Here is a 113,828-nt window from a genome sequence, read left to right as displayed (position 1 = left end):
TCGAGCGGCGAGTGGTACACGCCGTCGAAGGGCACGCCACCGAGGCGGTCGGCGATGAGCATCGACTGCCGTTTGCCGCGCTCGGACAGCTTGCCGTCGCGCAGCCCGTGCTCGGCGTCCTGGTGCTCGCCATGTCGGACGAGGTAGAGGTAGTGCGACATCTCCGTCATCGACCGCCGGTGCCCAGAGCGGACTCGAGCGCGGACTGCTCGACGTCGCCGACGACCGCGGTGACGGTCGGACGGGTGAGGAGGTCACGGGCCAGGTCGAGGACGTCGCCGGTCGTGACGCGGTCGACGCGCTCCAGGGCGGTGTCGAGGTCGGTGAACTCCCCGGTGCCGAGCTCGGCGCGTCCGAGGCGGGTCATCCGGGCGTCGGAGTCCTCGAGCGACAGGGTCAGGGCGCCCTCGATCTGGCCCGTCGCGCGACGGAGCTCGTCCTCGGTGATGCCGTCGTCGACCATGCGGCGGAACTCGGCGTCGATGATGTCGATCACCCCGGCGACGTTGTCGGGTGCGCACCCGGCGTAGACCCCGAAGGCACCGTTGTCGAGGTACGCGGGAGCGAAGGACGACACCGCGTAGGCGAGGCCACGGCGCTCCCGGACCTCCTGGAACAGCCGCGAGCTCATCCCACCGCCGAGGACGGCGTTGAGGACGCTGAGCACGGGGCGCCGCTCGTCGCGGAGGTCGAGGCCCTGCGACCCGCGGAGCATGCTGACCTGCTCGGTCGGTCGGTGCACGACCGAGAGCTTCTCGGCGACCGGGTCGGCCACGGGCTGCGCCGTCCGACGGTCGACGGGTCGCGCACGGCCTGCCGAGGAGAAGACCTCGTCGACCAGGGCGCAGAACCGCTCGTGGTCGACGGCGCCCGCCGCGGTGATGACGAGCCCGTTCGGGGCGTAGTGCTCGGCGTAGTGCGCCATCACCTCGTCGCGCTGGACGGCACGGATGCTCTCCGGGGTGCCACCGATCGGGCGACCGAGCGCGTGCCCCTCGAAGGCCGACGCGAAGAAGGCCTCGCCGGCGAGGTCGGCCGGGTCGTCGGCGGCCATCGCCAGTTCCTCGAGGATGACCCCGCGCTCGATGTCGAAGGCCGCGGGCTCGAGCACGGAGTTCGTCACCATGTCGCCGATGACCCGAACGGCCATCGGGACGTCGGCGTCACGGACCCGGGCGTAGTAGCAGGTGTACTCCTTGGCCGTGGCGGCGTTGTGCTCGCCCCCGACCGAGTCGAACGCGACGGCGATGTCGAGCGCGCTCCTGGTGGTCGTGCCCTTGAAGAGCAGGTGCTCGAGGAAGTGCGTCGAGCCGAACTGCCCGGCACGTTCGTCGCGGGAGCCGACGCCGACCCAGTACCCGATGCTCGCGGAGTGGGACGCCGGGACCGCCTCAGTCAGCACGCGCACGCCCGACGGGAGCACGGTTCGGCGGACGAAGGATCCCCCGGACGTCAGGAAGGACGTGTCCGGGGCCTCGAGGGGCAGCGGGACTGGGCGGTTCATCGCAGTCGAGCCTACTGATGTTGCGGCACCGTCCTGCCAGCTTGGCGCGCGGGTCGGGAGCACCCTGGAACGGGGTACAAGAAGTGAGGGCAGACCGACTCGTCTGTATGTCCTCCTTTGTGCTACAGTCGGTCATGCCGGATCGGAAGCCCCCCGCTAGATGCCGATCCGGTGGCTCGGGACATCAGTCCTCGGCGGCACCGAGTTCCCCCACTCAGCCGCGGAGCCGATGACCACCGAGGAGCCACGCTGTGACGGTCGATTCCCCCCAACCGACCGTCCAGCGACTCCTCGGGAAGAGCACCAGTGGCCTCGCGTCGCCGGACGGGTCGAGCGTCCCCCCGGCTCCCCGCTCCGGCGGCGCGAAGGTCCGCATCCTCGAGACCGCGAACCGGCTGTTCTATGAAGAGGGCATCCACAGCGTCGGCGTCGACCGCCTCATCTCCGAGGCGAGCGTCACGAAGGCGACGTTCTACAAGCACTACGGGTCCAAGGACAACCTGATCCTGGCCTACGTGCACACGCAGCACGAGCGTGTGCAGCAGGCCTTCGACGCCCTGGTCGCCGACGCGGGCAGCGCCTCCGACGCCGTCCGCACCTGGGTCACCGCCGTCGCGGACGAGGTCAACGCGCCGTCCTTCCGCGGCTGCGCGTTCCTCAACGCCGCCGCCGAGTACCACGACTCGCGCGACCAGGTCCGGGTCGTCGTGGCCTCGCACCGCGACTGGTACACCGAGCGACTCGCCGACCTGCTGCAGGACGCGGGCCACCCGCTGCCGGGCGACGGCGCGGACGAGCTGATGCTGGCCCGCGACGGCGCGATGTCCGGCGCGTACGCCGGTGACGCCATCGCCGCCACCGCCGCGCTCGGCCGGGTCGCCGAGCGCGTACTCGCCGTCTGACCTCCGACCGCTTTCCGCACCCCTCTGGTGGACACCCCCGTCCGGGGGTAGCTTCACCCCACGGTCGACCAACCCGCCGATCGTGCCCAGCCGACCCGTTTCCCTGCAGCGTCGGCCGGGTCCGTGCTGCCAGCACGTCAGGACACCGATGTTCGACAACCGATTCATCCGTCACGCCATCGACCGGAGCGCGGAGAACGCTCTCGATCGACGTCGCTTCTTTGCAGCCGCCGGCGTCGCCGGCGCCTCAGCCGGCATCGCCGCGCTGGGCTCCTCGGTGCTCACCACCGACCGAGCCTCCGCCTCCCCCGCCGAGGACGGTGCCGTCTCCGACGCCGCCATCCTCAACTTCGCCCTCAACCTGGAGTACCTCGAGGCGGAGTTCTACCTCCGCGCCGTGTTCGGCACCGGCCTGACCGCCAGCATGACCACCGGCATCGACCCCCAGGGGCCGGTCGTCGGCGGCCGCAAGGTGCCGTTCAAGACCCCCGCCATCCGCGGCATCGCGACCGAGATCGCCAACGACGAGCGGGCGCACGTCGCGTTCCTCCGGTCGGCACTCGGTGGCGCGGTCGTGTCCCGTCCGGCGATCGACTTCACGCACGCCTTCACCGCGGCGGCCCGCGCCGCCGGTCTCGTCGGTCCGACGGGGACGTTCGATCCCTTCGCCAGCGAGGAGGCCTTCCTGCTCGGGGCCTACGTCTTCGAGGACGTGGGGGTCACCGCCTACAAGGGCGCGGCTCCCCTCATCACCAACAAGACGTACCTCAGCGCCGCGGCGGGCATCCTGGCCGTCGAGGCCTACCACGCCGGCATCATCCGTTCGAAGCTCTTCGACAAGGGGCTGCAGGTGCCGGCGAACAAGATCTCCGACGCCCGCGACTCCCTCGACGGGCCGACCGACGACGACCAGGGCATCACGACGTCGACCGGCGCGGTGAACTTCGTCCCGACCGACACCAACTCCCTGGCGTACGGCCGCACCGCGGAGCGCGTGCTCAACATCGTGTTCCTCAACCCGAACCAGATCGACAAGGGCGGCTTCTTCCCCGAGGGCGTCAACGGCGCGATCGTGGCGAGCGGCAACCCCGGGAGCGCGACCGGCCCGGCCTGAGCGCACCGGTCGCGGTGAGCGCGACCACCTGATGGACGGGAGGCACGGTGCCAGCTGGCACCGTGCCTCCCGTTTCGTCTCCCGGTCACCACCAGGGCACGGGTGGTTGCCTGGGCGCATGGCCAACGACCCGCTCTGGCGCCTCCCCGAGGTGCCCACCTTCACCCTGACCAGCCCCGACTTCACCGACGGCGGTGCGCTGCCCACCTCGGCGCGCGGTTCCGACGTCGGCGGCGAGGACCGCTCACCCGCCCTCGCGTGGTCCGGTGCTCCCGAGGGCACGCAGAGCTACGTGCTCACCGTGTACGACCCCGACGCCCCCACCGGCTCGGGCTTCTGGCACTGGAGCCTCACCGACGTCCCGGCGTCCGCGACCGAGCTCCCCGCCGGTGCCGGCACGGACGACGCCCTGCTGCCGGCCGAGGCCCTCCGCCGCCGCAACGAGTACGGCACCGACACCTTCCTCGGCGCCGCGCCCCCGGCCGGGCACGGCGAGCACCGGTACTTCTTCACGCTGAGCGCCCTCGACGTCCCCGTGCTCGAGGTCCCCGCGGACGCCACCCCCGCGGTCGTCGGCTTCATGCTGCGCGAGCACCTCGTCGGTCGCGCGCAGCTCATGGGAACGCAGGAGACCCCCGCCTCCTGACCCACCCCGCACATGCGGAACGGCCGCCACTCCAGCTGGAGTGGCGGCCGTTCGTGCAGTCAGGCGAGGGGTGTTCAGCCCTCGGCCGGCGCCTCGGCGTGCGACGCGTGGTCGTCACGGCCGTCGGTGTCGACCTCGTCCGCCACGACCGGGGCGAGCGAGAGCTTGCCGCGGTCGTCGACCTTGGTGACCTCGACCAGGATCTTCTGGCCGACGCCCAGGACGTCCTCGACGTTCTCCACGCGCTTGCCACCGGCGAGCTTGCGCACCTCGGAGACGTGGAGCAGACCGTCGCGGCCCGGGAGCAGCGACACGAAGGCGCCGAACGTGGCGATCTTCACGACGGTGCCGAGGAACTGGTCCCCGATCTCCGGGTTGGTCGGGTTCGCGATCGCGTTGACCTGCGCACGCGCGGCCTCGGCGGACGGACCGTCGACGGCACCGATGTAGACCGTGCCGTCGTCCTCGATCGAGATGTCGGCACCGGTGGTGTCCTGGATCCCGTTGATCGTCTTGCCCTTCGGGCCGATCAGCTCGCCGATCTTGTCGACGGGGATCTGCACCGAGATGACGCGAGGAGCGGTGTCGGCCATCTCGTCGGGGCCGTCGATCGCCTCGTTCAGCACACCGAGGATGGCCGAGCGGGCCTCCTTGGCCTGCTTCAGCGCGGCGTCGAGCACCGACGACGGGATGCCGTCGAGCTTGGTGTCGAGCTGGATGGCGGTGACGAACTCGGACGTGCCGGCGACCTTGAAGTCCATGTCACCGAGGGCGTCCTCGGCTCCGAGGATGTCGGTCAGCGCCGCGTAGCGGGTCTGCCCGTCGACGGTGTCGGAGACCAGGCCCATGGCGATGCCGGCGACGGGGGCCTTGAGGGGCACACCGGCGTTGAGCAGCGACAGGGTCGAGGCGCAGACGGAGCCCATCGAGGTCGAGCCGTTCGAGCTGAGCGCCTCGGACACCTGACGGATGGCGTACGGGAACTCGTCACGCGACGGCAGCACCGGCACGAGGGCGCGCTCGGCGAGGAAGCCGTGCCCGATCTCGCGCCGCTTCGGCGAACCCACGCGGCCGGTCTCACCGGTCGAGTAGGGCGGGAAGTTGTAGTGGTGCAGGTAGCGCTTCTTCTTGACGGGCGACAGCGAGTCGATCTGCTGCTCCATCTTGAGCATGTTCAGCGTGGTGACGCCGAGGATCTGCGTCTCGCCGCGCTGGAACACCGCGGAACCGTGGACGCGCGGGATCACGGCGACCTCGGCGTCGAGCGGACGGATGTCGGCGAGGCCGCGGCCGTCCATGCGGATCTGCTCGGTCAGGATGCGACCGCGGACGACCTTCTTGGTGACCGACTTGTACGCGCCGCTGACCTGGCCGTTGGCGCTCTCGGGGAGCTCGCCGGCCGTGACCTTGGCTGCGATGGCCTCCTTGACACGGGCCTTGAGGGCGTCGTCCGCGTCCTGGCGCTCGGTCTTGGCGGCGATCTTGTAGACGTCGCCGAGCTCGGACAGGGCGATGGACTCGACCGCGTCGTAGACCTCGGGCGCGTACGGCGGGAAGACCGGGTAGTCCTGGATCTCCTTGGCCGACTGCGCAGCCATCTTGGCCTGGGCCTCGACGAGGACCTTGAGGAACGGCTTCGCGGCCTCGAGGCCCTGCGCGACGACGGCCTCGTCGGGCTTCGTGGCGCCGCCCTGGATGAGGTCCCAGCTGTGCTCGGTGGCCTCGGCCTCGACCATCATGATCGCGACGTCCTCGTTGCCCGCGTCGTCCTTGACGACACGGCCGGCGACGGTGAGGTCGAAGACGGCCTCGGCGAGCTGCGACGCCTTCGGGAACGCGACCCACTGGTCACCGATCAGCGCGAGGCGCACACCGGCGATCGGGCCGGAGAACGGCAGACCGGAGATCTGCGTCGACGCGGACGCGGCGTTGATGGCCAGCGCGTCGTAGAACTCGTCCGGAGCGATGCTCAGGACGGTGATGACGATCTGGACCTCGTTGCGCAGACCGTCGACGAACGACGGGCGCAGCGGCCGGTCGATCAGACGGCAGACCAGGATGGCCTCCGTCGAGGGACGGCCTTCGCGGCGGAAGAACGAGCCGGGGATCTTGCCGGCGGCGTACGAACGCTCCTCGACGTCGACCGTCAGCGGGAAGAAGTCGAAGCCCTCCCGCGGGTGCTTGCCGGCGCTGGTGGCCGACAGCAGCATGGTCTCTTCGTCCAGGTACGCGGCGACGGCACCCTGTGCCTGCTGCGCGAGACGGCCGGTCTCGAACCGGACCGTCCTGGTGCCGTAGCGACCGTTGTCGATGATCGCTTCAGCGAACTTGATCTCGGGACCCTCCAAGAGGATGCCTCCTTGCGTCTGTGGTGCAGCAGACCCGGCCTCGGGCACACGTGGGTGCACGTGCGCTCCACGACGCGGAACGCATGCCTGGCCAGCAGTAGAAGCAGTCGGGAACCCTCGGCCCGCATGCCACCACCGATGACCAGCTTCGTGCCGGTCTGCGTGCGATGTTGTGTGGCGTCTCGGGAAACGGTCCCCGGACGCCCTGACTTTAGCATCGGGCGCTGCATCGGCGGCGAGGCTGGCGGCGAACGGGCGTGTCCTCGGTACCCTTCCCCCATGCGTCGTAGTCCTGGAAGACGCGTACTCGTCGCGGCCGTCGTGGCCGTCGGTGCGCTCGTCGGCTCTCTCGTGACCGCGGTGCCGGCCGGCGCCACCGAGTACCCGAGCTGGCAGGACGTGCAACAGGCCAAGGGCAACGAGACCGCCAAGCGGGCCGAGGTCCAGCGGGTCAAGGCCGCACTCCGGTCAGCCCAGGCGGAGGCGGCCACGAAGTCGCAGGTCGCCCTCGACGCCTCCGCGGTCGCGAGCCGGGCCGAGGCGGACCTGCAGTCGGCCACCCAGACCGCCACGAGCCTCCAGGCCCAGGCCGATGCTGCCAGGGCGACCGCCGAGCGCGCGCGGACGCGTGCCGGACAGCTCGCGGCGAGCCTCTACCGCGACGGCTCGGGCGACCAGATGACCACCAGGATCGCGACGACGAAGGACCCGAGCCAGCTGCTCTACCAGCTCGGTGCGATCGACCAGCTCACGACCACGTGGTCCGGCGTGATGGACGACGCCTCCGTGGCAGCCGGGACGGCGTCCTCGCTCGGCGACCAGGCGCGGCGGGCCGAGTCCGAGCGGGCGTCCCTCGCCGCGGCGGCCGAGACGAAGGCGGCCGCGGCGAAGACCGCCGAGGACCGGGCCGACCGGGCCGTGGCGTCGACCCAGTCGCACAGCAAGCAGCTGTACGCGCAGCTCGCGTCGCTGCAGGACTCCACCGCCGAGACGGAACGACGCTACGAGGTCGGGCGCGCCGTCGCCGCGCAGGCGGCAGCGCAGGCAGCGGCCGCCCAGGCTGCTGCACAGGCGGCCGCGGCAGCGCAGGCGTCCGCCGGCACCCCGGCTGCCGCGGCCCCGGGCAACGCCTACCCGGACACCGGTGGCGTGACGGTCGACCCGGCCGCCGCGCAGGCCTACGCGCGCGGCGCCCTGCCGAGCTACGGCTGGGGTGACGACCAGTTCGGCTGCCTCGTCTCCCTGTGGACGCAGGAGTCCGGCTGGCGCGCGAACGCCCTCAACGCCTCGAGCGGTGCGTACGGCATCCCCCAGGCGCTGCCGGCGTCCAAGCTCGCCGCCGCCGGCGCGGACTGGCGCACGAACCAGGACACCCAGGTGAACTGGGGCCTGGCGTACATCAAGAGCAGCTACGGCACCCCGTGCGGGGCGTGGAACCACGAGATGAGCGTCAACCCGCACTGGTACTGACGCGTCGGCACCGCGGGTGGGTCAGTGGCCCAGGCCGCCGAGCAGGCTCGCGAAGTCGGTGACCTCCGGCAGGGCGGCCGCGTCCTGCGGGACCCGACGGGAGGCCCCGATCGCCCAGGCGAGGTCGGCACCGGCCCGGCGGATGCGACCGGCCAGGGCCGCCTGGTCGCCCTCGGTGCCCCAGTCGTCGGTCGCGGCGAAGACGCCGGTGGGCACGACGGCCGCGCGGAGGTAGGCGAACACGGGGCGCATGCCGTGCTCGATCGCAAGCGAGTGCCGGGACGTTCCTGCCGTCGCCGCGAGGAGGACCGGCATGTCGGTGAGGGCGTCCTTGTCCATGACGTCGAGGAACGACTTCGCCAGGCCGCTCATGCCGGCGGTGAAGACCGGCGAGACGAACACGAGCGCATCGGCCTCGACCACCGCGGCCGTGGCGGCAGCGAGTGCGGGCGCCTGGAAGCCGGTGAGCATCGCGTCGACGACCTCGTGCGCCAGCGGACGCAGCTCGACGTGCACGACGCGGGGCGTGCCTCCGTCCTGGGCCTCGACCGCGGCGACGGCGGACTCGACCAGGCGGTCGGCGAGCAGGCGGGTCGAGGACGGCTCGGAGAGCCCGGCGGAGACGACGGTGATGGTGGTCATGGGAACTCCCGATCTTTCAATGCGTTTGCATGAACACTCTACCGAACCGACGTGCCCACGCGCACATTCCCGCGGACTCGTCCGGAGGAACGAAGAACGCCCCGGTCCTCACGACGAGGGCCGGGGCGTTCGGTCAAGCGGTGCGGCGACGACTAGCGGCGCAGACCGAGACGCTCGATGAGCGCACGGTAGCGGGCGATGTCGACGTTCGAGAGGTAGCCGAGGAGGCGGCGACGCTGGCCGACCATGAGCAGCAGACCACGACGCGAGTGGTGGTCGTGCTTGTGCTCCTTGAGGTGCTCGTTCAGGTCGTTGATACGACGCGTCAGAACGGCGACCTGGACCTCGGGGGATCCGGTGTCGCCCGGGTGGGTCGCGTACTCTTCGATGATCTCCTGCTTGACCTGTGCATCAAGTGCCATGGTGATCCCCTTCTGTCCGTTGCGCGGTGCCCACACCTGATGTGTGAGCGCTCTTTGTCCGCGGCCGTTCGACGGCAACCTGGAGAGCCTACCAGAGCACTGGACCGCCGAGGGCGTCGGCAGGGTCAGACGGTGCGGGCGCGCAGGCGTCGGCGCCGGGGTGCCGGCAGCAGGCTGCGGACGAAGCCGACCAGCGTGGCGCCGAGGAGTCCGCCGAGGCCGTTCGACAGCACGTCGCGCGGGTCGGACACGCGGTACGGCAGCAGGGCCCCCTGGGCGAGCTCGATGCCCGCGGACAGCCCGACGGCCACGACGGCCGCCAGGAACCACCAGCGCCGCGGCAACCACATCGCCGCGATCATCCCGACGGGGACGAACATCGCGATGTTCGCCAGGAACTCGGTGCGGTCGTACGTCAACCACGACCCGTGCGGCAGGTGCTGCGCCCAGGCGATGGCGTGCAGCACCAGGGAGTTCTCGGCCGACGTGAACACGTGCGGCGTCAGCGTCATCCGCCAGATCACCCAGGCGTAGGCCGCCGTGAGGGCGAGGAGGAGGAGTTTCCGGAGCATCCGGACAGTGTGGGGCACCGTCCTGCGCGGGACCTGGAGCGCTCCTGGGCAGCAGCAGCGCCGATGCTGGGCGATCGCCGGTGCGGGGTGGCCGTGGACACCGACGGGTGGAAGCATGGGCATCGTCGCGACGCGCGGTGGTGACCAGGGAGGACCGCTCGATGCCGGACCAGCAGCTGCCAGCACACGACCGCGCGCCCGGTCCCCGTCGACGGACCAGCGCCGGGCGCCAGTGGGCGTGGATCGGCGGGGCCGCCGCGGTCGTGGTCGCGGTGGTCGTCGGGGTGGCCCTCTGGCTGCCGACCGTGCCGAACGGCCCGGACGGGCGTCGGATCGTCGACCGACAGACCGCCGCCCAGGCCTTCCCCGGTGGACTCGCCCGGCAACCCGCCAGTGCGAACCAGGCCGGCCGACGGGAGACCCAGGCACGGGCCGACGGCGACACCACCACGGCGCAGCGGATCGCCGTCATCGCCGACGAACCGATCGCGACCTGGCTCACGGACCCGTCCGTCACGACGACCCGCGAGACCGTCCGGCAGGTCATGGCGAACGCCCGCCGGCAGGACAAGACGCCGGTCTTCGTCCTGTACACGATCCCCGACCGGGACTGCGGCCACTACTCGAAGGGCGGGACCACCGCGGCGGAGTACCTGCCATGGGTCCGCTCCGTCGTGCGGGCGACGGCGGGGGCGCACGCGGTCGTGCTCGTCGAGCCCGACGCCATCGCGCAGATCAACGTCTGCAAGCGCCTGTCGGACTCCCGGCTGCCGCTGCTCCGCAAGGCCGTCGACGAACTCAGCGGACACGGGCTGACGGTGTACCTCGACGGTGGGAACGAGAACCGCGTGCCGACCGCCACGATGGCCGGCTGGCTGCGGCAGGCCGGGGTGGACCGGACGCAGGGCTTCTTCACGAACGTGTCGAACTTCTACCGCGTCGACCAGGAGCGCGCCTACGCCGACCGGCTCGCCGACGCGATCGGCGGCGACCCGCACTTCGTCATCGACGTGTCCCGCAACGGCCGCGGGTGGCTCGGTACCTGGTGCAACCCGGAGGGTGCCGGACTCGGGCAGTCGCCGCACGTGGCGGCCGGTTCCTCGCGGCTGGACGCCCTGCTCTGGGTGAAGACACCGGGGCTGAGCGACGGTACCTGCAACGGCGGACCGGCGGCCGGGCAGTGGTGGGAGTCGTACGCACTCGACCTGGTCGAGAACCGCAAGGACCCCGACGACTGACGCGAGTGTCGGTGCCCAGGGGTTGCATGGCTGGCATGACCGCCGCCCCGCTCCGCTCCGTCGTCCCGCCGTACCTGCTGCGCGCCATCGCCGACGCGCCGACCGACGCGTTCCCCCGTGCCACCCCGGCGGCACGGACGGCACTGGCGTCACTCGACGCCGTGCAGGCGCCGAAGACCCGGTCGCTCCGTGCCCCGCGCACGGCCACCGCGCCGGACGCGTCACCGCAGCGCACCATCGCCGACGCGCAGGGCACCACCACGCTGCCCGGCTCCGTCGTCCGGACCGAGGGCGCACCCGACACCGGTGACGCCGCCGTGGACGAGGCCTACGCGGGGCTCGGCGCCACCCACGCGTTCTGGCTCGACGTCTTCGGGCGGGTGTCGATCGACGGCGCCGGGCTCCCCCTCGACGCCACCGTGCACTACGGGAAGGACTACGACAACGCGTACTGGGACGGCTCCCGGATGGTCTTCGGCGACGGGGACGGCGAGGTCTTCACGCGCTTCACCGTGGCGCTCGACGTCATCGGGCACGAGCTCGCCCACGGGGTCACCCAGTACACGGCCGACCTGACGTACCAGGGGCAGTCCGGTGCGCTGAACGAGTCCGTCAGCGACGTCTTCGGATCGCTCGTGGCGCAGTACGCCGCCGGGCAGACCGCCGCCGAGGCCAGCTGGCTCATCGGCGAGGGGCTGTTCACGCCCGCCGTGCACGGGGTCGCGCTCCGATCGATGCGGGCGCCGGGCACCGCGTACGACGACCCGGTGCTCGGGAAGGACCCGCAGCCGGCGACGATGGCCGACTACGTCGAGACCGACGACGACGCCGGCGGCGTGCACACGAACTCGGGCATCCCGAACCACGCGTTCTTCCTCGCCGCCACGGCGATCGGTGGGAACGCCTGGCAGGGTGCCGGCGCGGTGTGGTGGGACGCCCTGACCTCGGCCGAGGTCACCGCGTCGATCGACTTCGCCGGCTTCGCACGGGTCACGGTGTCGGCGGCCGACGCGCGGTTCGGCGCGGGCTCCGCGCAGTCCGTCGCCGTGGCCGATGCGTGGCGCACGGTCGGCGTGCTCGACTGACCACCCGGGCAGGCCACGGCCCGGCGTAGGGTCGGCCCCATGCAGATCCTCGTGCGTCGGAGCGGTGGGTTCGCCGGGCTCAGCCGGGGCTGGCGGATCGACACGGACGCCGACCCGGACGGCTGGTCCGACCTGGTCGACGCCGTGCCTCGTGCGGCGCGCCAGCCGGTGGCGCCGGTGCCCGACGACTACGTCTGGACGATCACCGTCGCGAGCACCACGGTCCGGGTGCCGGGCCGCGTGCTCGACGGCCCGCTGGCCGCGCTCGTGGAGCGGGTGCGGACCGAGGGCGAGCCGGACTGACGGGGCCGACCCGGGCCTCCTGGCTGGGTCAGACCACGTCGATGACGGTGAGCCGCCGCGTGGGACGGGTCATCGCGACGTAGACCGCGGCGGCGGCACGGGCGGCGTCCGCCCCGACCCCGTCCGGGTCCACGAGCACCACGCCGTCGAACTCCAGGCCCTTGGCGTCCGCCCCGGTGAGCACCGTGACCGAGCCCGGTCGTGGCGACCCGAGACTCCGGACGTCGAGGTCACCCTGGGCGAGCCGCTGGCGGACCACGTCCACCTGCGCCTCCGGCACGATCACGCCGATCGTCCCCGAGCCGATGTGCGACCGCTCCCCCGTCACGCGGGCGGCGACGGTGTCGAGGACCTCGGCCCGCGACACCGACACGCGCTCCACCGGGTCGCCGTCCCGGACCGCCTGGTTCGCGGTGACGGTGAGTCCAGCCGCGGTGGCGAACGCGCCGGCGGCCTCGACGATGGAGCGCGGGGTGCGGTAGTTCACGGTGAGCTCGGCGACGCGGTGGTCGAGCGGCACCTGCGGCGCGCGGCCCCGGCGGCGACGGGCGAGCGCGCCGATGACGTCCTCCCACGTGCGGGCGGCGCCGGGCGAGGACCCCTGCGCCATGTCCCCGACGATCGTGAACGACCGGAGCGGGTTGCGCCGGGCGAGCACCCGCCACTGCATCGGCGAGAGCTCCTGGGCCTCGTCGACGACGATGTGCCCGTAGGTCCACTCGCGGTCCTCGGCGGCTCGCTCGGCCGTGGAGCGGGGGTCGCCGCCCTCGGCGAACGCACCCGCCACCTCTTCCGCGGAGACGATGCCCTCGACGCCCATGTTCTCGATGGCCTGGCGGGCGTTCTCGATGTCGCGGTTCCGGCTGGCCTTCGCCTGGCGTTTCGCCGCACCGCCGGTCGGGTCGAACGTGCCGAGGAGCTCGGCGGCCTCGTCGAGCAGGGGGACGTCCTCCACCGTGAAGCCGGCGCCGCGCTCCCGGGCGAGCATGGCCCGGCGCTCCGGCGACCAGTTCGGCGTGAGGGACGCCAACCAGTTCGGCCGCGCGTAGAGGTCCTCGAGCAGCTTCTCCGCGGGCAGCGGCAGCCACGCGGTGTTGAGCAGGACGCGGGCGTCGTACGAGGACCGGATGTCCTCGCGCAGCACCTTGATGTCGGCGTCGTCCACCGTCGTGCCGCGCTGTCGGAGCTGCTCGGCGAGGAGCTTCGTCATCGCGTCGAGCGCGCCCTTGTTGAACGACACCCGGGCGACGTTGTGCGGCTTGCCGCGGTCCTGGGCGCGGTGCATGGCGTCCGCGACGAGCTGCGGCGGCACGACGAGCCGCTCGCCCTCGACGTCGAGCTCGACGGACTCCGTCGGCACGACCTGGCGCGACCGGACCGCGCGGCGGAGCAGGTCCGCCATCTCGCCGGAGCCCTTGACCGCAGCGACCTCGCGGCGGTCGTGTCGGGTGGCGTGCAGCCCCGGGTAGAGCGAGCCGAGGGACGCCATCACGACACCGGTCTCGCCGAGGGACGGCAGCACCTGCTCGATGTAGGTCAGGAACGCCGGGGACGGCCCGACGACGAGCACGCCGGACCCGCGCAGGCGCTCGCGGTAGGAGTACAGCAGGTACGCAGCGCGGTGCAGCGCCACGGCGGTCTTGCCGGTGCCGGGGCCGCCCTGCACGATCAGGACGCCCTCCAGCGGGGAGCGGATGATGCGGTCCTGTTCGCCCTGGATCGTCGCGACGATGTCGGTCATCCGGCCGGTGCGCTCGGCGGTGACGGCGGCGAGCAGCGCGCCCTCGCCCTGCAGGTGGGTGCGCTCGTCGTCGTACAGGGTCGCGTCGAAGACCTCGTCCTCGACGCCGACGACGCTGCGGCCCTCGAGCGACAGGTGACGACGGGCCCGCATGCCCATCGGGTACGCGGCGGTGGCCTGGTAGAACGCGCTGGCCCCCGGCACGCGCCAGTCGAGCAGCAGCGGGCGGTGCTCGGCGTCGCGGAGCCCCACGCGGCCGATGTACCGGAAGGCGGACTCGTCGGCGGGCGGGTCCGCGACCTCGAGCCGGCCGAACACCAGCCGGTCCCCGACGCGCTCGAGCGTGTGGATGGTGTCCTCGTAGAGCCGGGCGAAGGCGTCGCGTTCGCTGCGGCTCTGGTGGTTGCCGCCGACGGCCTGACGGCGGGTCTCGGCGAGGCGTTGTTCGGCCTCGGCGGTCAGCTCGTCGAGGCGGACGAAGAGTCCGTCGACGTACGTTCGCTCGCGGTCGATCTCGGTCGGTTCGGACACACGCAACCCTTCGGGACAGGGGTATCCAGTGTAGTCCCCCTGCCCCTCGCGCTGACGCCGCGGTCCGTGGTGCCGGACCATGGACGGACGGGAGGCGCGGTGCCAGCTGGCACCCCTCCCTCGCAGGCTCGGTCGGCGCGCCCCGCGCGACGCTTCGCGTCGCCGCCGAGCGGGGCGCGCCCGTCCGCCCGTCGGCGCTACATCTCCTCGTGCGTGTCCGGGTCGCCGTCCCAGAGGCGCCCGCGCTCGAGGCCGGAGATCGCCGCGACCTCGTCGCTCGTGAGCTCGAACCCGAACACGTCGAGGTTCTCGCGCTGGCGGTCGGTGTCGCCGGACTTCGGCACCGGGACGGCGCCGAGCTGGACGTGCCAGCGGAGCACGACCTGGCCGGGTGTGACGCCGTGCGCCTGGGCCGCGGCGAGGACTGGGGCCTCGGTCATGAGCTCCGACTGCTTCGCGAGCGGGCTCCAGCTCTCGGTGACGATCCCGCGCTCGGTGTGCACGGCACGTAGGGCGGCCTGCGGGAAGTACGGGTGCAGCTCGACCTGGTTGACGGCCGGCGCGACACCGGTGGCGTCGATGATCCGGTCGAGGTGTGCCGGCGTGAAGTTCGAGACGCCGATCGAGCGGACCTTGCCGCTGTCACGGAGGTCCACGAACGCCTTCCACGTCTCGACGAACTTGTCCACCGACGGGTTCGGCCAGTGGATCAGGTACAGGTCGACGTGGTCGAGCCCCAGGTTGCCCAGGGTCTCGTCGATCGACCGGTGCGCCTCGTCGTAGCCGTGGTGGCGACCCGGCAGCTTCGACGTGACGAAGAGCTCGTCCCGCGGCACGTCGGCGTCGCGGACCGCACGGCCCACGGCGTCCTCGTTGCCGTAGTTCAGCGCGGTGTCGAGCAGGCGGTAGCCGCTGGCGATGGCCGTGCCGATCACCGCGGCGCCCTCGTCGCCGTCGAGCGAGTAGGTGCCGAGGCCGAGCACTGGCATGCGGTGCCCGTCGTTCAGCTCGACGGTCGGGGCGACGGGCGCACCGGACGGCATCAGCGGACGCCGAGCAGGTCGATGACGAAGATCAGGGTCTTGCCGGAGAGGAAGTGTCCGCCGCCGGCCGGGCCGTAGGCGAGCTCCGGCGGCACGACGAGCTTGCGGCGCCCGCCGACCTTCATGCCGGGGATGCCCTCCTGCCAACCGCGGACGAGCGCCGCGAGCGGGAAGTCGATCGGCTCGCCACGGCCCCAGGAGCTGTCGAACTCCTCGCCGGACTCGTACTCGACGCCGGCGTAGTGGACCTTGACGGTCGAGCCCGCGGTGGCCTCGTCGCCGTCGCCCTCGACGATGTCGGTGATGACGAGGTCGGTGGGGGCGGGGCCCTCGGGCGCGTCGAACTCGGGCTTGCTGTTCAGGTCAGTCATGTCGGCAAGTCAACCAGACCGCGCACCGAGCAGACGCAGGGGTCCTCCAGGCCGCAGAATGGTTCCACCGTGACACCACCGACTCCCCCGCAGGACACGCCAGCACCGCCGCCGACTCCCCCGCAGGACCCGCCCGCACCGCCGCGCCGTCTCTTCGCCGACCTCACGCCGCTCCGTCGGTCCCCCGCGTTCGCCCGGCTCTGGGCCGGCACGGCGATCGCCGGGATCGGCACGCAGATGACCACCGTCGCCGTCGGCCTCGAGGTCTACGACATCACGAGCTCGACGTTCGCGGTGTCGCTCGTGGGCGTGATCGCGCTGCTGCCGATGATCGTCGCCGGCCTGTACGGCGGCATGCTCGCGGACGCCTTCGACCGCCGCACCGTGGCCCTGGTGTCCTCCGTCGTCGCCTGGGTCGCCGTGGCGCTGATCGCCACGCACTCCTGGCTCGGGCTGCACAGCGTCGCCCTGCTCTACCTGCTCGCGACCGTGAACGCCGTGGCGGCGACGGTGAGCGGGGCGTCACGCTCCGCGATCGTCCCGCGCCTCGTCGGCACCGACCTGCTCCCCGCGGCGAGCGCCCTCGGTGGCATCGCGTCCGGCTTCCAGGTCACCGTCGGCCCCGCGGTCGCCGGGGTCCTCATCGCGACCGTCGGGTTCGCCCCGACGTACACGATCGACGTCGTGCTCTTCACGTGCGCGTTCCTCGGGGTGTTCACCCTGCCGCGGATGGCCGCCGACCAGGGTGCCCTGCGCCCGGGGCTCAGCTCCCTGGTCGAGGGAGCGCGCTTCCTGAAGAAGTCGCGGAACATCACCATGACCTTCGTGCTCGACATCATCGCGATGACGTTCGGTCAGCCGCGGGTGCTCTTCCCCGCGATCGGGGCGCTCGTCATCGGCGGTGGGGCCATCACCGTCGGCACCCTGACCGCCGCGTACGCCATCGGTGCCCTGCTGTCGAGCGTGTTCTCCGGGCCGCTCGGCCACGTCCGCCGCCAGGGCGAGGCCGTCGGCTGGGCGATCACCGTCTACGGCGGCGCGATCTCGGCGTTCGGCGTCGTGGTGGCACTGGCACACGTGCTCGGCGGCCGCGAGGGCGAGTCCTTCAGCACCGGCATCCTGCCCGCGCTCGGAGCCGCCGCGGTGTTCCTCGCCGTCGCGGGCGGCGCGGACAACGTCAGCTCGGTGTTCCGCAACACGATCCTGCAGGCCGCGTCACCCGACGGCATGCGCGGCCGGCTGCAGGGCATCTTCACCGTGGTCGTCACCGGCGGGCCGCGCATCGGCGACCTCTACGCCGGGCTCGTCGTCGCCGCCGGCATCGCGGTGCCGCCGGTCCTGGGCGGGGTCGCGATCATCGGACTGGTCGCGCTGCTCCTGCGGCTCGTGCCGTCCTTCCGCCGCTACGACGCGCTGCACCCCAACGCGAACTGAGTCCGCTCGCTCGACGGGGTGGTCGGGACCACCACCGGACGGGAGGCCCGTGGCGGCGCCGCCACGGGCCTCCCGTCCGGTGGTGGGTCGCGGACGACGTGGGCTGTTCACACAACCGATATCTTCGTACCCATGCCGGACCGCATGTCGCGTGACCTCCAGCGGACCGGGGTCCGTGCGGTCGTGCGTCGTACCTACCACTCGGTGATCCGGCACCGGGTCGTCGACGCCGCGGCGTCCCTGACGTTCTTCGCACTGCTGACGGTGTTCCCGACCACGCTCGCCGTCGTGTCGGCGCTGTCGATCGTCGACCGGCAGGGCGACAGCCTGAGCGACATCATCGAGATCCTCGGGTTCATCGTCCGGCCCGAGACGGCCGTGCACCTCGAGGAGCCCCTCCGGCAGCTCCTCAGCCTGGACAACCCGTGGCTCGGCTTCTGGATCGGCATCGTGCTGACGCTCTGGTCGATGTCCGGCTACGCGACCGCGTTCGGTCGGGCGATGAACACCGCGTACGAGGTCGAGGAGGGGCGCCGGATCTGGAAGTTCCGCAGCATGATGCTCCTCGTCACGCTGCTGATCATGGTCGGCGGTGCCATCGCGATCGTGATCCTGCTCGGCACGCCGACGATCTCGGCGGCGATCGTCGCGAGCCTCGGCTGGGCGCCGTGGGTCGACGACGTCTGGGACGTGGCGAAGTGGCCCGTCCTGGCGGTCGACCTCGTGGTGATGGTCGCGGTGCTGTACTACGCGACGCCGAACGTGAAGACGCCGCAGCTGCGGTGGGTGTCGGCCGGCGCCGGGTTCGCGATCGTCACGTGGGCGGTCGCGACGTTCGGCTTCGCGCTCTACGTCGAGACGATCGGCGGCAGCAACATCGCGTACGGATGGCTCGGCGGTGCCCTGCTGCTGCTCGTGTACCTCTACATCTCCAACTTCGTGCTCGTCGTCGGCGGGGAGCTCGACTCCGAGGTCATCCGGCTGCGGCAGCTCCTGGCGGGCATGGACGCCGACGAGTCCATCCGCCTGCCGCTGCGGGACGTCACGCGGAACTTCACGCTCGCCCGGTGGCGGGACGCCGACGTCGCGGCTGCTCGGCAGGTGCGGGTGTCGGCGGCCGAACGGCCCGAGGACGAGGACCCGACGCCGACCGCGCAGCAGCAGCACCTGCGGGAGGTCGCCGACCAGGTCCGGGTGGGCGAGCGGCCGATGCCCTGACGGGTGTCGGTTCTGCCGGGGTCGTGCGCGGCTGCAGCGGGGTCGTGGGCGGCTGCGGCCGGGGTCGTGCGCGGTCCTTCCCACAACGCCCGCAATGGGATGCGAGAACGCGCGTCGGGGGTCAGAAGGATCGACCGCCTACGCGCGAATCGACTCGCTACGCGCGATCTGAGCCGCGACGCGCGATCCGACCCGCCGCGTTGCGACCCGCCGCGAGCGGCTCGGCAGGGTCAGCGGCGCCGTGCCTCGGCGTCCAGCATCTCCTCGGTGACCACGGGGATGGCACCCGTCGCGAGCTCGATCCCCGACAGCCGGGCCGGGCTCAGCACGCGGTGCACCTGGTCCGGCTCCATCAGGCCGGCAGCCGTGACGAGCGTGCTGATCGGCGTCGAGGTCGTCAGCGCCGTGTGGGCGATCGACGCCGCGGCCGCGTAGCCGATGTACGGCGTCAGGGCGGTGACGACGCCGACGTTGGTGTCGACCTGCGCCGCGAGCTTGGCCTCGTTGGCCTCGATCCCCGTGACGCAGTGCTCGCGCAGCGTCGCGCAGCCCCGGGTCATCCACTGCAGGGACTGCAGGATCGAGTGCGCGATGATCGGCTCGAACGCGTTGAGCTGGAGCTGCCCGGCCTCTGCCGCCATCGTCACGGTCGCGTCGGCCCCGGCGACCGCGAACGCGATCTGGTTCACGACCTCGGGGATCACCGGGTTGACCTTGCCGGGCATGATCGACGACCCGGCCTGCCGCGCCGGCAGCGTGATCTCGCCGAAGCCCGCCTGCGGCCCCGAGGCGAGCAGTCGCAGGTCGTTGCAGATCTTCGAGAGCTTGATCGCGCTGCGCTTCACCGTGCCGGACAGCGTCATGAACGAGCCGGCGTCGCTCGTGGCCTCGATGAGGTCGGGCGCGGTGACGACGTCGATGCCGCTCGCCACCTGCAGCTGCCGCCGGACCTCGTCGCGGTAGAGCGGGTCCGCCGTGATGCCGGTGCCGATCGCCGTCGCGCCGAGGTTCATCTCCGCCAGCAGCGGGGTGACCCGGCGGAGCAGCAGGGCGTCCTCCTGGATCGTGTGCGAGAAGCCCATGAACTCTTGCCCGAGGGTCATCGGCACGGCGTCCTGCAGCTGGGTGCGCCCGACCTTGAGCACGTCCGCGAACGCCCGACCCCGCTCCGCGAAGGCGTCCGAGAGCTGCTCGATCTGCTCGATGAGCCGCCCGACGCCGAAGATCATCGCGATCTTGATGCTCGTCGGGTAGGTGTCGTTCGTCGACTGGCTGCGGTTCACGTGGTCGATCGGGTGCAGGTACGCGTAGTCGCCGCGCTCACGCCCGAGGATCTCCAGCGCACGGTTCGCGAGCACCTCGTTCGTGTTCATGTTCGTGCTCGTGCCCGCGCCGCCCTGCACCACGTCGACGACGAACTGCTCGCGGAGGGCGCCGTCGCGGACTTCCTGCGCCGCCTGGTCGATGGCGTCCGCGCGTTCGGCATCGAGCACGCCGATCGCCTTGTTCGCCCGGGCAGCGGCCTGCTTCACGGTCGCGAGGGCCTCGATCAGGTCCGGGTACACCGAGATCGGCACGCTCGTGATCGGGAAGTTCTCCAGCGCCCGCAGGGTGTTGATCCCCCAGTAGACGTCCGAGGGCACCTCCCGCGTCCCCAGGGAATCGGTCTCGGTGCGGGTCCCAACACTCACGTGTGCCTCCTCGTCGTGGTCCACCACCCGAGGCTAACCCAGTCCGTCCGGCCGGTCCGGTCGCGGGGGCGGGGCCGGCGGCGGCGCGCACGGTGCGGGTTCGCCCAGCCGGTGCGAGGTTGCCCTCCCCGTGCGCGCCGACGAGCGCGCACCACGTGCACGACGGCGCACCGGCGGGTGCCGAGCCGGGGCGTACAGGACGGGAGGCTCGGTGCCAGGCCGCCACGAGCCTCCCGGCCGGCACGGTGCCGGTTCGCACGGCCGGTGCGGCGTTGCGCGCACCGTGCGCGCTCACGACGGCGCACCACGTGCACGAGGGCGCACCAGCGGTGCGCCGCGCGTCAGTGGAACTGGGGGACGATGAGGTAGATGCCGTAGAGCACGGTCGCGGCGCAGACCACGAAGCACGCGACCGCCAGGGTGCGGAGGCCACGGACGGCCCCGGTCGACCCTGCCGGGTTCGGGAACCCGGCCGTGGCCGGACCGATCGTGCCGTCGTCCTTCACGGTGAACTTGCCCGCGCGGGTGTCGGCGGCGCTCCAGAAGCGGAGTCCGACCGAGTACACGGAGACGACGAAGCAGGAGGCGACCACCGCGACGAGCGCCACGGTCAGGAAGGCGAACCAGTCGATGCCCATCAGCGGCGTCCTCCCTCGGGGAAGGCGAGACGGTGACCGTCAGTGGCGATGCCCATCAGCGGCGTCCTCCCTTGCGAGCACCCATGCGTCGGAGGGTGCGCTCGCGGCTCAGCTCGGCGCGGCGCGCGGCCACGTTCTCGGCACGCTTCTTGCGCTGCAGGTCGCGCAGCTCCTTGCGGGTGTAGACCGCGTTCGCAGCGACGTCGACCTCGATCGCGGAGGCCTGCCCGTGCGGCTTGCGGAGTGACCAGAGGTACAGGCCGAGGATCACGACGGCGCCGACGACCGCGTCGATGACGAGCCCGATGATGCCGAAGCGCGCGATGCCGGAGGCGACGGCGCCCACGGCGGCGGCAGCGGGGAGCGTGATGAACCAGGCGATGACGATCTTGCCCGCGGTCGACCACTGGATCTTCGAGCCGCGGCGACCGAGGCCGGCGCCGATGATCGACCCCGAGGACACCTGCGTGGTCGAGAGCGCGAAGCCGAGGTGGCTCGACGCGAGGATCGTGGCGGCGGTGGAGGCCTCGGCGGCGAAGCCCTGCGTGGCGCGGATCTCGGTGAGCCCGGACCCGAGGGTGCGGATGATCCGCCAGCCACCGGTGTAGGTGCCGAGGGCGATCGCGAGGGCACAGGCGACGACGACCCAGAACTGCACGCCCTGGCTCGACGACTGGGCACCGGACGCGATCAGCGTCAGCGTGATGACGCCCATCGTCTTCTGGGCGTCGTTCGTGCCGTGCGCGAGCGACACCATCGACGAGGTGAAGATCTGGCCGACGCGGAACCCGCCACGCTCGTTCGGGAACACGGGGCGTCGGGTGATCCGGTACGCGATGCGCGTCGACAGGAACGACACGAGCGCCGCGATCACCGGGGAGAGGAACGCCGGGATGATGACGACGGTCAGCAGCGCGACGTAGTTCACCGACTGGAACCCGGCGCCCACGATCGCCGCACCGATGAGCCCACCGAAGAGCGCGTGCGAGGACGACGACGGCAGGCCGCGCAGCCACGTGATCATGTTCCAGACCACCGCGCCGATCAGTCCGGCGAAGATCATCTCCGGCGAGATCGCGACCCCACCGGGGCCTTCGTTGATCAACCCGTGCGAGATCGACGTCGCGACGGCGGTGCTCAGGAACGCACCGACGAGGTTGAGCACCGCGGCGACCGTGACCGCGACCTTGGGCTTCATGGCCCCGGTTGCGATCGGTGTCGCCATCGCGTTGGCGGTGTCGTGAAATCCGTTTGTGAAGTCGAAGAAGAGGGCCAACGCGATGACCAGGACGACTATGAGTGTGATGTCCACCGCGGGCCAGTGAACCAGTCCTCGGCGTCCGGGGCAAACCCGGATGGTCACCTGATGTTCACCTCGGCTTCCAACTCGTTCAGCTTCGGAAGCATGCCGATGGGAGAATGAGGGCATGGACACCGCCGAGCTCCTCATCCTGCTGGTCGGATCGTTGCTCGTCACCGGGTTCGCACGGTCGAAGGGACTGCCCGCACCGCTCCTCGTGACAGCGGTCGCGCTGGCCGCCTCGTTCCTGCCGGGTCTGCCGCCGATCGAGATCGACTCGGAGCTGATCCTGACGGTGATCCTGCCGCCGCTGCTCTACTCGGCGGCACTCGACGTGTCGTGGCAGAGCTTCCGGACGTCCATCAAGCAGATCCGCCGCCTCGGCATCTTCCTCGTCATCGTGACGGCGCTCGCGGTCGGCCTGGCGGCGTACATCATCATCCCGGACATGGACTGGCCGGCGGCGATCCTGCTCGGCGCCATCGTGGCCCCGCCGGACGCGGTCTCCGCCGCCGCGATCGGCCGCAAGCTCGGGCTCCCCCGCCGCGTGATGACGGTGCTGTCCGGCGAGAGCCTGATCAACGACGCCGCATCGCTGACGTTGGTGCGCGTCTTCACGCTGATCGCCGCGGGCACCTCGCTGACGATCTGGCAGGACCTCGGCATCTTCGGCCTGGCCATCGGCGTCGGCCTGGCGGTCGGCATCGTGCTCGGCGTGCTCGTGCACTGGATCCGGATGCGGATCAACGACCCGGTCGTCGAGACGATCATGAGCATCCTGCTGCCGTTCGTGGCCTACATCCTGGCCGAGGACCTCTCCGGCTCCGGCGTGATCGCGGTCGTCACGGCGGGGCTCTACATCGGCTACAACTCGCCGAAGGAGGGCTACGCCACCCGCTTGCAGGAACGCCCCCTCTGGACGAGCATCGACGTCATCCTCGAGGGCTTCGTCTTCGCGCTCATCGGCCTGCAGCTGAACACCGTCGTGCAGGACCTCATCAAGAGCGAGCGGAGTCTCGGGCAGACGCTGACCGCGGCGGCCGTCGTGCTGGCGGTCGTGATCCTCGTGCGGCCGCTCTTCGTCTTCGAGTCCTACGTGCGCAACCGCTTCAACGGGCGGTGGCTCCGACCCCTGCGGATCAAGCTGTCCCGCGGGCACCCGTCCCTCCGCTGGATCCGCGGGACCGCCGAGCCGAAGCTGAACTGGCGGGAGCTGACGGTCATCTCGTGGACCGGCATGCGCGGCGTGGTGACCCTGGCCGCGGCGGTGTCGGTCGTGGCGAACCCCGTCGACATCAAGGCCCAGGACACCATCTTCGTGATCGCCTTCATCGTCACCGTCGGCACGCTCCTGCTGCAGGGCCTGACGCTGCCCTTCGTGATCCGGTCGCTCAAGGTGCAGGACCCGGCCGAGGGCGAGGAGGACGTCCGCAGCGAGATGCGCCTGAACCAGCGCACCACCGAGGCGGCGATCGAGCTGCTCGACAAGCGCCGGCCGGAGTGGGCGAAGCAGTACGGGGACCAGGCAGTGGACTCCGTCGTCAGCCGACTCAAGAGCCGACTCCAGCGACAGGCGGAGGTCTTCCGTCAGGACGCCATGGAAGAGGAGTCGGAGGACCGCGACGCCCCGTCGCGGCTCCGCGGCTCGCAGATCCAGGACATCCGCCGCGAGCTGCTCGACCGGCGCCGCGAGATCGTGCTCGAGGAGCGCGAGCGCGGCAACCTCGACGAGGAGGTCATGCGCCGCGTGCTCGTGACCCTCGACGCCGAGGAGCTGGCGATGGACTCGGCGCAGGCGTCCCGCAGCCGGTCGTAGGAGCGCGAGAGGGGTCCGTCACCCAGGACGGCGGTCAGAGGCCGGGCGTATCCTCGGATGACCGACACGAGACCAGGAGCACAGCGCGCCAGTGAGCACCCCGCGGAACGACGTCCCGAAGCACTCCGACACCCCGGACCGTCCCGGCGCGTCCACACCGCGACCCGCTCCGAAGCAGCGCACGACGCGCCCCTCCACCCGCGGCACCGCTCCCCGCCGCGGAGCGAAGGTCGCGGGGGCCTCGCGGTCGACGCTCCGCCGCCAGGCCCCGGTCCCCCAGCCGCAGCGGATCAGCGCCTACCGCCGCTGGTTCTCGACCCTGCACCCGTCGCTGCAGCTGATCGGCCTGCAGCTGTGGATGCCGCTGTTCTTCATCGTCGGCTTCTGCCTCTGCTACGTCTTCGCGTTCCACGCCCCGCACCCGCACGACGTCCCCGTCGCGCTCATCGGCAGCGACCCCGGCTTCGTCGCCGCGGTGCAGAAGGCCCTGCCGGGCGAGTTCGTCTTCCACACGTACGACTCGCTGGTGGCGGCGAAGCGGGACGTGCTCGCGGGGTCGATGGCCGTCGCGTACGACCCGTCGACGAACGAGTTCTTCAAGGCCAGCGCGCACCAGTTCCAGGTCGCCAGCCTCGTCCCCGCGACGCTGACGGCGGTGCTCACCGCGATCGGCGTCGCTGCTCCGAAGGTCACCGAGCTCGCAGCGCTGCCCGCGTACGACGAGTACGGCACCGTCCCGATGTACGTGATGCTCGCCTGGTGCATCGGTGGGTACATGGTCGCGATGTTCATCGGCATCATGGGCGGACCGCTGCGCCACCGCACCCGGATGGCGGTCATCGTCGTCGGCGGTCTCGTCATCTCGCTCATCACGAACACGCTCGCCGGGCCCGTCGTCGGTGCCATCCACGGGCACTGGATCGAGCTCGTGCTCATCGCGTGGGGCTGGATCGTCGCGATCGGCCTGGCGGTGAACGGCCTGAGCTACTTCGTCGGCCGGTTCATCGCCGCACCCGCGATGATCTGCTTCGTCTTCCTGTCGATGCCGTCCTCCGGTGGCGCGTACCCGAAGTGGTTCATGCCGGAGCCGTTCGCCTGGCTCAACAACGTCGTCGTCGGTTCGAGCATGGTCGACATGATCAAGCACCAGGTCTACGGCGTCGGCCCCGGCCCCGCCCGAGGCCTCATCACGATGGCCTGCTACGCCGGCGCCGGGCTCGTGCTGATGTACTTCGGCAAGATGTGGTGGGAGCGCCGTCGCATCCGCGCGATCGTCACGGGCCGCACCACGATGTTCCAGGACGCCCAGAACGCCAACCGCGAGTTCCTCGGCAAGCAGCGCGACGTCGAGCTCGAGCGGCACGGGCTGTCCTCCACCGAGACCGGCACGCTGCAGGTCCTCCGCGACGAGGACTGGCAGGACGACCGCGTCGGTGGCGACGTCTTCACGGGCGGCCGCGACGGCCTCGAGAACGAACCGCTGACCACGGGGCGCATCCCCGTGGTCCGGCAGACGGACCGGCAGCCGGCGGGCAGCCGGACGGGAGGCCCTGGTGCGGGCCCACGCACCCGCCCCGTCCCACGGACCGACGGCTCCGGCACCCCGGCCGAGCCCGCCAGCACGTCCCACAGCCGGCACGCGGCACGCTGATCACCGTCGCGCCGGGCGGTATCCTGGGCCGATCATGACCCGTACCGCCTGGCACCGCCTCCTCGTCACGCTCGTCGTCGCCCTGCTCGCGCTCACCGCGGCACTCTGGGTCACGAGCGTCGTCCTGGCGCCGGCGGACGGTCGCAACACCGCCGGGCTGTTCGTCGGATGGGCGATGTTCGCGCTCGTCGGCGCGATCGTGGTGGGCATCGTCGACTTCTTCGTCCGCCCGCTCGGCGGCCGGAGCGGGGACGCCGACGTCATGGCCGAGGCCGAGGAAGCCCGCACGGGCAGCACGCGCACGCAGCAGCGCCGCTGAGCCCGACGGCAGTGCCCGAGCTGTCTAGCGGTTCGGTGCGTCGACGCCAGTGCCCGTGAAACCGGCGACGGTCGCGTTGTCCTCCGCGAACGTGAAGCGTGCGTCGACGGTCCCGCCGCGGAGCACGCTCGGCAGCCAGTAGCGGGCGTCGTCCCACATCGCGTCGTACGGCACCGCGTCGACCGGGACCCACCGCGCTTCCAGCTCGTCGCTCGCGGTGGGCGTGCCGGACCAGCGCCGACCGACGAAGACGTCGGAGACCTGGGACCAGGACGGCCGGAACGGGAACCGGTAGTCCAACGTGCCACGAGCCTCCAGGTCGGCGGGGTCGAGCCGCAGGCCGACCTCCTCGGCGACCTCGCGCACGGCGGTCTCGACCGCCGACTCCCCCGGCTCGCGCTTGCCACCCGGGCCGACGACGCGCCCCGTCCCGAGCCCGCGGCGCTTCTCCCCGAGGAGCACCTCCGGCCCGTCCGCACCGTCGCGCAGCAGGTACACGACGACGACTCGGGGGTGCTGGTTCTTCGTCTCGTCACGGGTCGGCACGTGTCCAGTCTGGCCGATGAACTGGCGTACGCTCGTTCCATGGCAGGTGGTCTGCGGGGGCACGGTGGCTGAGCACCGGCGGTTCGGGCGCAGTCTCGAGGTGCTTCGAGCCGAGGCAGCGGAAGAGATCTCGATGATCGTCGAGCACCGCAGTCGGCAGGGCGACGACCCGTGGGAGTTCATGCCGATGCTGCCGACGGTCGACGAGCAGGTCGTCCTCATCCTCCGCGCGGAGGCCCTCGAGCTGGACGACGCGATCGGACGCCGGAGCGCGCAGTGGTCGATGCACCCCGCCTCCGGGCAGGGCACGCAGCTCGGCGAGGAGTACCACCGGCTGCGTCGCATCGCGCTGCAGCACCCGGAGCTGACCGAGGCCGTCTGGAAGCTCATGGGAGCCCTGCCGAAGCAGAGCTGACCTGCGGTTGGATGGTCGCATGACCGAAACCGTGCTCGCCGTCCTGAACCAGCCCTCGCGCGAGGCCGCCGCGCACGACCCCGCAGCCGATGCCTTCACGTACGAGGCCCCGCTCGCTGCGACCATCCAGGTGCAGGACCTCGGCATCATCCGCGGCGACGGCGTCTTCGAGACGATCACCGTCGTCGACGGTCGTCCCCAGGCCCTCGAGGCCCACCTCGACCGCTTCGTGCGCTCCGCCCGCATGCTCGACCTGCCGCTGCCCGACCTCGACGCCTGGCGCCGCGCGGTCGAGGCCGTCTGCGCGGAGCTCGACCCCGTGCACGAGGCCTTCGCGAAGACGGTCATGACCCGCGGCGTCGAGGGCTCCGACCGCCCCACCGGGTGGGTGTACGCGGCGGCGTCCGGCGACTCGACGCCCGCCAGGACGCAGGGCATCTCGGTCGTGACGCTCGACCGCGGGTACCGCCACGACGTCGAGCGGACCTCGCCGTGGCTGCTGCAGGGCGCGAAGTCGCTGTCGTACGCCGTGAACATGGCCGCACTGCGTGAGGCCGTCCGACGCGGCGCCGACGACGCCCTGTTCGTCTCGAGCGACGGCTACGTGCTCGAGGGCACCCGCGCCAACCTGGTGATGTCGGTCGGCGGGCGACTCGTGACGCCGCGCACCGACATCGGCATCCTCGCCGGCACCACGCAGGCGGACGTCTTCCGGTTCGCCGAGGCCGAGGGCATCGAGACGGCCTACGAGCTCGTCACGATGGCGGACCTGCGGGCCGCCGACGCGCTGTGGCTCGTGTCGAGCGTGCGGCAGGCCGCGCCGATCCGGCTGGTGAACGGGGACGAGCAGGCGATGGACCTCGACCTGACGGAGCAGATGAACGAGTTCCTGTTGGCCCGGGAGTCCTGAGGCGGGTCGCTGCTGCTGGGTGCGTCGCGCAGCGCTACCAGCGGGGCGTGGTGACGCCGACGCCGTCGGTCCACGCGAAGACCTGCTTGCCGTCGATCCACACCCGGGTCGCGCGGCTGGTGGCGTCCAGCGGGTCACCCGACCACAGGACCAGGTCGGCGTCCCAGCCGGCTTCGAGGCGGCCGACGCGGTCCCCGAACCCGAGGAACGTCGCCGGGTTCACGGTGAGGGCCTCGAGCGCCGTCTGGCGGGGCAGGCCGTCGCGGACCGCCATCGTCGCCTGCGTGACGAGCATGGCGATCGGGACGACGGGTGCGTCGGTGGTGATCGCCACGCGGACACCGGCGGCGGCGAGCGCCGCGAGGTTCGGGATGCCGCGGTCGCGGAGCTCGACCTTCGACCGGCTGGTGAAGAGCGGGCCGTAGATCACCGGGACGTCCTTCGCTGCCAGGACGTCGGCGATCTTGTGGCCCTCGGTGCCGTGGTTCACGACGAGCCGGTAGCCGAACTCCTCGGACAGGCGGATCGCGGTGGCGATGTCGTCGTGCCGGTGGGTGTGCTGGTCCCAGACGAGCTCGCCGTCGAGCACACGGACCAGGGTCTCCTTCGTCAGGTCACGGGCGAACGGTTCGCCCTTCGCGGTGGCGGCGTCGCGCGCAGCTCGGTAGTGCTGCGCGTCGACGAAGGCCTCGCGGATGACCTTCGCGACGCCGAGCCGGGTGGAGGGCGTCTGGCCCTTGTCTCCGTAGACGCGCTTCGGGTTCTCGCCGAGGGCGCTCTTCACGCTGACGGCGTCGGAGATCAGCTGCTCGTCGATCGTCCGGCCGCCCCAGGTCTTGATCGCCACGGACTGCCCGCCGATGGGGTTGCCGGAACCGGGCTTGACGACGATCGCGGTGACACCGCCCGAGAGTGCGTCGCGGAAGCCCTCGTCGTCGATGTCCACGGCGTCGATCGCACGGACAGCGGCCTGGTTCGGTCCGGTGAGCTCGTTCGTGTCGTTGCCGGCCGGGCCGTTCGCCTCCTCGTGGATCCCGACGTGCCCGTGGGCCTCGACGAACCCGGGGAGGAGCCACGCTCCCGCGGCGTCCACCACGGGGATGCCGGGCGGCGGTGTGACGTCCGGGCCGATCGCGGTGATGCGGCCGTCCTGCACGACGACGGCTCCCCCGTCGAACTCCTGGGACGTGACGGGGACGACGTGGGCACCGGTGATCGCGAACGTGTTGGTCATGCCCTCCACGGTAGCCGCGGCCGGTGACGCGGGAGGCGGGATACAACATGTCGACGATGCGCGGTGGGGGCGACGACGTGCCTACGCTCCGAGGGACGACAGGAGGACACATGGACGACGACGGCCCCGGTCCCGCTCTCGCTTCCACTTCCGCTTCCGCCCCGGAGTGGGCGGTCCACGGCACGGCGGAGCGGCCGTGGCGCAGTACGCGCCGTGGCCCTCGTGCCGACCGTCTCTGCACGTCGGTCACGACCTCGGTCCCGCCGCCCATCGCCGACCGTCGGTACGACCCCGTGCCCGAGGACCTCGCGCTGCTCGACCGCGCAGCGGCGGCACTCCGGAGCCTCGACCAGCACCACGGGGACCGGCTCGGCGCACTGGGCGGACTGCTGGCACGGACCGAGGCCGTCGCGTCCTCGCGGATCGAGGACGAGCACGCCGACCTCGACGACTACGCCCGCGCCGTGGTCGGTGTGCGGGCGAACGGCAGTGCGACGCTCATGGTCGCCGCGACGACCGCACTCCGACGCCTGACCGCCGACGCCGGCAGCGGCCCCGTCACGGAGCGCTCGATCCGCACCGCGCACCACGACCTGATGCGTGACGACCCGCTCGACGGCCGCGACGCCGGCCGGTACCGCACCGTGCAGAACTGGATCGGCGGGGGCGGCAGCCCACGGCTCGCGACGTACGTCCCGCCACCACCGGAGCTCGTCCCCGACGCCATGGCGGACCTCGTCGCCTTCCTCGAGCGCGACGACCTGCACCCCGTCGCGCAGGCGGCGATCGCGCACGCCCAGTTCGAGTCCGTCCACCCGTTCACCGACGGCAACGGACGCGTCGGGCGTGCGCTCATCGGGGCGGTCCTCCGCCGCCGCAGGCTCACCACGACGGTCACGGTGCCGGTCGCCGCGGCGCTCGTGGCCGACCGGTCGCGGTACTTCGACCACCTGGTCCGGTACCGCTCCGGGTTCGTGCACGGCTTCGTCGCCGACCTCGCGGTGGCGATCGGGACGGTCTGCGACGAGGCTGCGCTGATGGCACTGCTGCTCGACGAGCACGCCGAGGACACCCGCCGTCGGTTCCCCTGGCCGCTCCCCGAGCTCCGCCACGACGCCGTCCTCACCGAGGACGACGCCGAGGACCTCCTCGTCGCCCTCCGTCGGCGGTCGCCGGGGTCCGCGCCGGGTTCGGTCGACGCACTGGTCCAGACGCTCGAGCGGACCGGGACCATCCGTCCGGTCACGCAGCGCCGTCGAGGCCGAGCGTGGCTGGTCACCGGGGTCGCCGCCGAGCTCGATGCGTTCGCCGAGCGCGTCGGCGCCGGGGTACGCGACCGCGCGGACCGCGAGCTCGTGCACCAGGTCGCGGCCTAGGCTGGGACGGTGAGCAGCGAGCACGAAGCGACCACCCCGCCCACCGCCGACAAGCGGCCCGTCACACGGACCCACCACGGCATCGACTTCGTCGACGACTACGAGTGGCTCCGTGACAAGGAGTCGCCAGACACCATCGCGTACCTCGAAGCCGAGAACGCCCACACCGCCGCGTCGACCGACCACCTCGCCGCCCTGCGCGAGCGGGTCTTCGGCGAGGTCAAGGGCCGCGTGCAGGAGACCGACCTCTCGGTGCCGGTGCGGATGGGGCAGTGGTGGTACTTCACCCGCACGGCCGAGGGCAGCCAGTACGGCATCCAGTGCCGTGCCCCGATCAGCGGTCCGGACGACTGGACCCCGCCGTCGCTCGAGGAGAGCGCGGCCACGCTCCCCGGCGAGCAGGTCGTCCTCGACGGCAACACCCTGGCCGACGGGCACGAGTTCTTCTCGCTCGGCTCCTACGACATCTCCGACGACGGCACCCGGCTGCTGTACGGCGTCGACGTCGCCGGCGACGAGCGCTACACGCTGCACGTCCGCGACCTGACGACCGGTGAGGACCTGCCCGACGTCGTCGAGAACACCGGTTCCGGCGCCACGTTCGACCCCTCCGGCCGCTGGGTGTTCTACCCGACGGTCGACGACTCCTGGCGCCCCGACCGCATCTGGCGTCACGCCGTCGGGACCGCCTCGACGGACGACGTCGTCGTCTTCGAGGAGCCCGACGACCGCTACTGGGTCGGCATCGGCGTGACCCGGTCGTCGCAGTACATCGTCATCGAGCTCGGCTCGAAGATCACGTCCGAAGCGTGGATCCTCGACGCCGCCGACCCGACGGGCGAGTTCCACGTCGTCTGGCCCCGGCGCGAGGGCGTCGAGTACGAGATCGAGCACGCCATCGTCGGCGGCAGCGACCGGCTGCTCGTGCTGCACAACGACGGCGCCGAGAACTTCGAGCTCGTCGACGTCCCCGCCGACGACCCGACCTCCGAGACCGACCGCCGCGTGGTCGTCCCGCACCACACCGAGCGTCGCATCGAGTCCGCCGACGCCTTCGCCGGCCACCTGGCCGTCGAGTACCGTGCCGAGGCCCTGCCCCGCGTCGCGATCATCCCGATCGAGGGCGACGGCTACGGTGAGCCGCGTGAGGTCCCCTTCGCCGAGGCACTGTTCTCCGCCGGACTCGGCGGCAACCCGGAATGGGAGCAGCCGACCCTGCGCATCGGCTTCACCTCGTTCGTCACCCCGTCCGAGGTGAGCGACCTCGACCTGGCAACCGGCGAGGTCACGGTGCTGAAGCGCCAGCCCGTGCTCGGCGGCTACGACCCCGACGACTACGTGCAGGAGCGCGACTGGGCCACCGCCGAGGACGGCACCCGCGTGCCGATCTCCCTCGTGTGGCGCCGCGACGCCGTCGACACCGACACCCCGGCCCCGCTGCACCTGTACGGCTACGGCTCGTACGAGTACTCGATCGACCCCGGCTTCAGCGTGATGCGCCTGTCGCTGCTCGACCGCGGCGTCGTCTTCGCCGTCGCCCACGTGCGCGGTGGCGGCGAACTCGGCCGGCACTGGTACGAGAACGGCAAGACCCTGACGAAGAAGAACACGTTCACCGACTTCGTCGCGGTCGCCGACCACCTCATCGCCAGCGGCCGCACCAGCCCCGACCGGCTCGTCGCCGAGGGTGGCAGTGCCGGCGGACTCCTGATGGGTGCCGTCGCCAACATCGCGCCGGACCGCTTCACCGGCATCCTGGCAGCGGTGCCGTTCGTCGACGCGCTCACGAGCATCCTCGACCCGGACCTGCCGCTGACGGTCATCGAGTGGGACGAGTGGGGCGACCCGCTCCACGACCCCGAGGTCTACCGCTACATGAGCGAGTACAGCCCGTACGAGAACGTCCGCTCCGACGTCGCGTACCCGGCGATCCTCGCGGTGACCTCGATCAACGACACCCGCGTGCTCTACGTCGAACCGGCGAAGTGGACCGCCAAGCTCCGCGAGGTCGGCGCCCCGGTGCTGTTGAAGACCGAGATGGCCGCCGGGCACGGTGGCGTCAGCGGTCGCTACGCCTCGTGGCAGGAGCGGGCCTTCGAGCTCGCGTGGATCCTGGACACGCTCGGGCTCGCCGACGTCTCCCCCGCGGCGGCCTCGGCAGCGCCGATAGCGGCGGGCTAGAGCCCGAACCACATCGAGGGAGCAGACGACGTCGTCTGCTCCCTCGACGAAGGAACCGTGCGTCACACGCGGTTGAGCGCGTGCACCGCCTCGTCGTAGGACTCCTCGGCCAGGCGCACCCGGTCACCGGCCAGCACGCCGTACCCGAACGTCGACTCACCACCGCGCTCCGCGATGGCGGCGTTGGCCCGCAGCGCGTCGAGCGCGTACAACGACCGCACCCGCTCCGTGAGCACGTCCGCCGCAGCCCCGATGCGCTTCCACAGCGCGTGTGGGAAGGCGTCGTCCCCGAGCAGGTCCATCGCCATCCGGGCGCGCATGGTCGCCTGCCACGCCAGCTCGGTGGTGGCACGGTCGGCCGCCTCGCGCTCGGCCGCGGTGTCGGAGGTGTCGTCGGCCACCGCGTCACGCACGAGCTCGCGCACGTGGGGCTTCACGATGGCGGAGACGTCCTGCGCGGCGTGCTTCGGGGAACGCAACGCCCACGCGGTCGGCGCAGGACGCTCCACCGCGTCGTCGAGGGCGTCGAGGAGCTCCAGGAACGCCTCGGTGTGCAGGAACGCCACGACGTCACGCGAGGCCTGGTCGCGGCGCTCCCTGGTCGACGCCAGGATGCGCTCGCGGGTCATCGCGTCGACGAGCTCGTCCTGCGCGGGTGAGGAGGCCCGCGGCAGTCGCTCGATCAGGTACTCGGCCAGCGCGGCCTTGGCGGTGACGGCGGCCAGCGCGTCCGCCGCCTCGGCGGCGCGGTCCAGCTCCTCGGTCGCGGCGAACGCCGGACGGTACGTCTGCAGGACGGCCGCGACCCCGAGCGCGGTCTCGGCCGTCTCGCGGAGGCCGGCGGTGTCGCCGGACCGCAGCCGGGCCTCCTGGGAGAGCAGCGCGGAGCGCAGCTTCTTGAGACGCTTCGTGATCGCGCGGGCGACGGTGCCCTTGTCCGGCTTGTCAGCGGACTGGAGGCGCGGTGCGGGTGCTCCTGCCAGCCCACGCGCCAGCTTGGACGCGACGGCGGCGGGGCCGGCCCCGACCGCGGCGAAGCGGCCGTCGAGGGACCGGAGGAACTCGTGGGCGACCTGCTGGTCGACGCCCTCGACGGTCTCGACCTCGGCCTCGCGCCAGGTCCTGGGGTCGGCGGGGGCGTCGGCGTCGAGGCGCTCGGCGCTCACGCGGTCGTCGGCGAGCTCGGCGATCTGGTCGCCGTCCTCGTCGAGGAGCCGCGTCACCGTGCGGGTGGTCGTGATCCGGACCACCGGCCGCAGGCCACGTCCACGGCGTTCGGTGAACAGCGCGGCCAGGACCTCCACCGGCACGGTGTCGGCGTCGTCCGTGAGCGGGAAGTGCTCCTCGTGCCGGACGGTGTCGGACTCGGCGCGCTTGATGTGCCAGCCGGCGTCCGGGCCGCCCGTGCGCCGACGGACGGTGACGTGCGCCGCGACGAGGTCGTACCGCTCGGTGTCCCAGTAGGTCGCGTCGAGCTCGAAGGGCTCCTGGTGGTCGACCTGCATGATGCCGCCGACACCGATCAGGTCGGGCAGGCTGGCGTCGTCTGGAAGGTCGTAGGTGCGCTCGATCTCGAGGTGCGTGTCCGTCACGTACCCCTGTCTACCAGGGTGCCCGGGGTGCTCACGACACCGCGGGGTTAGCCTGTGGACATGAGCGAGACGATCACCCGCGACGCGTTCGTGCCCCAGGCCGGCGGCGTCACCATGTTCACCACCACCTGGTGCGGCTACTGCGCCCGTCTGAAGAACCAGATGTCCAAGGCCGGCGTGCCCTTCACCGAGGTCGACATCGAACAGACGCCGGGGACGGCCGAACTCGTCGCCGAGGTCAACGGCGGCAACCAGACCGTGCCGACGCTGGTGTTCCCCGACGGCAGCACCGCGACGAACCCGTCCCTGGCCGAGGTCCAGTCGCGCATCTGACGCGCTGCCCGGGCGGCGTCCGCATCGGCGGCGCCGACCGCCCCGCACAACCGAAACCCGCTCGAACCGCGGAAGTCCGTGGTTCGAGCGGGTTTTCGTTGTTCGGCACCGAACGGCACCGAACGGCAGGTCAGCCGCCGAGCGCCTCCGTCAGCAGCGCCGCCATGGCGTCGAGCTGGATGTCGCCCGAGTCGACCACTTCCTCGTCGGATCCGTCGAGCGCTCGCGCTGCCAGGCCCGCCTTGGAGTCGATGAGCTCGGCGATCTTGGTGTCGATCGTCTGGGCCGCGATGATGCGCCACGCGGTGACGGGTTCTTCCTGACCGATGCGGTGCACGCGGTCGATCGCCTGGGTCTGCTCGGCACTGGTCCAGGACAGCTCCGCGAGGACGACGTTGGACGCCACCTGCAGGTTGATCCCCACGCCGGCCGCCGTCAGCGAACAGACGATCACGGCGACGTCGGGGTCGTTCACGAACGAGTCGATCTCGGCCGTGCGCTGCGCCGCGGTCTGGTCGCCGCGGATCGTCGCGGTGCGCAGGTGCCGACGAGCGAAGACCTCTTCGGCCTGGTCCATCACGTCGAGGTGCTTGGCGAAGAACACGACCTTCCCGACGTTCGTGGCCAGCTGCGCCGCGTAGTCCGCCGCCAGCTGGGCCTTCGCACGACCGATGCGCCGGACCATCGAGAACACGTTCTCCCCGGTCGAGGAGGCGTCCTGGTCCTCGAGCTCCCACCGCGCGACCTGGCGGACGAGCTTGTGGTCGATGCCCTCGACCGGCGCCTGGCCGGTGCGGGCGTCGAGCGCCTGGTGGTAGCGCTTGACGAGCTTCGCGGTGAGCTCCCGCTCGGCGTCGCGGATCGAGCGGCCCTCGTCGCCGTCGAGCTCCACGGGGATGTCGGCGATGCGACGGGCGGGGATGTCCGCCGCGACGTCGACCTTGCGGCGTCGGACGATGCCCATGTCGATCACGGCGCGCCGGGCCTCGGCGAAGAAGCCCTGGTCGGCCGGGGTGAGCCCGATGTCCTCGAGCTCGTTCATGAGCTGCGCGCGCGGCTTCTTGTCGTCGATCCAGCCGAGGTACTCCCAGATCGTGCGGAAGTCCTCCACCGAGTTGATCAGCGGGGTACCCGTCAGCGCCATGAGCAGCGGCGACGAGGTGCGCGCGCGGATCTTCTCGGCGAGCTGCAGCACGAACCTCGAGCGCTGCGAGTCCTTGTTCTTGATGAAGTGGGCCTCGTCGACGACCATGCCCTTGAACCCGAAGGCCCCGAGCCAACCGAAGTGCCGGTCGAGGATCTCGTAGTTGACGATCACGATGTCGGCGAACCCGTCGAGGTCGTCACCGTCACCGTGGATGACCGTGGCGCGGCGGTTCGGCACCCAGCGAGCGGCCTCGCGCGCCCAGTTGGTCTTGACGACGTTCGGCACGACGACGAGCAGCGGGTACGCCCCGGCGGCCTCGGCAGCGAGCAGCGACTGGGCGGTCTTGCCGAGTCCGGGCTCGTCGGCGAGCAGGAACGTGCGGTGGCCCTGCGCGGCGGAGGCGACGAGCTCCGCCTGATGCTGCATCAGCGCGGTGCCGGAGACGGTCTGCACGGAGGTCGGGTCGGGCAGCCGCATCGAGGCCGCTCCCCCGCCGGCGCCGTACTCGAACGACTTGAAGAGCGGTCCGAACAGCTCCCAGTTCGCAAGACGACGCGGGTGCGCGACGGGCTGGTCGGCGAGCGCGAAGTCCGGCGGCAGGAACGGGTTCGCGAGCTGGCGCTGCACCACGGCCTGCGGCACCACGGCTCGCTCCTGCGCGGTGACCACCGGCGCGGGCTCGGCGGCGATGACGAGGTCCTCCGGCTGCATCTCCACGCCGCCGGCGATCATCATGTCGCGCTTGACGGTGCGGGTCGCCTCGGTCACCGGCGACTCCTCCGCCAGGAGCTGGATGACGCTGGTGTCCCGCGCCGCCGTCTTGGCGAGGATCGTCGCGACGCCGTCGAGCCGCTTCATCTGCTCGGCCCGCTGTGCGTCGGTGAGCGTCGTGTCCGCCTTCACGCGGGCACGTTCCTCGCGCATGAGCAGGGCGACCGCCTGGAACTTCGTGCGGTTCGACGCCTTCAGCGGTCCGCGCTGGGCGGCCGCCTCGACCTCGCGCACCGCGCGGGCGAGCACGGGGATGACGCCGTCGTTGTCGAGCGGCCGGGTCCGGCGCGACGCGGTCCGCGTCCCACCGGCTGCACGCCGCGTGCCTGATCGAGCCAAGGCTCCTCCTTGTTCCGTCCCGAGACCGGGGCGAGCCGCCGTCCTGGCGGAAGTCGTCGGTGCGTCCGTCGCACCACTGCCATGGCGGGCCGATGCGGCCCACCGGTGCGCCGATCCCCACGACGTTCTGGCTGTCGACCGTGCCCGTCGCGGTCACCCGGGTGGTGTCCGATGGGTTCGATCTGCGCGGAGGATCCGGCGCTGTCGCACGCACGCGACTCACTGGGAGCGGCCGCGGACCCGGTGCCCGCTCGACCAACCGGTCGGGTGCCGTGTCCGGAATCGACGCGGCGTGCGAGCACGCGGTGCGTGCGCGGTCAGTGTACTCCCGGACCACCGACGGAGGCGACTCGGCGCACCCCGCGCGCGTCGGGCCTCCAGGCCGTGGTGTGGGCGGGAACGCGCGTTGCGGGTGCAACCGCGCCTACCAGGTCGGATCTTCCGACGCACCACGCGCGTTCCGACCTGCCGCCCAAGGCGCGGTCGGCGGGAACGCGCGTTGCGAGTGGAATCGCGCGTGGCCGGTGCAATCGCGCGTTGCAAGGGGGAACGGGCGTGGTGAGCGGAATCGCGCGTACCGGGTCAGATCTTCCGACCCAGTACGCGCGTTCCGACCTGCCGGCCCACGCGCGGCAGGTGGGAACGCGCGTCTCAGCGGCGGGGCGCGGACCGGGGGCGGGCCGACCCGTCGGCCGGGAGGCTCGGCGCCGGCTCCGCGAGCGCGGCCCGTGTCGCCCGCAGCAGTTGTTCCGCGGTGGCGATGCCGTTCGCGGAGCCCGTGGTCGCCTGGCCTCCGGCGTGCGCCAGCAGCTGGGCGCCGATGGCCGGTCCGAGGCGCTCCGCGGCGGCGGGGTTCCGTGCGGCCCAGTCGCGGGCGATGGCGTCAGCGAGGCGTTCCGCGGCTGCGCCTCGGTCGGCGTCACCCCGGGAGCGGTGCCACAGCCCGGTGACGACGAGGTGTGCGACCACCGCGCCGATGTCGCGGACCGGGTAGCCCCAGCCGGCGGTGTCGATGTCGAGCAGGCCGGAGATGCGCCAGGGCTCGTCCTCGTCGACGAAGACCTGCTCGAGGTGCAGGTCACCGTGCACGACCTGTCTGTCGGTCGTGGTCCAGCCGATCGAGCGTCGGCCGATCGCGTCGTAGAGCTCGTCGATCTCGAGCGCGTCCTGCGGGAGCGCCGTGACGAGCGTCTTCCGGTGCCAGTCCGCGTGGTCCATCGCGTCGGCGCGGGCCTGCTGGGTCATCGGCACCGTGGCGATCCGGCCGGTCAGCGCCGCCAGGGACGCCACGAAGCGCGGGTCGTCGGCGATGTCGAGGATGCGGCTGCCCGCGGGCACGCCACGGATCCGTTCGAGCACGAGCAGACCGTCACCACGACTGGAGAGCACGCGCGGCACCGGGAGCCCGGCCGCGACGAACTGCTCGTGCGTGCGGACGATCGGTGCGACGCGGTGCGGGCGGACGACCTTGAGGAAGAGCGTGCCCTCCGGGGCGTCGACCCGGACCACGGCGCGCTTGCCCGGGCGGTAGGCGGCGACGGTCAGCACGGGGTTCGTCACCGGCATCCCGAGGGTGGTCAGGAGCTCGGCCACGGCGTCGCGGTAGGTCACCTGCGGCAGGACCGGCAGGCCGGGGTCGTTCGGGTACGCCCAGACCGAGACGGGCTCGTTCGTCGCCGGGTCCGTGACCAGGGCGCTGTTCTGGTCGTGGGTGCCGCCGGTGTCGACGTAGGTCAGGACGGTGGCGCGCAAGTTGTTGCGGTCGAGGGTGTCGACCTCATACCCGTACAGGTACCCGTTGCCCGAGGGCTCGACCGAGTGCGCGCGCGCAGCCACGACAGTGGTCCCGGAGCCGACGAAGGCCTCCGGGATGACGCGCTCATGATTCGGCCACACAGGATCAGTCAACCGTGTCCGTGCGGTTTCGTCGCGTTCGTGCACGGCTCGGCGTGCGGATGCGTGGCTAGCGTGGTCTCCGTGAACCCGGTCTCGCGCCTCCGCAGCTCGAGCCGCTCCCCCTTCCTGCAGGTCGTGAAGACCGCGGTCGCGGTGGTCGCGGCGGTGCTGCTCTGTGAAGTCGTCATCCGCGGACCCTTCCCGACCTTCGCGGCGATCGCGGCGCTGCTGGTCGTGCAGCCGAGCATCAACCAGTCCTTCGTGAAGGGTCTGGAGCGCAGTGCCGGCGTCGTGCTCGGCGTCGTGCTGGCGACCGGGCTGCACTTCCTGCTCGGCGACTCGGTGTGGGTGGTCCTCGTCGCGATCGTCGTGTCGATCCTCATCGCCTGGGCGCTCCGGCTCACGCCGACCTCGGCGACACAGGTCGGCATCAGCGGGATGCTCGTGCTGACCGCCGGGGTGGTCACCCCGAACTACTCGGCGGACCGCGTCCTCGAGACCGTGCTGGGCGCTGCGGTGGCCCTCGTGGTCAACGCCGTCATCGTGCCGCCCGTGCTGCTCCGCCCGGGCCACCTCGCGGTCGCCCGGCTGGCCCGTGACACCGCGGTGGCGTTCGAGCGGGTCGCGATCGGTCTCACCGAGGGCTGGGACCACGACCGGTGGCACGACGCCCTGCTCCGGGCGCGCTCGCTCCGGCAGCAGCATGCCAAGGCCGACGCCGCACTGACCGCGGCGCGGGAGTCGCTCACGATGAACCCGCGCGGCGGTCGGCACCGGATGATCCTCGACCGGGACGTCGCCGTCACCGAGCACCTGCGGGTCCTGGTCACGCGGGTCACCGGCATGACACGGGCCATCCGTGACAACGCCACGCCCGACCTCCGCGCCGACCCGATGGTGGGACGGATCGCGACCGAGGTGGCCAGGATCGGCGCCGACGTCCGGGCACTCGGACGGCAGGTGGAGTCCACCGAACTCGCGATGACGGAGCCGGAGGCCTTCGCGGAAGAGTCCGAGCCGGCCCTCACCGCACCGCTCGAGGTCGTCCGGCCGAACTCCCGGCACTGGATCCTGATCGGTGCCCTGCTCGAGGACATCCGGCGCGTGCGCGAGGAGCTCCTCGGCGAGGACGACTGAGCGCGCGGCCCTACGTCAGCGTCGTCGTTGCGGTGGCCGCCACGGTGGCGGTGCCGACGATGTCGCCCCAGATCACGCGGCTGGGCACCGTGGGGTCGGAGGCGACCACCTCGGCAGCCGCGAACCGACGGAGCTCGGCGACCACGGCCTCCTGGCCGGCTTCGCGAGCGGCACGGCTGGCGACGTCCGGGACGGCGGCGCGGAGCTCGGCGACCACGCGGTCGCGGCTGACGCCCTCGAGCTGCGCGAGCGCGCCGACGCCCTTCCACGCGGCGTCGAGCTCGGCACGCAGTCGGATGACTGCCGGGTGGTCGGAGTGGTCGTTCATGGGTCCCCCAGAGACAGGACGGTCTGTCGGGTACATCCCGTCCTGCCGGGGAGCCTAGCAACGACACAAGCAGTCCTCATGTCCCTCGATCACGGGGCACGCTGTGACGAGATTCAGTCAGGATCGAGGTCGCAGCCCCACCGGACGACGGTTCGATGCCACGATGGGTCCCAGGAGGTCACTATGCGGCTGTTGGTGGTCGAGGACGACGACGAGATGCGCGCCCTCATGGAACGCGGTCTCGCCGCCGAGGGGTACCGCGTGACCGCGGTCGAGAACGGTGTCGAGGCGCTCATCGCGCTCGGGGACAACGCCTTCGACCTGGCGGTCGTCGACGTGATGATGCCCGGCATGTCCGGGTTCGAGCTGGCGCGACGCATCCGCGAACGGGAGGACCCCGTGCGGATCCTGCTCGTCACCGCCCGCGACGGCGTCGACGACCGGGTGTTCGGCCTGGACGCCGGTGCCGACGACTACCTGACGAAGCCGTTCGCCTTCGCCGAGCTCACCGCCCGGCTCCGCGCACTCGGCCGCCGCGAGGCCGCCGGGGCCCCGCGCGTCATCGAGGTCGGCGACGTCGCCATCGACTCCGAGGCCCGCCGCGTCTCCATCCAGGGGCAGCGCGTCGCCGTCAGCCCGACCGAGTTCGCGCTGCTGCGGCTGCTCGCGCGCTCCGTCGGCACGGTCGTCGACCGGCCCAAGATCCTCGAAGAGGTCTGGGACGGATCGCAGCACGTCGACCCGAACGTCGTGGAGCAGTACATCTCGTACCTCCGCAAGAAGCTGACGTCGCACGAGGCGACCGTCGCGATCTCCACCGTGCGCGGCCGCGGCTACCGACTCGACCTGCTCGGGTCCTGACGCGCCGCGACGTGCTGCGCTTCATCCGGCCGCTCCGGCTGCTCTCGCTCCGGTCGCGGATCACGATCGGGTCGACGGCGATCGCCGCGGTGGTCATCGTGCTGCTCGTCCTGGTGATGCGCTTCCAGGTCGTCAGCGTCGTCGCGTCGGCCACCAGGACCCTGCTCGACGCCGACGCCGATCCGTACGTCGCGACGCTCGAGGTCGACAGCGATCCCGACCTGTCCCCGCCCGGCAACGCGCAGCTCGTCGCCGTCGTGTCTCCCAAGGGCGAGATCCGGCTCTCCACGATGCCGACCCGGGTCGAGAACGCCCTCGGCAGCCTGACCACGACCGCCGCCGGCACGAACGTCATCACCGTGTCCGGCTCGCAGTACCGCGTCGTCGTCGAACACCCTGTCAACCAGGCGGGGCGCTGGACCGTCGTCGCCGCCCGCAACGCGCAGGCCGAGGCGATCGTCGTGGACGACCTCACCACGACCCTCTCGATCACCGGCCTGGCGATCCTCGTCGCCTTCGGCATCGCCTCGTGGGTCCTCGCCACCGCCGCGCTCCGTCCGGTGAACCGGATGCGGCGCGAGGCCGAGCGGCTCTCCGTCGCCCCCGAGCGCGCCGAGCTGCCGGTCGGGCCGGCGCAGGACGAGCTGGCGTCCCTCGCCATGACGCTGAACGCGTTCCTGGCGCGGACCCGGCAGGCGACCGAGCGCGAGCGCCAGATGGTCTCCGACGCCAGCCACGAACTGCGCACCCCGCTCGCGATCCTCACCACGCAGCTCGACCTGGCCTCGCTCGACACCGGTGACGCCGCCGCGCTGGCCGAGCACATCGAGCGGGCCAAGAACAACGTCGCGCGGTTGTCCCGGCTGGCGAACGACCTGCTGACGCTCTCCCGCATCGAGGAGTCCGAGCGCGCCGGTGACACCGACCAGCAGGCGCTCTCGACGTGGTCGGACCTGGGCGACGAGGTCATGGCCGCCGTCGACCGGGTCCGGTTGATCGCGAGCACGAAGGACGTCACCGTCGACTTCGACCTGGAGCCGCCGGCTGGGGGTGCGGGGGCGGGGTCGGCGTCGGGGTCGCCCTCGGGTTCGGATTCGCCCTCGGACGAGGCCCGGTACCGGCTCGACGCCGGCGGCATGGCCCAGCTCGTGACGAACATCGCGGGCAACGCGGTCTCCGCACTCCCCCGAGGCGGCGGCGTCCTCGTCACCTGGCGCAGCACGCCCGAGTTCGGCGAGCTCCAGGTGACCGACGACGGGCCCGGCGTGCCCGAGTCCTTCGTGCCGGTCGCCTTCGACCGCTTCACCCGCCCCGACGAGGCCAGGAAGTCCCGCCCCGCTCCCGACCCGGCCACCGGCACGATCCCGCTGCCGGGCGGCTCCGGCCTGGGGCTCGCGATCGTCCGTGCCGTCGCCGAACGGGCAGGAGGCACGGCGTCCCTCCGCAACGTCCGCTCCGGTGGTCTCGAGGTCACCGTGCGCGTCCCCGTGGCGCGGTAGCGCTGCGCGGCAGCCCTCGCTCGTGCCTCGCCCCGCCACGCCTGCGTCGAGTGGTCACGACGCCCCGCGCGCGTTCGGCCGAGTGGGCGGTCGTCGTCGCTGCGCGACGCTCCGACCGACGGGTCGTGGCCGGTGGGCGGACCTGAGCGGGGTGTCGCGACCGCTCGCGGCGCGGCCGGGCGGGAGGCTCGGTGCCAGCCCGCACCGAGCCTCCCGCCCGGCACGTGCTCACTGACGTCGGCACGGCCGGCGCGGCGTCGCATCGCGTAGCTGCGCAGATGCGCCGCTTCGCGCGAGTGGGCCAGTCCACGCGGATGCTCCGCTCCCCGCGACGTCGCGGCGGACTGCAGCGCCTGATGCCCCTCGCACCGCGCCCCGTGGCGCACATCGCGCCCCGGTACCCGCGGGCGCGATGCCCGCAGCGGGGCGCGGATGGCGTGCGGGCACCGCGGCGCCCGCGTCACTGGAAGTCGCGGGACCTCGTCCTGACCGCCAGCGGGAGGCGCTCGATGCGGTCGGCCACGACGTTCACGACGCCGTCCTGCGAGCGCTCGAGGATCCCGCGGACGACGACCGCCGGTGACTCCCGGGCAACTCGCCGGTACCGCCCCCACACCCCGACGCTGCAGATGACGTTGACCAGGCCGGTCTCGTCCTCGACGTTGAGGAAGGTGATCCCCGACGCCGTCGCCGGACGCTGCCGGTGCGTCACGATGCCGCCGACCTCGATCCGCCGACCGTTCTCGGCCGTGGCGAGGTCCTCGACGCTGAGCACCCGCTTCGCCCGGAGCCGGTCGCGGAGGTGCCCGACGGGGTGGTCGTCCGTCGTCATGCCCGTCGACCACATGTCCGCGATGAGCACGTCGCCGCTCGTCATCTGTCCGAACAACGGCGGCTGCACGACGACCTGCGTGTCCGGCAGCTGGTCTGGGCGCTCGGCAGCGGCCTGGGCGGCCGACCACATGCCGCCGCGGCGGTCGACCCCGAACGGCGCGAACGCGTCGGCGGCGGCGAGGGCCTCGAGCTGTGCCGTCGTCAGGCCGACCCGACGGGCGAGGTCGGACATGTCCGTGAAGGGCCCGTTGGCGTCGCGCTCGGCGACGATCCGCTCGGCGCTCTTGCGTCCGAGCGAGGCCACCTCGGCCAGCCCGAGCCGGACCGCGGAGGCGCCGTCCCGCCGGTGCTGTGCGGTGTCGTCGGGCCGCGCCTTGTCGAACGGCAGCACGGGTGGCTGCTCGGCGGCGAGACAGGCATCGTCACCGTGCGACCCGGCACCGTGTCCGTCGAGGGGCTCCAGGGTTGCGTCGACCGCCGAACGCAGGATGTCCGGACGCAGCACCTCGACCCCGTGTCGTCGAGCATCGGCCACCAGGGTCTGCGGCGAGTAGAACCCCATCGGCTGGGCCCGGAGCAGCGCCGCGAGGAAGGCCCCCGGGTAGTGCAGGCGCATCCAGGCGCTGGCGTAGACGATGAGCGCGAAGCTGATCGAGTGGCTCTCCGCGAAGCCGAAGTTCGCGAACGCCTGGATCTTCGCGTAGATGGTGTCGGCGTCCGCTCCGTGGATGCCGTTGTCCGCCATGCCCGCGTAGAGCTTGTCGCGCAGCCGGTCGATCTTCTCGTGTCCGCGTTTGGACCCCATGGCACGCCGCAACAGGTCGGCGTCGTCTCCCGAGCAGTTGCCGACGGCGATCGCCATCTGCATCAGCTGCTCCTGGAACAGCGGCACACCGAGGGTGCGTTCGAGCACCGGCTCGAGCGACGGGTGCATGTAGGTGATCGGTTCCTCGCCGGTGCGGCGCCGGATGTACGGGTGCACCGCGCCGCCCTGGATCGGCCCGGGGCGCACGAGCGCGACCTCGATCACCAGGTCGTAGAACCGGCGCGGGAGCAGTCGGGGCAGCGTGCCCATCTGCGCGCGGGACTCGACCTGGAACACCCCGATCGTGTCCGCCCGGCACAGCTGGTCGTAGACGCCCTGTTCCTCCTTCGGGATGGAGTGCATCTCCCAGCGTTCCCCGCAGTGCTCCGCCGCCAGGTCGAACGAGTACTGCAACGCCGCGAGCATGCCGAGCCCGAGCATGTCGAACTTCACCAGCCCCATGTACGCGCAGTCGTCCTTGTCCCACTGCAGCACCGTGCGGCCGTCCATGCGGGCGTGCTCGATCGGCACGACCTCGCCCACGGGCCGGTCGGTGAGCACCATGCCGCCGGAGTGGATGCCGAGGTGCCGGGGGAACCCGAGGACGTCGCTGGCCAGCCCGACGACCTCGGCCGGGATGTCGTGGTCCTGGCTCTCGGTGACGGACCCCCAGCGCTCGACCTGCTTGGACCAGGCGTCCTGCTGCCCCGGGCTGTGGCCGAGTGCCTTGGCCATGTCCCGCACGGCGCCCTTCGGGCGGTAGGTGATGACGTTCGCGACCTGCGCGGCGTTGTACCGGCCGTACTTGTCGTAGACGTACTGGATCACTTCTTCTCGGCGGTCCGAGTCGAAGTCGACGTCGATGTCGGGCTCCTCGTCACGCATCGCCGACAGGAACCGTTCGAACGGCAGTCCGTAGCGGATGGAGTCCACCGCCGTGATCTCCAACAGGTAGCAGACCGCCGAGTTCGCCGCCGAACCACGCCCCTGGCAGAGGATCCCCCGACCCCGGGCGTACTGGACCATGTCGCGGACGATGAGGAAGTACCCGGGGAACTTCTTGTCCTCGATCACCGCGAGTTCGCGTTCGATGCGCTCCCGCTTGTGGGGGTCGACGCCGTCCGCGCTGCCCGGGTACCGGCGCCGGGCGCCGTCCCACGTGAGCTCCCGCAGCCACGACATCGCAGTGTGGCCGTCCGGGACGTCGATGTCGGGCAACCCGGGCTGCACGGTCTTCAGGCGGAAGCCGAGTTCGTCGGCGAGCGTCACGCTGTGCTCGATCGCACCCGGGTACCGCGCGAACCGACGGGTCATCTCGGCACCGGAGCGCAGGTGGGCGGTGTCGGCGGCCGGCAGCCAGCCGTCGATCTCGTCGAGGCTGCGCCGTGCCCGCACCGCGGCGAGGGCCGTCGCCACGGGGAACCGGTCGGGTGTGGCGTAGTGCACGTTGCCGGTCGCGACGACGGGCAGCGCATGTGCGGCCGCCAACGCGGCGAGGGCGTCGTTCCTGGCGCTGTCGAGCGGGTCGCCGTGGTCGAGGAGCTCGACGACCACGTTGCCGGTGCCGAAGCGGTCGAGCAGCGCGCGCAGGGCGGTGTCGGCCGCGGACTCGCCGCCGTGTTCGAGCGCCTGTCGCACGGCACCCTTCCGGCAGCCCGTCAGCACGCGCCAGTGTCCGCCCGACCGCTGGGCGAGGTCGTCGAGGTCGTACTGCGGACGGCCCTTCTCGGACCCGGCGCGCAGGTGGGCGCTCGTGACGGCCCCGGCCAGCCGGTGGTAGCCGTCCTGTCCGTCGGCGAGCAGCAGCAGGTGGGAGCCCTCGGGGTCGGGGACCCCGTTCTGCGGCTCGGTCAGGCCGAGGGAGAGCTCGGTGCCGTACACGGTGCCGACGGTCGGGTAGGCCTCGGCGACCTCCGCCATCCGGGCAGCGCCGTAGAAGCCGTCGTGGTCGGTGAGCGCGAGGGCGTGCAGGCGCAACCGGGCGGCTTCCTCGAACAGGTGCTCGGGCTGGCTGGCGCCGTCGAGGAAGCTGAACGTGGAGTGCGCGTGCAGCTCCGCGTACGGCACGGTGGGTGCGTCACTGCCCTGGGCGACCTCGGACGGTTCGTACCGCGCACGCTTGCGCGACCACGCCGGGCTGTCCCCGCCGTCGCCCTCGTGTGCCGTCCCCGGGCTCCGTTTGTCGGACAGCGCCCGCTCGAACTGCGACCACGGGATCGGTGGGTTGTCGTACCCCATCAGCTGCTCCTGTTCACGTGGCGACCGCCTCTGCCCACCAGCGGTGGTCGGCGAGGACCAGGTACCAGGCCCGTCCCTCGGCGTCGACGAGCTGCAACCGGTGCAAGCGCCGACCGCCGGCGTCCCACCAGCGCACGACGAGCGGCCAGGGACCCGCCCACGCGGTCACCGCGGCGAAGCCACCGCCGCGGTCACCCTCGGCTCGGAACCGGCCGGGCGTGCCCGAGAGCACACCGCGGTCGTCGACGTCCACGCTGCCGCCGTCGACCGTGACGACGTCCACGGGGCGGGGACGCTCGAGCACCGTGGCCGGGGGCGGCCCGGGGAGCTTGCCGGGCCAGGGGCGGTCACGGACGGCGCCGAGGTCGGCGGGTGGCGCGTCGCCCCACGGCACGAGCACCATCCGTTCGGACAGGGTTCGCCCACCGCCGATGCGCGGGGTCACCACGCCGTCGTGTCCGACCATGCCCTGCACGCGGGCGAGCCCGTGGTGGACCCGCTCGTCCGGCCCCGACCCCCACAGCCCGCGCTCGTGGTTCGCCATGTCGTCGACGGCGACCGGTTCGAGGACCACCGACGTGACCGGGGCCTCGAGCCCGGTGGGGTCGACCCCGCCGGCGAGCTGCCAGCGCACCCGGTCGACCACGTCGGCGGCGTCGAACCAGCGGGGGTGGGTCCAGGTGCGCTCGAGCAGGATGTCCCGTTCGTCGAGGATCCCCACGCGGATGGTCGTCGCGACGAGCCCGGCAGCGCGGAGCCGGGCGGCGAAGTCGTCGGCCGACCGGCGGAACGCGAACGCGATCTGGTCGGCACGGTCGAGCGCCGGCTCGAAGGAGGCCTCGGTCCGGAGCTCCGGCGGGATCTCGCGCGCGGAGATCTCGCGCGGGTCGCGGCCGCCCGCCAGTCGGTGCAGGAACGCCCCGGCGAGCCCGAACCGGTCACGCACCTGTTCGTCACGCAGCGCGGCGAACGCCCCGAGCGTGGTGATGCCGAGGCGGTCGAGCACCGACGCCAGGTCGGCATCACCCAGCACCCCGAGCGGCAGCGGCGCCAGGAAGTCGGACGACCCGTCGACGGGCACGATGCGCACCCGCTCCCCCGGCCGGACCGGACGTGCCCTGGCGGCCTGCTCCGCCGCGAACGGGGTGTCCGCCACGCCCGCACGGACCCCGGGCGCACCGTGGTCGGCGGCGATCCCGGCGAGCGTGGCCGCTGCGGCGCGTTCACCGCCGTAGTAGCGCGCCGGCCCACGGGAGCGCAGCGCGAGCGTGCCGGGACGCAGGACCTCCACCCCGGGCACCGCTGCCTCCACGGCCCGGATGACCGGCTCGAACGCACGGTGGTCGAGGGCGTCGTCGTAGGACTGCACCACGAGGTCCGTGCAGCGCGCCTGGGCCTCCCGCATCCGGAGCCCCCGGACGACACCGTGCTGCCGCGCGGACGCCGAGCTCGCGTACACCAGGCCCTTCGACACCACCGCGAAGGGCTGCTCCGGCGGGGCACCGGCGGCCCGGGCAGCGGCGATGACGGGCCAGTCCGGGCACCAGAGCACGATGGTCCTGGTGGGCGGGGGCTCGGGCAGGGCTCCGCCACCACGGACGATCGCGTCGACACGGACGCGCTGCTGCCCGATCACGACGCCACCGCCACGGGCCGCAGGTCGCCGCGCACTCCGTGCTCGCCGCCCCCGGGCAGCGCCACCGGCATCGGCGTCGCGGTCCGGACCACACCGTCGGCCGCCGGCAGCAGCAGTTCGGCGCTGAGCGGACGCACCGCGCCGGCACGACCGGTCGCCGTCACCGTGGCCCGACGCTCCGTCAGGTGGCCGTGCCCCTGTCCGATCCCCGACCACGTGGACGACGTGACGCGCAGCGTGACGTCGGCGCCTGGCCACGACCCGAGGGCGACGAGCGCTCCCCCGCGCTGCCGCAACCGGGCGGACAGGCGCGCGACGTCACCGGGCACGACCCGCCCGAGCGGACGGGTCAGGACGATCTGTGCGACGTCGGCCATCGCCGCGGTCACGGCGAGCCACTGGTCGCCCGGGTCGGGCACGAGCACGAGGCGTTCCAGGTCGATCCCGGCGGCCGCCGCGGCTTCGATCCCGAAGGACGGCACCCCGACGACCGCGCACCACGCCCCCGCGGCAGAGGCTGCCTGCAGCATGGTCATCGCGAGCAGGACGGACTCGGGCACCGCGTAGGTGCCGCCTGCCCGGATGGCTCCCCCGGGCAGCAGGGGCTCCAACGCCGCCGCCGTGGGGAGCCCCGCCGTGTCCAGGCGGGTCGACTCCATGTCGTCGACCCGCGAGCGCAGCGACGTGATCCGGTCGAGTGCCGCGCGGGCGTCCCGGAGGTGGTCGGCAGCACCGACACCGCTGACGGCAGCGTCACGACGCCCGGGGCGCTCGGCGCGGTCCCCGGGCGAACGGAGTGCCGTCGCCGTCTGCATGCCCTCATATTCGAACATGTGTTCGATGATGTCAATCGCGTCCGACATTCGTGGACATGCGTTCGAACACCCGTTCGATCAGCTCACCAGGAAGCGACCGCCCCCACGCTCCCCAGCACCGACCGTGTCTTCGTCTCGACCTCGTCCGCTTCGTCCTGCGCGACCGAGGACCACGTCACCGCGCCGCCGGCACCGAGCGTCCGCGACCGCACGCCGTCCGCACCGACCACCGTCACCAGTGTCCGGATGGCCACCGACAGATCCGCCGCCCCGCTCGCCGAGAAGTAGCCGATCACGCCCGAGTACACCCCGCGCGGCACATCCTCCAACCGGTCGGAGGTGGCCATCGCGCTGATCTTGGGCGCACCGGTCATGGACCCTGGCGGGAACGCCGCCCGCACCACCGCCGCTCGCGAGGTCCCCGCCGGCACCACGGCACCGATCGTCGACACCATCTGGTGCACGCTCGCGTACGTCTCGACCTCGCACAGCCGATCGACGTGCACCGACCCGGGCGTCGCCGTCCGCAACAGGTCGTTCCGCAGCAGGTCGACGATCATCACGTTCTCCGCACGGTCCTTGACGCTCGCTGCCAGCTCGTCGCGCACCACCGCGTCCGCCTCGGGGTCCTCGAGCCGTCGTCGTGTCCCCTTGATCGGCTCGGCCAGCACCCCGCCGTCGGCGTCGATCCGCAGGAACCGCTCCGGCGACCGGCTCGCCACCCGCAGCGGTCCGAGCCGCAGGTAGGCACCGAACGGCACCGGGTCCACCGCCCGCATGCGCAGGTACTCGTCGAGCTGCGGGTCCGTGCCGGAGCCGACCCGAGCCTCCCGAGCGGCCACCGGCAGGGCGAAGGCGGTGGTGAGACAGACCTGGAACGCGTTCCCCTCGCGGATCTCGGCGCGGCACGCGTCGACCGCGGTCTCGTACGCGGCGCGCGACACGCGTCCGGTCGCCACCGACCCGGCCGGGAGGCTCGGGGGCACGTCGACGACGTCGACCGCCGGTGCCGGGGTGCCCACCGAGTCGAGCCATGCCCGGTTAGCGGCGCTGGCCGCCGGTTCGGCGTCGCTCACCAGGGCGAGTGCCCACGCGGCGCCGTCGTCGCGGACGACGACGGCACGGTCGACGAACCGCAGGTCGGCGTCCGCGTGGCCGCCGGCGGTCCGGTCGGGTCCGCCGGACTCCCGGCCGAGCTCGTAGCCGAGGAAGCCGACCCAGCCGAGCGCGAACCCGAGGCCGACGAGGGGCTCGTCGAGGTGCGGGGTGGCGGCGAGCAGGTCGTCGAGCACGGCGAACGCGGGGCGGTCCTCCGATCGGTCGATGCCGAACCACGACCGTGCCGGTGTCGAGACGTCGATGACGGCGGAGCGGGCCTCGTGACGGAACCGGACGGCGAAGGGGCCGTCGCACGGGGCGACGACGGACCACCGTGCCCGGCCGGCAGCCGATGCGGGCGCGCCAGCGGGCAGCGCGGAGTCGAACCAGACGAGGTCGCCGTCCTCCGATCGGACGATGGACGCGAGGTCGACTCCGTCGACCCGACGGGACTCGATCCTCAGACGGCCGCGATCGTCCATGCGGCCGCGTGTGCTGCGCCGGGGGCGAGCACGACCAGGCCGCGGTCCTCGCCCGCGTTGAACGCGTCCGGCGCGCAGGTCATCGGCTCGACGGCGAGGCCCGCACGGTGGTACTCCGGCACGACGTGGTCGGCGGTGTGCACCTGGGCCCACCCGCACTCCGTGCCGAAGGTCACGCGCACGCCGTGCCCGTCGGCGGCGGTGACGGTGATCGCTGCCGTGCCCTCGGCGTCACGGTCGAAGCCGGTGAAGGCGTGGTCGATGAAGCGGGTGCCGACCAGGGTCGGCGTGCGGAGGTCGAACTCGTCGTGCACGGGGACGAGCTCCGTGGGCACGAGCCGGTCCTCGGTGACCTCGAGCACCTCGGCGGCGGGCAGGGTCAGCGTCCAGTCGTCGACGCTCCCCGCACCCGCGGAGAGGTACGGGTGCGGGCCGGTCCCCCAGGGTGCCGGGCGGTCGCCGGCGTTCGTGCCGGTCACGGTCGTGTGCAGGCCCTCGGCGTCGAGGCGGTACTCCACGTGCACGACGACACGGAACGGGTAGCCCTCCTGCGCCTGGACGGTCGTCGTCAGGGTGACGCGGTCGGCCTCCTGCTGCTCCACGGCTAAGTCGACCCATGCGACCAGACCGTGCAGGGCGTGGGAGCGCTTCGGCTCGGTGAGGGCGAGCTCGTGGTCCTGCCCGTCGAACGTGTAGCGGCCGTCGACGACGCGGTTCGGCCACGGGGCGAGGACGGCGCCGCGGAACACCGGGCGGACCTGGTCCGCCGCGAACGGGACGACGAGGTCGCGGCCCCCCTGCCGGAGTGCGCGGAGCGTGGCTCCGACGGTGGCGATCTCGGCGGTGTACCCGGCGGCGGCGATGGACAGCTGCGTGCCGGAGAGGGGGGCGTCGTTGCTCATGCGCTCAGCGTAGCGAACGGGCGCCTCCCGACCGGAGACCGGACCGCCGACAACGACTGAAGCCCCGCTCTCCGTGAGGAGAGCGGGGCTTCGCGGGTGGATCTGAGGGGACTCGAACCCCTGACCCCCTGCATGCCATGCAGGTGCGCTACCAGCTGCGCCACAGACCCATTTTGTTCCTCAGGTTCCCCCGAGGCACCAGTGAAGCGTACACCATGGCCGACCCGGGGAGCGAAATCGCGGCGGCACCCCGGGCGCGTCGGCGTCAGGCGTCGGCCGAGGCATCCGCCGGGGCGTTCGCGGCGACGACGTCGAGCGTGATGGTCGGGCAGTCCGACCAGAGGCGCTCGAGCGAGTAGTACTGGCGGTCTTCCTCGTGGAAGACGTGCACGACGATGTCGCCGAAGTCGATGAGGACCCAGCGGCCTTCGCTCCGGCCTTCACGGCGGAGCGTCTTGGCGCCGGCCTGCAGCATGCGGTCCTCGACCTCGTCGGCGATGGCCATCACGTTGCGCTCGTTGCGCCCAGTGGCGAGGAGGAACACGTCGGTCAGCTGCAGCGGGCCGGTCACGTCGAGGGCCACGAGGTCCTCGGCCTGCTTGGCGTCGGCGGCGCCGGCGGCGACCTGCACGAGTTCCAGAGCACGGGTGGAAGCGGTCACGGAGTCCTTCCGGTTGTCATCCGGCAGGACACCGGACGGGACACGATCATAAGCCACGCCACCGACGGCGGCGTGGTGTCGGTCGACCGAGGAGGTCGACAGCAGTAGGGCGACGCGGACGTCAGGACCCGAAGAAGTTCGTCGAGACGAGCGCCACGATGATGACGGTGGCCGCGGCGACGCAGACACCACCGACGGTGATCCCGAGGATCATCGGCACGCGCGACTCCTTCGGCTTGGCGGCCGCGAGGACCACCTGCCGGGTGGACGTGTGACTCGACACCGCGCGGCTGGCCCGGACGGGGCTGGCGTCCGTCTCGGGCTGCTCGTCGTGTTGCTCGAGCAGGCGGTCCACCTCGGCACCGTCGATCGGCCGGTGCGACCCGGTCGAGGACAGCGACGCCGGCAGGTCGATCGAGCCGGTCAGGATGACCTCACCCGTGGCGTTGAGCGCACCCGTGGGGTCGGCCAGCGCCGAGTTCGGCAGGATGATCGCGTTCGAGCCCGTCTCGGCGACCCGACGGATGCCGGTCGCCTCGTCGTGGACCTCGGTGTCGTTGGAGTCGTGCGCCTGCGTGGACCAGTGTCCGACGGGGGTGGCGAACGTGGTCGTCATCGGCTTCGGCTCGGCCGGGCGCACGAAGGCCACTCCGGGTGCTGCCTGCGACGTCGGTGCATCAGCGGGGACCGGACGGTCCTCTCGCTGGACCGGGACCTCGTTCGTGTCGTCCTCGTCGAGGGACAGCGGGAACACCCCGGGCGTCGACGCGGCAGCGTCCGGTGCAGCCGTGGTGTCCGTGAGCACGCCGGCCGGCAGCTCCGACGCGCCGTCGACGTCGGGCGAGCCGTCCGTGCTCGCGTCGCTCTCGTTGTCGCCGGCCTGCGGCGCCCAGGTCGAGCGGTGGCGGCGCGGCTCCTCGGCGTTCGCCGCGGCTTCCTCGAGCGGCTCGAGGGCATCCGGAGACCCGTCGGCGGCGGTGGCCTGCTCGACGGCAGCCTCGTCGAGGTGCGTGGTCGCGGTGGAGGGCTCCTGCCAGTCCGACGGCTCGGCGGCCGGGTCGGGCAGCGGCGCGGGAGCGGAGGCGTCCGTGGACTGCTCGTCGGCAGGGTCGTCGGAGGTGGGCGACGCGGGAGGAGTCGCCCCGGCGAACCCGGCGGGAGCGGTCGGCGGCGTGGTGTCGCCCTGGTCGCCCTGCAGCTCGGCGACCGTGCCCAGGACGTCCTGCACCGTGCGGTCGGACGACTGGGGTGCCGGGTTGCGCAGCGGCACCGGTCCGGTGGCCTGCCCCTCGGCGGCGCGCATCTGCCGGATCTGTCGGCGGGTGAGGCCGCCGGATCCCGGCACGATCTCCGTTGCGGAGGCCGGGGGCTGGTCCGGCACGCCGGCGGACGAGGTCGGTGCTGACGGCACGACCGGCCCTGCGGACTGCGCGGGGCCGGGAGCCGCCGGCGCGACGTGCGAACCCGGACGACGACGTGCGCCGTCGACGGAGGTGGGCTGGGGTGCGGCCACGGTCGGCGGCGGGGTCACAGGCTGGCCCCCGGCCGAGGCTGCGCGCTCTCGCTCGCGCGCCTGGCGCCGCGACAGGGGCGGCTGCGCGTCGGACGGACTCATGCAACGCTCCGATACAGGTGGTGCTTGGTGATGTACTGGACGACGCCGTCGGGCACCAGGTACCAGACGGGGTTGCCGCGTCGGACCCGGTCGCGACAGTCGGTCGAGGATATCGCCAGGGCCGGGACTTCGAGCAGACTCACGTCACGCTCGGGGAGCCCGGTGATGCTCAGGTTGTGGCCCGGACGGGTGACCGCGACGAAGTGCGCCAGGTCCCACAGGCCATCATGATCCTTCCAGTCGACGATCTGCTGGACGGCGTCTGCGCCCGAGATGAAGACGAGCTGCGCGTCGGGACGCTGTTCGTGCAGGTCCTGGAGCGTGTCGACCGTGTACGTCGGGCCGGGACGGTCGATGTCCACGCGACTCACGGTGAACATCGGGTTCGACGCGGTCGCGATGACCGTCATCAGGTAGCGGTGCTCGGCGTCGGTCACACCGGACTTCATGTAGGGCTGTCCGGTGGGGACGAAGACGACTTCGTCGAGGTCGAACGACCTGGCGACCTCGGACGCGGCGACGAGGTGGCCGTGGTGGATGGGGTCGAACGTGCCGCCCATCACACCGATGCGGGGCCGCCCCGAGCTCTCGAGCATGGAGCGGCGCGTCAGATCTTGGTGTGGCCGTACTCGTCCACACCGGTCTCGTGGGTGCGGGTGGCCTCGAACTTGTTCGAGTGACGGTACGCGACGTCACGGAAGGACCACGTGACGAAACCGAGGAAGGCGAAGAACGCAGCGGCCACGACCGGGAAGATGAACGCGGGGACCGACGAGGCGTTCTCGGCGGCTTCAGCGAGGAGGGTCATGGTGCGGTGCTCCGATCGGTCGAGGAAGACTGTGGGCCAGTCTAGCCGCGGATCTGACCCTGTCCGCGCACGACCCACTTCGTGCTGGTGAGTTCGGGCAGCCCCATCGGTCCGCGCGCGTGCAGCTTCTGCGTCGAGATGCCCACCTCGGCGCCGAAGCCGAACTCGCCGCCGTCGGTGAACCGCGTCGACGCGTTGACCATCACCACGGCCGAGTCGACGGCCTGCAGGAACCGCTCGGCGGTGTCGACGTCGTTCGTCACGATCGACTCGGTGTGGTGCGTGGACCACCGCGCGATGTGCGCCATGGCGGCGTCGACGTCCGGGACCACCCGGATCGAGAGGTCGAGGTCCATCGACTCGGTCGCCCAGTCGACGTCGGTCGCACGGAGCACGCCGGGCACGATCGACCGGGTCGCGTCGTCGCCGCGGAGGGTCACCCCGGCGGCACGGAGCCGGTCCGCCAGGGTCGGCAGGAGCCGTTCGGCGGCGGCCTGGTGGACGAGCAGGGTCTCGAGCGCGTTGCAGACGCTCGGCCGCTGGACCTTGCTGTTCAGGACGATGTCGACGGACCGCTCCAGGGGCGCCGACGCGTCGAGGAAGACGTGCACGACGCCGGCGCCGGTCTCGATCACCGGGACCTGTGACTCGGTCACCACCGTCTGGATGAGCGACGCGCTGCCCCGCGGGATGAGCACGTCGACGAGCCCCCTGGCACGCATCAGCTCGGTCGCGCCCGCCCGGCCGAACTCGTCGATCGTCTGGACCAGCGCGCGTGGGAGCCCGACCGACTCGACCGCGTCCTGCAGCACCCCGACGAGCACCGCGTTCGTGCGTTCCGCTGCCGATCCGCCGCGCAGGACGACGGCGTTGCCGCTCTTGAGCGCCAGGCTGGCGATGTCGACCGTCACGTTGGGACGGGCCTCGTAGATCGCGCCGACGACGCCGAACGGCACGCGGACCTGACTGAGCTGCAGGCCGTTCGGCAGCACCGACCCGCGCACGGACTGGCCGACGGGGTCGGTGAGCCCGACGACGTGTTCGACGGCCGTCGCGAGTGCGTCGATCCTGCCCGGGTCGAGTCGGAGCCGGTCGAGGAGTCCCCCGGCGAGTCCGCCGTCCTCACCCGCGACGAGGTCGAGGTGGTTCGCCGCCACGATGTCGTCCGTGGCCGCACGGACCGCCCGGGCGACGGCCAGGAGCGCGGCGTCCTTCACGGCGGTGGTGGCGGTCGCCAGGGCGCCGGCCGCGGCGCGGGCCGCCACCAGCTTGTCGGTGAGGGTCGGGGCGGGGGCGGTCAGCGACATGGGTCGATTGTAGGACCGGCACCACCCGCGTGACGGCGGCAGTCAGCGACCGGCACGACCCACGTGACGGCGGCAGTCAGCGACCGGCACCGCCCGCGTGACGGCGGCAGCCCGGCAGCGTCAGGACTGCGACCCCGCGTGGAACCAGGTGCCGACGTGCTCCCCCGCCAGGGCCCGGTCGACCAGGGACGTCGCGGTGACGAGCACCGCGGTGCCCGCCTCGGCCGCGAGTCGTGCCGCCGCGACCTTCGTGCCCGCTCCCCCGGTGCCGACCCCGGCCGAGCCGACCGACCCGAACGTGACACCGGCGAGCTCGTCCCCGAACGGGACCTCGTCGATGCGTTCGGCGCCCGGCTGCTCGGGTGGCTTCGTGTACAGGGCCTCGACGTCGGAGAGCAGCACGAGGGCGTCGGCCCCGAGGAGCCGCGCCACCAGCGCTGCGAGCCGGTCGTTGTCGCCGAAGCGGATCTCGTGGGTGGCGACGGTGTCGTTCTCGTTGACGATCGGCAGCACCCGCAGGGCGAGCAGCCGGTCGATCGCCCGCTGCGCGTTGACACGGTGCGTCGGGTTCTGCAGGTCGCCGGCGGTGAGCAGGATCTGCGCCGCCACGACGCCGTGCCGGTCGAGCTGCTGCTGGTACCTGTACATCAGCACGTTCTGCCCGGTGGCCGCCGCTGCCTGCTGGGTGGCGAGGTCGTCCGGACGCCCTTCGAGCCCGAGGAACGGGAAGCCCGTCGCGATCGCCCCGGACGACACCAGGACGACCTCGGTGCCGCGCCCGTGGGCGATGGCGAGGGCGTCGACGAGGGAGCCGATCTGGCCCGCGGCGTCACCCGACACCGACGACGACCCGACCTTGACCACGATCCGCCGGGCACGCGGGAGATCGGCGCGCTGGCGCACGGGGCCGAGGGCGGTCGTGTCGGTCATGCGGCGGTCAGCCCTGCTCGTCCTCGTCGTCGGCCCACATGCCGGACTTCCGCTCCTGCTCCAGCTCGGCACGGGCGGCGGCCTTGGCGTCCATCCGCTCGTAGTAGTTCTGGCGACGCTCGTTGCTCGTCTGGCGCCCGCTCGAGTCGAGTCGCGCGTCGGTGCCGCGGGCGCTCGTGATGAGCTCGGCGGTCGAGGTGAGGGTCGGCTCCCAGTCGAAGATCATCCCGCCGTCGCCGCCGATGACGACGGTCGAGCCCGCGACGGCACCGGCCTTGAACAGGCCGTCCTCGACACCGAGCTTGGCGAGCCGGTCGGCCAGGTAGCCGATGGCCTCTTCGTTGGTGAAGTCGGTCTGCTGCACCCAGCGCTCCGGCTTCGTCCCGCGGACGCGGTAGAAGCGGTGCTCCTCGCCGCCCTCGGCGCGGACGGTGAAGCCGCCCTTGGCGTCGACGGCCTTGGGGCGGATGACGATGCGCTCCGGGACGGGCTCGGACGCCTTGACGAGACGGGCCTGCTCGACGATGCCGCCGAGGGCGAAGCTCAGCTCGCGGAGGCCCTGGTGCGACGCGGTGGAGATCGGGAAGACGCGGTAGCCGCGGGCCTCGAGCTCCGGGGTCACGAACGCGGCCAGCTCGGCGGCGTCCGGGACGTCGATCTTGTTCAGGGCGATGAGCTGCGGGCGTTCGAGCAGGGGCAGCTGGCCCTCGGGGACCGGGTAGCGCTCGAGTTCGTGGAGCAGGACGTCGAGGTCGCTGATCGGGTCGCGGCCCGGGTCGAGCGTGGCGCAGTCGATGACGTGCAGCAGGACCTCGCACCGCTCGACGTGACGGAGGAACTCGAGCCCGAGGCCCTTGCCCTCAGACGCGCCCTCGATGAGCCCGGGGACGTCGGCGACGGTGAAGCGGACCTCGCCGGACTCGACGACGCCGAGGTTCGGGGTCAGGGTGGTGAAGGGGTAGTCCGCGATCTTCGGCTTCGCGGCGGAGACCGCGGCGATGAGCGAGGACTTGCCGGCGCTCGGGTACCCGACCAGGGCGACGTCGGCGATCGTCTTGAGCTCGAGGCGGACGTCGCTGGCCTCGCCGTCGGTGCCGAGGAGCGCGAACCCGGGGGCCTTGCGCTTCGTCGAGGCGAGCGCGGCGTTGCCGAGGCCGCCCTGACCACCCTGGGCCACGACGATGCGCATGCCCGGCTCGGTCATGTCCGCGAGCACCTCGCCGGACTCGTCGTACACCACGGTGCCGACGGGCACGGGGAGCTCGAGGACGGCACCGCTGAGGCCGCTGCGCATGTCGCCCATGCCCGGCTGGCCGTTGCGGCTGGAGCGGTGCGGCGAGCGGTGGTAGCCGAGCAGCGTGGTGACCTGCGGGTCCGCGACGAGCACGATGTCCCCGCCGTCGCCGCCGTCGCCGCCGTCCGGACCGGCCAGGGGCTTGAACTTCTCGCGACGAACGGACACGCAGCCGTTGCCGCCGTTCCCCGCGCTGAGGTGCAGGATCACGTCGTCGACGAACGTCGCCATCGGTTGTTCACTCTCCGTAGACCAGAGGCGACCGGAGCCGCCAGTGACGGCCGGGGCCGTCGAAACACGAATGAGGGGCAGGCACACGGCCCGCCCCTCATCCAGAGAACTGTGTCGTCAGACGCTCACGGCGTCGACGATGTTGATGACCTTGCGGCCACCCTTGGTGCCGAACTCGACCGAGCCAGCGGCCAGGGCGAACAGCGTGTCGTCGCCACCCCGGCCGACGTTCGCGCCCGGGTGGAAGTGCGTCCCACGCTGGCGGACGATGATCTCACCGGCGTTGACGACCTCGCCACCGAAGCGCTTCACGCCGAGGCGCTGTGCGTTCGAGTCGCGACCGTTGCGAGTGGAACTCGCACCCTTCTTGTGTGCCATTGTCTGCTCCCGCCTTACGCGATCTTGGTGACCTTGACGCGCGTGAGGTCCGCGCGGAAGCCCTGGCGCTTCTTGTAACCGGTCTTGTTCTTGAACTTCTGGATGATGACCTTCTTGCCGCGGAGGTCCTCGAGCACCTCGGCGGTGACGGTCACCTTCGCCAGGTCGGTCGCGGCGGAGGTGATGGTGTCACCGTCCACGAGGAGCACGGGCGCGAGCTCGATGTTGCCCTGGTCATCGGCCTTCTTGCGATCGATGGTGAGGATCGTGCCGACCTCGACCTTCTCCTGACGGCCGCCGGCGCGCACTACTGCGTAAACCACGTGGAAATCCTTACTAACTCTGCTTGAGGGAAGTCTCGGGTGTCTGTTCCTGCGCGACCACCAGCGGAACCGGTGGCCGGCGACACAGGCAGAACGGCCCGTTGACACCAGGGATCGAGCGTACTCGATGGGCATGGGTCCGGTCAAACGGCGACACGCACCTAGCATGGACGCGTGACCGTGTTGATCGACCCACCGACGTGGCCCGCCCACGAAACCGTGTGGTCGCACCTCGTCAGTGACCTATCGTACGCGGAGCTCCACGACTTCGCAGCACGTGCCGGTGTGCCACGCCGAGCGTTCGACCACGACCACTACGACGTGCCCCAGGCGCGGTACGACGAACTGGTCGCGCTCGGCGCGACCCCGGTGCCCGGGCGCGAGCTGGTGCTCCGCCTGATCCGGAGCGGTCTCCGGGTCGCCCAGCGGGACAAGCGCGGCTTCTGAGGCGCCCCAGGACGGCACTGGAGGCCCGTGGCGGGGTCGCCACGAGCCTCCAGTCCGGTGGGTGCCCTGTCCAGGGCGGCCGGGTCAGCGACCCGGCGGCGGTCCCCACTGCTGCTGCGGGGGCGCCCACTGCTGCTGCGGCTGCTGCTGGGGCTGGACGGTCGCCGGCGGGACCGCGTCGGCCGGACGCACCGTGCCGGGGGTGCCGGACGTCTGGCGGCCGGCGCGGCCTCGGGGACGGCCGAGCCAGAGCCAGGCGACCGTGGCGGCGGCCAGGAGCATCGCGGTCAGCGGGACCCCGCGCTGCAGCGGTGACGTCAGGACGTCCGTGAGCAGGCGCCTGGGCCCGGCGTCGACGGCTCCGTACGCCCCGGTGACGACCCCGACGAGCGCCAGGGCCAGGGTGCCGGCCGCGCCGCCGAGGACTGCGCGGAGCAGGACGACGGGGAGCGGACTGCGCCGCGTGATCGGCGTCAGGAACGCGAGCGCCAGGAAGGCGCCGGCGTAGAACGGGAACGGCGTCAGGAACACGGCCGTGGCGAAGCTGAGCACGACGCTGTGGCCGCCGTAGGCGCCGAACGGGCCGACGTACAGGCTCGTGCCGATCATGCCGAGGAGGCCGGACAGGGCCTGCACCGCGAGCACCCCGACGACCGCGATGGCGGCGCCGGCGACCGCAGCGCCGGAGGCACCGGGTGCGAAGGCCCTGGTCGGGTCCCCCGCAGGCCGGGGAGGCCGGGGCGGGAGGTACCCGCCACCGGCCGGACCCCCACCAGCCGGACCGCCGCCGTGCTGCTGCTGATGCTGCTGCTGTTGGGCGTACTGCTGCGGCTGCGGCTGCGCCGGCTGCCACCCGGCGCCGTAGTACCCGCGGTCGTCCGGCTGCGGGCGGTGCTCCGGGTTTGCCACCCTCAGCTCCCCAGGATCACGGTGCCGTCGTCGGAGGCGTCCCCGTCGGTCGTCGCCGGAGCGCTGATGCTGCCCGACGAGACACGACGCGACCGGGAACGGCCCTGACCGGGCTGCTTCGGCTCCGGGAGCGCCTGCAGGACCGAGTCGAGGAGCGAGTCCGCGTCCGGGGCCTTGCGGGGCTCGCGCTTCGTCACCGCGACGGGGATGTCGAGGATGGCGACCGTCGTGTCCGCCGGGGTGACCGTGGCGGACGAGGACGCCCGACGACGAGCCGGCGGCGTGGCAGGCTGGGCCGGCTGCTCCGGGGCCGTCGAGGCCTGCGTGCTGACGGGGGCCGGTGCTCCCGGCGCGGTGGCGGCCGGGGCCTCGGTCGGCTCGGCGGTGCGCTCGGTGGGAGCGACGGCAGGCGCGGCGGTGGCAGCGGCCGGAGCCGGCAGCGTCAGCACGGCGTCGGTCGAGGCCGGGGCACTCTGCTCGGAGCTGGCACGACCACCGCGACGACGGCGGCGCTTGGGACCGCCCTCGGTCGGCGTCTCGGGGGCGTCGGTGGCCTGCGTGGCTGCCGGAGCCGGCGTCGTCGTGGCCGCGGGGACGCTCGGCGATGTGGCCGGTTCCTCGTGGACGATGGTCGACGCGGCGATCCGGGACAGCGCGTGCTTCACGTCGTCCGTGATCTGGTGCGCCTGCGACGACTTGTGCTCGCCGCCGTTGCCGTTGCCGTTGCCGTTGCCGCGCTGCCCGTTCGAGCTGCCGCCGGCCGAGGACCCGCTGTCGGAACCGTTGCCACGACCCTTGCGGCGCCCCTTGGACGGACCCGGGTCGGCGTTGTTGTCGTTGACCTTGGCGTTGACCTCGTCGAGGGACTCGCGGAGGCCGACGCCGATCTTCTTGCGGGTCATCTGCACGAGGCCGAGCGAGGTGACCTCGGCGACCTGGTGCTTCGTGCGGTCGCGGCTGAGGCACTCGACGAGGCGACGCAGGACGAGGTCGCGGTTGGACTCGAGCACCATGTCGATGAAGTCGACGACGATGATCCCGCCGATGTCGCGCAGCCGGAGCTGGCGGACGATCTCCTCGGCGGCCTCGAGGTTGTTCTTCGTGACGGTCTCCTCGAGGTTGCCCCCGGAGCCGACGAACTTGCCCGTGTTGACGTCGACCACCGTCATGGCCTCGGTGCGGTCGATGACGAGCGAGCCACCGGAGGGCAGCCAGACCTTGCGGTCGAGCGCCTTCTCGATCTGCTCGTTGAGCCGGTGTTCCTCGAAGGAGTCCGGGCCGTCGTACAGCTCGACGCGGTCCTTCAGGTCGGGGGCCACGGCGGTGAGGTACTCGTCGATGGTCTCGCGCGCGGCGTCGCCGTCGATGATGAGCTTGGTGAAGTCCTCGTTGAAGACGTCGCGGACGATCTTCACGAGCAGGTCGGGCTCCGAGTGGAGCATGATCGGCGCCTGGCCGTTCGCGACCTTCTTCTGGATGGCCTCCCACTGCGCGGTGAGGCGCTGGACGTCGCGCGTCAGCTGCTCCTCCGTGGCACCCTCGGCCGCGGTGCGCACGATGACGCCGGCGTGCTCGGGCAGGACCGCCTTGAGGATCTTCTTCAGGCGCGCGCGCTCGGTGTCCGGGAGCTTCCGCGAGATGCCGTTCATCGAGCCGTTCGGCACGTAGACGAGGTAGCGACCCGGCAGCGAGACCTGGCTGGTCAGGCGTGCGCCCTTGTGGCCGACCGGGTCCTTGGTGACCTGCACGAGGACCTTGTCGCCGGGCTTGAGCGCTGCCTCGATGCGGCGGCCGTGGTTGCCGGTCTCGACGGAGTTCCAGTCGACCTCGCCGGCGTAGAGCACGGCGTTGCGGCCGCGGCCGATGTCGACGAAGGCGGCCTCCATCGAGGGGAGGACGTTCTGCACCTTGCCGAGGTACACGTTGCCGATGAGCGACACGTTGTGCGACTTGGTGACGTAGTGCTCGGCGAGGACGTTGTCCTCGATGACACCGATCTCGATCGTCTCCGCGCTGGAGCGGACGATCATCTGGCGGTCGACGCTCTCGCGACGGGCGAGGAACTCGTCCTCGGTCACGACCTGGCGACGGCGGCCGGCGTCACGGCCGTCGCGGCGACGCTGCTTCTTGGCCTCGAGACGGGTGGAGCCCTTCACCTTCTGGGGCTCGGTGATGTACTCGACCTCGCGGCGGCGGGGTTCCTGGTGGTCGCGCGGCTCACGGGGTTCGCGGTCGGCGCTGCTGCCACGACGACGGGTGCGACGACGGCTGCCGCCGGACTCCTGGTCGTCGTCCTCGTCCCAGCGGTCGTCACGGTCGGACCGGGCGCCACGGACGGGGAGCTCCGGCAGGACCGGGGCGTGGAAGATCAGGCTGAGGGTGGACGTCGCCTTCGGGGCCTCGACCGCGGGGGTCGCGGGCTCGGCGGTCTCGTCGGTCGCCGGGGCGTCCGAGTGGGAGTCCGTCGGCGTCTCGTCGTCGGCCTCGGTGTCGCCGTCCTCGTCGGACCAGCGGAGCGCGTTGCGGGCGGTGGCGGCAGTGGACGCCGTCGTCGTCGCAGTGTCGGTCTGCGCGGTGTCGGTCGGCGCAGTGCTGGCCTGCTCGGGCGGCGTCGCCAGATCGTCCGCCAGCACCGCGGCGTCGGCCACGGCGGTCTCGGGCGCGTCGTCAGCACCAGCTGCCTCGGCCACCGCGGCGACCTCGGCGTCGGCCGCCTGGGAGGCGACCGCGTCGGCGTCGACGACCGGCAGGTCACCGGTGAGGGTGCTGACGTCGTGGGCGACCGCGGTCGCGCCGGTCTGGACGTCGACCTGCACGGAGACCGAGTCGGTCAGGACCGGTCCGGTCGTCTCCGGCGCAGAGGCCTCGGAGGCCTCGGAGGTCTCGACCGCGTCGGTCGACGTCGGCACACCCCCGGCGGTCTGCTGCCCCGACCGGGCGCGGCGTCCGCCGAACAGGCGGCCCCGTCGCTTCGGTGCGGCGTCGTCGTTGTTGTCGTTCGCGTTGTGTTCGCTCTGCTCCACCATGGACTGGTGCACTCCTCGACCCCGCGCTGGCCCTGTCGGGTGGCGGGAACTCTGTGGTTGTGGCGGGCGGCGGCCACGCCACCCGCACTCGCTGGTCAGTGACCGTCCGGCGTCGACATCTCGTGTCCGCCCGAGCGGAGCACCCGGCCCCACCCGGTCCGGCGTCGGAAGTGACGCGTCGTCCGGTCACGGCACGCTGTCACCGTGCCTTGTTCGTCCGGGCTGTCGCCCGGAAAGCTCTCGTCGTCACACGGATCGGCCGTGCGACGACTGTCATTGTCGCACGCGACGACGGAGAACGGTCGGAGGCCCGTGTCATGATGACGCGGTGACCACGACAGCACCCACCACCCGTCGTCCCGTCGCGATCGCGATCCTCCTCCTCGTCACCGGTGTCGTCGCGCTCTACGCGGCGTTCCGGCTGGTCCTGGACGAGTTCGCCAAGTACGAGAACCCGAAGGCGGTGCTCTCGTGCGACGTGAGCCCCTTCGTCAACTGCTCGGACGTGATGACGAGCGCCCAGGGACACCTGCTGGGCTTCCCGAACCCGCTGATCGGCGTGATGGGGTTCGTGGCGCCGATCGCCGTGGGCGTGGTGCTGCTCGCCGGGTTCCGCGGCACCAGGTGGTTCTGGATCGCCTTCAACGCCGGGGTGTTCCTGGCGTGGGTGTTCGTCACGTGGCTCTTCACGCAGACCGTCTGGTTCATCGGCGCGCTCTGCCCCTGGTGCATGCTCGTCTGGGCGATGACGATCCCGATGTTCTGGGTCTTCACGATCTGGAACCTCGCGCGCGGCACGTTCGGGCCGGGCGGTCGTCGGGTCGGCCGGGCGTTGCTCCCCTTCTGCTGGGCGTTCCCGCTCGCGAACTACCTGTTCATCGTCGTCACGATCCTGGTCAAGTTCCCCACGGTCCTGTCGTTCCTCTGACGCTGCCGCCGGCGTCCGGCGGCCCGCAGGCCGGGACGAAGTCGGTGACGTGTCACCTGATTCCTGGACTCTTCCCAGCCAGGACGACCCGTCGGCGCGTCGGCAGCCGTTACGCTCGTTCCCGATGAGCGACAACGAGAGCAAGAAGGCGCGCAGGAACGCGGCCCGTGAGCGCGCCGCCGCCCAGCGCGCGAAGGACCAGGCCCGCAGGCGCCGCAACCGCACGCTGACGATCAGCGGCATCATCGTCGGTGCCCTGGCGGTCGTGGCGGTCGTGGTGCTGGTCATCGCGAACTCGGTGCAGCCCGCCGGCCCCGGTCCGAAGAACATGGCGAGCGACGGCATCGTGCTGCAGGGACAGGGCGGCAAGATCGTCCCCGTGGAGACGAAGGCGATCCCGGAGAAGGGCAAGCCGACCGCCACCAAGCAGGACGACTCGGTCGCGAACATCACGGTGTACGAGGACTACATGTGCCCCGTCTGCAACCAGTTCGAGACCGGCAACATGCCGCAGATCAAGAAGATGGTGGAGAGCGGTGCGGCCACGCTCGAGATCCACCCGTTCAACCTGCTCGACCGCGTGTCGCTCGGCTCGAAGTACTCGACTCGTGCCGCCGCAGCCGCCGCCTGCGTCGCGAACTACGACCCCGACGCCTTCCTCGACGTCAACACGGCCTTCTACGCCAACCAGCCGTCCGAGAGCACCCGGGGCCTGACGAACCAGAAGCTCGCGGACATCGCGAAGGACGCCGGCGCCACCAACAAGGACGTCGCGTCCTGCATCACGGACCAGCGCTTCGCCAGCTGGGTCGCCGACGCCACGAACCGCGTCCTGACGCAGCCGCTCGCGAACTCCGACGTCCCGAAGCTCACCGGCACGCCGACGGTCATCGTCAACGGCAAGCAGTACAACGCCGACAACACCAACGCCTGGAGCGACACCACCGCGTTCGCCGCGTTCGTCGAGCAGAACGGCGGCTCGACCAAGTAGCCCGCCGACGTCGAAGGCCCCCGCGCTCAGTGAGTGCGGGGGCCTTCGTCGTTCGCGCCCGATCAGTCGAGCGTCAGGAGAACCAGAGGCCCAGCTCGCGCGCGGCGGACTCGGCGCTGTCGGAGCCGTGCACCAGGTTCTGCTGCACCTTGAGGCCCCAGTCACGACCGAGGTCGCCGCGGATGGTGCCCGGCGCGGCCGAGGTCGGGTCGGTGGTGCCGGCGAGCGAACGGAAGCCCGCGATGACACCGTTGCCGGCGACGCGCACGGCGACGACCGGACCGGACTGCATGAACTCGACGAGCGGCTCGAAGAACGGCTTGCCCTGGTGCTCCTCGTAGTGCGCGTCGAGGAGGTCACGCGGGGCGGTCAGCATCTTCAGGTCGACGATCTCGTAGCCCTTGGCCTCGATGCGGCGCAGGACCTCACCGGTGAGCTGGCGGGCGACGCCGTCGGGCTTGACGAGGACGAGGGTCTCTTCGAAGTCGGACACAGCGGTGCTCCCTGGAGTTCGGGGGTGGATGTGGTCAGTCCTCGCCGGCGGCACGTCGTGCCGCGGCGTTCGCGCGGTCGAGCTGTGCGCCCTTGGCGAAGCAGAACACCCACAGCGCCAGGAACACCGCCCCCACCGCGAACATGAACGGCTCGATGAAGCCGGTCGCGAGGATGGCCGCCTGCAGCAGCCACCCGAACCATACACCGGCACGACTGCCGGTCAGACGCGACGCGAGCGCCAGCACGACGATGGCGGCGAGGCCACCGCCGAAGGCCAGTCCGGCCGGCAGGGTGTGCTTGCCGAACACGACGAGCATCGGGAAGAAGAACATGATCGCCTCGAGCACGAGCGTGATCGAGAGCAGGCTCTCCTGGGCTCCGCGGTCGCGTCGCGGTCGCCGCGTGCGCGGCTGCCGACCCGGCCGGGAGGCTCCCCCCGCGTCCGTCACTTGGACTCCCCTTCACGGTGCACCAGGTCCATGACGGCACCCACCATGACGATGGAGCCGGCGACGAGCACCATGGCGTCGTCGGCGTCGTCCTCGTCCGCCAGGTCGCGGGCCTCCTGCAGGGCCTGCGCGAGCACGGGCTCGACGACGACGCGGTCGCCGCCGACCTCGTCCACCACGATCCGGGCGAAGGCGTCGGCGTCGAGTGCCCGCTCCCCCGGCGGCTGGGTGACGACGAACGTCCGGACGGTGTCCCGGAGCGCCCGCACGAACCCGCGGGCGTCCTTGTCGGCGAGGATGCCGACCACGCCGACGACGTGCCCGGACGGGAACGCGACCGGCAGTGCCTCGGCCAGGGCCTTCGCGCCGTGCGGGTTGTGCGCGGCGTCGACCACGACGGTCGGGCCCTGGGCGATCGGCTGCAGACGGCCCGGGCTGGTGGCACCGGCGAGCCCCTCGCTGAGGACGTCCTGGTCGAGCGGCTGCGACCCGCGCCCGATGAACGACTCGACCGCGGCGATCGCGACCGCGGCGTTGTGGGCCTGGTGCGCCCCGAACAGCGGCAGGAACAGGTCGTCGTAGCGGCCGGCCACGCCCTGCACGGTGATGAGCTGCCCGCCGACGGCCGGGGTGACGTCGAGGACGCTGAAGCCGGTGCCCTCGACCGCGAACGACGACTCGGTGAGCTCGGCTGCCCGCTCGAGCTCGGCGAGCGCCTCGGGCACCTGCGCGCTCGACACGACGGCCGAGGACGGCTTGATGATGCCCGACTTGGTCCGGGCGATCTCGGCGACGGTGCTGCCGAGCTGCTTGGCGTGGTCGATGGCGATCGGGGTGATGACCTGCACCTGGCTCTGGACGACGTTGGTGGAGTCCCACTCGCCGCCCATGCCGACCTCGATCACGGCGACGTCGACGGGCGCCTCGGCGAAGCACGCCAGGGCGAGCACCGTCAGGGCCTCGAAGAACGTCAGCGGGAGCTCGCCCTTGGCGGTGAGCTCGGCGTCGGTCATGTCGAGGATCGGGGTGATGTCGTCCCAGTTCTCGACGAGGCGGTCGGCGGCGATGGGTTCGCCGTCGATGACGATGCGCTCCCGGATCGACACCAGGTGCGGGCTCGTCATGAGTCCGGTGCGCAGCCCGTGCGCGCGGATGATGCTCTCGGCCATGCGGGCGGTCGAGGTCTTGCCGTTCGTCCCGGTGACGTGGACGACGGGGTAGGCCAGGTGCGGGTCGCCGAGGAGCTCGACGGCGCGCCGGGTCGCCGTCAGCCGGTGCTCGGGCGACTGCTCGCCGATCCTGGCGTACAGGGCGGCCTCGACGCGCTTGACCTCGTCGTCGTCACCGCCGAACGGCACGGACTCGGCCGGGCTGGTGTCGCCGGACGGTCCGACGGGGATCTCGATGCCGTCGGCGTCGTAGCGGATCCCGTCGTCCTGCCCGTCGTCGTGCTGGTCGTGCTGGTCGTGCTGGTCGTACTGGTCGTACTGGTCGTGGTTGTTGTCGCTCATGCGCGTGCCACCTCCACGGACACCTTGGCACCGTCGCCGACGAGGGTGCCCTCGCCCTCGGCGAACGTGGTCGCCACCACGTCGATGGTCGTCGCGAGGGTCTCGCCCGCGATGAGGTCTTGGTGGGTCCGGACGGCGTCCGCGGCCACGGTGTCGGCACCCAGCGTCAGGACGATGCGGTCGCTGACGTCGAGGTCAGCGTCACGACGGGCCTGCTGCACGGCGCGGACGACGTCGCGGGCGAGCCCCTCGGACTCGAGCTCGGGCGTGGTCACGGTGTCGAGCACCACGAACCCGCCGCCGTCGAGGAACGCGACCGCGATGGCGGCGTCGGCGACGGTGAGGTCGAGCGTGAACTCGCCCTCGACGAGCTCGATGCCGCCGACGGTCACGCCGGTGTCGGTCGCCACCCAGTCGCCCCGCTTGGCGGCGGGGATGACCTGCTGCACGGCCTTGCCGATGCGGGGTCCGGCGGCGCGGGCATTGACGGTGAGCTTGCGCTCGATGCCGTACTGCGCCAACGACTCCTCGGCCTGGGCCTCGAGCACGACCCGCTTGACGTTGAGCTCGTCGCGGAGGATGTCCGTGAACGGGGCGACGGCGTCGCTGTCCGGCAGCACGAGCGTCAGCGTGGCGAGCGGGAGGCGGACGCGCTTGCCTGTCGCCTTGCGGAGTGCGAGGCCCTTCGAGGCGACGTCGCGCACGCGGTCCATCGCCGTGACGAGGGCGTCGTCGGCGGGGAACTCGCCCGGCTCCGGCCAGTCGGTGAGGTGCACGCTGCGACCGCCGGTCAGCCCCTTCCAGATCTCCTCCGACACCAGGGGCGCGAGCGGGGCCGCCACCCGGGCGAGCGTCTCGAGCACGGTGAAGAGCGTGTCGAAGGCGTCCTTCGCCGATGACGAGGACTCGGCCCCGAGCCAGAACTTGTCGCGCGACCGGCGGACATACCAGTTCGTCAGCACGTCGGCGAAGTCGCGGATGGCCTGCGCCGCGAGCGGGGTGTCGAGCGCGTCGAGGTGCGTCGTGACGTCGGTGACGAGCACGCGGGTCTTCGCGAGGAGGTATCGGTCGAGGACGTCGGTGCTGTCCGTCCGGCGTGAGGCCTGGTAGCCGTCGGCACCGGAGGCGTTCGAGTACAGCGTGAAGAAGTAGTACGTCGACCAGAACGGCAGCAGGAACTCGCGGACGCCCTGGCGGATGCCCTCTTCGGTGACGACGAGGTTGCCGCCGCGGATCACCGACGACGACATCAGGAACCAGCGCATCGCGTCGGCGCCGTCGCGGTCGAAGACCTCGGAGACGTCCGGGTAGTTGCGGAGCGACTTCGACATCTTCTGGCCGTCGGAGCCGAGGACGATGCCGTGGCTGATGACGTTCGTGAACGCGGGCCGGTCGAACAGCGCGGTGGAGAGCGCGTGCATGACGTAGAACCAGCCGCGGGTCTGCCCGATGTACTCGACGATGAAGTCGGCGGGGCTGTGGCTGTCGAACCACTCCCGGTTCTCGAACGGGTAGTGCACCTGGGCGTACGGCATCGACCCGGAGTCGAACCAGACGTCGAACACGTCGGTGATCCGGCGCATGGTCGAGTTCCCCGTGGGGTCGTCCGGGTTCGGCCGCGTCAGGTCGTCGATGAACGGGCGGTGCAGGTCGACCTGGCCCTCGGCGTTCACCGGCAGGCGGCCGAAGTCGCGCTCGATGTCGGCCAGCGAGCCGTAGACGTCCTGCCGCGGGTACGCCGGGTCGTCGGAGACCCACACCGGGATCGGCGTGCCGAAGTAGCGGTTGCGGGAGACCGACCAGTCGATGGCGTTGCCGACCCACTTGCCGAACTGGCCGTCCTTGACGTTGTCCGGCACCCAGGTGATGTCCTGGTTCAGCTCACCCATGCGGTCGCGGATCTCGGTGACGCGGACGAACCACGACGAGACGGCCTTGTAGATGAGGGGCTTGCGGCAGCGCCAGCAGTGCGGGTAGCTGTGCTCGTAAGAGGCCTGGCGGAGGAGCCGTCCGGCGTCGCGCACGGCCTTGGTCAGCGGCTTGTTCGCGTCCGACCACAGCATGCCGGCGACGTCGCCGAACTGCGACGTGAAGACGCCGCCCTCGTCGAGGGACAGCACGACGGGGATGCCCGCGGCGGCACAGACCACCTGGTCGTCAGCGCCGTACGCCGGGGCCTGGTGCACGATGCCGGTGCCCTCGCCCGTCTCGACGTAGTCGGCGACCAGGATCTTCCAGCCGTTCTCCATGCCCTCGGTGTCGCTGAGGAAGTCGAACAGGCGCTCGTACTCGACGCCGTCGAGCTCGCTGCCCTGCAGCTCGCGCGTCACGGCCGCGACAGCGGCCTCGGCCGTCTCGTAGCCGAGGTCCTTCGCATAGGCGGCCACGGTGTCGGCGGCGAGCATGTACGAGACCGCACCGGCGTCACCACCGTCAGCGGAGCCTCCCGGCCCTGCTGGCAGCACCACGTACGCGACCGCCGGCCCGACGGCCAGGGCGGCGTTCGTCGGGAGGGTCCAGGGGGTCGTCGTCCAGGCGAGCGCGCGCACGCCGTCGAGGCCCAGTTCGGAGGCCCGAGCACCGCGCAGCGGGAACGACACCGTCACGGACTGGTCCTGGCGCATCTGGTAGACGTCGTCGTCCATGCGCAGCTCGTGGTTGGACAGCGGCGTCTGGTCGTTCCAGCAGTACGGCAGGACCCGGAAGCCCTCGTAGGCCAGGCCCTTGTCCCAGAGCTGCTTCCACGCCCACAGGACGCTCTCCATGTAGGTGACGTCGAGGGTCTTGTAGTCGTCCTCGAAGTCGACCCAGCGCGCCTGGCGGGTGACGTACTGCTGCCACTCGTCGGTGTACTGCAGCACCGACTTCTTCGCCGCCGCGTTGAAGACGTCGACACCCATGGTGTCGATCTCGTGCTTCTCGGTGATGCCGAGCTGGCGCATGGCCTCGAGCTCGGCGGGCAGCCCGTGCGTGTCCCAGCCGAATCGGCGGTGCACCTGCTTGCCGCGCATGGTCTGGTAGCGCGGGAAGACGTCCTTGGCGTAGCCGGTCAGCAGGTGCCCGTAGTGCGGCAGGCCGTTGGCGAAGGGCGGGCCGTCGTAGAAGACCCACTCGTCGCAGCCGGTGCGGGCCTCGATCGACGCGCGGAAGGTGTCGTCGCCCTTCCAGAAGGCGAGGATCCCCTGCTCGACGGCGGGGAAGGAGGGCGACGGGGTGACGCCGTCGGTGTTCGAGGTGAGCGGGTAACGCACGGGGGCTCCTGTGGGTTCGGTTCGTCTCCACGAGGACGGTGCCCGAGGGCTCCGCGGTACCACCTCGCTTGCCGTTCCGGTGGAACCGGGACGGCCGCTCGTCGTCGGGGATGGTGACGGTCCCGAACCCGTCCGGTTCTACTGACGACCCGCCGAGACGGTCCGCGTTCTTCCGGATGACTCCCCGGTGATGGCCGGATCAATGCCTGTGGAACACGACTTTACCGGACGGGAGCATGCTTGAGTGATGCCGTCGTCTGAACAGCAGCAGGACCGTCCCGAGTCCATGCTGACCGTGATCATCGCCTTCGGGGCGAATCTGCTCGTCGCCATCGCGAAGTCGATCGCCGCGCTGCTCTCCGGGTCCGCGTCGATGGTGGCCGAGGCAGCGCACTCGTGGGCCGACACCGGCAACGAGGTCTTCCTGCTCATCGCCGAGCGGCGGGGAGCGAAGAAGCGGGACGCGGCCCACCCGCTCGGGTACGGGCGCGAGACGTACATCTGGTCGATGTTCGCCGCGTTCGGCCTGTTCACCGCCGGTGCGATCGTGTCGATCTACCACGGCATCAGCGAGCTCGGGGAGACCGGGCCGGCCGAGGACGTCGTGCTCAACTACGTCGTGCTCGCGCTGTCGTTCTGCCTCGAGGGCACGAGCTTCCTGCAGGCCTACCGCCAGGCGCACGGTGCCGCGACGAAGCGGAAGGTGCCGGTGCTGCGCCACGTGCTGCAGTCCTCGAACCCGACGCTCCGTGCGGTCTTCGCCGAGGACGCCGCCGCACTGGTCGGCCTGGTCATCGCCTTCCTCGGGGTCTTCCTGCACCAGGTCACCGGCCTGGCGGTCTTCGACGCGATCGGGTCCATCGCGGTCGGCCTGCTGCTCGGCGTCGTCGCGGTGGTCCTCATCGACCGCAACCGCCGGTTCCTGGTCGGCGAGAGCACGTCGCCCGAGCTCGAGAACGCCGTGCTCGTCGAACTGCTCGCCCGCAAGCAGGTGGAGCGCGTGACCTACCTGCACCTGGAGTTCGTCGGGCCGTCCCGCGTGTACCTGGTGGCGGCCGTCGACCTCACCGGGAACGAGGACGAGTCCCACGTGGCGGTGCGCCTGCGGGACGTCGAGAAGTCGCTCGAGGAGAGCCAGTACATCGAGGAGGCCGTCCTCACCCTGAGCTACCCGGACGACGTGGCGCTCGTTCCCACCGGCGACGAGATCCCGCAGACCGTGCGGGACGGCACCGTGGAGGACGTGGCCTCGGGCGGCGCGGGGACGCTGCGGACGGAGTGAGATCCGGCGGGGCGGCAGCCAGGAGGGATCGACAACATCGCATATGTTAATATCAGTGATCCGTGTTGTTCCGACCCTCTGCCAAAGACCAGGATCATGCCGACTCCCGATCTCCCGTCCGTCGTCCTCCACGCTTCGGGCAACTCGCACCACTCCCACCAGGTCATCGCCGGGTACATCGCGCTCGCTCGCAACCGAGAGTTGGACCTCCGCATCACGTGGTCCCGCCGCGACCCGGCACTGCCGTCCAACACCTGGCTCCTCGCCGAGGTCGACGGCCTCAGGATCGGCTACGACCTGGATGACGGGGACGTCCTCGACCCCGACGTCGTCGATGCGTTCGCGGATGGCGTGGACGTGCTGTTCCGCCGGAGCCGGCCGATCACCCCGAGCGGCACCTACCGCACCGGTGCCGAGCACCGAGCGCTGGGCCTCAACTACCACGCGACGTCGCGGCACCCGTACTTCTGGAACGCCGCGTTCCGGAGCAATGTCGGACCACGCCGCTTCGGCGCGCTCGCCGTCGCCGAGTGGAGCCGATCCGCTCGGCTCCGCGTCGGGGACCCGCAGTCCGACAACGGGAAGATCCTGTTCCAGACCAGGCTGTGGGAGCCCGAGACGAGGACGACGGGCCTCACCACCAAGGAGCGGTGGCGCGCGGACGATCGCAACGCGATCAACCGGGAGCGCATCGCGTTGCTCCGCGCCCTGAAAGCCGAGTTCGGTGACCGGTTCCAGGGAGGACTCAGTCCGACGGACCACGCGCTCGCGGTCGCGCCGGAGCTCGTGCTCCCAGCCAGCCGGTCGAACCCCGCCACGTTCCTCCGTGCCTCGAGGGCGGCCCGGGTCTGCATCACCACGCGGGGGCTGTGGAACTCGAACGGCTGGAAGCTCGCCGAGTACCTCGCGCAGGGCTGTGCGGTCGTCTGCGAACGGCCGATGCACGAGGCCCCCGGCCTCCGAGAAGGACACCAGTACCTCGGGTTCTCCTCCGTCGACGAGGCACTGGACGCCGTGCACCGCCTCGATGCGGACACCGCCGGGCGCTCCCGCCTCCGGACGGAGGCCCGGCGGTACTTCGACGAGTACGTGGAACCGTCGGCCCTCGTCCGTCGATCGCTCCGGGTCGCGGTGTCGGGCCAGGACGACGGCCCGGCGGTGGGAACCGAAGTCGTCGTGTGACGACCGCTCCCCGTCAGCGGGCGTCGAGGCCGGCAACCACCGGGGTCAGCGCCGCCGCGACGTACTCCACGAGCGCCCGCCGCCCGACCCCGTCCGCGACCCACACCCCGAACGCCGCGGCCGCCGCCCCGAGCATCGCGCCCGACACCGTCTGCGGCCAGAGCGCCCCGGCCTGCTCCCCCGTCCGTCGCCCGACGAACGCGGCGACGGCGGCGTGCTGCGAAGTGACCCGGGCAGCCACGCTGGCGACGAGCTCGGCGCCGATGCCCATCACCTCGGCCTGGGCCACCGCCCACGGCACGCGCTCGGGGTCGTGGGCACGGGCAGCGGCGAGCAGCGCGTCCTCCACCGCACGGACCGGCGAGGGCTCGGTGGACGCCGCCAGCAGCTCGGGCAGCGCGGCGACGGCGGCGTCGAGCTCGAGCCACATCACGTCGGACTTCGCCGGGAAGTAGTTGAAGAACGTCGCCCGACTGACCCCGGCACGGGCGGCGATCTGGTCCACGGTCGTGCGGCCGTAGCCCTGCTCGAGGAACAGCTCGGCCGCCGCGTCCGCGAGCACCTCGGCGCTCGATCGGCGCGGTCGTCCCCCGCGACGGGTGCGTTCGTCCATGCCCCCATTGAACAGCTAGACTCGCTCCGCCATGATGTTGGACTCAGTACAGAAAGCTCGGATGCGCGCTGCCAGCGCCGTCGCGGGCGCCGCGACGATCCTGCTCGCCCTGACCGCGTGCACGGGCTCCGGCGCGAGCACCACGAGCAGCACCCCGGTCGCCGGTGGCACGCTCACGTACGCCTCCGGCGACGCCGAGCCGACCTGCCTCGACCCGCACGTCGGCGGCAACTACCCGCAGGCGCTGCTCTCGACCCAGTACATCGAGGAGCTCGTCGGGCTGCAGGACGGCAAGCCCGTGCCCGCCCTCGCGACGAAGTGGACCACGAGCGACGACGGCACGACGCTGACGTTCACGCTCCGCGACGACGTCACGTTCACCGACGGCACGCCGTTCGACGCTGCCGCCGTGGTGCGCAACATCGAGCACGTGCAGGACCCGAAGACCGCGTCGAGCACGGGCTACCTCGCGCTGCAGTCCATCAAGCAGGCGACCGCGACCGACGACCACACGGTCACGCTCGCGCTGAGCCGACCGGACAGCGCCCTGCTCGAGTCCTTCTCGCAGCCGTGGGTCGGCATGGAGAGCCCGAAGGCGCTCGACCGGTCCCAAGCGGCCAACTGCGAGTCGCCCGTCGGCACCGGCCCGTTCACGATCACGAACTGGAAGCACGGCGACCGGGTCACGCTGACGAAGAACGCGAAGTACTGGGGATCCACGAAGCCGCGCCTGTCCGGCATCACGTGGCGCTTCCTCCCCGACGCCACCTCGCGCTACGCCGCCCTGCAGGCCGGCCAGGTGGACGTCATCGACAACGCCCAGCCCGACCAGCTGAAGGCCGCGTCCGCGAAGGGCGCCATCCGCGACCTCGACGCCCCGCGCCCCGGTGCGTCGAACCGCCTCGAGCTCAACTCCGGGCACGGCGTGTTCCAGGACGAGGCCGTCCGCAAGGCCTTCATCGCCGGGGCCGAGATCGACCCGGGCCTGAAGTCCCTGTTCCTCGACACGGCGAAGCGCTCGTACTCGGTGCTCTCGAGCGTCGAGCCGTACGGGTACTCCGACCGGAAGCTGTTCCGGTACTCCCCGTCGACGGCGAAGCAGCTGCTCGACGACGCCGGGTGGAAGGTCGGCTCGGACGGCATCCGCGAGAAGGACGGCAAGCAGCTCACGGTGACCTTCCCGGTGTCGACGAACCAGTCGGTCCCCGCGGAGCGCAGCCTGTTCCAGCAGATCCAGGCCTCCGAGGCTGAGGTCGGCATCAAGGTGCAGCTCGAGGAGCTCGACCTGTCCAGCTGGTACGCGGCCCTGGCGAAGAACCAGTACGACGTCGTGAGCGCGCCCTACACGAAGGTCGGTGCCGACGTGCTCCGCATCCTCTACGACAGCGCGAGCATCACCCCGGCACCGTCCGGCTACTTCGCGAACCTCGCACAGCTCGACGACCCGGCAGTCGACGACCTCCTGCAGCGAGCCGCACGGACGTCCGACTCCGGCGAGCGCGGCACGCTGTACGAGCAGGCGCAGGAGAAGATCCTGGCCAGCGCCACGGTCCTGCCGCTCTACGACCAGCAGAACCACTTCCTGTACCGCTCGGCCGTCCACGGCATCGAGACCACCGCGGTCTCCACCCCGTGGTTCGGCACCGCCTGGATCGACCGCTGACGCGGTGACGGACAGGAGGCTCCCAGCGCGTCCCACGGACCGGCACCGCCCCGGCGCCGCCGCGGTCGCAGGGCACTGGTCGCGCTGGGCGCTCCGCCGTGCGGCCGGCGGCATCGGCGTGCTCTGGGCGGTGGCGACGATCGTCTTCGTCGCGATCCGGCTCATCCCCGGTGACCCGGCGCTCGCGGTGCTCGGCGGGCCGGGGTCGCAGGCCTCGGCCGAGGCGGTCGCGCAGGTCCGCCAGGACTACGGCTTCGACCGTCCGGTGCTCGTGCAGTACGTGGTGTTCCTCGGCCGCCTGGCGACCGGGCAGCTCGGGGACTCGTACGCGTTCCGCACGCCCGTGGCGACGCTGCTCGGGCAGCAGCTCCCGGTGACGCTGACCCTGGCGGTCGCCGGGCTCGTCGTCGCATGGGTGCTCGCCATCGTCGCCGCGTGGTGCTCCACTCAGCGCGGTCGGGTCGCCGCGGCCCTGACGAGCGCGATCTCGGTCACGGCGAGCGTGATGCCGCACTTCTGGCTGGGCAGCGTCTTGATCGTGGTCTTCGCGAGCGCCCTCGGCTGGGTGCCGGCGGTCAGCGACGGCAGTGTCCGCGGATGGGTGCTCCCCGTGCTGACCGTGGCTGTGCCCGTCGCCGGGTACCTCGCCGAGACGGTCCGCGACGGCGTGGTCGACGCCCAGCGCTCGGCGTTCGCGCTCGCTGCCCGCGGTCGCGGCGAGACCCGCGCCGGACTGTTCGGACGTCACCTGCTCCGGCACGCTGCGCTGCCCGGGATCGCCCTGTCCGCCTGGGCCTTCGGGTCGCTGGTGTCCGGCGCCGTGGTGGTGGAGTCGGTGTTCGCGCTCCCGGGCGTCGGGCGTGCCCTCGTGACCGCCGTGACCCAGCGGGACATGCCCCTCGTGGCCGGCATCGCCCTCGTCTCCGCGGCGGCCTACGTCGTGGTGCTCGCGGTGGCCGACCTCGTCGAGCGGGCCGTCGACCCGCGCGGTTCCCGGTCCCCGGGGACGCTGAGATCGCACTCCGTGTCGTGTCCCGGCGCGGGGAGGCGACACGGAGTGCGATCTCAGCGGCCTGGCGGCGCCGACGCCGGGGCTGGCCACGAGGCGGGCGCGCGGTGAGCGGGATCGCCGAGCCGAGCCTCCCGGCCGACACCGACACCGTCCGCGACCGGTCCGAGCGGTTCCGTGGGGGGACGCTCGGACCGGCCGGTCTGGTGGCGGCGGGGGTCGTGGCGGTGGCGGTGGTCGCCGCCGTGTGGCCTGCGCTGCTCGGCGGCGCGCACCCGCTCGCGGTGCACCCGACGGAGGCCCTGCTGGCCCCCGGGCCCGGACACGTGTTCGGCACGGACGAGTCCGGGCGCGACGTCCTGGCGCGTGTCGTCGCCGGCACCCGCGCGAGCCTGCTCGTCGGGGTCGTCGCGACCCTCGTCGGCGGGGTCGTCGGGGTGGTGCTCGGCGTGGTGGCGGGCCTCGGCGGGCGCCTCGTCGACGCCGTCGTCGGGCGCGTCACCGAGGTGGCGTTCGCACTCCCCCTGCTGCTCGTCGCGCTCGTCGTCATCGCCGTGACCGGGCCGGGTCCGGTGCCGGCGATGCTCGCGGTCGGGTTCGCCACGGCGCCCGGGTACGCGCGCATCGTGCGGGGGCTCGTGCGTTCGGCACGGTCCTCGCAGGTGGTCGAGACCGCGGTGCTGCTCGGGCGCTCCCCCGCGCGGATCGTCGTCCGGCACGTGCTGCCCGCCGCGCTGTGGCCGGTGGTCGCCGTGGGCACGCTCGGCATCGGGCAGGCGGTCGTCTGGGCCTCGGCCCTGAGCTACCTCGGTGTCGGGACGCCGCCGCCGGCGCCGGAGTGGGGCGCGATGCTGGCCGACGGCCGCACGTACCTGCTCACCGCGCCGTGGATGAGCACCTTCCCCGGGTTGGCGATCGTCGTGCTCGCGACCGCCGTGACCGTGCTCGGCCGGGCACTCCGACGAACAGGAGCGCTGCGGTGAACGTCCTCGATGCCCACGGACTGTCGGTCGCGATCGGTGGCACGCCGCTCGTCCACGACGTCGACCTGCACGTGGCCGCCGGCGAGTGCGTCGCCCTCGTGGGCGCGTCCGGCTCCGGCAAGACCGTCACCGTGCGGGCCCTGCTCGGGCTCTCCTCGTCCGGCTCGGCCGTCCGTGCCGACCGGCTCGAGGTCGCCGGGCTCGACGCCCGTGCCTTCACCGAGCGACGCTGGCGGACGGTCCGCGGATCGCGGGTCGGCTACGTCGGCCAGGAGGCCCTGGGCGCGTTGGACCCGCTGCGTCCGGTCGGGCGTGAGGTCGCCGACACCCTGCGGCTGCACACCGAGATGAGCGCCAGGGAGCGCGTGGACGCCGTGCGCACCGCGCTCGAGGGCGTCGGGCTCGACCCCGCGATCGCCTCCGACGGGCGGCTCGCCGGCACGCTGTCCGGGGGCATGCGGCAGCGGGCACTCATCGCCGCGGCGACGATCGGTGCGCCGGCGCTCGTCGTGGCGGACGAACCCACGACCGCCCTGGACGCCGGGGTCGCCGTCCGGGTGATGGAACAGCTCCGCGCGGCACAGCAGCAGGGCGCCGGGCTGCTCGTCGTGACGCACGACCTGGGGCTCGTCGCCGGGTGGGCCGACCGGGTCGTCGTGATGGACGGCGGGCGGGTCGTCGAGTCCGGTCCGGTGGACCGGGTGCTCCGAGCGCCGGAGCACCCGGTGACGCGGGCGCTCGTCGCTGCGGCCGGTGACGGTGCGGCGCGTGACGGTGCGGCGGGTGACGGTGCCGCGCACGGTGCGCCGTCTGTCGACCGGTGCGAGGTTGCACACTCCGTGCGGGGGTCCGACCCGTGCACGGAGTGTGCAACCTCGCACGACCCGGCTCACAGCGGGGGCGTGCTCGCGGCGCAGGACCTGCGGAAGGCCTACGACCACGTGGACGCCGTCACCGGGGTGTCGTTCGGCCTGGAGCGCGGACGGTCGCTCGGCGTCGTCGGGGCCTCGGGTTCGGGCAAGACGACCGTCGTCCGGATGCTCCTCGGCCTCGAGGACCCTGACACCGGTACCGTGACCCTCGACGGCGAGGCCTGGGCGCCGCTCCCCGAGCGCGAGCGACGGCCCCGCCGCCGACGCGTCTCCGCCGTCGTGCAGGACCCGGGCGCGACGTTCGACGAACGCTGGAGCGTCGAGCGGGTGCTCGCCGACGCGCTGACCGACGGCGCTGCCCGGCGTGCGACGGGCGACCTCGGCGACCGGGTGGACCAGGCGCTCCGTCAGGTCGAGCTCGACCCCGCGCTCCGCAGCCGTTCGCCCTTGACGCTCTCCGGCGGGCAGCGGCAGCGGCTGGCGATCGCCCGGGCGCTGGCCACCGACCCGGCGGTCCTGGTGCTCGACGAGCCGGTGACCGCACTCGACGCGACCGTGCAGGACGCGGTGCTGACGCTCCTGGAACGGCTGCGGGAGGACACCGGCGTCGCGATGGTGTTCGTCTCGCACGACCTACGGGCGGTTCGTCGCATCGCAGACGACCTGCTGGTGATGCACGACGGTGCCGCGGTGGAACACGGCCCCGCGCACGAGGTCTTCGCCCACCCCACCCACCCCGTGACCGTCGCGCTGCTCGCCGCCGCGGAGCGGCTGGCGGCGGGCCCCGCCGCGTAGCGCGCGGGCCGGGCGCCGGGTCGAGACTCGGCCAGGCGGACGCCCTGCGCCGCCCGGAGGCCGCAGCCTGCCCGCCGGAGCGAGACTCGCAGCCGGACGCGGCCACCAACGGGCAGAGGCCCGACCCGCTCACGCAGGTCGGGCCTCCAGGCCGGGTGGGCCGGAGCGCCACCGGCGAGACTCGGCCAGGCGGACACTCTGCGCGGCCAGGAGGCCGCACGCTGTCCGCCGGAGCGAGACTCGGCGCCGGACACACCCCCGGCCGGACGCACCCGGTGGACAGGACGCCTCAGGAACCGGCGGTCGCCGTGTCCTTGCCCGCGGCGGGGCCGGAGCCGTCGGCGGAGATCACCGGGATCTCACTCGTCGAGAACTCCTTCGCCCAGTCCGACTGCGCGAGGTCCGACGTCGGGTCGTTGTAGTCGTCGATGACGCCGGCGATCTCGTCCTCGGAACCGACGGTCGGGCCGGAGCCCATGAGCGGCGTCGACGCGGTCTCCTTGGTGAAGTACACCGCGACGAGGCCGATGACGGCCGCGAGCATCAGGTAGAACGCGGGGATGTCCTCGGCCCAGCCGTAGCCGCCGTCCTTCGCCCAGTTGATGAGCGCGGCGGTCGCGAGCGGGGTGGTCCCACCGAAGAGCGACACCGACACGTTGAACGCGATGGCCAGCGCGCCGTAGCGGATGATCGTCGGGAACAGCGCCGGCAGCGTGGACGGCATCGTCGAGGTGAAGGTCACCAGGACCACGCCGAGGATGAGCAGGCCGGCGAAGACCCCGACGCCCGTGCCGGTCTGGACGAGCTTGAGTGCCGGCCAGGACAGCAGGATGAACCCGATGCAGCCGGCGGCGAGCACCGGACGACGGCCGAAGCGGTCCGACAGCCGACCGCCGAACGTGATGACGACCATCATGAGCAGCATCACGACGACGATCAGGATGAGCCCGAACGTGGCGTTCTGGCCGAGGTTCTGCTCGAGGTAGGTCGGCATGTACGACAGGAGCATGTAGTCGGTCACGTTGAAGACCAGGACCAGCCCGATGCAGATGATGAGCGAGCGCCAGTTCTCGGCGAAGAGCTTCAGGAACGGCGTCTTCTGGGACTCGCGCTCGGCGGCCTGCTCCTGCTGCTTCTGGAAGGCCGGGGTCTCCTCGAGCTTGAGGCGCAGGTAGAGCCCGATCAGGCCGAGCGGACCGGCGATGATGAACGGGATGCGCCAGCCCCAGCTGAGCAGGGCGTCCTCGGACAGGCCGAACTGCAGGGCGGTGACGATCGACGCGCCGAGCACGTAGCCGGCGAGCGTGCCGAACTCCAGCCACGAGCCCATGAACCCGCGGCGCTTGTCGGGCGAGTACTCGGCGATGAACGTCGCGGCGCCGCCGTACTCACCACCGGTCGAGAAGCCCTGCACGAAGCGGGCCACGAGCAGCAGGATGGGTGCCCAGAAGCCGATCGTGTCGTACGACGGGATCAGACCGATCATCAGCGTGCCGGCGGCCATCAGGATCATCGTCAGCGCGAGGACCTTCTGGCGGCCGATCTTGTCGCCGATCGGGCCGAACACGGCGCCACCGATCGGTCGGACGATGAAGGCGGCGGCGAAGAACCCGAAGGTCGCGACGATGTTCGAGGCCGGGTCGCCCTGCGGCAGGAAGACCTGCGAGATGGTGACGGTGAGGTACGCGAAGATGCCGAAGTCGAACCACTCCATCGCGTTGCCGAGCGCGGCGGCGGCCACGGCACGCTTGAGCATCGACTCCTCGACGACGGTGACGTCGTCCTTCGTCATCTCACGGCGAGCGCGCTTCGCAGCGCCCTTCGACCGCACGGGCCGATCGCCGTGCTGGTGGGGTGCGGTGTTCGGTGCCAAGTTCGTTCCTCCGGTGTGCTGTGCGTCCTTCGGGCGTCCGGCGGGACGGCAACGGTGCAGCACTTGCGAGCTCCGCGCTCGCCGGACAAACCCCGGAAGACTACCAGCTTTCCGGGCAGACCCGAAACGAGGGTGTGCTACCGGCTCGTGACGCGGTGGCGACGGCCGGTAGCATTGACCGACCCGCACGGACTCGGGAGCCCGCGTCACGCGTGGGACCACCGCGTCACGCGGGACACTCAGGCACCTCATCACGGACTCGGTGCCGCACATACCGATCGAAAGGCGCAGCCATGACCAAGCCCATGCCCGACAAGCCCACGGTGGACGGACTCGAGCAGGTCTGGGGACCGGTCTGGGACCAGGACGGCACCTACCGCTTCGACCGCGACGCCGCCGGGCACCGCGACGCCGTGTACTCGATCGACACCCCGCCGCCGACCGCCTCCGGCTCGCTGCACATCGGCCACGTGTTCTCGTACACGCACACCGACCTCAAGGCCCGGTTCGAGCGGATGCGCGGCAAGCACGTCTTCTACCCGATGGGCTGGGACGACAACGGTCTCCCCACCGAGCGTCGCGTGCAGAACTACTACGGCGTCCGCTGCGACCCGTCGCTCCCCTACGACCCCGACTTCACCCCGCCGTTCGAGGGCGGTGACGGCAAGTCGAGCAAGGCGGCCGACCAGCTGCCGATCTCCCGCCGCAACTTCATCGAGCTCTGCGACCAGCTCACCGTGCAGGACGAGCAACAGTTCGAGGAGCTCTTCCGCACCCTCGGGCTGTCGGTCGACTGGACGCAGTCGTACCGCACGATCGACGAGACCTCCCGCGCGAGCGCGCAGCGTGCCTTCCTCCGCAACCTCGAGCGCGGCGAGGCCTACCAGGCCGACGCCCCGACGCTCTGGGACGTGACCTTCCGCACCGCCGTGGCCCAGGCCGAGCTCGAGGACAAGGAGATGCCCGGCGCGTACCACGGCATCGCGTTCCACAAGTCGGACGGCTCCGGGGACATCGTCATCCAGACCACCCGCCCCGAGCTGCTCCCCGCGTGCGTCGCCCTCGTCGCGCACCCGGACGACGAGCGCTTCCAGGACCTCTTCGGCACGACGGTCCGCTCCCCCCTGTTCGACGTCGAGGTGCCGGTGCTCGCTCACCACCTCGCGCAGAAGGACAAGGGTGCCGGCATCGCCATGGTCTGCACGTTCGGTGACACCACCGACGTGGTCTGGTGGCGCGAGCTGCAGCTGCCGAACCGCGCGGTGATCGGCTTCGACGGCCGCGTCCGCTCCGAGCAGCCCGCCTGGATCGAGTCCGAGCAGGGCCAGGAGCTCTACGCCGAGCTCGCCGGCAAGACCGTGTTCTCCGCCAAGAAGGTCGTCGTGGACGCGCTCACCGCCTCCGGCGACCTGGTCGGGGACATCAAGACCATCAACCACCCGGTGAAGTTCTTCGAGAAGGGCGACAAGCCGCTCGAGATCGTCTCCACGCGCCAGTGGTACATCGTCAACGGCGCACGGGACGAAGACCTCAAGGCGAAGCTCCGCGCCCGCGGCGAGGAGATCGCGTTCCACCCGGACTTCATGCGCGTCCGCTACGACAACTGGGTCGGCGGCCTGTCCGGCGACTGGCTCATCTCCCGCCAGCGCTTCTTCGGCGTGCCGATCCCGGTGTGGTACCCGCTCGACGCCGACGGCAACCCGGTGTACGACCAGCCGATCGTCCCGACCGAGGCTCAGCTGCCCGTCGACCCGTCCTCCGAGCCGGCGCCCGGGTACCAGTCCGACCAGCGCGGCATGCCGAACGGCTTCGTCGGCGAGGTGGACGTCATGGACACCTGGGCGACGTCGTCCCTGACCCCGCAGCTCGCGGGCAAGTGGGAGACCGACCCGGCGCTCTACGACCTGGTGTACCCGTACGACGTCCGTCCGCAGGCCCAGGACATCATCCGGACGTGGCTCTTCACGACCGTGCTCCGCAGCCAGCTCGAAGCGGACGTGGTGCCGTGGAAGAACGCCTCGATCTCGGGCTTCATCGTGGACCCCGACCGCAAGAAGATGTCGAAGTCGAAGGGCAACGTCGTCACGCCGATGGCCGTGCTCGAGCAGCACGGCGCCGACGCGGTCCGCTACTGGGCTGCCTCGTCCAAGCTCGGCACCGACGCGGCCTTCGACCCGCAGAACCCGAAGCAGATCAAGGTCGGTCGCCGTCTGGCGATCAAGGTGCTCAACGCGGCCAAGTTCGTCTACGGCTTCGAGCTGCCCACCGGCGCCACCAGCGTCACCGAGGCACTCGACGTCGACATGCTCGCCGCGCTCCGCAGCACCCTCGAGCAGGCCACCACGGCCTTCGAGAGCTTCGACCACGCCCGCGCGCTCGAGGTCACGGAGCGGTTCTTCTGGACCTTCTGCGACGACTACCTCGAGCTCGTGAAGGAGCGCGCCTACGGCACCGCACCGGACGCGACCCACGAGACGCAGGCGAGCGCCGTCCTGGCGCTGCGCTCCGCGATCGACGTGCTGCTCCGACTGCTGGCACCGTTCCTCCCGTTCGCGACGGAGGAAGTGTGGGCCTGGACCCACGACACCAGCGTGCACCGGGCCTCCTGGCCGACCGCCGACGACCTGCCGGTCGACGCGGCCGAGACCGGGCTGCTCGCCGCCGTCGGGCAGGCGCTCATCGGCATCCGCGGTGCGAAGACGTCCGCCAAGGCGTCCCAGAAGACGCCCGTGACCCGCGCCGTCGTGGCGGCTCCCGCGTCGACGCGTGCGCTCGTCGAGCGTGCGGCCGTGGACCTGGCGGCCGTCGGTCGCATCCAGGACCTGTCCTTCGTGGACGGCCCGGAGCTCGCGGTCATCGAGATCGAGCTGGCCGAGCAGCCCGCCTAGGCTGCGGCCCGACGGACGGTCACGGACACCACAGCCAGGAGGCTCGGATGCAGTTGGGAACGCGATGGAGCGTGGGTGGGCAGCCACCCGCGCGACTGGCGGAGGCGCTCGTCGTCGCCGTACGAGGGGTCGAGGACGAGCTCGCGGCGGCGTCCGTCGACGTGTCGACGTGGGGGTGGACGTTGACGTTCCTCGAGGGCAAGCCCATCGTCACGCTCGACGACGGCACTTCGATCCACCTCGACGACGCCGGCCGGGCCCAGGTGACGAACCCGGACGACGCGGCGGAAGAGGACTGACGACGGGACCCCGGGGTGTTCGTGCCCCGGGGTCCCGTCTGTCGTGCTGTCCTGCTCGGGTCAGGCCTTCGCGAGCCAGCCGAGCAGGACCTCGTTGACCTCGGCGGTGTGCGTGGTCAGGAGCCCGTGCGGGGCGCCCTCGATCTCGACGTACTCCGCCGCGGGCAGGGCCTTGGTGAACCGGCGACCGGTCGCGTCGATCGGCAGGACGTTGTCGGCCGTGCCGTGCACGATCAGGGCCGGGACGGTGACCTTCGGGATGTCCTGACGGAAGTCGGTCCCCCACGTCAGCGGTGCGGCGGCGGACGCGATCGCGCCCGAGCCGGCAGCGACGTTCCAGGCGTTGCGGACCTGCTCCTCGGAGATGCGGGTGCCGAGGTTCTCGGAGAGGTTGAAGAAGCCCTCGTAGAAGGACGTGAAGTACGCGTAGCGGTCCTTCTTCACGTCCGCGGAGACGCCCTCGAAGAACGAGGCCGGCACGCCGCCGTCGGGGTTGTCCTCGGTGATCGTGAGGTACGGCTCGAGGGAGGCCAGGAACGCGACGCGGGCGATCCGGTCCTCGCCGTGGCGGCTGATGTAGCGGGCGATCTCGCCGGTGCCCATCGAGAAGCCGACCAGGATCACGTCGTGCAGGTCGAGGGTCTCGAGGACCGTGTGCAGGTCGTCGGCGAAGGTGTCGTAGTCGTAGCCGGTGGACGGCTGCGAGGACTGGCCGAACCCGCGTCGGTCGTACGTGATGACGCGGTAGCCGGCGTCGAGGAGCGCGGGGGTCTGGCCCTCCCACGAGTTGCCGTCCAGCGGGAAGCCGTGGATGAGCACGATCGGCTGCCCCTGGCCCTTGTCCTCGTAGTGGAGCGCGATGTCGACGCTGTTCTCGGTCCCGACGGTGATGGTGCCCATGGTGGATCCTCTCCTCGTGCTTCGATCCTCGTACTTCGACGGAGAACGGTCGTTCTCTGCCGATGTGCCCCTACACTAGAGAACGGCCGTTCCCAGCGCAAGGGGCAATGGGCGAACAGCCCGCGGAGAGGTACGGACCATGGCAGCGACGACGAACACCGTCGATCCGGACGTCCGCGCGCACATCACCGCCGTCGCGGACGAGCTCTTCTACACGCGCGGCATCCAGTCCGTGGGAATGGACCAGATCCGCACCGCGGCCGGCGTCTCCCTGAAGAAGCTCTACGCCGCCTTCCCGGGCAAGGAGCAGCTCATCGCCGCGGTCCTCGCCGGACGGCACGACTACTGGGAACGCGGGATCGGCCAGTCGGTCGACGCCGCCACGACCCCCCGGGACAAGCTCCTGGCGATGTACGACTTCCTCGAGACGTGGTTCGGCGACGACACCTTCCGCGGCTGCGGCTTCATCAACGCCTTCGGGGAGCTCGGCGCGACCTCACCCGCCGTGGCCGAGATCGCGCGTGCGCACAAGGACTCCTTCCAGCGCTACGTCGAGGGGCTGACGCTGCAGGCCGTCCCCGACGCCGCGCGAGCCGAGGAGCTGGCTGCGCAGCTGGCGCTCCTGGCCGAGGGAGCGCAGACCACCGCCGCGATCGCCGGGGACACGGCGCCCGCCCGGCACGCCCGGCTCGCTGCGGCGACGTTGATCGACGCCACGACGCGCTGACGTCGGCGCTTGCGCGGTCCTCCGAGTCCGCGCCGTGCGCACCCGTAGGGTGGAGCGATGACGACGCCGTTCGACGCACCGAGCACCCTCCCCTACGCCCTCCCGCCGTTCGAGGAGGTCCGGCTGGAGCACCACCGCCCGGCGTTCGACGCCGGCATGGCCGAGCAGCGGGCCGAGGTGGAGGCGATCGCGACGAACCCGGACGCCCCGACGCTCGAGAACACACTCGTTGCCCTGGAGCGCAGCGGGCAGCTGCTCGCTCGGGTCTCCGCCGTCTTCTTCACGCTGAGCTCGGCGGACTCCTCCCCCGAGCTGCACGACCTGGAGGCCGAGGTCTCGCCGCTCCTCGCCGCACACCGTGACGCCATCACCCTGGACTCACGTCTGTACGACCGCGTCCGGGCCGTGCTCGACGGTGCCGAGGCCGCTGGTCTCGAGGGCGAGGACCTGCGCCTGGTCCAGCGCACCGCGACGGAGATGACCCTGGCGGGCGCCGGGCTCGACGACGCCGGCAAGGAACGCCTCACCGCGATGAACCAGGAGCTCTCGACGCTCACCACCACGTTCGAGCGGAACCTACTCGAGGACACGAACGACCTCGCCGTGCACGTCACGGACGAGGCGTCGCTGATCGGCCTCGACGACGGCGCGAAGTCGGCCGCCGCCGGTGCCGCCGCCGACCGCGGGCTCGACGGCTGGCTCATCACGCTGCCGCTCTACACCGGGCACCCGTGGCTGGCGTCCCTCGCCGACCGCGACCTGCGCGAGCGGGTCATGCGGGCGTCGCTCTCGCGCGGACGCCAGGGCAACGCGCACGACAACCGCGACGTCCTGCTCCGCATCGTCCGGCTCCGAGCCGAGCGGGCCGAGCTCCTCGGCTTCCCGAACCACGCGGCCGTCGTCACCGCCGACGAGACGGCCGGCACTCCCGAGGCCGTCGACGGGCTCCTGTCGTCCCTCGTCGGGGCCGCCGCCGCGAACGCCGACGACGAGCGCGCCGTCCGCTCGCGCACCGTCGGCTTCGACGTCGAGGCCTGGGACTGGGCCTACGCGACCGAGATCCTGCGCGGAGAGCAGTTCGCCGCCGACAGCACCGCGATGCGCCCGTACCTCGAGGCGGACCGCGTGCTCCGCGACGGCGTGTTCTTCGCCGCCACCGCCCTGTACGGGCTGAAGTTCGCCGAGCGGCCCGACCTGCACGGCTACAACGCCGACGTCCGCGTGTTCGAGGTCACCGACGAGGACGACGCCCCCGTCGGCCTGTACCTGCTCGACCTGTACACGCGGGACGGCAAGCGGGGCGGCGCGTGGATGCACCCCGTCGTCGAGCAGTCCGCGCTGTTCGGCACGCTGCCGGTCGTCGTGAACAACCTCAACGTCGCGAAGCCCGCTGCGGGGTCCCCGACGCTCCTGATCCAGGACGAGGTCGAGACGCTCTTCCACGAGTTCGGCCACGCGCTGCACGGGCTGATCGCCCGGACGACGTACCCGCGGTTCTCGGGCACGAACGTCGAGCGCGACTTCGTCGAGTTCCCGAGCCAGGTGAACGAGATGTGGGTGTCCTGGCCCGAGGTCCTGGCGAACTACGCCAAGCACCACGAGACCGGGGAGTCGATGCCGCCCGAGCTGGTCCTGGGCCTGAGCGACTCCGCGGGCTTCAACGAGGGCTTCTCCACCACCGAGTACCTCGCCGCCGCACTGCTCGACCAGGCGTGGCACCGGCTCTCCGCCGCCGAGGCCGCCGCCGTCACCGACGTCGAGGCCTTCGAGCGCCAGGCCCTCGCCGACGCCGGCATCGACGTCGCCGCGGTTCCCCCGCGCTACTCGTCGACCTACTTCGCGCACACGTTCTCGGGCGGGTACGACGCCGGGTACTACGGGTACATCTGGAGCGAGGTGCTCGACGCCGACACGGTGGAGTGGTTCCGCGACCACGGCGGGCTCGACCGCGCTGCTGGTCGCCGGTTCGCCACGATGCTGCTCGGCGTGGGCGGGTCGAAGGACCCGATCGAGGCCTTCCGCGAGTTCCGCGGCCGCGACGCCGAGGTCGGACCGCTGCTCCGCCGCCGCGGGCTCGAGTAACCCAGGCCAGTCAGGCGGGCCGAACGGCCTGCGGCCTCAGGACCGACGAAGGGCCCCGCACCGACTCGGTGCGGGGCCCTTCGGCTGGGACGACTACGCGGACTTCTCGATGCGCTTGGCCCGCGCGCGCGGCACGATCGTCGGCGCGGCGTTCTCGAGGACGGACTCACGGGTGACGACCACGCGGGCGACGTCGTCGTCGGACGGGACCTCGAACATGATCGGCCCGAGCACCTCTTCCATGATCGCGCGGAGCCCGCGGGCGCCGGTCTGCCGGAGCACGGCGAGGTCGGCGATGGCCTCGAGCGCGCCCTGGTCGAACTCGAGCTCGACGCCGTCGATCTGGAACATGCGCTGGTACTGCCGGACCAGGGCGTTCTTCGGCTTCGTCAGGATCTCCATGAGCGCGACCTGGTCGAGCTGCGACACCGTCGTGACGACGGGCAGACGACCGATGAACTCGGGGATCAGGCCGAACTTGTGGAGGTCCTCGGGCAGGACCTCGGAGTAGAGGTCCTGGTGGTCGAGCGAGCTGTGCAGCTGCGCGCCGAAGCCGATGCCCTTCTTGCCGACGCGCGAGGACACGATCTCCTCGAGCCCCGCGAAGGCGCCCGCCACGATGAAAAGCACGTTCGTCGTGTCGATCTGGATGAACTCCTGGTGCGGGTGCTTCCGGCCACCCTGCGGCGGGACCGAGGCGACCGTGCCCTCGAGGATCTTGAGCAGGGCCTGCTGGACGCCCTCACCGGAGACGTCACGCGTGATCGAGGGGTTCTCGGCCTTCCGCGCGATCTTGTCGACCTCGTCGATGTAGATGATGCCCGTCTCAGCGCGCTTGACGTCGTAGTCAGCCGCCTGGATGAGCTTGAGGAGGATGTTCTCGACGTCCTCCCCGACGTAGCCGGCCTCGGTCAGCGCGGTGGCGTCGGCGACAGCGAACGGCACGTTGAGGCGCTTGGCGAGGGTCTGCGCCAGGTAAGTCTTGCCGCAGCCGGTCGGGCCGATGAGCAGGATGTTCGACTTGGCGATCTCGACGTCGTCGCGGTCCTCGGCGGCGGTGATCTGCCCCTGGGCCCGGATGCGCTTGTAGTGGTTGTAGACGGCGACGGACAGTGCCCGCTTGGCGGGGTCCTGCCCGATGACGTACTCCTGCAGGAAGTCGAAGATCTCGCGCGGCTTGGGGAGCTCGAACTCCCCCGTGCCGGACTCGTCGCTGGCCTCGGCCAGGCGTTCCTCGATGATCTCGTTGCACAGCTCGACGCACTCGTCGCAGATGTACACGCCGGGACCGGCGATGAGCTGCTGTACCTGCTTCTGGCTCTTGCCACAGAAGGAGCACTTGAGGAGATCGGCGCTCTCTCCGATGCGTGCCATGCGCGAGCCTTCCCCTGGTTGACGTGCAGCACTGCTCGTGAGCACGAGGTCGTCGTGATGACGAGCCTAACCGCATCCAACGACACTCCCGGCGACCCCGAGCGCGTTTCCACGGGCGCGTTCGCCCAGGGCGTGCGGTCCTGCTACGGTGATGACGTCGTCTCTACAACTTGTAGAAGTAGCCCTCCGGAAGGAACCCCATGCAGCAGCGTCTCGCCCTCGGCGGAGCAGCGACCCTCGGCGTCGCCGCGGTCATCGTCCTCGGCACGGCGGCCTCCGCCAGCGCACACGTCGAAGCGACGAGCACGTCGACCGCGGCGAACTCCTACACGACCGCCACGTTCTCGGTCCCGCACGGCTGCGACGGCTCGCCCACCACGAAGCTGCAGTTCGACATCCCGTCCTCGATCATCGAGGTCACGCCCACCGTGAACCCGAACTGGGACATCACGAAGACGACCGAGAAGTACACGAGCCCGTCCGCCTCGGCCGACGACGAGTCCGCCGAGGACGCCGGCGAACGGGTCACGAGCATCACCTACGCCGCGAAGACCCCGCTGCCCGCCGACGAGCGCGACACCTTCTCGCTGTCGTTCTCGCTCCCCGACGGCAAGCCGGGTGACGTGGTCGCGCTCCCCGTCACGCAGACCTGCGAGCAGGGGTCGACCGAGTGGGACCAGGCCCAGAAGGCGGGCCAGGCCGAGCCCGAGCACCCGGCGCCGTCGATCACGCTCACCGCAGCCACCGCCTCCGCCTCCGGTGACGACGACGCGACCGCGGCGAACGCCACGGACGACGACGCCACCACGGCACCGGCCGCCTCGTCCTCCTCGTCGTCCTCCGAGCCCGACCTGGTCGGCCGCTTCCTCGGCCTCGGTGGCCTGGTGCTCGGCGCAGCCGGCCTGGTCGTCGCCGTCGCCGCCACCCGTCGACGCAGCACGAAGTGACGTCCGGCACCCGTCCGGCGGTGCGCCGGCCCAGCACGGCCAGGAGGCTCGTGGCCGCGTCCGCCGCGGTCCTCGCGATCGCGGGCGGTGCCGTCCTCGGCCTCGCGGGTCCGGCCGACGCCCACAACTACCTCATCGCCTCGACGCCGAAGGTCGACGGCACCCTGACCGCGCTGCCCAAGGCGTTCGAGATCACGACGAACGACAAGCTGCTCGACATCGGCGGCTCCGGGTCGGGGTTCGCGTACCGCATCGTCGGGCCTGACAAGAAGTACTACGAGGACGGCTGCGTCGACATCGACGGACCCTCGATGACCACGCCCGCCGCACTCGGTGCATCGGGGAAGTACCAGGTGGAGTGGCAGATCGTCTCCGCCGACGGCCACACGGTGTCGGACGAGTACCCCTTCACGTGGAAGGCACCCGCCGGCTTCACCCCCGCGAAGGGTTCCACCACCCCGCCGACGTGTGCCCGCGCGGGCTCGTCGTCGTCGGAGACCACCACGGGCACGGCGTCCGGCGACGCCGACTCCCCCGCGACCGACGCCCTCTGGATCGGCGCCGGGGGCATCGTCGTCGTCGCGGCGATCGTCGCCGTCCTGCTCCTGCTCCGTCGCCGCCCGTCCCCGTCCCCCGACGACGACCCCGACCCCGACGCCCCGGACGCCTGACCCCGGCTCCACCAGACCCCGCTGAGGTCGCACTCCGTGTCGCCTCCCCCCGCGACGACCCGACACGAAGTGCGACTTCGGCGCCAACGCCGGGCCCGACAGGTCGCAACACCCCGCTCACGTCCGCCGGCCGGTCGGAAACCGTCGCTCCGATGCCCGCCGACCGACGCTTCCTGACCGGTCGGCGTCCACTCGACGGCGTGTCGCGACCAGTCGGCGGGCGGAACCAGCGCTGCGGAGTCGATCCGAGCCTCCAGGCCGGCGCCACCGGCCCGACGCACGCTGACAGATCCCGGCGAGATCGCACTTCGTGTCGCCTCCCGACACCGAGACCCGACACGAACTGCGATCTCAGGCCCCGCGCACGACCCGGACACGACGAAGGCCCCGCACCGGACGGTGCGGGGCCTTCGTCATCGACTACTTGACGAGCGCGGGGAGGTTCTTCCGGCTGGTCAGGACCTGGTCGATCAGGCCGTACTCCACGGCTTCCTGCGCGGACATGATCTTGTCGCGCTCGATGTCGTGGTTGATCTCTTCGGGCGTCTTGTTCGAGTGCTTCGACAGCGTCTCCTCGAGCCAGGTGCGCATGCGGAGGATCTCCGCGGCCTGGATCTCGATGTCGGAGGCCTGGCCGCCACCCTGCTGGACGGCAGGCTGGTGGATGAGCACACGAGCGTTCGGCAGTGCGAGGCGCTTGCCAGCGGTACCGCCAGCGAGGAGCACCGACGCGGCCGAGGCAGCCTGCCCGAGGCAGACCGTCTGGATCTGCGGACGGATGTACTGCATCGTGTCGTAGATCGCCGTCATCGCGGTGAACGATCCACCGGGCGAGTTGATGTACATCACGATGTCGCGGTCGGGGTCCTGCGACTCGAGGACGAGCAGCTGGGCCATGACGTCGTCGGCGGACGCGTCGTCGACCTGCACGCCGAGGAAGATGATGCGGTCCTCGAAGAGCTTCGCGTACGGGTCCTGGCGCTTGTAGCCGTAGGCCGTGCGCTCTTCGAACGTCGGCAGGATGTACCGATCAGTGGGAGCCGGGACGTTCTGCGCGCCACCGAGCATGGGGAGATGCATTCTCGTTTCCTTTTCTTCGGTGGTGATCAGGACTGGGCGTCGGGGTCGGCCGCCGGGGTCGGCGTCTCGCCGTCGGCGACCGTGCCGCCCCCACCGATGACCTCGGCGGACGATGCGCGGAGGTGGTCGACGAAGCCGTACTCCAGGGCTTCCTGCGCCGAGAACCAGTTGTCGCGGTCGTTGTCCTTGAGGACCTGCTCGATCGACTTGCCGGTCTGCTCGGCGGTCAGCTCGGCCATGCGCTGCTTCATGTCGAGGATGACCTTCGCCTGCGTCTGGATGTCCGCGGCGGTTCCGCCGAAGCCACCGGACGGCTGGTGCAGGAGCACACGGGCGTTCGGGGTGATGTAGCGCTTGCCGGGCGTGCCGGACGAGAGCAGGAACTGCCCCATCGAGGCGGCGAGGCCGATGCCCACCGTGACGATGTCGTTCGGCACGAACTGCATCGTGTCGTAGATCGCCATGCCCGCGGTGATCGAACCACCGGGCGAGTTGATGTAGAGGTAGATGTCCTTCTCAGGGTCCTCGGCGGCGAGCAGCAGCAGCTTGGCTGCGATCTCGTTCGAGTTGTCGTCGCGGACCTCGGAGCCGAGCCACACGATCCGGTCTCTCAGAAGGCGGTCAAAAACACTGGGGTTCAGTGTTGCTTCGGCCATGGAAAAGCTCCCGTTCAGTTGTCGCTTGATGTCGAACTTATCGGTTGCAACGCAGCACTTCGCGCCTGTTCGCTGTCGGCAATGCGGTGGTGGGGAAACAGACAGGAGGCGCGGTGCCAGCTGGCACCGCGCCTCCCGTCCGTCGTCCGTCTGCCGTCTGGTGAGATCGCACTTCGTGTCGGCTCCCGGCCCCGGGACCCGACACGAAGTGCGATCTCAGCGCCGTGCGGGCGTCTTCGGGTGTGTGGGTATCGGTACGGACGGTTGCGTTTGTGTTGGTTGTGAGCGTATGGTGCTCGAAACCAACGGGAACGAAGGAGTTCGGGCATGTACGCAACGGAGCGCCACGACGCCATCGCCGCCGCCCTGCAGGACGCCGGCCGGGTCTCCGTCGCCGACCTCGCCGAGCACTTCGACGTCACCACCGAGACGGTCCGCCGTGACCTCGACCTGCTCGAGACCGCCGGGGTGCTCCGACGCGTGCACGGGGGAGCGGTCCCCGTCGGGCGGTCGAGCGTCGTCGAGCTCAGCGTCGCCGAGCGCGAGGGGCAGCACGGCTCCGCCAAGTCCGCGATCGCCCGGGCCGCGATGCGCCTGGTGCCGCCGACGTTCACCGGCTCGATCGCCCTCGACGCGGGGACCACGTGTGCCGCGGTCGCGTCGGAGCTGGCGCGGTGGGAGCCCGCCGAGGCCGGGGCGACCATCACCGTCGTGACGAACTCGGTCCCCATCGCCGCGACCCTGCAGCACTCCGCGAACGTCGAGCTGCACCTGCTCGGCGGGCGCGTCCGCGGGGTCACGAGCGCCGCGGTCGGCACCGCCACCGTGCAGCAGATCGGCGCGCTCCGCCCGGACATCGCCTTCGTCGGGACGAACGGGCTGTCCGCCGGGTTCGGGCTCAGCACCCCCGACGAGTACGAGGCGGCGGTGAAGGGTGCCTACGTGCTCGCCGCCCGTCGCAGCGTCGTGCTCGCCGACGCGGCCAAGCACGGCGTCGAGGCCCTGATGCGGTTCGCCCGCCTCGACGAGATCGACACGCTCGTCACCGACCAGCAGCCGCCCGCCGACCTGGCCGAGGCGCTCGCGGAGTCCGACGTCGAGGTCGTCGTCGCATGAGCGGGCGCATCGTCACCGTCACGCCGAACCCCTCGCTCGACCGCACCATCGAGCTCGCCGGCGAACTGCAGCGCGGCGCCGTGCAGCGGGCGACCCGGTCGACGGCCGAGCCCGGCGGCAAGGGCGTCAACGTCTCACGGGTCGTCGTCGCCAGCGGTGGGGACACCGTGGCCGTGCTGCCCGGGGACGACCTCGACCCCGTGCTGCTCGGGCTCGCCACCCGGGGCATCCCGACGGCAGCGCTGCCGATCGGCGCGCCGCTGCGGTCCAACGTCACCGTGACCGAGCCGACCGGCACCACGACGAAGCTCAACGAACCCGGCCCCTCGCTCGCCGGACGCCTCGACGACCTGGCCGCCCTCGTCGCGGACACGGCCGACGCCACCGCGACCGGCCCCCGCGCCCGCTGGGTCGTCATCGCCGGGTCGCTGCCGCCGGGGCTGCCCGACGACGCCCTCGCCGTCCTGGTCCGAGCCGTCCGTGCCCGTCACGGCGACGCGGTCCGGATCGCGGTCGACTCGTCCGGCGTCCCGTTCACCGCGCTCCTGCAGTCCGGGGAACGGCTCGACCTGCTCAAGCCGAACGCGGAGGAGCTCGCCGAGGCCGTCGGCGGGGACCCGGACGCCTACGAGCGCGACCACGACCTCGCGGTGGCCGCGGCTGAACGACTCCGGGCCCGCGGGGTCGAGACCGTGCTGCTGACGCTGGGCAGCGCGGGCGCGGTCCTCGTCGGCCCCGACGGGGTCTTCGCCGCAGCGGCCCCGCGCATCGTCGCCCGCTCGACCGTCGGCGCCGGCGACTCCGCCCTCGCGGGGTACCTCCTCGCCGAGGTCGCCGGGGAACCGCCCGAACGACGTCTGGCGCAGGCCGTCGCCACGGGAGCCGCCGCGGCCGCCCTGCCCGGCAGCGACGTCCCCGCCCTCGACCACACCGACCCGGACGCGATCGTCGTCGTCCGGCGCACCCCCACCGACACGAACAGCACCCCCACCGCAACGCCACTCGCGTCACTGCAAAGGAGCACACCATGACCGCTGAGCGAACCACGAGTCCGGGACTCATCAGCGTCCCCCTCGTCGGCCTCGACGAGGACCTCGGCGCCACCTCGGCCGACGTCATCCGCGTCCTCGCCGACCGCGTCGCCGCCAGTGGCCGCGCGGCCTCGGGCGAGTCCCTCGCCGCCGACGCCATCAAGCGCGAGGCGTCCGTCGGCACCGGCGTCCCCGGGGGCATCGCCATCCCGCACGCCCGGTCGGCCTCCGTCACCGAGCCGACCCTCGCGATGTCGCGCCTGTCCAGGACGGTGCCGTTCGGCGCGCCCGACGGCGACGCCGACCTGGTCTTCATGATCGCCGTGCCCGAGGGCGCCGACAAGGACCACCTCACGGTCCTCTCGACCCTCGCCCGTGCCCTCATCCGCGAGGACTTCACCGCCGCCCTCCGTGCCGCGACCACGCAGCAGGAGATCGTCGACCTGGTCGACCGCGAGGTGACCGGCGAGGTCGCCGACGCCGGCGTGACGGGCGCACCCCGAGCCTCCAGTCCGGCCGCGCCGACCACAGCACCGGCCGCCGGTCGGAAGGTCATCGTGGGCGTGACGGCCTGCCCGACCGGCATCGCGCACACCTACATGGCCGCCGACGCGCTGGTCGCCGCTGCGCAGCGCGCGGGTGCCGAGATGCACGTCGAGACGCAGGGGTCCTCGCAGGTCGAGCCGCTCGACCCCGCGCTCATCGCCCGCGCCGACGCCGTGGTCTTCGCCGTGGACGTCGACGTGCGCGACCGCAGCCGGTTCGCCGGCAAGCCGCTGGTCTCCGGACCGGTCAAGCGCGGCGTGGACGAGCCCGACGCGATGATCGCCGAGGCGCTCCGTGCCGCCGACGACCCCAACGCGGCCCGGGTCTCCGGCTCCGCGGCCGAGACCGGCACGAGCACCGCGTCGAACGAGCACTTCGGGCAGTCGCTGAAGCGCTGGCTGCTCACCGGCGTCTCCTACATGATCCCGTTCGTCGCGGGCGGCGGGCTGCTCATCGCGCTCGGCTTCCTGCTCGCCGGGTACGGCATCGCGCTGACGCACGGCGACTCCGGCCAGAACAACGCGGTGTTCACGCTGACGAACTTCACCCTCGTCGACCTGCCGCCGCAGGGGCTCGGGTACTACCTCGGCGCCGCCGCGTTCCAGATCGGGTCCGTGTCGCTCGGGTTCCTCGTCGCCGCGCTCGCCGGGTACATCGCCTACGCCATCGCCGACCGGCCGGGCATCGCGCCGGGCTTCGTCGCCGGGTCGATCGCCGTGTTCATGAACGCCGGGTTCCTCGGTGGTCTGGTCGGCGGCCTCATCGCCGGTGCCGCCGCCTACTGGATCGGGCGCATCCCGACCTGGCGCTGGCTGCGTGGCCTGATGCCGGTCGTGATCATCCCGCTGTTCGCGTCGATCATCGCCTCCGGGCTCATGCTGCTCGTGCTCGGTGGGCCCATCGCATGGCTGATGACGCAGCTGACCGAGTTCCTCAACTCGCTGTCCGGTGCCTCGGCGGTGCTGCTCGGGATCATCCTCGGCCTGATGATGGCGTTCGACCTCGGAGGCCCCGTGAACAAGGTGGCCTACGCGTTCGCCGTCGCCGGGCTCGGTGCCGGCACCGCCACGAACGTCGTGCCGTTCGAGATCATGGCCGCGGTGATGGCCGCCGGCATGGTGCCGCCGCTGGCTCTGGCCCTCGCCTCGACCGTGCTGTACCGGAAGGGCTTCACGAAGCCCGAGCGCGAGAACGGCAAGGCCGCGTGGCTGCTCGGCGCCTCGTTCATCTCCGAGGGCGCGATCCCGTTCGCCGCTGCCGACCCGCTCCGGGTCATCCCGGCGTCGATGGTCGGTGCCGCGGTCACGGGTGCGATCTCGATGGCTGCCGGGGTCACCTCGCGCGCACCGCACGGTGGGATCTTCGTGTTCTTCGCGATCGGGGGCATCTGGATGTTCATCCTCGCGATCCTGGTCGGCACCGTCGTGTCGGCGCTCGTGCTGGTCGCGCTGAAGAAGTGGGTGCGTCGGGCTCCGGCCGGCGACGCGGCTGCGGATGCTGCCGCGGCGGACCAGGCTGCCGTGGCTGGCGAGACGGTCGGGCAGCGGGCGCCGGTGGCTGCGTAGGGCTGCTTGCTCCGCCGAGTTCGGTGAGGGCGCGAGACGCCGGTGTCTTCTCGAGACGCCGGCGTTTCGTTGTGTGGCGGGGTGTTGGAGGGGCTGAGACGCCGGTGTCTCCGTGAGACGCCCCGAAGCCCTCGAGACACCGCTGGAAACGGCGGTGTCTCGGGTCCGAGAGGGCGTCTCGCGCAGACGGGGGTGTCTCGGGGGCGCGAGGGCCTGCTGCCGCCGGCGTCTGGTGCAGACGGGGGTGTCTCGCGGGGGGGGGGGGGGGGCAACCGCCTGGCGGACTGGAGGCTCGGTGTCAGCTGGTACCGAGCCTCCCGTCCGCCCCGGGGTGCGCCGAGCGGTCACGACACCCCGGCGGCGCGGGGCCGAGTGGTCGGGATCCGTCGCCCGGCGGGCGCCGGATCGACGGGCTGTGACCGGTCGGCGGAGGTGAGCGGGGAGTCGTGACCGGTCGGGCCGACGGCTCGGGCCGCACGGGCCGGGCAGAGCTCAGTCGGCGATGTTGGCCGTGACCGCGTCGATGTAGGCGGCACGCTCCTCGCGCGAGCTCGGGCGGCCGGGGACGCCGGGGCGCTCCTCCCACGGGAAGGGACCGGACTCGTGGCGGTACTCGATGCCCATGGCCTCGAGCCGGGCGAGGTGCTCCACGAGTCGCCCGCGGAAGTCGTCCAGGTCGCGGGGCCCGGCGACGTCAGCGGACCACAGCGCCTCGGCCAGGGCGGTGACCCGGGGGAAGAGCTGGTAGTCGAGCTTCCGGACGGTGTCCACGTGCTCGGTCCACATGTTGCCCTGGCCGCCGATGACGTGGGCGCGCTCGGCCTCGGTCAGCGACGCCGGCACCGGGTCGAACGCGAAGACGTCGTCGACGGTGAGCACGATCGACACCGGGATCGGCTCGTTCGGCAGGTCGCTCTGGCGGTAGTCCAGGTAGGCCTGGTCGTCCGGCACGGAGATGACGTCGTGCCCGCGACGCGCGGCCGTGACCGCGCCCTGCAGTCCACGCCAGGACAGCACGGTGGCGGAGGGGGAGAGCGTCCCGCCCTCGAGGATCTCGTCCCACCCGAAGGCGCGACGCCCGTGCGACTCGACGTGCGCGGCGAGCTGCCCGATGATCCAGGCCTGCAGCTGCTCCTCGTCGGCAAGGCCGAGCTCGCGGATGCGCTCCTGCGTGCGGGGGTCGGTCTCCCACTGCACCTTCGGGCACTCGTCGCCGCCGATGCCGATGTACGCGCTCGGGAACAGCTCGACGACCTCGTCGAGGACGTCCTTGAAGAACGCGATCGTGCTGTCGTCGGCGTTCAGGACGTCGTCTGCGATCCCCCACTCGGTCCAGACGTCGACCGGGGACTCCGGGTGCACGCCGAGCTCCGGGTAGGCGGCGAGGGCGGCGCGGACGTGCCCGGGGGTCTCGATCTCGGGGACGACCGTGACGAACCGGTCCGTGGCGTAGGCGACGATCTCGCGGATGTCGTCCTGCGTGTAGTACCCACCGTGCGGTCGGCCGTCGAAACCGTCCGGTCGGAGGATGCCGTCCGGGCCCTCGACGTGCGCGCCGACCTGCGACTCGGCACGCCACGCCCCGATCTCGGTGAGCCGCGGGTACTTCCGGATCTCGATGCGCCAGCCCTGGTCCTCGGTGAGGTGGAAGTGCAGGCGGTTGACCCGGTGCGCCGCGAGCTGGTCGATGACCCGGAGGACCTCGGCCTTGGTGCGGAAGTGCCGGGCGACGTCGAGCATCACGCCGCGCCAGGCGAAGGCGGGGGCGTCCTCGACCTGCTGCGCGGGGACGGTCCAGGGGCCGGTGCCGACACGGCCCTTCCGGTACACGTCCGCGGGCAGGAGCTGCAGGACCGCCTGCACGCCGTAGAAGACCCCGGCCGGACCCCCGCCGACGACCTCGACGTGGTCGCTGTCGACGACCAGCCGGAAGGACTCGGACCGGTCGCCGTCGGGCCCGGTCAGGAGGGTGTCGTCCGACTCGTCCACACGGAGGGAGATCCCCGCATCCTCCGATCGGTCGGCATCGCGGACCGGCAGCCCGGTCGAGCCCCGGAGGGTCTGCTGCAGGTACAGTCGGACCGGTTCGCTCGGCGCGTCGGCAGCGATGCGGGTCGACGGGGTGATCTCGAACGAGCCGACACCGGGTGTCGACAGGCGCGGGCGGGGGATGAGCATGTCGGCGTCCACCATTCCTCAATGATCTTTCGTAATGTGGAGGCTATGGCCGTGAGCGAATCCCTGTCAACGATCCCGAGCGGGGTCGACGGGAGCTCACCCGCGACCCTCCGGCTCCTGAACTCCCGCGCGCTCCTCGACGAGCTGTTCCGCGACGAGTCCTCGTCCACCGTCACCGAGCTGAGCCGCCGGGTCGGCCTGTCCCGCCCGACGGTCGAGGCGGCGCTCGCCGACCTCGTGGCCGCCGGCTGGGTGCGCGAGGCCGACGCGATCGCGACGCCGAACAAGGCCGGTCGCCGCGCGAAGCGCTTCCGGGCCGACGCCGGGGCAGGATCCGTGCTCGGCGTGGACCTCGGGCTGCACGGCATCGTCGGCGTGCTCGCCGACCTCCGCGGCGACGAGCTCGCCCGGGTGGAGGAGGTCTACACGGACCTCGCATCCGCCGATCAGGCATGGTCGAGCGTGCAGGACGTCGTCCACCGACTGACCTCGCACGTCGACCCGGGCCGGCTCCTCGCCGCCACGTTCGGCGTCCCCGCGGTCGTGGACCGCAGCGGCGAGATCGACTACACGGTCGCCGTGCCCGAGTGGGTCGAGCGACGGGTGCCAGGACGCATCCAGGAGCTGCTGCCGAGCGCGGTCACGTTCTTCGACAACGACGCCAAGCTCGCTGCGACGGCCGAGACGACGTGGGGCGGCTTCCACGGGGTCCGCGACGGCCTGTACCTGGTCATGGGCCGTCAGATCGGCGCCGCCTTCCTGGTGGAGGGCGCGCTGGCCCGCGGCGCACGGGGCGCGGCGGGCGAGATGGGCGGCCTGGTGTCGACCGGGTGGCCCGAGGCACCGGCCAGACTGGAGGCCCGGATCCCGCCCGGCGCGGACCTCGAGTCCGTCATCGTGGCGGCCGGGCAGGGCGACGCTGCCGCCCAGGGCGTCATCCGGGCGCTCGCCGAGGACGTCGCGCCGGGCGTGGCCCAGCTCGTCCTGACGATCGACCCGGAGGTCGTGGTGGTCGGGGGCGAGGTCCTGCCGGCGGCCGAGGTGTTCTGTGCGGCACTGGCCGACGCCGTCGCGCCGCTGCTGCGGCACCCGGTGGCGATCGTGCCGTCGTCGGTCGGGCGGGACGCCGTCGCCCGGGGAGCGCTGGCGCGGTCGCTCACGCACGTGCGGACGTCGCACATGGGCCTGGGCTGAGGGAGCGACAGCGCGCACTCCGGCACCTGTCAGGGTGTTCAGGGATGATCGCGGGATGACGACCGCCGTTCTGACGACCGCCACCCGCGCCGCTTCCTCGTCCCCGGACGCCGACATGGGCGGGCTCTCGGGGTTGGTGCTGCAGCTCATCGAGGCGCTGGGGGAGTGGGGCGTCGCGCTGATGCTCTTCGTCGAGACGGTCTTCCCGCCGATCCCGTCCGAGGTCATCCTGCCGCTCGCGGGGTTCCTCGCCGGTGCCGGACGGATGAACCTGGTGCTCGTGCTGGTCCTCGCGACCCTCGGGTCGTACGTCGGGGCGCTCGTCCTGTACTGGCTCGGTCGGGTCATCGGCTTCGAGCGCACGGTCCGCTGGCTCGGGAAGCTGCCGCTCGTCGACGAGGACGACTTCCGCACGGCCGCCGCCTGGTTCCACCGCCACGGCCGCAGCGCCGTGCTGTTCGGCCGCCTGGTGCCGATCGTCCGGAGCCTGATCTCGCTGCCCGCCGGCGCCGACCGGATGAACCTGGCGTCGTTCTCGCTGTTCACGATCCTCGGCTCCGGCCTGTGGAACAGCGTGCTCGTGCTCGGCGGTGCCGCCCTCGGCACGCAGTACGACAAGGTCGAGGGCTACACGGAGTGGATCGACCGGGCGATGTACGCGGCGATCGTCGTGGTGGTCGTCGTGTTCGTCGTCCGTCGAGTCCGCCGCGGACGTGCCGAGCGGAACGCTCCTGCCGCGCAGGACCACGCGCCCGCCGCCGGCGTCCACGGTCGTCGTCGTGCGGAGACGACCGGGGACTGACCGGCGCCGGACCGCTGATCAGGCCTTGGTGAGCGCCGACTCCTTGTGCGCCGCGCGCTTGCCCGACTTCTCCGACTCGATGATCCAGTACGGGTCGTCGTCCGTCGGCTTGAAGTGCTGACCGTCGAACTCGAAGTCCTCCGTGCGCTGCTCGACGAGCGTGCCCGTCGTCGTCCCCTGCGAGGTGTTCCAGTGGACCTCGTCGCCCTTCGACAGTGCCATTGCATGTCCCCTTCCGTGGTGTCCGGTTCGCGTCGGATCCGCGACCTGTACCCCGAGACGCTAGACCCCGCCGATCCGCGTGGTTCCAGGGATGTCGGGTGCGTCACGATGTCATAACGCCCACCCGGATCGAGCGTGCGGAGCGTACCGTTGTCGGCGAGTCGCGCACGAGCAACGCTCGCCCCCGATGGCTCCCCGAAGGATCGAACCACCCTGATGTCACTCGTCGACAACACCCGCACGGAGACGGTGCTCTCCGGACGCTACCGGTTGGCGCGCCTCATCGGCACCGGGGGCATGGGGTCCGTCTACGAGGCCCGCGACGAGCACACCTACCGCCTGGTCGCCGTGAAGCTCTTCGCGACGCCGCACGCGATGACGACGGCCGACCGGGTGCGCCAGGAGCGCGAGATCCGGCTGCTCAGCATGCTGTCGCACCCGGGGCTCATCCCGCTCTACGACGCCGGCACGCACGAGTTCCCCGACGGGCCCCACCGGTTCATCGTGATGGAGCTCATCGCCGACACGACCCTGCTCCGCCGACTGGCCGAAGGCGCGCTGCACAACTACGAGGCCGCCGACCTCGGGGCCCAGCTCGCGGACGCCCTGGCGTACGTGCACTCCCGTGGGATCGTGCACCGCGACGTCAAGCCCGCCAACATCCTGATCAGCGACGAGGGCTCCTCCGGGTTCGCCCGCACGGTCAAGCTCACGGACTTCGGTGTCGCGCACTTCGTCGACGGCTCACGCCTGACGAACGACGGCACCGTGATCGGCACGGCCGCGTACCTCAGCCCCGAGCAGGTCGCCGGCGAGCCGATCAGCTACGCCACCGACGTGTACTCGCTCGGGCTGGTGCTGCTGGAGGCCCTGACCGGCAAGCAGGAGTACTCCGGGACGCTCATCGAGGCAGCACTGGCGCGCCTCCGTCGCAGCCCGGAGATCCCGGACGAGGTCGGCCGTGACTGGCAGGACCTGCTGCTCCGGATGACCGATCGTGACCCCGCCCGCCGTCCGACCGCGGTCGCCGTGGCCCGGGCGCTCCGCGGTGGCTCGATGCAGGTCACCGGGCCCGTGCCGCTCGGTCCGGAACGCCTGGCCCACCAGCGCGACCACCGCATGCACCGGGCGGCACACCGGCACGCGCGGCGTGGCACGTTCGAGGCGGTCAACCGCTGGCGTCGACGCAACATCGTGACCGGGACCGTCGCCGCCGCCGGGGTGCTGCTCGCGTGCACCCTGAGCTACGTCGCGGGCACGCTGCACTGATCCGGCCCCGTCGGCAGCGATGGGACGACCCGGTCAGACCTCGATCGACTCGCCGTCCTGCAGGGTCAGCAGCTCGATGCCGGTGAGCTGGCCGCTGTACTGGGCGAACATGCCGCGGCCGGCCTCACTGAGCATGAGGTCGTGGACCTGCACCGCACGCGTCGGCCCGACCGCCCGGATGAAGTCGACGAGCTCACTGAGCTTCGCCCACGGGCCGGAGGTCGGCACGAGCAGCGTCTCGACCGCGGTGTCGGGGACCGAGTACGAGTCGCCGGGGTGGAACAGGCGACCGTCGACCAGGTAGCCGACGTTGCTCATCGCGGGCAGGTCGGCGTGGATCACCGCGTGGTCCCCGCCGTGGACCTGCACCGCGAAGCCACCCGCCTGGATCGTGTCGCCGGGCGCGACCGCCGTGACGCGGCCGTCGTGCGCACCGAGTGCGGTGACGACGTCGGCCGGGGCCCAGACGCGCAGGTCGGGCTGGGCGTCGAGCGCGGCGGACAGGACGTCGGCGTCGAAGTGGTCCGGGTGGTCGTGCGTCACGAGGACGGCGGTGGTGCCGGCGACGAGGTCGGCGGAGTTCGGCGTGTAGGCGCCCGGGTCGATCACGAGGGAGCGGTCGCCGTCACGGAGGACGACGGTGGCGTGGGTGTGCTTCGTCAGCTGCATGCTCCGAAGTGTACAGCGCACCTGTACAGTTTCGTCATGGACTCCCGCGACCAGGACCCGGTGTTCACCCTCGACGACGCGAACGCGCTCCGGCGGGCGATCGGCGACAGCGTGCGGGCGGTCCGACGGTCCGAGACCACGCCGGAGGGGCAGATCGAGGCGCTCGGCTTCCTCGCGCGGGACGGTGCCCACAGCATCGCGACGTTGGCTCGGCTGCGCCGGGTGCGGCACCAGAGCATGCGGGTGACGGTCGCCGACCTCGAGGCCCAGGGGCTGGTCGAGCGGGCGCCGGACCCGTCGGACGCCCGCGGGGTGCTGGTCTCCCTGACGCCCGCCGGTTCGGCGGTGATCGCCGAGTCCCGGACACGACGGGCCAGCCGGGTGCTCGCGGCGGCCGAGACGGCGCTCACCCCGGAGGAGCGGGCGGTGCTCGCGCGGACGGCCCCCGCGCTCGACAAGCTCACCGCGGCCCTGCTCTCCCAGGACGTCGACGACGCGCAGGGTTGAGCCGGCACTGCCCGTCCGTCGGTCGTTTCGGGCAGGATGGAGGGCATGAGCGACCAGCGATGGATCAAGATCTGCGGCTTGTCGACGCCGGAGACCGTGGACGTCGCGGTCGACGCCGGTGCCGACGCGGTGGGGTTCGTCTTCGCCGCCGGCAGCCCCCGCACCGTCACCGCCGACCTGGCGAAGGAGCTCGTCGAGCGGGTGCCCGACGGGGTCGACGCCGTCGGGGTGTTCCGCGACCAGGAGATCGACGAGATCGTCGGGATCGCCTCGGCCGTGGGGCTGACGACGCTGCAGCTGCACGGCAAGGAGTCCGCGACGGACTTCGCCCGCGCGCGGGACGCCGGCTTCTTCACGATCCGCGCCGTCGCGGCCGAGGACTACCTCGCCGAGACCCCCGAGCAACGCGCCGCGTACGACCACGACCTGCTGCTGCTCGACGCGACCGTGCCCGGCAGCGGTCGGCTCATCGACCCCGCGACGCTGGCGGACGGCATCGACGAGGCCTGGATCCTCGCGGGCGGGCTCACCCCCGCCAACGTCGTCGCCGCGGTCGAGAGCCTCGACCCGGACGGTGTCGACGTGTCGAGCGGCGTCGAGTCCGAGCGCGGGGTCAAGGACCCAGCCAGGATCCGGGCCTTCGTCGAGGCGGTCCGCAGCCTGCCCTGACGGAGCCGGGCCGAGCCTCCAGGCCGGATGGCGGCGACCGCCAGACCGACGCGACGGACGCGACCCGCGTTCGTCAGACGGACGCCACCCGGAGCGTCGGGATGAGCTCGGTGAGGAACGCGTCGGTGTCCTCCCAGCCCTCCACCGCGTGGCAGGGGACGCCGAGGGCCTTCACGGGGTAGTCGTTGCCCTCGGGGTCGAGCCGGTCGCCGACGAACAGCACGTCGTCGAGCGCGATGCCGGTGATCTCGGCCAGGCGCTGCATGCCGTAGGCCTTGTCGATGCCCTTGCGGGTGATGTCGACGCTGGTGGAGCCGCCGGAGCGGACCTCGAGGTCGGGGAGCTCGGCCTGCACGCGGCGACGCAGGTCGTCCTTCTTCGCACCGGTCGGGTCCCACTGCTTCTTGACGTCGACCGGGGCGGCCTGGCCGAGAGCGGAGAAGGTGATCTGGGAGCCGCGGTCCTCGAGGATGTCGCCCCAGGTCTCGGACTCCCAGTAGCCGGCGTCCTTCGCGACGGCCTCGACGGCGGCGAGGGCGCGGGCCTTCTCGTCGTCGGTGAGGTCCTCGGCGTACTGCAGCGCCCAGTCGTCCCCGGCCCAGCGGTAGTAGCGCGTGCCGCAGGTGGGCAGCAGGTGCAGGTCGTCGAGGGTCAGGCCGGCGCGCTGGCTGAGCGGTGTGACCAGCTGCTGCTCGAACTGCTGGAAGTTGCCGCCGGAGATCACCGCGACGGGGACCGTCTCGAGCAGCGCGGCGAAGGTCTCGAGCATGCGGGGGTCGAGCGAGGACTTCGACGGGGCGAGGGTGTCGTCCAGATCGAAGGCGACGAGGCGTGGTGCGGTCATGCGCACGATTGTGTCATGCGACATGTCCCCGCAGCCGGACGGGTGCGGGGTCCAGCCGATCCTTGCGGGAAGCCGGTCGGCTGGACCCGGGCGGGGTCAGTCGCCCGCCTCACTCCTTGACGAGCACGACCTCGTCGAGCGGCAGGCGGGTGCGCGGGGCGACCTCGCGCTGGGCGGCCTTCTCCTCGAGCTGCGAGGGGTGCGCGACCGTGCCGATCGCGGTCACCGTGAACGGCTGGAAGCGCTCGGGCAGGTCGAACGCCGCGGCGAGGCCCGCGGCGTCGATGCCGGCCATCTGGTGCACGTGCAGGCCCTCGGCGTGCGCCTGCACCGTGAGGGCGGCGAGGGACTGCCCGAGGTCGTACTGCGCGAACGGGCGGGCGTCGCCGTCCTCGGTCACGTTCTCGAGCACGCCGACGACCAGGACGCTCGACCGGTGTGCCCAGGTCTGGTTGAAGCCGAGCAGGTGCTCGTTGATCTTCCGGAACGTCTCGGTGCCGCGGCGGCCGGCGATGAAGCGACGGGGCTGCGAGTTCTGCGCGGAGGCGGCCCAGCGCGCGGCCTCGAGGACGGCGTCGAGCTGGTCGTCCGAGATCGTCGCGGTCTCGTCGTAGGAACGCGGGCTCCAGCGCTCCTCGAGCAGCGGGACGAGGGGCTGGCTCGAGTCGGTGGAACGGGAGAGCGTGGTCGCGGCATCGGTCATGTCCAGCACAACGTCGGTCGATGCGTCCGCAATTCCGACTCGGAGCCCAGATCCCGGTGGAACCACTGATGACACACGGCGCGTCGTGGTCGGGGCAGGCCGGCCAGGTCGCGGGTGGGCATCGACACCTGCCAGGATGGGTTCGATGGGTGGCGTTCTGATCGGCTTCGCGATCATCGGCGCGATCATCGCGGCCGGGTACCTCGTCGGGCGCGTCGGGCTGCTCGGACCGCACGCCCAGTTCGTGATGAGCCGGCTGGCCTTCTTCGTCCTCATGCCGTGCCTGCTGTTCCACACCATCGCGACGGCGGACATCGCGTCGCTGGTGTCCCCGATGCTCTGGGTGTCGCTGTTCAGCGCGGTCACCGTCGCCGTCGGGGCAGCGCTCGTGTTCGGCCTGGTCCTGCGTCGGTCGCTGACCGTGACGACGGTCGGGGCACTGGCGTCGAGCTACGTCAACGCGAACAACATCGGGCTGCCGGTCGCCGTCTACGTCCTCGGGCAGGCCACCGCCGTCGTGCCGGTGATCCTGCTGCAGCTCGTCCTGCTCGCCCCGGTCGCGCTGACGATCCTCGACGCGGCGACTGCGTCGGGAGGCGGCTGGAAGCGCCGGCTGCTCGGACCCGTCACGAATCCGCTCATCATCGCGTCGCTGCTCGGACTGCTGTGCTCGGCGCTGCACGTCCGGTTGCCGGATCCGGTGCTCGAGCCCTTCGCGCTCGTCGGGGCTGCCGCCGTGCCGGTCGTGCTGCTGTCGTTCGGCATGAGCCTGCACGGGTCGGCACCGCTCCGCGACCCGTCCATCCGGACGGACGTGATCGTGGCGTCGGCCGTCAAGCTGGTCGTGATGCCCGCCGTGGCCTTCGTGTTCGCCCGGTTCGTGTTCGGGCTCGACGACCAGCAGGTGTTCGTCCTCACCACGCTCGGTGCGTTGCCCGCGGCGCAGAACGTCTTCAACTACGCGCAGCGGTACGACGCCGCGGTCCCCGTCGCGCGGGACGTCGTGCTCATCTCGACGATCGGCGCGGTGCCCGTGCTGGTGCTCGTCGCCGCGCTGCTGCACCCGTAGCGGCGGCGCGGGGGCCGCGGCGGCGCCGCTGCTGGCGCGCGTGCTGTGGGTGAGGTCGCAGTTGGTGTCGGGTCCGCGCGCGGCGAGGCGACACGGAGTGCGATCTCAGCGGGGTCGGGACGGTGGGCGGGGCGGACGGGAGGCTCGGGGCGGGGCCGGTGGGAGCCTCCAGGCCGGTGGGGGTGCGGACCGGCGCCTCGCGGGGGCGCGAGTGGGCGGGACACCCCGGCGGGGTGGCGGCGAGTGGTCGCGGACTGTCGGTCGGCCGGAGCGCCAGCGACGGATGGTGACCGCTCGGCGGACGTGAGCGGGGTGTCGTGACCGGTGAGATCGCAGTTGGTGTCGGGTCCGCGCCCGGCGAGGCGACACGGAGTGCGATCTCAGGCGCGGGAGGGGGGAGTCCGGGTCAGAAGATCATGGGGCGGTCGTCGTCGAGGGCGGTGTCGAGGTCGAGGTCCACGACGACGGGCACGTGGTCGCTCGGGGCGTCGCCCTTGCGCTCGTCGCGGTGGATCGACGCGCCGGTGACGACGTCGGCGAAGCCCTGGGACCCCATCACGAAGTCGATGCGCATGCCCTCGTTGCGGGGGAAGCGCAGCTGCTTGTAGTCCCAGTACGTGTAGCCGTCGGGGACGATCGGGCGGACGACGTCCTGCAGGCCGCGGGTCTCGAACGTGCGGAACGCGGTGCGCTCGGGCTCGCTGACGTGGGTCGCGCCCTCGAAGACGCGCATGTCCCAGACGTCCTGGTCGAGCGGTGCGACGTTCCAGTCGCCCATCAGCGCGAGCTTCAGGTCAGGGTCGGCCTGCAGCCACTCGGTGGTGCGGTCGGCCAGCTGGGCGAGCCAGTCGAGCTTGTACGTGTAGTGGGGGTCGCCGACCTCGCGCCCGTTGGGGACGTAGAGGCTCCACAGGCGGACGTCGTCGACGGTGACGCCGATGGCGCGGGCCTCCACCGGGAGGTCGGGCCCCTCGTGTCCCTTGAGGAAGCCGGGCTGGCCGGGGAAGTCACGGGTGACGTCGTCCATCGGCAGGCGGCTGGCGAACGCGACGCCGTTCCACTGGTTCAGCCCGTGGGCCTCGACGTGGTAGCCGGCGGCCTCGAACGCGTCGACCGGGAACTGCTCCGGCTTGCACTTGATCTCCTGCATGCCGAGGACGTCGACGTCCTCTCGCACGAGCCAGTCGACCACCCGGGCCACTCGGGTGCGGACGGAGTTCACGTTCCAGGTCGCCACGCGCATGGAACACGAACCTACCGGTCGCCACCGACCGACGGCTCCGAGCGGCCAGGGGCTGCGAGCGGCCGGGGACTCCGCGCGGCCACCGCGGACTCCGAGCGGCCGTCGCCACGATGGTGTTCCCTGGAACCAGGAGTCCAGCCCACCGTGAGGAGCAACACCATGGCAACGACGAGCAACCGCGTGGACGGCACCGCAGCCACCGTGACGGCCGGGACCACCACGACACAGGTGACCGGCGCCGGCAGGACGATCATCGACGACCAGGTCGTCGCGAAGGTCGCCGGCATCGCCGCACGGGACGTCCCCGGCGTCTACGCGCTCGGCGGCAACGCTGCCCGCGCCTTCGGGGCCATCCGCGACGCGATCGGGTCGAACGCGCTCGGGCAGGGCGTGCGCGTGGACGTCGGCGAGACCCAGGTCGCCGTCGACCTGACGATCGTCGTGGACTACCCGACGCCGATGATGGAGGTCGCCTCGGCCGTGCGGACCGCGGTCACCAACGCGGTCACCGAGCTCGTCGGGCTGCAGGTCACCGAGGTGAACATCGCGATCAACGACGTCAACATCCCCGCGCTCGACGGCACCACCGGCGACCTCGACGGCCGCGTCCGATGACGTCGACCGTCGTCGGCATGGGCGTCGGTGCCGTGCTGGCGGTCGTCGCGCTGACGCTCGGGTTCTGGGCCGTCCTGGTCGTCGCGGTCTGCATGGCGCTCGGGGCCCTCGTCGCCCGGGTCGTCTCCGGGGACGTCGACGCCCACCGGCTGCTCGACGTGCTGCGCGGACGCCGGAGCTCGTCGTGAGCGGTGCGGCCGACGCGACGACCGCGCCCGCCGACCGCGTACCCGGGTCCGATCGGATCGGCACGGCGGCACTCGTGCACACCGCCCAGGTGGTGGCGGCCGAGGCGCTCGGGAGCTCCGTCCGGGACGTCCGCGCGCGGGTGGCCGACGACGGACGCGGCGCCCTGGCCGTGACCGTCACGGCGCCGCTCGTGATGCCCGCCCTCGGGGCGCGTTCGGCCCCGAGAGCGAGAGCGAGAGCGCGTGCGTCGGATGCGTCTGACGCGGCGGAGACGTCGGGCGCCGACACCACCGCGACGACCGAGTCCGTCGTCGCGCGCACCCACCGCGCCCGGGCCACGGTGGCCGAGTGGATGAGCGCGATCACCGGGCGCCAGGTCCAGCGCGTCGACGTCACGTTCACCTCGTCGGTCGTCGACACTCCGAGGCGGGTGCGATGACCGAGCACGACGCCTTCGCACGCCGTGTCCTGCGCCGCGAGACCCACGTGTCCCGGTCGGTGTCGACCGTGGTCGCGATGCTCCTGCTCCTGGTCGTCGCCGCTGCCGCGGTGTTCGCGGCAGTCCTCGTGTTCCTCGACCAGCGGGTGCTCGGCATCGACCCGCGCGACGTCGTCGACGCGGCGGTCGCTGCCCCGCGTGGGCTCGACCCGACCGTCGTGGTCGGCGTCGGGGCGGTCGTGGCGTTCGTCGGTCTCGTCCTGCTCGCGAAGGGCGTCCTGCCCGGGCGTCGTCCGCGCCACACCATGCCCTCCGGCCGCCTCGCCGTCGTGGTCGACGACGAGGTGCTCGCCTCCGCTGCGGCGCGTGCCGCCCGCGGAGCCACGCGACTCGGTCCGGACGCCACGGTGGGGACCGTCGGACGGCGGACGGTGGACGTCGTGCTCCGACCAGCTGCCGGGGTCGACGTGCCGGCGGTCGCCGCGAAGGACGCCGTCGACCGGGAGTTCGCGGAGATCGACGTCGCGCCGGCGGTGCACGCGCGCGTGCGGGTCCAGCCGACGGCACGGGTCGACGGGTGAACGCCACGAACCGCGCGCTCAACCGTGTCGCGCTGGTCGTCACGGGGCTGGCACTGCTCGTCCTGGGCGTCGCGACCGTCCTCGTGCAGACCGTGCCCTGGGCCGCCGACCGCTGGCAGGACGCCGCGCGGGGCGCGCTCGGGGACCTCGGAGCGGACGCGTCCCACGAGGCCTCCGCGATGGCATGGGCGTGGGTGCTCGGCGGCGCGGTGCTGCTCGGCGTCCTGGCACTCGTCGTGCTGAGCGGCCTGGGTGGTGGCGGTGTCGGCACCGTGGTCGAGGACGACGGCAGCGCCGCCGGGCTCCCCGGGGTCGTGCGCGTCGACGCCGCTGCCGCGCAGCACGCCCTGTCGTCCGCGGTCGGCGCGCTGCCCGCAGTCGCGTCCCTCGCCGTCGACGTGTACCGGGTCCGCGGACGCCGTGCCCTGCGCATCCGGGTCCGTCCGCGGAAGGGCGCGTCACCGCGCGAGATCACGACGCGCGTCGAGGAGATCGTCGCGGACCTCGACGTCCTGCTCGGCGGACCGCTGCCGGTGCTGCTCGAGATCGCCCGTGGCGGTGCCGGGTCCTCGCGGCCGGACCGGGTGCGCTGACGTGGCGGCACCGGTGTCGCTCGGGGGACTGCCGCACGGGGAGGTCGCCGTGCCGGACGCCGTGGCCGCGGTGATCGGCGCCCGAGCGGTGGTCCCGGTGTGGGTGAACGCGATCGGCGGGAAGACCTTCCGGATCGGCGGCACCGACGCCGACAGCGCCGACGAGTACGTGAAGTGGGTGCCCGCGCCCTACCGGCCGTGGATCGACGCCGAGGCCGCGCGGCTCGCCTGGGCCGGCCGGTGGCTCCGTGTACCCGAGGTCGTCGACCACGGTGCCGACGAGGACGGCGCCTGGCTCGTGACCCGAGCGCTGCCCGCGTGGAGTGCCGTCGATCCCCGCTGGCGCGACGAACCCCGGACCGCGGCGATCGCCGTCGGGGAGGGCCTGCGGGCGATGCACGACACGCTCCCGGTGGCCGAGTGCCCCTTCGTGTGGTCGAGCGAGGACCGGGCGGAACGGGGCCGTGCGGCGGGGGCTGACCCGTCCCGGCTCGGGCCCGAGCCCGCGACCGACCTGCTCGTCGTCTGCCACGGTGACGCGTGCACGCCGAACACGCTCATCGGTGCGGACGGGCGCTGGGCCGGCCACGTCGACCTCGGGGCGCTCGGTGTCGCCGACCGCTGGGCGGACCTGGCCGTCGCCACGATGGCGCTCGGGTGGAACCTCGGCCCCGGGTGGGAGCCGCTGTTCCACGAGGCGTACGGGCTGCCGGCCGACCAGGAACGCACCGCCTGGTACCGCGCGCTGTGGAACCTGGACGACGACGGGATCGTCAGCGACGGCCGCAGCAGCGACCACCGCAGCAGCGACAGCCGCAGCGGCGACGGCCGCAGCGGCGACGGCCGCAGCACCGACCCGGTCGCCGGGGACTAGAAGCCCACGCCCCTGGCCGCCATGAAGCCGACCGGGTCGGTCGTACCGCCCCCGACGTGGGTCTCGTAGTGCAGGTGGCACCCGGTCGAGTTGCCGGTCGACCCGACGAGCGCGACGAGCGTGCCCGCGGCGACCTGCTGCCCGGGGGTGACGCGGAACCCGCCGCTGACGATGTGGCCGTACGCCGTCGCGACCCCGTTGCCGTGGTTGATGCGCACGTAGTTGCCGTAGCCGCCGTACCAGCCGACGTACTCGACGGTGCCGGCCGACGCGGCGACGATCGCGGTGGAGCAGCCGCTGCCGAGGTCGATGCCGTCGTGGAAGCTCCCCTTGCCGGTGATGGGGTGCACGCGGTAGCCGTACGAGCTCGAGATGTACCCACCGGCGGGCCGGACCCATCCGCTGCCAGAACCCGTGCCGACCGACGGTGACCCGCCGACCGGTGCGCCGCCGCCGCCGCCACTGCCACCGCTGTTGTTGTGCGCGGCGGCGTTCGCGGCAGCTGCCGCAGCGGCCGCCGCGGCACGACGGGCGGCCTCGGCGGCTTCCCGCGCGGCCCGTTCGGCAGCGGCCTTGCGGACGGCTTCACCCTCGGCGAACTCGGCCTCGGTCCGGACACGGCCGGACGTCAGCGTGGCGAGCTGGGCCTGCAGCCGCGCCTTGTTGTCCTGCTGCTCGTCGTAGGCGGCCTGGGCGCGGTCGGACGCGGCCTGGGCCTCGGCCATGCGGTCCTGTGCGGCCTTGGCGAGGTCGGCCAGTGCCGCAGCCGCGCGGTCGGCCTGCCCGGTGAGGGCCCGGGCGACGGAGGCATCGGCGCTCGCGGCGGTCTCCACGCGCTCGGCCTGCTCGGAGAGCTTGCTCAGCGCACCGAGGTCGTACAGCAGGTCGCGGGAGGCCTCACCGCCGGTGAGCACGCTGGTCGAGACGTCGGTGCCGCCCGAGCGAGCCATCTGCGCGGCGAACCGGCCGGCCTGGGCAGCGCTCTGCTCGGCGACCTCGGCGTGCTCCTCGGCGTCGGCGCGGAGTGCCTGTTCCTTCTCCGCCGCACGCTGGGCCTTGCGCTGGGCGTCGGAGTAGTCGTTGCCGCGCTCCTGGGCCTCGGTCGCAGCGGCGCTGGCCGTCGACTCGAGCTGCCCGATGAGGCCCTGGATGTCGGAGATCTGGCTGTTCTTCTGCGACTCCTGCCCGCGGGCGGCGAGGACGTCGTCCCACGACGGGTAGGTCGCCGCCTGTGCCGGGGGAGCGTCGAGCACGACGGTGCCGGTCAACCCGAGCAGGGCGACACCGGTGACCGCCAGCCGCAGACCCAGGCGCAGCTCCAGCCGCTGGCGCAGCCGCGGGAGCAGCCCCGGACGTCGACCGGACAGCGGGCGCGAGGAGAGGGGGGCAGAGCGAGTCATCGGGAGCGAGCCTATACATCCGTACAGATCCGCCGCGACGCCGACGCACCGCTGTGGAGAACTCCCTCAGAACCCGCGCTCGCGTCGGACCTCGTCCGCGCTGCCCACGACGTCGCTCCGCAGTCGGGCCGCACCGGCCGTCCCCGCGTAGTCCCAGACGTCGAACCCCGTGCAGTGGGTGACCGCGGCGGGGCGTCCCAGGAGGTCCTCCACGGGCGTCGGCCACACGTCGCCGGAGCCGACGACCACGAACGTCGGGTCGGCGTCGCGGTAGGCCCCGAGGTCCACGAGCCACGGGTACACCTGGAACGAGTCGCGGACCTGCAGCAGGTCGACGTTCGTCGACGCGTAGGTGGCGAGCGGCCGCACCGTCCAGAACTGGCCCACCCCGACGACGTCGCGGCCGTCCGCCCAGCGGTCGAGGCAGCTGGCCGGCGTGTACGCGGCCGTTCGCACGGCCCGCAGGGTGCTCGGCGCGACCGCGACCCCGGCGGCCAGCACGACGGCGGTGCCGAGTGCGAGCGCGACCCGGACGCCCCGGACCGGTTGGTGCAGCCGCGTGCGTCGGACGGCCGTGCGCGTGAGCTCGCAGACGGCGACGAGGGCGATGAGCGGCGCGACCACGACGGGCTCGAGGTAGCGCGGGGTGTCCGACCCGGCGACGACGACCCCCACGGACACGGCGG

The 113,828-nt window shown here is 71.9% G+C and carries 102 protein-coding genes and 1 tRNA gene (2 of these 103 running past the window's edge); 50 read left to right on the top strand and 53 right to left on the bottom strand.

Features of this window, described 5'->3' with window-relative positions:
* Together ITJ54_RS10375 and ITJ54_RS10370 are read right to left on the bottom strand one after the other, a co-directional pair.
* On the bottom strand, window positions 1-161 hold the 5' end (the start) of the coding sequence (locus tag ITJ54_RS10375; protein WP_194628142.1) for a histidine phosphatase family protein. 442 nt of this gene lie to the left of the window's left edge; 161 of the gene's 603 nt are visible here — the first part of the coding sequence; the start codon lies at window positions 159-161; its stop codon lies beyond the left edge, outside the window.
* A gap of 5 nt (window positions 162-166) precedes the next feature.
* A complete protein-coding gene (locus ITJ54_RS10370) occupies window positions 167-1,504 on the bottom strand; it encodes a M16 family metallopeptidase (RefSeq protein ID WP_194627983.1) in 1,338 nt (445 codons plus the stop codon).
* Between the two features lie 251 nt (window positions 1,505-1,755).
* Between ITJ54_RS10370 and ITJ54_RS10365 the strand changes: the two genes are divergently transcribed.
* The 3 genes from ITJ54_RS10365 to ITJ54_RS10355 all read left to right on the top strand — a co-directional run bounded on the left by ITJ54_RS10365 (window position 1,756) and on the right by ITJ54_RS10355 (window position 4,166).
* Window positions 1,756-2,406, top strand: coding sequence for a TetR/AcrR family transcriptional regulator (locus ITJ54_RS10365; protein WP_194627981.1), 651 nt, complete (start codon window positions 1,756-1,758; stop codon window positions 2,404-2,406).
* Window positions 2,407-2,554: 148 nt separating this feature from the next.
* The gene (locus ITJ54_RS10360; protein ID WP_194627980.1) at window positions 2,555-3,520 is read left to right on the top strand and encodes a ferritin-like domain-containing protein; all 966 of its coding nucleotides are present in this window, start codon (window positions 2,555-2,557) and stop codon (window positions 3,518-3,520) included.
* 118 nt (window positions 3,521-3,638) lie between these two features.
* Window positions 3,639-4,166, top strand: a complete 528-nt coding sequence (locus ITJ54_RS10355) for a YbhB/YbcL family Raf kinase inhibitor-like protein (protein ID WP_194627978.1) — start codon at window positions 3,639-3,641, stop codon at window positions 4,164-4,166.
* Window positions 4,167-4,240: 74 nt separating this feature from the next.
* Here the strand turns inward: ITJ54_RS10355 and ITJ54_RS10350 are convergent, their stop codons facing one another.
* Window positions 4,241-6,514 (bottom strand): polyribonucleotide nucleotidyltransferase, encoded by a 2,274-nt coding sequence (locus ITJ54_RS10350; protein ID WP_194627976.1) that lies wholly within the window; start codon window positions 6,512-6,514, stop codon window positions 4,241-4,243.
* 279 nt (window positions 6,515-6,793) lie between these two features.
* Here ITJ54_RS10350 and ITJ54_RS10345 point away from each other — a divergent pair, with 279 nt between their 5' ends.
* Entirely contained in the window at window positions 6,794-7,984 is a 1,191-nt protein-coding gene (locus tag ITJ54_RS10345) for a hypothetical protein (protein WP_194627974.1), read from the top strand.
* A gap of 21 nt (window positions 7,985-8,005) precedes the next feature.
* Here ITJ54_RS10345 and ITJ54_RS10340 read toward each other — a convergent pair whose 3' ends face one another.
* From ITJ54_RS10340 to ITJ54_RS10330, 3 genes are all read right to left on the bottom strand, one after another.
* Window positions 8,006-8,626: a CE1759 family FMN reductase gene (locus ITJ54_RS10340; protein WP_194627973.1), complete on the bottom strand. Its 621-nt coding sequence runs from the start codon at window positions 8,624-8,626 to the stop codon at window positions 8,006-8,008.
* A gap of 152 nt (window positions 8,627-8,778) precedes the next feature.
* A complete protein-coding gene (gene rpsO, locus ITJ54_RS10335; protein WP_123653908.1) occupies window positions 8,779-9,048 on the bottom strand; it encodes a 30S ribosomal protein S15 in 270 nt (89 codons plus the stop codon).
* A gap of 125 nt (window positions 9,049-9,173) precedes the next feature.
* Window positions 9,174-9,620, bottom strand: a complete 447-nt coding sequence (locus ITJ54_RS10330; protein WP_194627972.1) for a VanZ family protein — start codon at window positions 9,618-9,620, stop codon at window positions 9,174-9,176.
* A gap of 161 nt (window positions 9,621-9,781) precedes the next feature.
* Here ITJ54_RS10330 and ITJ54_RS10325 point away from each other — a divergent pair, with 161 nt between their 5' ends.
* From ITJ54_RS10325 to ITJ54_RS10315, 3 genes are read left to right on the top strand one after another with little or no spacing between them, the layout of a single operon-like run.
* Window positions 9,782-10,858 carry a glycoside hydrolase family 6 protein gene (locus ITJ54_RS10325; RefSeq protein ID WP_194627971.1) on the top strand — a complete coding sequence of 359 codons (1,077 nt, stop codon included), beginning with the start codon at window positions 9,782-9,784 and terminating at the stop codon, window positions 10,856-10,858.
* 35 nt (window positions 10,859-10,893) lie between these two features.
* Entirely contained in the window at window positions 10,894-11,943 is a 1,050-nt protein-coding gene (locus ITJ54_RS10320; RefSeq protein ID WP_194627970.1) for a M4 family metallopeptidase, read from the top strand.
* Between the two features lie 39 nt (window positions 11,944-11,982).
* Complete coding sequence (locus ITJ54_RS10315) at window positions 11,983-12,246, top strand: protealysin inhibitor emfourin (RefSeq protein WP_194627969.1); 264 nt, start codon at window positions 11,983-11,985, stop codon at window positions 12,244-12,246.
* A 28-nt stretch (window positions 12,247-12,274) separates the two neighbouring features.
* Here the strand turns inward: ITJ54_RS10315 and ITJ54_RS10310 are convergent, their stop codons facing one another.
* From ITJ54_RS10310 to ITJ54_RS10300, 3 genes are all read right to left on the bottom strand, one after another.
* Window positions 12,275-14,518: a HelD family protein gene (locus tag ITJ54_RS10310; RefSeq protein WP_323741678.1), complete on the bottom strand. Its 2,244-nt coding sequence runs from the start codon at window positions 14,516-14,518 to the stop codon at window positions 12,275-12,277.
* 197 nt (window positions 14,519-14,715) lie between these two features.
* Window positions 14,716-15,507, bottom strand: a complete 792-nt coding sequence (locus ITJ54_RS10305) for an aldo/keto reductase (RefSeq protein ID WP_228509079.1) — start codon at window positions 15,505-15,507, stop codon at window positions 14,716-14,718.
* A 53-nt stretch (window positions 15,508-15,560) separates the two neighbouring features.
* Window positions 15,561-15,932, bottom strand: coding sequence for an FKBP-type peptidyl-prolyl cis-trans isomerase (locus ITJ54_RS10300; protein WP_194627964.1), 372 nt, complete (start codon window positions 15,930-15,932; stop codon window positions 15,561-15,563).
* A gap of 69 nt (window positions 15,933-16,001) precedes the next feature.
* Between ITJ54_RS10300 and ITJ54_RS10295 the strand changes: the two genes are divergently transcribed.
* Window positions 16,002-17,366 carry an MFS transporter gene (locus tag ITJ54_RS10295; protein ID WP_194627962.1) on the top strand — a complete coding sequence of 455 codons (1,365 nt, stop codon included), beginning with the start codon at window positions 16,002-16,004 and terminating at the stop codon, window positions 17,364-17,366.
* Between the two features lie 132 nt (window positions 17,367-17,498).
* On the top strand, window positions 17,499-18,584 hold the full coding sequence (locus tag ITJ54_RS10290) for a YihY/virulence factor BrkB family protein (protein WP_194627960.1): 1,086 nt from the start codon (window positions 17,499-17,501) through the stop codon (window positions 18,582-18,584).
* A 230-nt stretch (window positions 18,585-18,814) separates the two neighbouring features.
* On the opposite strand, the gene ITJ54_RS10285 is transcribed toward ITJ54_RS10290, so the two are convergent.
* From ITJ54_RS10285 to ITJ54_RS10275, 3 genes are all read right to left on the bottom strand, one after another.
* Window positions 18,815-20,275 carry an aspartate ammonia-lyase gene (locus tag ITJ54_RS10285; RefSeq protein WP_323741677.1) on the bottom strand — a complete coding sequence of 487 codons (1,461 nt, stop codon included), beginning with the start codon at window positions 20,273-20,275 and terminating at the stop codon, window positions 18,815-18,817.
* Window positions 20,276-20,616: 341 nt separating this feature from the next.
* On the bottom strand, window positions 20,617-20,913 hold the full coding sequence (locus ITJ54_RS10280) for a hypothetical protein (protein ID WP_194627955.1): 297 nt from the start codon (window positions 20,911-20,913) through the stop codon (window positions 20,617-20,619).
* Between the two features lie 55 nt (window positions 20,914-20,968).
* The gene (locus ITJ54_RS10275; RefSeq protein ID WP_323741676.1) at window positions 20,969-22,225 is read right to left on the bottom strand and encodes an anion permease; all 1,257 of its coding nucleotides are present in this window, start codon (window positions 22,223-22,225) and stop codon (window positions 20,969-20,971) included.
* A gap of 115 nt (window positions 22,226-22,340) precedes the next feature.
* Between ITJ54_RS10275 and ITJ54_RS10270 the strand changes: the two genes are divergently transcribed.
* From ITJ54_RS10270 to ITJ54_RS10260, 3 genes are all read left to right on the top strand, one after another.
* Entirely contained in the window at window positions 22,341-24,029 is a 1,689-nt protein-coding gene (locus tag ITJ54_RS10270) for a cation:proton antiporter (RefSeq protein ID WP_194627952.1), read from the top strand.
* A gap of 91 nt (window positions 24,030-24,120) precedes the next feature.
* Window positions 24,121-25,680, top strand: coding sequence for an ABC transporter permease (locus ITJ54_RS10265; protein WP_194627950.1), 1,560 nt, complete (start codon window positions 24,121-24,123; stop codon window positions 25,678-25,680).
* Between the two features lie 34 nt (window positions 25,681-25,714).
* The gene (locus tag ITJ54_RS10260) at window positions 25,715-25,999 is read left to right on the top strand and encodes a hypothetical protein (RefSeq protein ID WP_194627948.1); all 285 of its coding nucleotides are present in this window, start codon (window positions 25,715-25,717) and stop codon (window positions 25,997-25,999) included.
* Window positions 26,000-26,023: 24 nt separating this feature from the next.
* On the opposite strand, the gene ITJ54_RS10255 is transcribed toward ITJ54_RS10260, so the two are convergent.
* Entirely contained in the window at window positions 26,024-26,545 is a 522-nt protein-coding gene (locus ITJ54_RS10255) for an 8-oxo-dGTP diphosphatase (RefSeq protein ID WP_194627946.1), read from the bottom strand.
* 16 nt (window positions 26,546-26,561) lie between these two features.
* Between ITJ54_RS10255 and ITJ54_RS10250 the strand changes: the two genes are divergently transcribed.
* Window positions 26,562-26,960: a tryptophan synthase subunit alpha gene (locus tag ITJ54_RS10250; RefSeq protein ID WP_323741675.1), complete on the top strand. Its 399-nt coding sequence runs from the start codon at window positions 26,562-26,564 to the stop codon at window positions 26,958-26,960.
* 19 nt (window positions 26,961-26,979) lie between these two features.
* Window positions 26,980-27,870 carry an aminodeoxychorismate lyase gene (locus ITJ54_RS10245; RefSeq protein ID WP_194627944.1) on the top strand — a complete coding sequence of 297 codons (891 nt, stop codon included), beginning with the start codon at window positions 26,980-26,982 and terminating at the stop codon, window positions 27,868-27,870.
* Window positions 27,871-27,904: 34 nt separating this feature from the next.
* Here the strand turns inward: ITJ54_RS10245 and ITJ54_RS10240 are convergent, their stop codons facing one another.
* Window positions 27,905-29,104, bottom strand: a complete 1,200-nt coding sequence (locus ITJ54_RS10240) for an amidohydrolase (RefSeq protein ID WP_194627942.1) — start codon at window positions 29,102-29,104, stop codon at window positions 27,905-27,907.
* 293 nt (window positions 29,105-29,397) lie between these two features.
* Between ITJ54_RS10240 and ITJ54_RS10235 the strand changes: the two genes are divergently transcribed.
* Both ITJ54_RS10235 and ITJ54_RS10230 read left to right on the top strand, forming a co-directional pair.
* A complete protein-coding gene (locus ITJ54_RS10235) occupies window positions 29,398-30,480 on the top strand; it encodes a Fic family protein (protein ID WP_194627940.1) in 1,083 nt (360 codons plus the stop codon).
* 9 nt (window positions 30,481-30,489) lie between these two features.
* Entirely contained in the window at window positions 30,490-32,661 is a 2,172-nt protein-coding gene (locus tag ITJ54_RS10230; RefSeq protein WP_194627938.1) for a S9 family peptidase, read from the top strand.
* 62 nt (window positions 32,662-32,723) lie between these two features.
* Here ITJ54_RS10230 and ITJ54_RS10225 read toward each other — a convergent pair whose 3' ends face one another.
* The gene (locus ITJ54_RS10225; RefSeq protein WP_194627936.1) at window positions 32,724-34,253 is read right to left on the bottom strand and encodes a CYTH domain-containing protein; all 1,530 of its coding nucleotides are present in this window, start codon (window positions 34,251-34,253) and stop codon (window positions 32,724-32,726) included.
* A 60-nt stretch (window positions 34,254-34,313) separates the two neighbouring features.
* Here ITJ54_RS10225 and ITJ54_RS10220 point away from each other — a divergent pair, with 60 nt between their 5' ends.
* Window positions 34,314-34,586, top strand: coding sequence for a mycoredoxin (locus ITJ54_RS10220; RefSeq protein WP_071274277.1), 273 nt, complete (start codon window positions 34,314-34,316; stop codon window positions 34,584-34,586).
* Window positions 34,587-34,716: 130 nt separating this feature from the next.
* Here the strand turns inward: ITJ54_RS10220 and ITJ54_RS10215 are convergent, their stop codons facing one another.
* Together ITJ54_RS10215 and ITJ54_RS10210 are read right to left on the bottom strand one after the other, a co-directional pair.
* Window positions 34,717-36,843 carry a DEAD/DEAH box helicase gene (locus ITJ54_RS10215; RefSeq protein ID WP_194627934.1) on the bottom strand — a complete coding sequence of 709 codons (2,127 nt, stop codon included), beginning with the start codon at window positions 36,841-36,843 and terminating at the stop codon, window positions 34,717-34,719.
* 651 nt (window positions 36,844-37,494) lie between these two features.
* Window positions 37,495-38,751 (bottom strand): aminoglycoside phosphotransferase family protein, encoded by a 1,257-nt coding sequence (locus ITJ54_RS10210; RefSeq protein ID WP_194627932.1) that lies wholly within the window; start codon window positions 38,749-38,751, stop codon window positions 37,495-37,497.
* Between the two features lie 69 nt (window positions 38,752-38,820).
* Here ITJ54_RS10210 and ITJ54_RS10205 point away from each other — a divergent pair, with 69 nt between their 5' ends.
* Entirely contained in the window at window positions 38,821-39,876 is a 1,056-nt protein-coding gene (locus ITJ54_RS10205) for an FUSC family protein (protein ID WP_194627930.1), read from the top strand.
* A 10-nt stretch (window positions 39,877-39,886) separates the two neighbouring features.
* Here ITJ54_RS10205 and ITJ54_RS10200 read toward each other — a convergent pair whose 3' ends face one another.
* Complete coding sequence (locus ITJ54_RS10200; RefSeq protein ID WP_194627928.1) at window positions 39,887-40,204, bottom strand: hypothetical protein; 318 nt, start codon at window positions 40,202-40,204, stop codon at window positions 39,887-39,889.
* Between the two features lie 183 nt (window positions 40,205-40,387).
* Between ITJ54_RS10200 and ITJ54_RS10195 the strand changes: the two genes are divergently transcribed.
* Window positions 40,388-41,065 carry a response regulator transcription factor gene (locus ITJ54_RS10195; protein ID WP_071274172.1) on the top strand — a complete coding sequence of 226 codons (678 nt, stop codon included), beginning with the start codon at window positions 40,388-40,390 and terminating at the stop codon, window positions 41,063-41,065.
* A gap of 11 nt (window positions 41,066-41,076) precedes the next feature.
* On the top strand, window positions 41,077-42,564 hold the full coding sequence (locus ITJ54_RS10190) for a HAMP domain-containing sensor histidine kinase (protein ID WP_323741674.1): 1,488 nt from the start codon (window positions 41,077-41,079) through the stop codon (window positions 42,562-42,564).
* A gap of 460 nt (window positions 42,565-43,024) precedes the next feature.
* Here ITJ54_RS10190 and ITJ54_RS10185 read toward each other — a convergent pair whose 3' ends face one another.
* The 15 genes from ITJ54_RS10185 to rplU all read right to left on the bottom strand — a co-directional run bounded on the left by ITJ54_RS10185 (window position 43,025) and on the right by rplU (window position 58,921).
* The gene (locus tag ITJ54_RS10185; RefSeq protein WP_194627926.1) at window positions 43,025-46,441 is read right to left on the bottom strand and encodes an error-prone DNA polymerase; all 3,417 of its coding nucleotides are present in this window, start codon (window positions 46,439-46,441) and stop codon (window positions 43,025-43,027) included.
* A 13-nt stretch (window positions 46,442-46,454) separates the two neighbouring features.
* Window positions 46,455-48,077, bottom strand: coding sequence for a DNA polymerase Y family protein (locus tag ITJ54_RS10180; protein WP_194627924.1), 1,623 nt, complete (start codon window positions 48,075-48,077; stop codon window positions 46,455-46,457).
* The gene (locus ITJ54_RS10175) at window positions 48,074-48,910 is read right to left on the bottom strand and encodes a hypothetical protein (protein ID WP_194627922.1); all 837 of its coding nucleotides are present in this window, start codon (window positions 48,908-48,910) and stop codon (window positions 48,074-48,076) included. The genes ITJ54_RS10180 and ITJ54_RS10175 overlap by 4 nt, the downstream gene beginning before the upstream one ends.
* Before the next feature lie 65 nt (window positions 48,911-48,975).
* Complete coding sequence (locus ITJ54_RS10170; RefSeq protein ID WP_194627920.1) at window positions 48,976-50,472, bottom strand: anthranilate synthase component I family protein; 1,497 nt, start codon at window positions 50,470-50,472, stop codon at window positions 48,976-48,978.
* Window positions 50,451-51,374: an aldose 1-epimerase family protein gene (locus ITJ54_RS10165; protein WP_194627918.1), complete on the bottom strand. Its 924-nt coding sequence runs from the start codon at window positions 51,372-51,374 to the stop codon at window positions 50,451-50,453. Before ITJ54_RS10165 ends, ITJ54_RS10170 begins: the two co-directional genes overlap by 22 nt.
* A gap of 97 nt (window positions 51,375-51,471) precedes the next feature.
* Window positions 51,472-51,544, bottom strand: a tRNA-Ala gene (locus tag ITJ54_RS10160).
* Between the two features lie 95 nt (window positions 51,545-51,639).
* Complete coding sequence (rsfS, locus tag ITJ54_RS10155) at window positions 51,640-52,035, bottom strand: ribosome silencing factor (RefSeq protein WP_194627916.1); 396 nt, start codon at window positions 52,033-52,035, stop codon at window positions 51,640-51,642.
* 121 nt (window positions 52,036-52,156) lie between these two features.
* Window positions 52,157-53,446, bottom strand: coding sequence for a hypothetical protein (locus tag ITJ54_RS10150; protein WP_194627914.1), 1,290 nt, complete (start codon window positions 53,444-53,446; stop codon window positions 52,157-52,159).
* Between the two features lie 200 nt (window positions 53,447-53,646).
* Window positions 53,647-54,246, bottom strand: a complete 600-nt coding sequence (gene nadD / locus ITJ54_RS10145; RefSeq protein WP_194627912.1) for a nicotinate-nucleotide adenylyltransferase — start codon at window positions 54,244-54,246, stop codon at window positions 53,647-53,649.
* An 11-nt stretch (window positions 54,247-54,257) separates the two neighbouring features.
* Window positions 54,258-54,458, bottom strand: coding sequence for a hypothetical protein (locus ITJ54_RS10140; RefSeq protein WP_194627910.1), 201 nt, complete (start codon window positions 54,456-54,458; stop codon window positions 54,258-54,260).
* Window positions 54,459-54,499: 41 nt separating this feature from the next.
* Complete coding sequence (locus tag ITJ54_RS10135; RefSeq protein WP_194627908.1) at window positions 54,500-55,765, bottom strand: glutamate-5-semialdehyde dehydrogenase; 1,266 nt, start codon at window positions 55,763-55,765, stop codon at window positions 54,500-54,502.
* 120 nt (window positions 55,766-55,885) lie between these two features.
* Window positions 55,886-56,695, bottom strand: a complete 810-nt coding sequence (gene proB, locus ITJ54_RS10130) for a glutamate 5-kinase (RefSeq protein WP_194627906.1) — start codon at window positions 56,693-56,695, stop codon at window positions 55,886-55,888.
* Window positions 56,696-56,702: 7 nt separating this feature from the next.
* Window positions 56,703-58,220, bottom strand: a complete 1,518-nt coding sequence (obgE, locus tag ITJ54_RS10125; RefSeq protein WP_194627904.1) for a GTPase ObgE — start codon at window positions 58,218-58,220, stop codon at window positions 56,703-56,705.
* A 117-nt stretch (window positions 58,221-58,337) separates the two neighbouring features.
* The gene (gene rpmA, locus ITJ54_RS10120) at window positions 58,338-58,598 is read right to left on the bottom strand and encodes a 50S ribosomal protein L27 (RefSeq protein ID WP_071274202.1); all 261 of its coding nucleotides are present in this window, start codon (window positions 58,596-58,598) and stop codon (window positions 58,338-58,340) included.
* A gap of 14 nt (window positions 58,599-58,612) precedes the next feature.
* Entirely contained in the window at window positions 58,613-58,921 is a 309-nt protein-coding gene (gene rplU / locus ITJ54_RS10115) for a 50S ribosomal protein L21 (RefSeq protein WP_071274205.1), read from the bottom strand.
* A gap of 174 nt (window positions 58,922-59,095) precedes the next feature.
* On the opposite strand from rplU, the gene ITJ54_RS10110 reads away from it, so the two are divergent.
* Window positions 59,096-59,368 carry a DUF4031 domain-containing protein gene (locus ITJ54_RS10110; protein WP_194627901.1) on the top strand — a complete coding sequence of 91 codons (273 nt, stop codon included), beginning with the start codon at window positions 59,096-59,098 and terminating at the stop codon, window positions 59,366-59,368.
* 84 nt (window positions 59,369-59,452) lie between these two features.
* On the opposite strand, the gene ITJ54_RS10105 is transcribed toward ITJ54_RS10110, so the two are convergent.
* Window positions 59,453-60,277: a hypothetical protein gene (locus ITJ54_RS10105; RefSeq protein WP_194627899.1), complete on the bottom strand. Its 825-nt coding sequence runs from the start codon at window positions 60,275-60,277 to the stop codon at window positions 59,453-59,455.
* 2 nt (window positions 60,278-60,279) lie between these two features.
* Complete coding sequence (locus ITJ54_RS10100; RefSeq protein WP_194627897.1) at window positions 60,280-63,303, bottom strand: Rne/Rng family ribonuclease; 3,024 nt, start codon at window positions 63,301-63,303, stop codon at window positions 60,280-60,282.
* Window positions 63,304-63,631: 328 nt separating this feature from the next.
* Between ITJ54_RS10100 and ITJ54_RS18315 the strand changes: the two genes are divergently transcribed.
* Both ITJ54_RS18315 and ITJ54_RS10090 read left to right on the top strand, forming a co-directional pair.
* Entirely contained in the window at window positions 63,632-64,231 is a 600-nt protein-coding gene (locus tag ITJ54_RS18315) for a vitamin K epoxide reductase family protein (RefSeq protein ID WP_323741673.1), read from the top strand.
* A 124-nt stretch (window positions 64,232-64,355) separates the two neighbouring features.
* Window positions 64,356-65,222: a DsbA family protein gene (locus ITJ54_RS10090; protein WP_194627895.1), complete on the top strand. Its 867-nt coding sequence runs from the start codon at window positions 64,356-64,358 to the stop codon at window positions 65,220-65,222.
* A gap of 73 nt (window positions 65,223-65,295) precedes the next feature.
* On the opposite strand, the gene ndk is transcribed toward ITJ54_RS10090, so the two are convergent.
* The 4 genes from ndk to ileS are packed head-to-tail and all read right to left on the bottom strand — an operon-like array spanning window position 65,296 to window position 70,928.
* Window positions 65,296-65,715: a nucleoside-diphosphate kinase gene (gene ndk, locus ITJ54_RS10085; protein ID WP_194627893.1), complete on the bottom strand. Its 420-nt coding sequence runs from the start codon at window positions 65,713-65,715 to the stop codon at window positions 65,296-65,298.
* 34 nt (window positions 65,716-65,749) lie between these two features.
* Complete coding sequence (locus ITJ54_RS10080) at window positions 65,750-66,166, bottom strand: DUF4233 domain-containing protein (protein ID WP_194627890.1); 417 nt, start codon at window positions 66,164-66,166, stop codon at window positions 65,750-65,752.
* Complete coding sequence (locus ITJ54_RS10075; protein ID WP_194627888.1) at window positions 66,163-67,677, bottom strand: bifunctional folylpolyglutamate synthase/dihydrofolate synthase; 1,515 nt, start codon at window positions 67,675-67,677, stop codon at window positions 66,163-66,165. Before ITJ54_RS10075 ends, ITJ54_RS10080 begins: the two co-directional genes overlap by 4 nt.
* Complete coding sequence (gene ileS, locus ITJ54_RS10070; RefSeq protein WP_194627886.1) at window positions 67,674-70,928, bottom strand: isoleucine--tRNA ligase; 3,255 nt, start codon at window positions 70,926-70,928, stop codon at window positions 67,674-67,676. The genes ITJ54_RS10075 and ileS overlap by 4 nt, the downstream gene beginning before the upstream one ends.
* 247 nt (window positions 70,929-71,175) lie before the next feature.
* Here ileS and ITJ54_RS10065 point away from each other — a divergent pair, with 247 nt between their 5' ends.
* Complete coding sequence (locus tag ITJ54_RS10065) at window positions 71,176-72,210, top strand: cation diffusion facilitator family transporter (protein ID WP_194627884.1); 1,035 nt, start codon at window positions 71,176-71,178, stop codon at window positions 72,208-72,210.
* Between the two features lie 96 nt (window positions 72,211-72,306).
* Complete coding sequence (locus ITJ54_RS10060; protein WP_194627882.1) at window positions 72,307-73,392, top strand: glycosyltransferase; 1,086 nt, start codon at window positions 72,307-72,309, stop codon at window positions 73,390-73,392.
* A gap of 13 nt (window positions 73,393-73,405) precedes the next feature.
* Here ITJ54_RS10060 and ITJ54_RS10055 read toward each other — a convergent pair whose 3' ends face one another.
* A complete protein-coding gene (locus ITJ54_RS10055; RefSeq protein ID WP_194627880.1) occupies window positions 73,406-74,005 on the bottom strand; it encodes a TetR family transcriptional regulator in 600 nt (199 codons plus the stop codon).
* A 61-nt stretch (window positions 74,006-74,066) separates the two neighbouring features.
* Here ITJ54_RS10055 and ITJ54_RS10050 point away from each other — a divergent pair, with 61 nt between their 5' ends.
* The 4 genes from ITJ54_RS10050 to ITJ54_RS10035 are packed head-to-tail and all read left to right on the top strand — an operon-like array spanning window position 74,067 to window position 79,327.
* Window positions 74,067-75,668 (top strand): ABC transporter substrate-binding protein, encoded by a 1,602-nt coding sequence (locus ITJ54_RS10050; RefSeq protein WP_228509071.1) that lies wholly within the window; start codon window positions 74,067-74,069, stop codon window positions 75,666-75,668.
* Window positions 75,669-75,672: 4 nt separating this feature from the next.
* On the top strand, window positions 75,673-76,788 hold the full coding sequence (locus tag ITJ54_RS10045) for an ABC transporter permease (protein ID WP_323741672.1): 1,116 nt from the start codon (window positions 75,673-75,675) through the stop codon (window positions 76,786-76,788).
* On the top strand, window positions 76,785-77,660 hold the full coding sequence (locus ITJ54_RS10040; protein WP_323741671.1) for an ABC transporter permease: 876 nt from the start codon (window positions 76,785-76,787) through the stop codon (window positions 77,658-77,660). Before ITJ54_RS10045 ends, ITJ54_RS10040 begins: the two co-directional genes overlap by 4 nt.
* Window positions 77,657-79,327: an ATP-binding cassette domain-containing protein gene (locus tag ITJ54_RS10035; RefSeq protein ID WP_194627876.1), complete on the top strand. Its 1,671-nt coding sequence runs from the start codon at window positions 77,657-77,659 to the stop codon at window positions 79,325-79,327. The genes ITJ54_RS10040 and ITJ54_RS10035 overlap by 4 nt, the downstream gene beginning before the upstream one ends.
* A gap of 289 nt (window positions 79,328-79,616) precedes the next feature.
* Here the strand turns inward: ITJ54_RS10035 and proP are convergent, their stop codons facing one another.
* On the bottom strand, window positions 79,617-81,200 hold the full coding sequence (gene proP, locus ITJ54_RS10030; RefSeq protein WP_228509069.1) for a glycine betaine/L-proline transporter ProP: 1,584 nt from the start codon (window positions 81,198-81,200) through the stop codon (window positions 79,617-79,619).
* Between the two features lie 293 nt (window positions 81,201-81,493).
* Here proP and valS point away from each other — a divergent pair, with 293 nt between their 5' ends.
* Window positions 81,494-84,088, top strand: a complete 2,595-nt coding sequence (gene valS, locus ITJ54_RS10025; protein WP_228509067.1) for a valine--tRNA ligase — start codon at window positions 81,494-81,496, stop codon at window positions 84,086-84,088.
* Window positions 84,089-84,135: 47 nt separating this feature from the next.
* Window positions 84,136-84,387, top strand: a complete 252-nt coding sequence (locus ITJ54_RS10020) for a hypothetical protein (protein ID WP_194627874.1) — start codon at window positions 84,136-84,138, stop codon at window positions 84,385-84,387.
* 60 nt (window positions 84,388-84,447) lie between these two features.
* On the opposite strand, the gene ITJ54_RS10015 is transcribed toward ITJ54_RS10020, so the two are convergent.
* Window positions 84,448-85,287 (bottom strand): alpha/beta fold hydrolase, encoded by an 840-nt coding sequence (locus ITJ54_RS10015; RefSeq protein ID WP_194627872.1) that lies wholly within the window; start codon window positions 85,285-85,287, stop codon window positions 84,448-84,450.
* A 139-nt stretch (window positions 85,288-85,426) separates the two neighbouring features.
* On the opposite strand from ITJ54_RS10015, the gene ITJ54_RS10010 reads away from it, so the two are divergent.
* Together ITJ54_RS10010 and ITJ54_RS10005 are read left to right on the top strand one after the other, a co-directional pair.
* Window positions 85,427-86,014 carry a TetR/AcrR family transcriptional regulator gene (locus tag ITJ54_RS10010; protein ID WP_194627870.1) on the top strand — a complete coding sequence of 196 codons (588 nt, stop codon included), beginning with the start codon at window positions 85,427-85,429 and terminating at the stop codon, window positions 86,012-86,014.
* A 57-nt stretch (window positions 86,015-86,071) separates the two neighbouring features.
* Window positions 86,072-88,096: a M3 family metallopeptidase gene (locus ITJ54_RS10005; RefSeq protein WP_194627868.1), complete on the top strand. Its 2,025-nt coding sequence runs from the start codon at window positions 86,072-86,074 to the stop codon at window positions 88,094-88,096.
* A 93-nt stretch (window positions 88,097-88,189) separates the two neighbouring features.
* Here ITJ54_RS10005 and clpX read toward each other — a convergent pair whose 3' ends face one another.
* A complete protein-coding gene (gene clpX / locus ITJ54_RS10000) occupies window positions 88,190-89,470 on the bottom strand; it encodes an ATP-dependent Clp protease ATP-binding subunit ClpX (protein ID WP_194627866.1) in 1,281 nt (426 codons plus the stop codon).
* A gap of 200 nt (window positions 89,471-89,670) precedes the next feature.
* On the opposite strand from clpX, the gene ITJ54_RS09995 reads away from it, so the two are divergent.
* Window positions 89,671-90,417 carry a YcnI family protein gene (locus ITJ54_RS09995; RefSeq protein ID WP_194627864.1) on the top strand — a complete coding sequence of 249 codons (747 nt, stop codon included), beginning with the start codon at window positions 89,671-89,673 and terminating at the stop codon, window positions 90,415-90,417.
* 50 nt (window positions 90,418-90,467) lie between these two features.
* Window positions 90,468-91,088 carry a copper resistance CopC family protein gene (locus ITJ54_RS09990; RefSeq protein ID WP_194627862.1) on the top strand — a complete coding sequence of 207 codons (621 nt, stop codon included), beginning with the start codon at window positions 90,468-90,470 and terminating at the stop codon, window positions 91,086-91,088.
* A gap of 420 nt (window positions 91,089-91,508) precedes the next feature.
* On the opposite strand, the gene ITJ54_RS09985 is transcribed toward ITJ54_RS09990, so the two are convergent.
* Both ITJ54_RS09985 and ITJ54_RS09980 read right to left on the bottom strand, forming a co-directional pair.
* Entirely contained in the window at window positions 91,509-92,168 is a 660-nt protein-coding gene (locus ITJ54_RS09985) for an ATP-dependent Clp protease proteolytic subunit (protein ID WP_071274268.1), read from the bottom strand.
* A gap of 26 nt (window positions 92,169-92,194) precedes the next feature.
* Window positions 92,195-92,824, bottom strand: a complete 630-nt coding sequence (locus tag ITJ54_RS09980; protein ID WP_071274271.1) for an ATP-dependent Clp protease proteolytic subunit — start codon at window positions 92,822-92,824, stop codon at window positions 92,195-92,197.
* Window positions 92,825-93,151: 327 nt separating this feature from the next.
* On the opposite strand from ITJ54_RS09980, the gene ITJ54_RS09975 reads away from it, so the two are divergent.
* The 3 genes from ITJ54_RS09975 to ITJ54_RS09965 are packed head-to-tail and all read left to right on the top strand — an operon-like array spanning window position 93,152 to window position 97,082.
* Complete coding sequence (locus ITJ54_RS09975; protein ID WP_194627859.1) at window positions 93,152-93,940, top strand: DeoR/GlpR family DNA-binding transcription regulator; 789 nt, start codon at window positions 93,152-93,154, stop codon at window positions 93,938-93,940.
* Entirely contained in the window at window positions 93,937-94,971 is a 1,035-nt protein-coding gene (locus ITJ54_RS09970; protein WP_194627858.1) for a 1-phosphofructokinase family hexose kinase, read from the top strand. The genes ITJ54_RS09975 and ITJ54_RS09970 overlap by 4 nt, the downstream gene beginning before the upstream one ends.
* On the top strand, window positions 94,968-97,082 hold the full coding sequence (locus ITJ54_RS09965) for a PTS fructose transporter subunit IIABC (RefSeq protein ID WP_194627857.1): 2,115 nt from the start codon (window positions 94,968-94,970) through the stop codon (window positions 97,080-97,082). The genes ITJ54_RS09970 and ITJ54_RS09965 overlap by 4 nt, the downstream gene beginning before the upstream one ends.
* A gap of 492 nt (window positions 97,083-97,574) precedes the next feature.
* Here the strand turns inward: ITJ54_RS09965 and ITJ54_RS09960 are convergent, their stop codons facing one another.
* Window positions 97,575-99,275: a beta-N-acetylhexosaminidase gene (locus ITJ54_RS09960; protein WP_194627856.1), complete on the bottom strand. Its 1,701-nt coding sequence runs from the start codon at window positions 99,273-99,275 to the stop codon at window positions 97,575-97,577.
* Window positions 99,276-99,311: 36 nt separating this feature from the next.
* Between ITJ54_RS09960 and ITJ54_RS09955 the strand changes: the two genes are divergently transcribed.
* Window positions 99,312-100,454, top strand: coding sequence for an ROK family transcriptional regulator (locus ITJ54_RS09955; protein ID WP_194627855.1), 1,143 nt, complete (start codon window positions 99,312-99,314; stop codon window positions 100,452-100,454).
* Between the two features lie 55 nt (window positions 100,455-100,509).
* Complete coding sequence (locus ITJ54_RS09950; RefSeq protein WP_194627854.1) at window positions 100,510-101,256, top strand: DedA family protein; 747 nt, start codon at window positions 100,510-100,512, stop codon at window positions 101,254-101,256.
* A gap of 18 nt (window positions 101,257-101,274) precedes the next feature.
* Here the strand turns inward: ITJ54_RS09950 and ITJ54_RS09945 are convergent, their stop codons facing one another.
* The gene (locus tag ITJ54_RS09945) at window positions 101,275-101,478 is read right to left on the bottom strand and encodes a DUF2945 domain-containing protein (RefSeq protein ID WP_194627853.1); all 204 of its coding nucleotides are present in this window, start codon (window positions 101,476-101,478) and stop codon (window positions 101,275-101,277) included.
* A 216-nt stretch (window positions 101,479-101,694) separates the two neighbouring features.
* Between ITJ54_RS09945 and ITJ54_RS09940 the strand changes: the two genes are divergently transcribed.
* The gene (locus ITJ54_RS09940; RefSeq protein ID WP_194627851.1) at window positions 101,695-102,747 is read left to right on the top strand and encodes a serine/threonine-protein kinase; all 1,053 of its coding nucleotides are present in this window, start codon (window positions 101,695-101,697) and stop codon (window positions 102,745-102,747) included.
* A gap of 33 nt (window positions 102,748-102,780) precedes the next feature.
* Here the strand turns inward: ITJ54_RS09940 and ITJ54_RS09935 are convergent, their stop codons facing one another.
* Window positions 102,781-103,416 (bottom strand): MBL fold metallo-hydrolase, encoded by a 636-nt coding sequence (locus tag ITJ54_RS09935; RefSeq protein WP_194627849.1) that lies wholly within the window; start codon window positions 103,414-103,416, stop codon window positions 102,781-102,783.
* 36 nt (window positions 103,417-103,452) lie between these two features.
* Here ITJ54_RS09935 and ITJ54_RS09930 point away from each other — a divergent pair, with 36 nt between their 5' ends.
* Both ITJ54_RS09930 and ITJ54_RS09925 read left to right on the top strand, forming a co-directional pair.
* The gene (locus ITJ54_RS09930) at window positions 103,453-103,923 is read left to right on the top strand and encodes a MarR family winged helix-turn-helix transcriptional regulator (RefSeq protein ID WP_194627847.1); all 471 of its coding nucleotides are present in this window, start codon (window positions 103,453-103,455) and stop codon (window positions 103,921-103,923) included.
* Window positions 103,924-103,968: 45 nt separating this feature from the next.
* Entirely contained in the window at window positions 103,969-104,592 is a 624-nt protein-coding gene (locus ITJ54_RS09925; protein WP_194627845.1) for a phosphoribosylanthranilate isomerase, read from the top strand.
* A gap of 73 nt (window positions 104,593-104,665) precedes the next feature.
* On the opposite strand, the gene ITJ54_RS09920 is transcribed toward ITJ54_RS09925, so the two are convergent.
* Both ITJ54_RS09920 and ITJ54_RS09915 read right to left on the bottom strand, forming a co-directional pair.
* On the bottom strand, window positions 104,666-105,436 hold the full coding sequence (locus ITJ54_RS09920; protein ID WP_194627843.1) for an HAD-IIB family hydrolase: 771 nt from the start codon (window positions 105,434-105,436) through the stop codon (window positions 104,666-104,668).
* 109 nt (window positions 105,437-105,545) lie between these two features.
* Entirely contained in the window at window positions 105,546-106,139 is a 594-nt protein-coding gene (locus tag ITJ54_RS09915; protein WP_194627841.1) for a nitroreductase family protein, read from the bottom strand.
* Between the two features lie 145 nt (window positions 106,140-106,284).
* On the opposite strand from ITJ54_RS09915, the gene ITJ54_RS09910 reads away from it, so the two are divergent.
* Window positions 106,285-107,208: an AEC family transporter gene (locus ITJ54_RS09910; protein ID WP_194627839.1), complete on the top strand. Its 924-nt coding sequence runs from the start codon at window positions 106,285-106,287 to the stop codon at window positions 107,206-107,208.
* Between the two features lie 406 nt (window positions 107,209-107,614).
* Here ITJ54_RS09910 and ITJ54_RS09905 read toward each other — a convergent pair whose 3' ends face one another.
* Window positions 107,615-108,451 carry an exodeoxyribonuclease III gene (locus ITJ54_RS09905; protein WP_194627837.1) on the bottom strand — a complete coding sequence of 279 codons (837 nt, stop codon included), beginning with the start codon at window positions 108,449-108,451 and terminating at the stop codon, window positions 107,615-107,617.
* 159 nt (window positions 108,452-108,610) lie between these two features.
* Between ITJ54_RS09905 and ITJ54_RS09900 the strand changes: the two genes are divergently transcribed.
* Genes ITJ54_RS09900 through ITJ54_RS09875 form a run of 6 tightly spaced genes read left to right on the top strand, consistent with a single transcriptional unit; the run spans window position 108,611 to window position 111,742 of the window.
* Window positions 108,611-109,066: an Asp23/Gls24 family envelope stress response protein gene (locus ITJ54_RS09900; RefSeq protein WP_194627835.1), complete on the top strand. Its 456-nt coding sequence runs from the start codon at window positions 108,611-108,613 to the stop codon at window positions 109,064-109,066.
* Window positions 109,063-109,254, top strand: a complete 192-nt coding sequence (locus ITJ54_RS09895; protein WP_194627833.1) for a DUF2273 domain-containing protein — start codon at window positions 109,063-109,065, stop codon at window positions 109,252-109,254. Before ITJ54_RS09900 ends, ITJ54_RS09895 begins: the two co-directional genes overlap by 4 nt.
* Window positions 109,251-109,694: a hypothetical protein gene (locus ITJ54_RS09890; RefSeq protein WP_194627832.1), complete on the top strand. Its 444-nt coding sequence runs from the start codon at window positions 109,251-109,253 to the stop codon at window positions 109,692-109,694. The genes ITJ54_RS09895 and ITJ54_RS09890 overlap by 4 nt, the downstream gene beginning before the upstream one ends.
* Window positions 109,691-110,275 carry a DNA/RNA endonuclease G gene (locus ITJ54_RS09885; RefSeq protein ID WP_194627831.1) on the top strand — a complete coding sequence of 195 codons (585 nt, stop codon included), beginning with the start codon at window positions 109,691-109,693 and terminating at the stop codon, window positions 110,273-110,275. Before ITJ54_RS09890 ends, ITJ54_RS09885 begins: the two co-directional genes overlap by 4 nt.
* A complete protein-coding gene (locus ITJ54_RS09880; RefSeq protein ID WP_194627830.1) occupies window positions 110,272-110,868 on the top strand; it encodes a hypothetical protein in 597 nt (198 codons plus the stop codon). The genes ITJ54_RS09885 and ITJ54_RS09880 overlap by 4 nt, the downstream gene beginning before the upstream one ends.
* A gap of 1 nt (window position 110,869) precedes the next feature.
* Window positions 110,870-111,742, top strand: a complete 873-nt coding sequence (locus tag ITJ54_RS09875; RefSeq protein ID WP_194627829.1) for a phosphotransferase — start codon at window positions 110,870-110,872, stop codon at window positions 111,740-111,742.
* On the opposite strand, the gene ITJ54_RS09870 is transcribed toward ITJ54_RS09875, so the two are convergent.
* Window positions 111,739-113,142: a M23 family metallopeptidase gene (locus ITJ54_RS09870; protein WP_194627828.1), complete on the bottom strand. Its 1,404-nt coding sequence runs from the start codon at window positions 113,140-113,142 to the stop codon at window positions 111,739-111,741. The two genes, ITJ54_RS09875 and ITJ54_RS09870, sit on opposite strands and share 4 nt — an antisense overlap.
* 66 nt (window positions 113,143-113,208) lie before the next feature.
* On the bottom strand, window positions 113,209-113,828 hold the end of the coding sequence (locus tag ITJ54_RS09865) for a hypothetical protein (RefSeq protein WP_194627827.1). 1,087 nt of this gene lie beyond the right edge of the window; only the last 620 of its 1,707 coding nucleotides appear in the window; its start codon lies beyond the right edge, outside the window; the stop codon is at window positions 113,209-113,211.

The sequence above is a fragment of the Curtobacterium sp. VKM Ac-2865 genome (assembly GCF_015350905.1).
Lineage (GTDB): Bacteria > Actinomycetota > Actinomycetes > Actinomycetales > Microbacteriaceae > Curtobacterium.
The sequence above is the reverse complement of the archived record's forward strand: the minus strand, read 5'-3'. Positions and strand labels throughout refer to the sequence as shown.

What these genes read in the sequence shown, in the direction of transcription:
- ITJ54_RS10015 (WP_194627872.1), bottom strand. Translation starts at nt 85,287, where the DNA reads ATGGGCACCATCACCGTCGGGACCGAGAACAGCGTCGACATCGCGCTC.
- ITJ54_RS09980 (WP_071274271.1), bottom strand. Translation starts at nt 92,824, where the DNA reads ATGGCCGAAGCAACACTGAACCCCAGTGTTTTTGACCGCCTTCTGAGA.
- ITJ54_RS10345 (WP_194627974.1), top strand. Translation starts at nt 6,794, where the DNA reads ATGCGTCGTAGTCCTGGAAGACGCGTACTCGTCGCGGCCGTCGTGGCC.
- ITJ54_RS10240 (WP_194627942.1), bottom strand. Translation starts at nt 29,104, where the DNA reads ATGACCAACACGTTCGCGATCACCGGTGCCCACGTCGTCCCCGTCACG.
- ITJ54_RS09995 (WP_194627864.1), top strand. Translation starts at nt 89,671, where the DNA reads ATGCAGCAGCGTCTCGCCCTCGGCGGAGCAGCGACCCTCGGCGTCGCC.
- ITJ54_RS09930 (WP_194627847.1), top strand. Translation starts at nt 103,453, where the DNA reads ATGGACTCCCGCGACCAGGACCCGGTGTTCACCCTCGACGACGCGAAC.
- ITJ54_RS09940 (WP_194627851.1), top strand. Translation starts at nt 101,695, where the DNA reads ATGTCACTCGTCGACAACACCCGCACGGAGACGGTGCTCTCCGGACGC.
- ITJ54_RS10245 (WP_194627944.1), top strand. Translation starts at nt 26,980, where the DNA reads ATGACCGAAACCGTGCTCGCCGTCCTGAACCAGCCCTCGCGCGAGGCC.
- ITJ54_RS09900 (WP_194627835.1), top strand. Translation starts at nt 108,611, where the DNA reads ATGGCAACGACGAGCAACCGCGTGGACGGCACCGCAGCCACCGTGACG.
- obgE (WP_194627904.1), bottom strand. Translation starts at nt 58,220, where the DNA reads ATGGCGACGTTCGTCGACGACGTGATCCTGCACCTCAGCGCGGGGAAC.
- ITJ54_RS09975 (WP_194627859.1), top strand. Translation starts at nt 93,152, where the DNA reads ATGTACGCAACGGAGCGCCACGACGCCATCGCCGCCGCCCTGCAGGAC.
- ITJ54_RS10320 (WP_194627970.1), top strand. Translation starts at nt 10,894, where the DNA reads ATGACCGCCGCCCCGCTCCGCTCCGTCGTCCCGCCGTACCTGCTGCGC.
- clpX (WP_194627866.1), bottom strand. Translation starts at nt 89,470, where the DNA reads ATGGCACGCATCGGAGAGAGCGCCGATCTCCTCAAGTGCTCCTTCTGT.
- ITJ54_RS10185 (WP_194627926.1), bottom strand. Translation starts at nt 46,441, where the DNA reads ATGGGGTACGACAACCCACCGATCCCGTGGTCGCAGTTCGAGCGGGCG.
- ITJ54_RS09920 (WP_194627843.1), bottom strand. Translation starts at nt 105,436, where the DNA reads ATGACCGCACCACGCCTCGTCGCCTTCGATCTGGACGACACCCTCGCC.
- ITJ54_RS10090 (WP_194627895.1), top strand. Translation starts at nt 64,356, where the DNA reads ATGAGCGACAACGAGAGCAAGAAGGCGCGCAGGAACGCGGCCCGTGAG.
- ITJ54_RS09965 (WP_194627857.1), top strand. Translation starts at nt 94,968, where the DNA reads ATGACCGCTGAGCGAACCACGAGTCCGGGACTCATCAGCGTCCCCCTC.
- ITJ54_RS10010 (WP_194627870.1), top strand. Translation starts at nt 85,427, where the DNA reads ATGGCAGCGACGACGAACACCGTCGATCCGGACGTCCGCGCGCACATC.
- ITJ54_RS10280 (WP_194627955.1), bottom strand. Translation starts at nt 20,913, where the DNA reads ATGGGCATCGACTGGTTCGCCTTCCTGACCGTGGCGCTCGTCGCGGTG.
- ITJ54_RS10250 (WP_323741675.1), top strand. Translation starts at nt 26,562, where the DNA reads ATGAACTGGCGTACGCTCGTTCCATGGCAGGTGGTCTGCGGGGGCACG.
- ITJ54_RS10050 (WP_228509071.1), top strand. Translation starts at nt 74,067, where the DNA reads ATGCGCGCTGCCAGCGCCGTCGCGGGCGCCGCGACGATCCTGCTCGCC.
- ITJ54_RS09915 (WP_194627841.1), bottom strand. Translation starts at nt 106,139, where the DNA reads ATGACCGATGCCGCGACCACGCTCTCCCGTTCCACCGACTCGAGCCAG.
- ITJ54_RS09910 (WP_194627839.1), top strand. Translation starts at nt 106,285, where the DNA reads ATGGGTGGCGTTCTGATCGGCTTCGCGATCATCGGCGCGATCATCGCG.
- ITJ54_RS09960 (WP_194627856.1), bottom strand. Translation starts at nt 99,275, where the DNA reads ATGGTGGACGCCGACATGCTCATCCCCCGCCCGCGCCTGTCGACACCC.
- ITJ54_RS10175 (WP_194627922.1), bottom strand. Translation starts at nt 48,910, where the DNA reads ATGTTCGAATATGAGGGCATGCAGACGGCGACGGCACTCCGTTCGCCC.
- ITJ54_RS10325 (WP_194627971.1), top strand. Translation starts at nt 9,782, where the DNA reads ATGCCGGACCAGCAGCTGCCAGCACACGACCGCGCGCCCGGTCCCCGT.
- ITJ54_RS10195 (WP_071274172.1), top strand. Translation starts at nt 40,388, where the DNA reads ATGCGGCTGTTGGTGGTCGAGGACGACGACGAGATGCGCGCCCTCATG.
- ITJ54_RS10100 (WP_194627897.1), bottom strand. Translation starts at nt 63,303, where the DNA reads ATGGTGGAGCAGAGCGAACACAACGCGAACGACAACAACGACGACGCC.
- proB (WP_194627906.1), bottom strand. Translation starts at nt 56,695, where the DNA reads ATGACCGACACGACCGCCCTCGGCCCCGTGCGCCAGCGCGCCGATCTC.
- ITJ54_RS10305 (WP_228509079.1), bottom strand. Translation starts at nt 15,507, where the DNA reads ATGCCAGTGCTCGGCCTCGGCACCTACTCGCTCGACGGCGACGAGGGC.
- ITJ54_RS10060 (WP_194627882.1), top strand. Translation starts at nt 72,307, where the DNA reads ATGCCGACTCCCGATCTCCCGTCCGTCGTCCTCCACGCTTCGGGCAAC.
- ITJ54_RS09885 (WP_194627831.1), top strand. Translation starts at nt 109,691, where the DNA reads ATGACCGAGCACGACGCCTTCGCACGCCGTGTCCTGCGCCGCGAGACC.
- nadD (WP_194627912.1), bottom strand. Translation starts at nt 54,246, where the DNA reads ATGCTCGAGAGCTCGGGGCGGCCCCGCATCGGTGTGATGGGCGGCACG.
- ITJ54_RS09905 (WP_194627837.1), bottom strand. Translation starts at nt 108,451, where the DNA reads ATGCGCGTGGCGACCTGGAACGTGAACTCCGTCCGCACCCGAGTGGCC.
- ITJ54_RS10300 (WP_194627964.1), bottom strand. Translation starts at nt 15,932, where the DNA reads ATGACTGACCTGAACAGCAAGCCCGAGTTCGACGCGCCCGAGGGCCCC.
- ITJ54_RS09895 (WP_194627833.1), top strand. Translation starts at nt 109,063, where the DNA reads ATGACGTCGACCGTCGTCGGCATGGGCGTCGGTGCCGTGCTGGCGGTC.
- ITJ54_RS09925 (WP_194627845.1), top strand. Translation starts at nt 103,969, where the DNA reads ATGAGCGACCAGCGATGGATCAAGATCTGCGGCTTGTCGACGCCGGAG.
- ITJ54_RS09970 (WP_194627858.1), top strand. Translation starts at nt 93,937, where the DNA reads ATGAGCGGGCGCATCGTCACCGTCACGCCGAACCCCTCGCTCGACCGC.
- ITJ54_RS10290 (WP_194627960.1), top strand. Translation starts at nt 17,499, where the DNA reads ATGCCGGACCGCATGTCGCGTGACCTCCAGCGGACCGGGGTCCGTGCG.
- ITJ54_RS10330 (WP_194627972.1), bottom strand. Translation starts at nt 9,620, where the DNA reads ATGCTCCGGAAACTCCTCCTCCTCGCCCTCACGGCGGCCTACGCCTGG.
- ITJ54_RS10135 (WP_194627908.1), bottom strand. Translation starts at nt 55,765, where the DNA reads ATGTCGCTGACCGCCCCCGCCCCGACCCTCACCGACAAGCTGGTGGCG.
- ITJ54_RS09935 (WP_194627849.1), bottom strand. Translation starts at nt 103,416, where the DNA reads ATGCAGCTGACGAAGCACACCCACGCCACCGTCGTCCTCCGTGACGGC.
- ITJ54_RS10075 (WP_194627888.1), bottom strand. Translation starts at nt 67,677, where the DNA reads ATGAGCGACAACAACCACGACCAGTACGACCAGTACGACCAGCACGAC.
- ITJ54_RS10055 (WP_194627880.1), bottom strand. Translation starts at nt 74,005, where the DNA reads ATGGACGAACGCACCCGTCGCGGGGGACGACCGCGCCGATCGAGCGCC.
- valS (WP_228509067.1), top strand. Translation starts at nt 81,494, where the DNA reads ATGACCAAGCCCATGCCCGACAAGCCCACGGTGGACGGACTCGAGCAG.
- ITJ54_RS10005 (WP_194627868.1), top strand. Translation starts at nt 86,072, where the DNA reads ATGACGACGCCGTTCGACGCACCGAGCACCCTCCCCTACGCCCTCCCG.
- ITJ54_RS10270 (WP_194627952.1), top strand. Translation starts at nt 22,341, where the DNA reads ATGGACACCGCCGAGCTCCTCATCCTGCTGGTCGGATCGTTGCTCGTC.
- ITJ54_RS10065 (WP_194627884.1), top strand. Translation starts at nt 71,176, where the DNA reads ATGCCGTCGTCTGAACAGCAGCAGGACCGTCCCGAGTCCATGCTGACC.
- ITJ54_RS10340 (WP_194627973.1), bottom strand. Translation starts at nt 8,626, where the DNA reads ATGACCACCATCACCGTCGTCTCCGCCGGGCTCTCCGAGCCGTCCTCG.
- ITJ54_RS10200 (WP_194627928.1), bottom strand. Translation starts at nt 40,204, where the DNA reads ATGAACGACCACTCCGACCACCCGGCAGTCATCCGACTGCGTGCCGAG.
- ITJ54_RS09945 (WP_194627853.1), bottom strand. Translation starts at nt 101,478, where the DNA reads ATGGCACTGTCGAAGGGCGACGAGGTCCACTGGAACACCTCGCAGGGG.
- ITJ54_RS09950 (WP_194627854.1), top strand. Translation starts at nt 100,510, where the DNA reads ATGACGACCGCCGTTCTGACGACCGCCACCCGCGCCGCTTCCTCGTCC.
- rpsO (WP_123653908.1), bottom strand. Translation starts at nt 9,048, where the DNA reads ATGGCACTTGATGCACAGGTCAAGCAGGAGATCATCGAAGAGTACGCG.
- ITJ54_RS09985 (WP_071274268.1), bottom strand. Translation starts at nt 92,168, where the DNA reads ATGCATCTCCCCATGCTCGGTGGCGCGCAGAACGTCCCGGCTCCCACT.
- ITJ54_RS10260 (WP_194627948.1), top strand. Translation starts at nt 25,715, where the DNA reads ATGACCCGTACCGCCTGGCACCGCCTCCTCGTCACGCTCGTCGTCGCC.
- rpmA (WP_071274202.1), bottom strand. Translation starts at nt 58,598, where the DNA reads ATGGCACACAAGAAGGGTGCGAGTTCCACTCGCAACGGTCGCGACTCG.
- ITJ54_RS10170 (WP_194627920.1), bottom strand. Translation starts at nt 50,472, where the DNA reads ATGGACGATCGCGGCCGTCTGAGGATCGAGTCCCGTCGGGTCGACGGA.
- ITJ54_RS10315 (WP_194627969.1), top strand. Translation starts at nt 11,983, where the DNA reads ATGCAGATCCTCGTGCGTCGGAGCGGTGGGTTCGCCGGGCTCAGCCGG.
- ITJ54_RS09870 (WP_194627828.1), bottom strand. Translation starts at nt 113,142, where the DNA reads ATGACTCGCTCTGCCCCCCTCTCCTCGCGCCCGCTGTCCGGTCGACGT.
- ITJ54_RS10355 (WP_194627978.1), top strand. Translation starts at nt 3,639, where the DNA reads ATGGCCAACGACCCGCTCTGGCGCCTCCCCGAGGTGCCCACCTTCACC.
- ITJ54_RS10165 (WP_194627918.1), bottom strand. Translation starts at nt 51,374, where the DNA reads ATGAGCAACGACGCCCCCCTCTCCGGCACGCAGCTGTCCATCGCCGCC.
- ITJ54_RS10360 (WP_194627980.1), top strand. Translation starts at nt 2,555, where the DNA reads ATGTTCGACAACCGATTCATCCGTCACGCCATCGACCGGAGCGCGGAG.
- ITJ54_RS10140 (WP_194627910.1), bottom strand. Translation starts at nt 54,458, where the DNA reads ATGACCCTCCTCGCTGAAGCCGCCGAGAACGCCTCGTCGGTCCCCGCG.
- ITJ54_RS10020 (WP_194627874.1), top strand. Translation starts at nt 84,136, where the DNA reads ATGCAGTTGGGAACGCGATGGAGCGTGGGTGGGCAGCCACCCGCGCGA.
- ITJ54_RS10370 (WP_194627983.1), bottom strand. Translation starts at nt 1,504, where the DNA reads ATGAACCGCCCAGTCCCGCTGCCCCTCGAGGCCCCGGACACGTCCTTC.
- ITJ54_RS10220 (WP_071274277.1), top strand. Translation starts at nt 34,314, where the DNA reads ATGAGCGAGACGATCACCCGCGACGCGTTCGTGCCCCAGGCCGGCGGC.